Here is a 115343-nt window from a genome sequence, read left to right on the forward strand (position 1 = left end):
TTTGGTACTTGGCCCTATGGAAAACTGGGAATTTTTGTTGCAAAAACAAGGTGACAAGTCCTGGTTACCTCTAGAATCCCCAACTGTTGAAATTCTGGAGGGGCACTATCGCCTTGCCTCTAGAACCAAGCTGGCTAATGTATTAGTTGGGATTCAATTGAGCTATATACCTAGTTCCGATCTGCAGATACCCAGCCGACAAAAATTTTCTAAGCGGATCGACTCAGAAGGCTTGCTGATCGTGATGCCCTACACGCACTTTACGGCTGGTACGTGGCAGATTGAATGTATTAATTTAGAGCAAGAACCGCAAAAGAGCAGCCTTAGATCGGCGATCGTATGCTTTGAGGTACAGCCAATATCGGCAGATCTGGCAAGCGATTGGCAGCTAAACTTCCCCCAAATCGATACCCAAATTGATACCTCCATCGATCTGCGAGAGTCAGGCGCTGGGCTTAGCGATCGGCATAGTATCACGTCCCAAAAAACTAAAGATTTTGAAGAGATCGGCTCAGAGATAAAGCAAATAGAGACTGAGACAGAGTCAGAAGGGTTAGCAGGCGAAGCGGAGCCAGTTGCTAAACAATCTAAAGTTTATAACTCAGAGTCAGATTTAGTCTCAGCTTCGGACAGTATATCTTTAGCGGAGCCAGATCGACTAAACGATCGCTCTGGAGATGCAGGAACAATAGGTCTGGAAACATCAACGCTGCCCCTGAACCTAATTGTGCTCCATCAATCTCAATATCTAGTTTCTGAAACACAATTTCCCATTTTGTCTGGGATATCCTACTTGCCAGGGGAGTTGGAAGTGATTTTGAAAAGCCCTCAAAATCTTGAAATAGTCATGTATTCTAGATTTGCTCTGGAACCTCCTAAAGCCTCAAATGCTCCAATCGAATTTAGTTTTGAACTGCAAATCCCCGCGCACACATCTCAAGTGACGATCGGTGAAGTAAGATTGCACCCTTCTCCCGATCTATCGCTAATAGACGATCGCACGCATATCTACTACCAGGCGATCGCCATTACTTTTCAGTCGCAGAATATTCTGTCCGAGACAGCTCGGGAATTAACCACTGCCGCCCAGCCTCAACCGCTAGAAGCATTGCCCAATGCTGGAGCCGATGCGATCGCTTCCAAATCGACTAACTCAACAGATAGCATCTCCAATGTACCGAGTACTAAATCGCTGCAACTACCTCTTAAAGCAAACTCGGATCGACCTGTAAATAAACATTTGGCAACGAAATTAGACAAATCAACTAAGCTCCCCGAGTTACCTAAAATATCACCATTGCCTAAGATGCACTCGGGAGATGGACAGCGCGATCGCGATCTAGATGATTCTGACATGCGGCGAGAGCAGTTGTCGGAACTCGATCGAGATGAGAATATATTGGAATTGGGACAATATGAACTTGCAGGATCTGCTGAGAAGGTGTCGGCTGAACTGCCTTCAGCGCCAGAGGTCGATCCAAAGTCCAGGGATATTTTGAAATCTCTCCAAACAAATGATAGCTTCTTAGATAAGTTGCGATCGCTTACTAAGGAATCGATCGCTGAGAGCCTGCTCAGTCAGAAAGTTAGCGAACTGATTGAGGCTGAGGTCGGAAAGCTAGAGTCTGAAATAGAACAATCCCTCGATCTTGAAGATCTAGATCTTGAAGATCTGGGGAGCGAGTTCGAGCAAATGCTGCTGAATGATGAGTTATTAGCCGTTCAAGATCTGGATCGAGAACCATCTGGAGATGAACCTGTGTCCGAGCGCGTTACCAGCCCGATCGCAACGGAGACAGAAGCAGCCGTAGATTTAGGCAATGCCCCACCCACGGATTTAAGCAATTGCGCCAGCGATCCAAATGAGCCAGAAGACGAACCGCATTATTCCGAACAGGAGTTGGTGGCGATCGAAGCTTTGCAGGAGGTAGTAGCTGCTTCTGAAGCGATTAACAAATCCGCTGCGAGCGATCGGCAGGTGTTACCAACTTGGCCCGCTAACGAACCAGTACCCGCCCCCATCCTGGAAATACCTGAAAGCGAAGCGATCGCTGGGTTCCCTTTGCCAGTTCTGGTGAAATTACCGATCGTGCAGTCAAAGCTATTTGTGAAACTCTGGGTTAAGGACTGCCAAACTAGAAACATTATTGACGGGCCGCGTTGGTTAGTCGATTTCCAGTGGGGCAGCGACCCCGATTATCTGACCCTGAGCACAACGATTACGCTACCTCTAGATGTGATGGAAGTAATGTTTGAGGCAATTACAATTGAAATGCAAACTCAGAGAGAAAGCCGGAAAACGAGCATTCCTAGATCGGTAACACCACCAAACTTGTCTCTGGATGAGGAACTCGATTTCGATCCGCCCAGCAACTAAAAGTCCAGGTAGTGGTATACAAGTAATGCTTACAGTGGGGTTGTAGGGGCGCAGCCCCTACTTGGGGACTTGCCCCCAACCCCCCAATCGTTAAATTTCATTACTTCTTCAGGACTATCAAAGTCCGACCCTGGGTAGTTGTACTTAATTAGGCTGTAATAAAACTATACAATATCCACCATGTAACGTATACTACGAAAGGTTGTTAAACTACTGACTTACGTTTGTTGTCTGGTTACCAAGGAGTGTGTGCAATGCAGCAGACAGGGAAAGCCCTGACTGTTCCGCTGGATTTAATGGGAGCACCTGGAGCATTTAATCCAACGCTAATCTTGTTTTTTGGCTCTGTTATTTTGGGGATCGCCTCAACCTCAGGCTATTGGGCTTGGAATTGGCCGCATTGGTGCGTATTTATTGCTAACTTTGTAGCAATGTACGTGCTCGGCACAGTTATTCACGACGCATCCCATGGAGTAGCACATCGCAATCGCATCATCAATGCTGCAGTGGGGCATGTATCAGCCGTTTTACAGGGATTTGTCTACCCAGTATTTACCAGAGTACACATGCAGCATCACGCCCACGTGAACGATCCGGAGAACGATCCAGATCACTTTGTCTCTACTGGTGGGCCTCTGTGGTTAATTGCCGTCCGATTTTTTTACCACGAAGTCTTCTTCTTCCAGAGGCGGCTATGGCGTAATTATGAGCTGCTGGAATGGGCGATCAGTCGTTCGATCCTGGTACTTACCCTGATTGCTGGCTATCAGTTTGGCTTTTTGAGTTACATATTAGGCTACTGGTTCGTACCAGCCGGAATTATGGGCTTAGCATTAGGGCTCTTCTTTGACTATTTACCGCACCGCCCTTTCAAGGAAACTAGCCGCTGGAAGAACGCCAGGGTTTACCCTGGTTGGTTCCTGAACGTAATGCTGCTGGGGCAAAACTACCACCTCATTCATCACCTGTGGCCTTCTATTCCCTGGTATAACTACCAACCGGCTTACTATCTGATGAAGCCGCTTTTGGATGAAAAAGGCGCGCACCAAACTTTAGGGTTGTTACAGTTCCCTGATTTCGGCAGTTTTGTCTATGACATATTTTTAGGCATCCGCTTTCATAGTCACACGAAGTCAGATGCTCTGCCAGAAGCTAAATCTAGCAAAAATTAAGCTTCTTCATCCAAGCTTGATGCGCCTGAAAGACTGCGGTCTAGCTGCATGCGAGTTTCCATCTGTTTGAGAAAGTAGCCAGTCATCATCGCTGAACCTAGCAATCCTGCTAGGTTTTCGCGATCTGTTGTAATCTGAACGCTAAAGTTTTGTGGTGGCAACATGCCTACCAGGTTTTGAATATTCTGAGAAATAATCTGCCTTACTTCAGGACTCACCGACTGGGCCACTTTAGCCAAAGTCTCAGGTGACTGCCCTTGCAAATATGCAAGCAGAGTATTGTTGTTGGCATCAATGTCCCCTAAGTCAAACATGCTTGTCACTCCCTAAACGAATATTTTGTGACTTAATTCATTTTTACACTGCCGCAGGCTAATTATCGAAGGGGGGAAACCGAACGGTCGGCTTAGGGTATTTTCTACAATTAGACTCGACTGCGACTAACAGCCTTAAATCGTAACTCTACAATTTAATTTACCCCAAAATCAATCTATGCATACAGATGGCGATCGATGATACTCCCTCGATCGCTAAACTGTAACTTATGTCAAAATAAGATTAATTAAGTATCGTCTATATATTGCAATGCCCACCACCTATTCGATCGCAGTTCCTAAGAAAAAGTTAAAGAATCCGCCCTTAAAGGTGAATAAGCTGGGCGATCGGGTTTTACGTCAACCAGCTAAGAAAATTAGCAAAGTAAATGACGAAATCCGCAGCTTAGCAGTAAAAATGCTGCAAACCATGTATAGCAATGACGGTATTGGCTTAGCGGCACCGCAGGTAGGGGTAAATAAGCAGCTAATCGTGATCGATATCGAACTCAAAGACGAATCCAAGCCACCACTGGTGATGATCAATCCGGAAATTATATCTTTAGGCGGTGCAATTGTTTTAGGCGAGGAGGGATGTCTCAGCGTACCGGAGGTATTTCTTGACGTGCAAAGACCGGATGAGGTGACAGTTACCTACCGCGACGAAGAAGGTAGACCGCAAAAACTATCTACCAACGGTTTGCTAGCTAGAGTAATCCAGCATGAAATGGATCACCTCAACGGGGTCATGTTTGTAGATCGAGCGCAAAATGCGATCGCTTTGAACAAAGAACTAAGCAAACATGGGTTTTCAGCCAAAGACGTACAGTCAATCAAAGATTAACGGCTAGTAATACGGCGATTGCATAGTTCTTCTTCCAATTCAGCGATGCGGTTGTAAGCCATAGTTAGTTGCGCTGTCAGCCTGCGCACTTGCCACTCACTGGATATTTCTTTGTCATCAAAGCGATCGTGCCAGTGGGATTGGCCTCGGTCGAGCAAAATATCCTTATGTTCTAAATTGTCAGAGTCAACGATTTGCCAATAGGGATCTGTAGGCGTAGACAAACCTTTAGTATCTTTTAGTAACTGCTGTGGCAGTCCCTCAACAATTTTGCTCAGATTCTGCACCTGCTGGCTGAGTTCCAAGAGTTGTTTTTGCAGATGTTCCATAGAGATATTATTTCCTAGGTTCTGTATATGTTAATTAAAGAATTCCCAAAGTCGCCAGATTGCGGAATTATTTAACTTTATATGGCGAAAATACCACAAAAATTTTTATTGTCTAGAGCCTGGGAATTTATCTTTGATATAAGCGATCGCGCCCATAGCTTCCAATTGTTCCTGCTTGGCTAGTACTGTCCTAGCAAGCTCTTGACGATATATCTGTATTCGATCTAACAATTCCGGGTGGGATGTTGCCAAAATTTGGATGGCCAGTAGCCCAGCATTTTCCGCATTGCCGATCGCCACGGTCGCGACGGGAATACCCTTTGGCATTTGCACGATCGAATAGAGGGAGTCCACTCCATTAAGTTGTTTGGTCGCAACCGGAACGCCAATGACTGGTAGCGGTGTAAGAGATGCCACCATCCCAGGTAAATGCGCCGCACCGCCCGCACCAGCGATAATCACGCGAATACCTCGGGTGTGGGCATGTTTGGCAAACTCCACCATGCGATCTGGCGTGCGGTGGGCTGAGACGATCGAGACTTCGTGAGGGACGTTAAACTGCTGGCAAATGGCGATCGCTGCCTGCATTGTCGGCAGATCGGAATCGCTGCCCATAATAATGCTGACTAGTGGCGTGTTGCTCATGGATTGCTTTCATCAAAACTTGAGTAACCAAAGATCTCACATTTTGACACACGAAGCAAACTACTCGACCTCAAAATCTCACATTTTTGCACTGTCAGATTCAGGTAAATGTTGTAGCTTTAGATACATAGGTTCAACTGGTTTGGCAAACTGGGGAAAGGGTTTCCATAATGCAATCGTGTTAGTTGAGGTTGTGAGGTGTTACTTCTTGCGTGGTGGAGCCAATCGCCAGATCCAAACCTGACTATCTAGCGAGAGAGATTGTTTATGAAAATTGAAGATAATACTGCTTGCTCGACTAGCGTCGTGCACGAGCTAGATCGGCAACTCATCTTTGAGATGAACAGCATAGAACCAGGCTCCCTGGTTAGCTTTGCCGATTTGAACGTGTCTTTTGACAAAGTGGTTTGGCCTTACCTCCAGTCCTCAGCTAAAATTGCGCTCGGTAAAGCAATTAGCGATCGCGGGATCCAGTTGCAGGTTAATTCAGCCTATCGGACTATCGCCCAGCAACTTATCCTTTTCAATCATTTCAAAAAAGGTCGTTGTGGCATTGTTGCGGCTGCGCCTCCAGGTGGCAGCAATCATCAAAGCGGTTTAGCTCTAGATATAGAAGATGCCGATGGATGGAAGCCTTTTCTGGAAAGATATGGGTGGCAAAAGCTCGGCGATTTCGATCCCATGCATTTCGATTTTGTGGGAGGAGGAACTAAGGATATTAGCTCTATCTCAGTCCTGGCATTTCAAAAACTGTGGAATGAGAATAATCCTCAAAATCGGATTGCCGAAGATGGTCGCTTTGGGCCTGCTACAGATGCATGTCTGGCAGAATCACCGATGGAAGGTTTTGCAAAGGGGGAAAAGACTCCAGATATCCAACCCCCCGAGCCAGTAAGAGTGCTGCAGCTAACCCAACCGCAGATGCAAGGTGATGATGTTCGCGACTTGCAAACAACTTTGAACAAGGCTGGAATTGATACACCGATTAATGGCATCTTTGACTCCGCAACCGAGCAGGCAGTTAAGCAATTCCAGACAGCAAATAGATTGAGTGCTGATGGCAAAGTCGGCCCTGCAACTCGTTCTAAACTGGAACAATTTAAGACAGTCGATTTGCCAGATGGGCAACTCAATCTGCAAGACCTGATCGAGAAAGATCGGGCGATCGATTTAGACGATCTCAAGCGGCAGCCAGGTATGACCAGACAAATTCAGCTACGACTCAATGCTTTAGGTCTATTACGACCGTCGGATGTTGATGGTGAATTTGGCCCGGTTACAGAAGCTGCGATCGCGAGGTTTTCTGACGCACTCTCGCTCAACGTTACCGCTACTCGCAAACTTGGCCCTACATTCGCGAAAAAGTTAATCGAAGCGCGTGGATTACCTACGGAAATTACTAATCCGATTGATGTTACGGATGGGGTCAGCACCACAACTGCATTCTCGAAAGCACTTGAGTTCACTCTACCTGCTGAAGGGGGTTTTGTAGATAATCCTTTAGATCCAGGAGGGAGGACTAACAAGGGAATTATTCAGTCGGTTTACGACTCCTATAGAAGGCGTAAGGGATTGCCTTTAAATGACGTGCTAAATATTTCAGATGCTGAGGTCAGCGAAATTTACGCCAACATGTATTGGAAACCAGCTCAGTGCGACTTGATGGTTTTACCTTTAGCAGTAGTACATTTTGATACGGCGGTAAACTTTGGCGTAGCGGGTGCAGTTATGTTTTTGCAGGAAGCTTTAGGTGTAGCCGCCGATGGTATTTTCGGCCCCAGAACTATGGCGCTTTTTCAAGCGAATAACAATGTGGCGACGGCCAACAAGATTATTACTGGCAGAATTGCCTATCGCCATCAAAGAGTAGTTGACGCTCCCAGTCAAGGCATATTTCTGAATGGATGGCTAAATCGCGACAATAGTTTGCGAGAATTTATCCAAAGTCTTTAACTTCTGCTTTGCTCCAGGCTATAGGTTAGTTTTGCCGCGATCGCTTCTACCCAATTCTCGTCCTGTTTGGTGTAGCTGCGCGGTGCGTTTGCGCCTAATACGATTACGCCGCGATCGCCGAGGGGCTGCACGATTAAACCCTGTGTATTTTCGGGCAGGTAGTCAAACTCAATTTTGCCAGGATAGAGAGACAGTTTGACCAGATAGGTAGGTTTTTGAGTTTTTAGCACCCGTTGGACGATTTGACCGGGATTAAATTGCTTGACCGGACTTAAAATGCCGCGTCTTAATAATATTTTTTGCTCGTACCAAACTACCAAAGTCTTTGTGGCTGTATTAGTGAGCAGTATGTGGGATGCCCAGGCTAATTCCGCTTTTACAGACTCAGATAACGATTCGTCCAACTCAAAGCCTTCTTCCCCAAGTAAAGTGACGGATTCCGGTGCTTTCGGCTGAATCTGCTGCCAGAGTAACCCGACCAGAATGAGCAAAGCACTTAAAATTATACCGAGAGCATCGGAACGGGATTGATTAGCAGTCAGTAGTGGGGTAGTGAGGCGATTGAGCAGGAGAGCCAGGCCACCGATGATGCCAACAATTAAAGGTAAGTAACGCATTTGATAGCTAAACTAGCTAAATCGCAGCGGTGCATTCAATTTCCACCCGCGCATCCAATGGCAGACGCGCTACCTGTACAGTAGAGCGAGCAGGTGCGGGATCTTGAAAATACTGACCGTATACGCCATTCATTTCCGCAAAATCGGCCATATCGGCTAAAAACACTGTAGTCTTTACCACATTACTAAAGTCAGCGCCAGCAGCACCCAAAACAGCTTGAATATTTTGCAATACTCGCTCGGTTTGCTGTGCAACTGTGCCTTCAATTAGTTTGCCTGTCGCAGGATCTAGGGGAACTTGTCCCGCTAAGAACAGCAGTCTAGAGCCAGTGGGGGTGGCGATCGCCTGATTGTATGGGCCGACGGGTGCAGGGGCGGCATCGGTGCGGATGACTTGTTTTTCGATCTTATTGCTCATTAATCTTTGCGTTAATCTTCTGGCTTGGTATCCATTTCCTTTAGCATCTTGGCATATTCCTGTTCCACTAGATCGCTCTCTGTAGAATAAGCCAGGTCGTCAGCGCTAATTACATTTTGGGCAGTGGCGAACTGGCGGGCAAATTCTAGCTTTTGCTCGATTTCAGCAGTAGGCTTGCGTAAGTCATTGGCTCTTTTTATGCGTTCCTGATTATTGGCAGCAATCTTGGCATTCAAGCCTTGCAAGACAAAATAGCGCACTACGGGCACGGCTAAGAATAAAATCGCATAGCCGAGCAGGAACCAGTATGCACCTGAAACAAAACCCAGGAAACCCGTTAGTTTTCCAGCTAAAGCTGGCGATCGCAGCAGGCTACCCAAAAACAGAGATGCCACCAGATAAAATATGCCCAAACCGGCTGACAGCGTCACCTTACCCGCACCTGCCTGGCTAAATTGCCAGAGTTTCTCTTCTAAATATGTAGGAACCTTTTTTTGCTTGCGATCGGCTCCCACAGTCTGTAATTCCGGAAAACGATAGACTATGCTACCGAGATCGCTGACTTCAGGTTGGCCGTTAAACTTCACTAAAACAGGCAGCACGTAGTCCTCATAACCTTCAGAGGTATTACCCAGATCGTCTAAATATGGAGCGATCTGCTCCGCTGCCACCACACCGCCATTAGCGCGAATTACTTTCGCGATCGCCTTCCAGCGGCGTTCTTCTAGATCGGCGTTGGGGTTGCCATCTCCAAACAGGAATGAGAAGACGCTTTCCAGAAAACCCATCTGCTTAGCGTCAGGCTCCTGACTTTTTTGAAGTTGTTTCTTGTCCTCGTAATAGTTGGGCGTAAATACTGCAAAAGGATCGCCCCACCAAATAAAGGGATTGCCCCACCCAGTATTCGATACGAATACGCCGCCGCCACGACTGTCGTAGGAGCGATCGCTACTGCTGCTACTGCTACTGCTGCTATCGCTGTTGTTGCTGTTTTGCAAAGCTATCAAGGCGATAATAATGGCAATAACGACAATAGCGATCGAAATTATCAAGACAATACCGAAAGAGATACGGATCAGGAAAAATGCCCATTTCCATGCTGACTGGAGCCATGCTTGCATCCGCAGTTTAAACGAGCGATTCAGTAAAATATTGCGGAAATTACGCGAAAACACGTAGGCAAGATCGCCCGACTGGGACACCTGAAGGTGCCCGCCGCTGTCAGTTGCTAAGCTCATTAGTTGGATTGAGGCTGTAGCTAAACTCAACCCTGAGTGTGCTGCCACATCGCCAACAGTGACGCGATAGTTCAGCTTTTCTACTGCTTTCATCACAGCTTCACGGGTCATCGTTTTTCTACCTTCATTAAATGAGTCTGAAATCAAGTGCAGATTTACTGACTGCTGTGTGACTTGTGTCACTTCTTCTGCTAGTAGGTGCGCCTAAAATCCATTTTGACACTCCCCGCTCTAAAGAGGTGGGGATTCTTAAGAACCTTGACCTTAGTAGATCTTGATTCGTAACGGCTGAGCCAAACAGCCTCTAGACAGTCCGGTAAAACCATTCTGCTTACTTTTACGCCCAATATTTGCAGCCCCATTACAATCAGCGTTAATCAAATGTCCATCCTTACTTCGATACAAACCTCGTTTAACCCGCGAACCCGCAAACTGGTAAGCGGCAGGTTTGTCGGCGTTGTAGGTGGGCAAATCATCTCCATCCAAAGCACTTGCCTTGCTGGTATACGATTCCTCTTGTTCCTGATAGATCAATCCGTAGCGTTCACACAATGCTTTCAGCTTGGCTCTCAAAGAGTAAAAGGGAATCTGGACAAAGTTCTGATTGTTTCGGCTACCGATATTGATTTCTTGCTTCATCCCCAGATTAAAACCAACAATCACCTTGCTGATTTTGTTGGCGATGCAGTGGTCGATAATCAACCTTGCGGTTTTGTTGAGGTAGTCTCTGACCTTAGCGTTTCGGTTGACAAACAGCCTTGCTTGACGCTCTGTGAGCCGTTCAATCTTTTGTTTATCTTTAATAGACTGCAACCGAGCATTTTCCTTGTTAAACCATTGGTTAATAGATTTAAGTTTGCGACCATCCATGATAAAGGATGCCCCATTGGTATCAACACAAGTTGCCAGGTTGTCCAAGCCAAAATCAATCGAAATAGCACTATCTTCAACAGTCTCTACAGGTTCAGCTTCAACCTTAGAGACAAACTCAATTTCAAAGAATCGAGCGTCGTATTTCGGGTGAATCCTCACCTCTTTAATCGTCTCTGGGTCGAGTCTGTCTGGGAAAGGCAAGGATACCAAGCCAAATTGCTGCTTAAAAGCAAAGGACATCGGCACATTAAACCGTCCATCTTTGACTTTAATTCGAGGGATTATCAAGACAAAATAGCCATCTTTGGGCAAGTAGTGAGGCAGGCTTATCTTTGGCTGATAGCTACCCGCTTTTACTGCACTAATCAAGCCGTAGAAGCTGTGAAACGTTCTGTCTATCACCTTCAAAGTTTGTTGAGCGATGTCTGTATTCAACAGACGGTAATTCTCGTTTTCTTTGCACAGATGGTAAGCAGATTCGTAACGCAAGTGTTTGTGTTCCTGAAAGTAGTATTGCCGCACAGCGTACAACCCTACGTTGTAGAGGTTTTTGCTGAGACGACACAATTCTCGCAGAGCCAAAAACTCAGACTTATTTAGATTGCGAATTTGGTTCTTTTGAGTTAGGTACATCATACAACTTTCGCTACATATCCTATTATACGGCGAAAGCTAGGGGGGATACAAGAAAGTCGTAGGCGATTAAAACCGCTCGTGTCGTCGTTCTTCCCAGGGCTAAAGCCACTGGGTTTCCCAACTTCCCGCATTCTTCTGATGAAACATTCGACATTTGGCCGATCGCTATTACTCGCTATGAGGGTAAGTTCTTTCTATCGATAGAGGCACCCACAGCGAAGTAAAAAATTTGTTAAGCTTTCCTCAGGCTTGTTAAGAACTAAATTTGAGTGTGGCAACCTTAGGATAGACCAACCGTCGATTATTGAGTCCGATATCGAGTCCGAAAACCACTCTAAAGTAGACGTAACTGATAATGCAGACACAAGCAAGATCGCAAAACAACTCAGTTGTCATGGTTCCAGACCTGAACCAATCTAGCCCCGAACCGCTCTGTGAGGGTATGGATTTGATGTTGGATGAATCTCTATTGGGTATAGAGAACGCAATCGACGAAAACATTATTTTAGATGGTGCTGAAAATAGCGCTACTGACTCTAAAGCCTCTGCTCCTGCCAAGTTTAGCAATCACTTTGTCGGCTACATGGACATGTATGCTGACGCTGCTAAGGCGATCGCCTACCTCGACGCTCATCAGGGTTGGTTTTGCCGTTGCGCCCATCCCCTCAAGGTCAAAGCAATTAGCAGCAATGCTTACGCCCTGGGAATCGGTCATGTAGGTGCGTTGGGCTATAAAGTCGATCCCCGCATTGGCTTGGATCTACTACCCCAAAAAGAGGGGGTTTACCGCATTCGCAGCATTCCTTTACCCGATCAGGAACCGCAGGTATATGACGTAGACTTTCAAGCTGTAATGATCCTCAAGGAGCAACCAGCCGATGAAAACGGTACGGTCATGACTAGCGTGGAATGGCAATTAGATCTAACGGTATCTATTCAACTACCGCGTTTCGTGCAGGTGTTTTCTCAGCACGTACTTCAAAAAACTGGCGATACCGTCCTCGCCCATGTGGTGAAGAGCATCTCCCAAACTTTGACTGCAAAAGTCCAGGCTGACTTCCACAAGACAATTGGCGCGATCGTGCCCAAAAAACGCAGAAAGTCGTAAGTAAAGCGATCGGCAATTAGCTGTTAGCTAGCTGCAAAGTTGTAGGTCAGGTTTCTCGATTTTTACAGCTCGATCTTAAAGAGCCAAAGGAATTACCCAAGGGGCGGGGGCTTACTTCAGGGGGAATGTAAGCGGGGCAAATCAAATATCGCGATCGGAACTTCAGTGGTTGGCAACTCTTCCACTGGAAGTCCTTTTTGCTTTGCTACGATCGCTAACTTACCAAGTCGTGTGCCATGATTGTGTTGTTAGGGTATTAAAGCAGTTCTATGACGACTGCCACCACTAAAACTAGGGTTACTTTTGCAGATTACCTGACTTACTTTGATGAAATCGTAATGCCCCTTTACACTTTTGCCTTTTTTACCGAGCCAGTGCCGCCAGTCAATCCACCAGGAATTAATGGCAACGTTAGATATCTGCATGTGGATAATCTAGTCGCCGCGATCGAGCCTGACCTGGACGTTCAAGGCTTGAAGGAAGTGGCTGAAGAGGTGTTGCTCAAGGCCGTTCTGAGCCACGATCGCGTCATTTGCGAACTATTTCAGGATAGAACTCTACTACCACTGCGCTTCGGGACGGCTTTCGTCTCTGAGGTGGCATTAAGGGATTATTTGCACTCCCACAATCGGGAATTAAGCGATCGCCTGCAAAAGCTACAAAACTACGCTGAATATCCCATCAAAGCCAAGTTCTTATCACGATCGTCGCAGCAAGATTCTGAACAGACAGATACGAAGCCTGAATTGAAGGGCAAGGAATATTTGCTTGCGAAACGGGATTTCTATATCCAACAACAGGAAACGCGATCGCTACAACAACAGGAATATACTGACTTAGTCAATCTTCTTAACTCTATCTCATTAGAAATGAAACATCCTGCTGCGCCGCGCATTAGCGAACAACAGAATCGCGATGAGTTGCGAGCTTTTATGCTGCTCAAATCAGATCAAGTAGATTTGCTACAAACAGCTATTAATGAATGGCTGAGAGATCGCGTATCCTGGCAGGTTGCGATCGCCGCTCCACTGCCACCCTATCACTTCGCCGATTTGTGATTGCTAGGGCAGGCCAGGAGGCGCTGCCCCTACGAGAAATTGTCTTAATTCCGCGATCGAGTCAGTTTATAGTAGCTAAACGTGCCACGCATCCCTTCAAAATAAAAGTATCCGAATACTAGTGCCAGGATCAATGCTGCGATCGGCAGTTGATTTGTAAAGAGTTGCAATAGCTTGCCAAAGACAAAATAAGCGAATAGGGCAACGGCACAAATTCTATTCTTTTGATAAACTCCAAACGCTAGACCAAAAATCAGGAGAATATCAATTAAATTGCCAGCCAGATTATTTGCCGACCGTGCTGAAATGCTGCTGCCAAGTGAAGCTAGAGTGATTACAACCAATAAGGCTCCTTGGACTGCTCCTGCGATCGCACCATTCCTAATCGCCGTTTGGGCTTTGTCTAGAGTTAGAGAACTAAGCAGAGCGATCGTGCCCGGTACAATACCCTCACTCCAGGCACTCTTTAATGCTGTTTTTGCCTTCTCAAAATCATCGTTAGAGCTGTAACTGACTGGTGGCGAAACTCGATCTTGGGCTTGATATGTCTGAGCCGCAGGATTGACCGCAGCAGGATTAACCAGTGTTTCGGGAATGGGATTGCCACTAGGTGAAGGTGGAGCAGCCGGATTGACGACCGTTTCTGGCAACGGCTGGCCAGTCGGTAAAGGTGTGGTAGCCGGATTTACTAGTGTGGGATTGGATTGGGACGCAGGTGTTGGGGCATGGGGAGAGTTTCCCGATACTACGGGTTCTGTTTGATATGGCATCGGCACGGTTGGCGGCGGTGTTGCCCTTGAACGTTGTAAGGTCCGATCGATTTCTGCCAATTCCTGTAAAACTGCTTGCGTATTTTGCGATCGCTGGCTGGGTAGACGTGCCATTAAGCGATCGATCAGATCGGCGATCGCCGGCGACAGATTAACAGAATGTTCGCGCCAATGACACTGGTCTGTATAGGGATCGTACATATCATTCGGCGGTCTGCCCGTCAGCAAAAAGGCAAACGTCCGTCCCAGAGCAAAGAAATCAGACTGCGGTACTGCCTGTCCGTTCATTTGCTCTGGTGGCGTATAGCCCAAGGAGTGAATACCCGTAACCTGCCCCCCTTCCTGTTTAGCCATATAAGTGCCTGTCATTTCCCGCGCCGCCCCAAAGTCGATGAGTACCAGTTGCCCATCGGCCCTGAGCATAATATTAGCGGGCTTGATATCGCGATGAAAGAACTGTTGCTGATGTACTTCATGCAAAATCGTGAATGTTTGATTCAGCCATTCCAGTGCCAGTTGCTGGCTGATGGGGCGATAGTTGCGCTGCGCCATATATTGTTGCAAATCTAGCCCTTCAACCTTCTCCATCACCATGCAGTGTAATGGTTCTTTACTGTTTGCCGGGTAAAAAGCAAAGTAGCCATCCGCCTCAATCCTGGGTATGCCGGGGTGATGGAGCCTGCTTAAAACGTCCTTTTCTCGTAGAAATAGTTCCACCGCTTTCGGCTGATTGTTAATCAAAACCTTCAGCACCTGGGGCAAGCCGCTAGTCACACCGCCCGTAGTTCGCAATGCTTGCCTAATCTCGTAGGTTTTACCAAACCCACCGCCGCCGAGCAGTTTAACAACACGATAGCGCCCTTCTAGAAGTAACTCCGAGCCGCAAGCTTGACAAAATACTAGCTCGTCGGGATTTTCGGGCGCTTGACAGTTAGGGTTAATACAGAGACTCATAACATCGTATTGATGGCTTTACCGATCGGGTTTATACCAGTATCGCCTGCTAAGAGGCAACTTGACATCGATCGCAATCGATCGCATGTTATTAGGGCAGATAATAATAAGGCAATTCCCACTAGAAAATACACCCAATATATTGTAGGGGCAGAGACTTCTGCCCTAAGCCTCAGGGTAACTGGGAATTCCCCTTACAGGTATTTTATTTGCTAGAAATTGCCTACCTAGAGAGTAATTCTCAGTCATGCCTGAAGAAAATTTACCAATTCATCAAGTTAAGGCAAACAAATCAGGGCTAGCTCCTTTAGTCCTGACTTTGGTGGAATTATTACGCCAGTTAATGGAAGCGCAGGTAATTCGTCGCATGGAATCCGGTGCATTGGCGGAAACAGAAATAGAGCGGGCGGCTGATAGCTTGCAAGCCCTGGAAAAGCAAATTTTGACCCTATGTGATGTTCTGGAAATCGATCCCGAAGATCTGAACTTAGATTTGGGGGATGCGGGTAAGCTATTGCCGCGTCGGGGGCACTATTATCCCGATCTCCCTTCCAACGAAGCATCGATCTTGGAATTGCTAGATCGCTTGATTAACACTGGCATTGTCTTAGAGGGAGACGTGCAGATTGGTCTGGCGCAGCTAAATTTAATTCACCTCAAACTGCGCCTGATTTTATCGGCGGAAGATCTTCTTTGATGGCGTTTAGGGCTTGGCATTAGGCAATTGCCCAGACAACCAAGCCTGCCAGAGTAATTACGATCGCAATCCACAGAAAACGATTCTGTTCCTGTTGCGATGTCTGTGTATCTAGGCTCGATCCTGTCGGCAACTGGTTTTCGGGTTTTGCTTGAGGGAGTTTAGAACCGGACACCCCTAGCGGTCGGGATGAAATTTGGTCGTCCAACCCTTTTAAGCTGGGAATCTTAGAAGTTGCATCCTTGAGATTACTTAGTTTGGGTGCGGATAGGATCCCCAGGACATAATTGGCAGATTTACGCACATCGCGATCGCTATGGGTTTTCAGACTGCGACAGAGGGCAATTGCTTCCGTTGAATTGCCAGCGGCATCGTAGGCATTGGCTAGCCAAACCTGAATCTCGCCCCCAATTTTTGTCTTAGCATTTACACCATCTAGAGCTTGTTGGAATTGCGCGATCGCCTGCTGATAGTTCCCGCGTTCAAAGCTTCGCACGCCTGCCTGATATAACTCCTGATATAACTCCCGATCTGGTTTTTCGGTTGAACCTGGATTATCTGTCATGATTCATTTTGCGCAATGCTTGGACGATCTCGTAATTAGCGGGCGGCAACTGAAAGCGATCTAACTCCTCCAAAGTTACCCACCGCACCTCAGCACATTCTAGCGGCTGTGGTTCCCCACTGATGTGCAGGCAGTTATGCACGATCAGGGCAACAGAGAGATCCTCATCATAATCGTGGTTAATGGCGATCAGGTAGTCCTCTACAAAGATCTCAATACCCAGTTCTTCCCTGATTTCGCGGCGAATGCAAGCAGCAATATCTTCCCCTGCCTCCACCTTACCACCAGGAAATTCCCAGTAACTGGCAAATCTGCCTTTGGGCAAGCGGCGATCGATGAGGATGCGATCGCGCTCTTGATTCCACACAATTGCTACACCAATCTGCCTATACTTTCTTGTCACCTATTTTTGCTACCAGTTACTGTGATTTGCAATATTTTCTCCCGTGTTTATTTGCGAAAAACAGCAGTAATTATCGTTGTAATTGTGGCAGTCGCCAGCAAGCCAAAAGCGAGGTTGACTACCCATTGTGACGCTTGTTGGTAGGCACTAAAGCGAATGTTTAACTCCTTAAGTTCCTCTCGAAATTCCTTAGACTCCTCTCGCAATTCCTTGACTGACTCTGCCAGTTTGTCCACCATTTCATCTGTCCAGTGTTCGACTGCCATTACAATAACCTCACGTAACTATATTAATTATGCACAAGCTTGCGATCCCGCCTTACCTCGTTCCCGGCCAAAAAGTGCGCGTAGTCGCCACCAGCGGCGCAGTGCGGGAATGGGAGCGCCTGGAAAAGGGCGTGCAAATCTGGCGCGATCGCGGCTATGAAGTTTATCTTCCTGAAGATCTGGGCGTATCCTGGGGCTACCTGGCTGGTAGCGATCGCCATCGCCGCCAACAATTAATAGAGGCATGGAACGATCCGGACTGCGCGGCAATTCTCTGCGCGCGGGGGGGCTATGGTTCCGCACGCCTGTTAGAAGGATTGGACTGGCAAACTCTGGACTCCCACCCTAAATGGCCGATCGGATTTTCCGATATCACGGCTTTGTTATGGGGAATTGCCGCTCATAAAAAAATTGCCGGACTCCACGGCCCCGTGCTGACTACCCTAGCTACCGAACCCGATTGGTCTATCCAGCAGTTATTTAGCGTGTTAGAAGGGAAATTAACTAAGGTGACGTTGAGCGGTCGTGGATTAGGCGGATGCAAAAACACAGCCGAAGGTATATTACTACCCGGAAATTTAAATGTGGCAACTCATCTGATCGGTACGCCTTTATGTCCCGATCTCGACGGTGTCATTCTGGCATTTGAGGATGTGGCGGAGCCTCCCTACAAAGTAGACCGCATGCTCACCCACTGGCGGTGGTCGGGAAATTTACATAAGGTAAAAGGCATTGCCCTAGGGCGCTTTAGTCAGGCAGAACCGCCCAAAGACCGCCCCAGCTTTTCTATGGCTGAGGTATGGAGCGATCGCCTTGCCGATTTAGGAATTGCGATCGTGGCAGAGCTGCCATTTGGCCATGACGGTGCTAATGCCCCACTGATCGCAGGTGCGATCGCTCAACTAGATCCTGAGTCGGGAACATTAACCTACGACTTAAGTCAATGACACCCTGGGTGCTCTATTCGAGATGAAGCAAATACAAAAAGGTTTGAGTTAAACAAGCTAAAGTTTTTCTTCTTGAAAAGAGCGCAAGAACAGTACTCAGAAACTGTAGCTGCTAGATACCACAATTCCCCTCACTGTCTCACTAACTTGGGCTTTTGATAGTAGGTACCCCCAAGCACCTACCAAAAATAAATGCCCCCGCATTTATCTCAAAATCCCTCATTTTCTCCATTTAGCCTGTTAAATCAAACCTGCGACATTTCAATTTACAGCTAAAAAGTAAAGAACTCGGGATCTTCGCATTCCCCTATTAGTTTCATAATGTTTTCTAAAGAATTTTGGCTCAATTAATCCTTAAATTTGGGATGCGATCGGTACAAGTACTAAGAAGAAAAAGGATTCCGACCACTCAACTATCGCTCCATACGTATCTCCTGTTTGACCTCCCAGTTTATAGTTCAACCACGCTCCCGTCCCCCAGGCACATATTGTGCCAGCTAAAGAGATCGCCACTGATAAGTTAATCCGTTGACTTGCAACACCAGTTACCCCACTAACGATCGCGATCGCGCCAAATACCAGCCAAACTTGCCAAGATCGCACGTAATCGCGGTGAAATTTACCTTTGCCAGCGGACTTGAGGTAAGGATAGGCGGCGATCGCCCGCAGTTGTCCCCAGCGACTCCAGGTACAGGCGGCAATTAAAATCCAGAGGCGGTGACGGTCGATTGCAGCTAGCGATGCTGTTTTGAGAAATAGGATCGCGATCGCCGCCATTACGCCGTAAGCCCCAGTAGTACTATCCGCCATGACTTCTAGACGACGCTCTGGATCGGTCACCGCCAGCCCATCAGCCGTATCCATGGCTCCATCCAGGTGCAACCCACCTGTAAGCCATACCCCTAACAGTACGATCAGCCCTGCTACAAGCAGGGGTGCTCGATCGTGCAACAGCAGTGCCAAACCCAGATCGCACCCTCCTAAAATCGCACCGATCGCCGCTCCTACCAAAGGAGCATAGACGGCAATACCGCGAAAATCTAAAGCTGCACTATTGCCACCCTTGCTGAGAGGCAAACAAGTATAGAAAACAAACGCAGCACGTATAGTCTGAAAGAACATTAGTGATTTCATGATGTTGTCTCAACTACGCGCCTACGATTTCTGTTGCTCGATCCTTTGTCGAATAGTTTCCTCCTGTTACTGCCATTCTTCCGGTGTTTGAGGAATACCGTAGATCTTTGCATTTGGAGAACGTCTGCTAAATAAAATACGGATAGCCTTCATATGGAAGAGTTGGATCCGTCCATGAAGTGTATGCTCCAACTGCGACCCACAGCTACTTCGAAACAAACTCAACCGTATTGAAGTCGATTTGAATCCTGATCTGATTGTTGACCTGTTCCAACACGTCGCTGAGCCTGCTCTTGAGTTGACCTCCTTGCCTGGCATGAACGACAAACTTGTCGTTATCGTCTGGGGAGTCCACGAGAAAGTCATCCACGTCGCGACCAGGCTCGAATTCGCCACCAGCCCAACGCAGTGCGTCAACGCATCGACGGAAGATCTTTGGATAGATGAGACTTCCCCGCTCCGGTCCGATGTCATCGAGTGTGTTCACCGTGAACCGTCTAGTTCTGTCGAGTTTCCAGATACCCAGATTGGCAGCTTTGGCCTGCTTGTAGGCAGCGATGAGACTTGATTGAATCTCGAAGGAGAGTCCGCCCGAGTAGAGACCCAAGTAGGCTAACCCGGTGTCGGCTGCGTGGTAGTTGTAGGTCTTAGCTAGCAAAGACTTGGTTAGCTTGACATCTGAACCGTCTTTGTCATCGAGGTCACGGAGAACGAACGCAATCGGTCGCCCATGGCCCTCAAACCCGTCACAGAGAATCACCGCCTCCTTCTCCCACTCGAATCCGCTTGGCGCGACTGCCCAGTCCCAATCGGATGGATCCACTCCGAGCCATTGAAGGAGGCCATTTCGGCTGTCAATACCATGTGGCTGTGCAGCCCCGCCGTAGTGAAGTTCAGGTGTATCGATGGCTTGGAATCGTAGCTGGTAGCTCTCCACGCCACCAGCCTCACTTGGAGGCGAAAATCGAGGAAGCGCTTCAAACAAAGACATGTCGTTCGCCACGAACCGCATACTGTCGCCGTCTGGTGACTGCCGCTGACGAACAGTGAGGTGACCTTTGATCAGGCGATAAAAACCTAGAGACATGTGAACCTCCTAGTGTTGATGGTGAATGGGACTCAGAGGATCTAACGGCTAAATTGAGTGGTAAGCGATCGCCCCCAACTCAACACCGCAATGTCTCAATATTATCCTCTCCTAATGATGCGTTATACACCAATCGCTTAACAATTATTTGTCTGCGGATGCACTCAGACAACCTTAACGGACTCAATCAGCGATATCGTTACGTATAACATGGTATGCAGCTTATGAACTACCCCACCGCATAGGCGGATGGGGTTTCACCCGACCCACCTACTTGCTGAGATTTCTGACGCTTCTTCACCCCAAGTTGCCGCATACTTCCGCATGAGGTAGAGCTTGGCGGCTCTGCGTCTAAGAGGACAGTTCCTGCCCCCTTTGCCCAAATCAAGTTGACTTGGGCAGCATTTACGTCTCGATCTTCGGTATGACCACACTGAGGATTGGAGCAGACATGCACCCTGTCTTTGAGTGTTTTAGGTGTCAATTCCCAACACTTGGCGCAACGCTGAGAAGGTTTGAGCTTTTGGGTGGGGGATTCAAGATAGAACCCACCAGCTTCCGCTAATTTGTACTCAAACATCTTGCCAATCATCCCAAAGCCAACGTCAAGAATAGAGCGATTTAGCCCAGACTTCTGAGCCGATCGCTTGTCACCCTTTTTAACTTTGCGAGTCATTCCTTTGACGTTTAGTTCTTCTCCAGCAACTAGGCTATTACCGCTGACTATGCTGCTGGTTGTTTTGTGTAGCCAATCCTCACGCTGACGTTTGACCTTGCGTTGCAGTTTGGACACTACTTTGCGCTGTTTCTTCCATCTGCGTGAAGCTTTGATTTTCTTGTTTCGGTTGGGTGCGCGTTTGCGTCGCAGATTTTTAGATGCTGCTTTGACTTTAAGTTGTCCTGCTTTGATGAAGTCAGGTTTGGAAGCCTGCTCTGCCGTAGATAACGTGATTGCTTCCTTGCAACCCAAATCAATCCCTACCGCACCATCACCCGTGGTTCTTACTGGCTCACAATTGATCGTAATAGAGGCATACCATTTCTCGTTTCTAAAAACGATGGTGCAAGTGGTGGGCGTACCCCAAGTTCTTGCCTGTCCTCTCATTTGAATCCTTCCTAGATTAGAAAGGTCAAGATGACCGTTTTCCCCATCCGTATCAGCATTCCAGCCAGATTTAGCGGGATAAGTCCACCCTGAATAGTGGCGAATTGATTTGAATTTGGGATACCCGCCCAAGCCTTTGAAGAACCGTTGAAACGCTAAATCTACACGCTTCAAAGTTGCTTGCAAGGCTTGTGAACCTAGTTTTTTATACTCTGTCCAGACTTCTTTGAAATCTGGCAAGCTATTCTGTTGCTCGAAGTAATCAACCGAGTGCCCAAACTTTTGATATTGGATTTTACGGTTGGCTAAAGCCGCGTTATACAAATCCTTGTGCATCCGTCGCCACTCACGAAGCTTGCGCTCCTGAGCGTCACTTGGATACAGTCGAAATGTAATACGTCTCACAGCCACCTTACAGTTACCTCTATTGATTGCTTGACTCGATATTTAGAACTACAATCAGTATAACCTAAATTGCGGAATTGACTAGATATCCTTATGTCTCAACTTAGAAGGGGTTCTCATGTTATTTTTAGGATTCACCTGCATATCGTCTTCGTGACCAAGTATCGGCGTAAAGTGCTGACTCAACCTATGTTTGACACAATGAAACCCGTATTTGAACGAGTGCTAGAAGCAAATCAATGCATCTTGACTGACTTCAACGGTGAAGCTGACCACGTTCATTTCTTAGTTGACCTACACCCAAACAACAATATCTCTGACTTAGTAGCGTCTCTCAAATCAGCTTCTAGTCGGGTATTGCGCCAAGAATTCAAAGAAGAAATAGACAAGGTTTATTGGGGAAAAGCAAAGCTTTGGCATGACTCGAAATGCATTGTTTCGTGTGGTGGCGCTCCCTTGGAAATCGTCAAACAATACATTCAGGAGCAGTCCGGTGGGAGGTTGGCTAATTCGGGGGCATCGAACCCCGCTCATTAGCTGCGCTATCCATCCCCACCGTGTAGACGGATGGGGAATTCCGCTTAATTGTTAATCGCTTCTTAGGGCTGCAATCGGATCGAGTTTAGCGGCATTGCGGGCTGGAATTACGCCAGCCACCAGTCCCACGATCGCCGATAAACCAAACCCCGCAATAACAGATAACGCGGAGATAATAAAGGGAAACTTGAAGGCATTGGCAGCACCAAAGGCGATCGCTATACCAAGCGCAATGCCGATGCCTCCTCCCACAATTGACACAATAATTGCTTCCGTGAGAAATTGACTGAGAATTGCACTTTTAGTCGCGCCTACGGCTTTACGAATGCCAATCTCGCGAGTGCGCTCCACAACCGATACCAGCATGATATTGGCAATGCCGATGCCTCCGACTACAAGAGAGATCGCCGCGATCGCGCCGACCATGAGCGTCATCAGTCCCACTACGTTGCCAAACGTGCTGATGATATCCGCTTGATTGGTGATGCGAAAATCGTCTAATTGGGGTGGATAGATGTTGTGACGCAGGCGCAGCAGATTAGTCACCTGAAACTGGGCGGCCTCCATCTCATCTTCGCTGGCGACCTTAACCCAAAAACCGCTGATTGAGATACCCTGGAGTGCGTTGGTGCCGACAATGCGCGATGACATATTTAGCAAGGGAATATATACCTGATCGTCTTGATCGAAACCTCCCGTAGTGCCCTTGGACTCCATCACGCCAATTACTTGATAAAGATTACCCTGCAAGCGAACGCCCTGCCCAATAGGATTAGCACTGCAATTGGGATCGGCAGACTTAGGGCTTTCAAACAAATCCTTGCATACCTTAGAACCCAACACTACAACCGACTTGGCCGTATCCACTTCCTCTTGAGTGAAATATCTTCCCTGTTGTGGCGTGAGATTTCTCACAACCGGAAAATTCAAATCCACGCCATTTAATAAAGTTAATGTATTCGTATTGCCGTATGCAGCTTGCCGCTGTCGAGTCAGATAAGGTGCAACCTGCTGTACGGCAGGGGCTTGGGTCGCGATCGCCTTGGCATCATCCAGGGTAAGTGTAGAAGCCGATCCTCCACCTAGACTAATCCCTCCCGTGCGGGATGCACCGGACTGGATATTAAGCAAGTTCGTGCCGAGAGATTGGATCTGCTGTTCGGTGGCTTTCTGCACGCCCTGCCCCACCGAAGTAATGGCAATGACAGAGGCAATGCCGATAATCACACCCAGCATGGTCAGGCTGGTGCGCAAGCGATTGCTCCATAGAGATTCCAAAGCCATCGAAATTACTTCGGAGATTGGGATGACAGTAGCGCGCGATCGCCGTCTCCGGGAAGGTGTAATTGGTTTCGGCTTGGCGATCTTGTCAGGTTTAGTGACTTGGGTAGACATAGGAAAGTCTCTCGAAAATAAAATGCCTTTGGAGGTCTCCCCCCTCATAATCTCAATCGGTTGAGGGCAGGCACCGAGGTGCTGTCCCTACAATTGAAACACTATCTAACGCGCGGTTGCAGGCCAGGGATGCCGCCAGGGATGGTGCTTTGCGGTCGGGTTCCTTCAGGGAAGGAAATAAAGATTTTTTCATCGCCATTTAAGCCCGACTTAACCTCAGTTTTATCATTTACGGTCACGCCAGTTGTAATTGTTGTGAATACGGGCGGTTCTCCTTCTTTGCGTACAAATACGCCCGTACCGCCTGCTTGCCGCGCGATCGCCACCGTAGGTACTACCAGTGCATTTTCCAGTCTACCTACCTTAAAGTCTACATTGACATTCATCCCGGCGCGCAACTGCTGCTTGGAGTCCGAGAGAATTGCTACTTTCACTTCAAAGCTAGTTACGTTCTGCTGCACGGTAGACTGGGGCGAGATTTCGATGACTTTGCCTTTAAAGCTCTCTCCTGGATAGGCATCAGCTTGAATCTTCACTTCCTGTCCTAGTTTTACGAGTGCAATATTTACTTCCGCCACATTAGCGATGACGCGATTTGTACTGGCAAGTGAAAGGATAGATGACGCTGTGGCCGACGAGACAGTGCTGCCGGAAGTAGTTGGTGTAACGAAGGCACCTGGATCGGCGTACTTGCGGGTCACAATGCCGCTAAAGGGAGCGCGGATAACCGTATCTTCGATTTGCGCCTGGATTACTTGCATAGAGCCTTGAGCTGAGATTACCTGCGCTCTGGCCTGGGCAATATCCTCTGGGCGCGAGCCAGCCTGTTGCAGGGATAGGGCTTGTTCTGTTTGCGCTACCTTGGCTTTAGCTGCATTATAGGCAGAACGAGAGTTTGCCAGTTCCCTTTCGGAAATTGCGCCGTCGTTAAAGAGCTTCTGGTTCTGGTTGAACGTAAATTCTTCCTTCTGCAAATTGGCGCGATCGCTATTCAGATTCGCCTGAGCCTGGGCAATTTCTTGCTGGCGATTGCCCGCCAGTAGTTTTTGCAGGTTTGCCTCCGCCGATGCTACTTGTCCTTGCGCCTGGATCAGTTGGCCCCTGAAGTTGGAGTCGTCCATGTAAGCCAGGACCTGACCTGCTTCGACGCGATCGCCTTGTTTGACCAGCAGTTGTTTGAGCCGACCTGCGGTTTTAGGGCTGACATTAATCAGCATTTCCGGCTGTATGGTGCCGTTAGCGGATACAGTAATCGGCAACGATACCCTTTCGACTTTGACAGTGCGTGCCCTGCGCCTACTTTCGCGATTTTGACTGGCAGTATAGTTTTGGTAAATTAAATAGCCACCAGCCGCGATCGCCCCCAACACCACCAACACAATCAGCCATCGGATTGGTTTAAATCGGCGGCGCTTAGGTCGATCTAGTTCCCATTCCGGTTCGGGGAGTTGAGTAGTACTTTGGCTGAAATTACGATCTTGCCATTTATCGGGACGATCGCCGTTAGCCTCAGCGCGATCGCCTAGTGTCAGTGAATCCGACTCGACTTCTCGATCTTGTGGCGAGTTTACTTCTTTCATGATCGCGACTCTAGTTTGCCTTGTGCTTCAGTCAGTTTAGAACTCTGTCACCCTGAGGTAAGTAATTGGCATCACCAGCCTATTGTGAAAGGCTCCTTTCCTCAAGCTTAAATTTAAGCCTTAACTAGCAACGATTTTAGACTAGCTTAAGTTTGGTTTGGTTCAAGCAATTGCCCGATTCCTTAGCTATAGTAGTTTTAAAGAATTTCTGACAAATTAAGGTATCTAGTAAAAAGATAGAGATTAATCTATTTCCATAAGCAGGTTCCATAAATCAAATGTAATGCGTCAAACTACAAACTCTATAAAGAAATCCTCTCAGTTTTATTGCCTGGCCCTGTCAGCCGCGATCTCCACTGCTGCAATTTTGGTCTATTCTGGTGGCTTCGTTCAAGCAAAGATGAGCCAGGATAGACAACTAGAGCGATCGCAGCCAATTCTATTAGCTCAAACCCAATCCCAAGCTCTAACTATACAAGGGGCGCTATTATTCGAGCGCAATCGCTTTCAAGAAGCGCTAGCGGCTTTTAAACAGGCAACCCAACTCGATCCCGAATTGGCAGAAGCCTGGTACGGCCAGGGGCGAGCGCTGGCTCGTCTCAAACGCCCCCAGGAGGCTCTGGTCGCCTATGCGAAGTCGATTCAGCTGAAGCCGGAATTTGTGGATTCTTGGGATGGGCTGATCGGCACGTTGTACTCTCTTAAGCACTATCAAGAACTGCTGGCATTTAGCGATGAAGTGTTGAAATTAAAATCTGACTTTCCCTATGCTTGGATTGGTAGAGGTACGGCACTGTATGGCTTGCAGCGCTATCAAGAGGCATTAGTCGCAGCGAATAAAGCCATCCAACTGCAACCCGATTTAGCTCCGGCCTGGAGCGGTCGCGGCAACATACACTTGCGATTAAAGCGCCCGCAGGAGGCACTAGCTGACTTTGATAAATCTATTCAATTAAATCCCGAAAGCTTCGATGGTTGGTACTATCGCGGTTATGTCTTAGACGAACTCAAGCGCTATGAAGAAGCTCTGCAAGCCTACGATCGCGCGCTCAGGATCGCTACTGCCAACATTGTTTCTATGCCTTGGCACAATAAAGGGATTACGCTCAATAATCTAAAGCGCTACCAGGAGGCGATCTCTGCCTTCGATAAAGCCATCCAATTGAATGACTACTTCTCAGAATTTGTCAATCTCACCATAGCTGACTCCTGGTATGGGCGCGGTGTTGCCCTGTTTGCGCTTAAACGCTATCAAGAGGCAGTAGCTTCATTCGATCGAGCGATCGCCGAGCGATCGGATTTTGCCGACGCGATTAAAGCTCGCAGTGTTGCCCAAAGGTGGTTGAGATAACTAGCTGACTAATAGCTGCTTGTCATCTTGTTTGGAGCTAGAACCGTTCTCTCCGATGTTCTCCTGTATCTGGATGGGCGAAGGAACATCTTGCTTGCTAAATTTGAGCGCTGCTTGAATCAGCCCTTGAAACAGAGGATGGGGATGGCTGGGACGAGATTGGAACTCGGGGTGAAATTGGGTAGCGATGAAATAGGGATGGCTGGGCAACTCGATCATCTCCACTAATCTACCATCAGGAGAAGTGCCGCCGATCGCATAACCGGAATCTAGGAATTGATTGCGATAGGCATTGTTGAACTCATAGCGGTGGCGATGGCGTTCGTAAATTACCGAATCGCCGTATAGCCGACTAGCTAGCGTGTCAGGCATAACCCTACAGGCGTAAAGTCCCAAACGCATGGTACCGCCCAGATTCACAACATCGTGTTGTTCTGGTAACAAGTTAATTACGGGATTGGGAGTTTCGGGATCGAACTCAGCACTGTTGGCAGCTTCAAGGTGAGCTATGTTACGCCCCCACTCGATCACAGCGCACTGCATCCCCAAACACAAACCCAAAAAAGGAATCTGATGTTCGCGGGCGTACTTCACTGCTGCCACTTTGCCATCCACACCCCGAATGCCAAAGCCGCCAGGAACCACGATCGCGCTGGCATCTTTTAAAAATCGCTCCGCGCCAAATGTCTCGATATCTTCCGAATTAATCCAGCGCACGTTGATGGCACTGTTGAGGGCAGCCGCACCGTGACGTAATGCCTCGATTACTGAGAGATAAGCATCAGTGAGGCGGACGTACTTACCAACGATCGCCACTTCAACGGAATGTTCGGCACGATACAGGCGCTCTACTAAGGTTTGCCAACTGCGCAGATCCGGCTGTCGCTGTTCGAGATGTAAAAGTTTGAGGGCTTGCTCTGCTAAGCCTTCGCGCTCCAAAGTCAAGGGCACTTCGTAAATTGTCTTGACATCCTGACCTGTGATGACGCATTCCGGCGAGACGTTACAGAATTCTGCGATCTTTTCCTTAATGCCTTGTGGTAGGGGGCGATCGCTGCGACACACCAGCATATCCGGCTGAATCCCCACTGCTTGCAACTCCTTGACCGAGTGTTGGGTGGGCTTGGTTTTCATTTCTCCTGCTGAGGGAATCCAGGGTACGAGCGTGACGTGCAGGTACATGACGTTGTCGCGCCCCGCATCTTTGCGAAACTGGCGAATTGCTTCAATAAACGGCAACGACTCAATATCCCCAACCGTGCCGCCGATTTCCGTAATCACGATATCGGGGCTAGTGTTGCTGGCAACTCGGCGAATTCGTTCTTTAATCTCGTTGGTAATGTGAGGAATCACCTGGACGGTACCGCCCTCGTAATCTCCGCGTCGTTCTTTATTAATTACAGCTTGATAAATAGCCCCAGTCGTGACATTGCTGAGTTTGGAGGTAGAGGTGTCGGTAAACCGTTCGTAATGACCTAGATCTAAGTCTGTTTCGGCACCATCCTCAGTTACAAATACCTCACCGTGCTGAAATGGGCTCATTGTGCCCGGATCGACGTTGATATAAGGATCGAGCTTTAAAATCGCCACCGAATAATTGCGCGATTTGAGCAGCCTGCCCAAGCTAGCAGCGACAATGCCTTTCCCAATGCTAGAAACGACTCCGCCAGTCACAAATATAAACTTAGTCATAGCTCTGAGCATCCACAACCACTAGCAACAAGTAGTGATTATAGTCTGTATTACTACTCAGCCATCAAGTGTATCAGCAAGCTAAAGCTAAAGCCTTTGGCATCTGCTTGGCACTAGGTAATGTTTGCAGGTATGAGGCAAAAACTGGATTGAAGAGAGCGCCTTGCCGCTTTTGGCGTAACAAGGTAACTGCCTCTGCTCCGGTCATGCCTAAATACGTGAGAATAACACCAGCTAGTAGCGCCGAGCGATTGTATCCCATCGCGCAATGCGAGAGAACCTTATAGCCGTTTTCAATCAGATTAGCGCCGAATTTTGCGGTTTGATGCAATTTTTGTAAGTCTGGCAATTCTTGCCTGTCATCAAACTGGAAATAAATATAAAGCATTTGATTCGGTACAGTAGGGATACCAAGATCGATACCTCCATCCAGGTCGAAAATAGCTGTGATGTTGCGTTCAAATATTGGCATCCAATCATCAATGTCAGGTGAGATAAATAGCTTGCCATCTCGATCGATTTGAAAAATCTCCATAGTCACTCTCCGCTAGGTATAGATATCATCATGGGCGACATCTATCTAACTAGCTGCGATCGCGATCGCAGGAGAGTGACGATCTTCGTCTCAGGTCGCAGTCAAGCCTCTAGCTGTTTTGGATGCGATTAGACATACGAACCACGTTCCAAGTCCTCCAATACCGATGGCAATTGGGGATTCCATCCCAATAGCTCCTTTGCCCTGGCTCCTGAAATCTGCTGATCGAGCACCAAAGCATCTGCAAGCGGCCCCATGACCTGGCGTGCTGCTTCTAACGGCCACGATTGCGGTTCGCCCGCCACGCCCGCACCGCGCATAGCAGCGGCAGCAGCATCGCGTACCTTTACGGCTTCACCGCTAGCGGCGTTTAACACCGTTCCGGCAGGGGCTTTCTCCAGTGCCAGTACGTACAGATCGGCCAGATCGTTGACGTTGACCATTTGCCAGCGATTTTCTCCCGTGCCAATAAATTGCACCCCGCCTTTCTCTTTGGCTGATTTGACAAAGCTCGAAACCACGCCGCCACCACGACCATAAACGAGCGCATTGCGCAATATAATCGTCCGTATCCCCTGTTGCGCTGCTGCCAGGATGTGCTGCTCGATCGCGGGACGAAATGCCACTATGGGTGTCGGAGCGAGGGGGCTTGCTTCCGTCGCGATCGCATCGCCCGTATTGCCATAGATCCAGGTGCCGCTGGTGTAGATAAAAGTCTTATTGGTACCGGCAAAGGCAGCTAGAACGGCCTCAACGGTCATGCGATCGCTTTGCGGTGTATCGGGGCCGTTAGTTGAAGCCGTGTGAATTATGGCATCTGCCTCGCTGGCAACTTGCATAAAACTATTGGGATCGGTAATGCTACCGCGATGGGCGCGCATGCCCTTTGCCTCTAGTTTTGCTTGAGATTCATCGGAACGGGCTAAGCCAATTACCTGATGTCCTGCTGCTTGCAGCGCCTCTGCCACTGCACCACCAATATAACCTGTCGCACTTGTTAAAAAAACATTCATTATTATCTACTCCTATCAAATCTATAAATTCTTGTTTAACATCTATTTCGCTGCGCGCATGGAATTTACAAAGCGCTGGAATAGATAATCAGCATCGTGCGGGCCAGGGCTGGCTTCGGGATGGTATTGGACTGAGAAAATCGGTAAGGATTTATGTTCTAGACCAGCTACGGTGCGATCGTTGAGATTGAGGTGCGTCACCTGAGCGGAGGAATTGTCTAGAGATGTACCATCGATCGCGAACCCATGATTTTGACTGGTGATTTCCACTTGCCGATCGGAAGTAGGGAGCTGATTTTTGGCGGGTTGATTGAGACCGCGATGTCCGAACTTGAGCTTAAACGTATCCCCACCCATAGATAGCCCCAGAATCTGATGGCCTAAACAAATGCCAAATAAGGGTTTATCAGCATTTAGTAAGGCTTTTGCGGTTTCAATTCCTTCCGTTACCGCAGCAGGATCGCCAGGGCCATTAGAGAGGAATATGCCATCGGGGTTGTATGACAGGATTTTCTCAATGGTTGTATCGGCCGGTACAACTATGACGCGACAACCATAGCTAACCAAGCGGCGCAAAATATTGCGTTTAATCCCAAAGTCGATCGCTACCACAGTCAGAGGTTTGCTAGTTTCAGGGGGAGCTTCTATAAACTCCCATGCTGGTGGCGTTGGTTCCTGCCACTCATAAATTGTCGATGTCGTCACTTCCTTAGCCAGATTTAACCCCTGCATTGAAGGAGCAGCTAAAACCCGATCTAATAATTCCTGGGGGTCGAGTATTTCTGTGGAAATGCCGCCATTCATCGCACCCTGAGAGCGGATCTTGCGCGTTAGCGCCCGCGTATCAACCCCCGCAATACTGACAATATTATGTGCTTTTAAATAGTCGGGTAAGGATTGCCGCGATCGCCAGTTGCTAGGGGTAAAGGTAACGTTGCGCGCGATCGCCCCTTTGACCTGTGGATGGTCAGATTCCTCATCTTCAGGGGTAACGCCCGTATTGCCCAATTCCGGACAAGTAAATGTAACGATTTGCTGACAATAGCTCGGATCGGTCAACACTTCCTGATAGCCTGTCATGCCGGTATTAAACACAACTTCACCGATCGCCGTTCCAGACGCGCCAAAGCCATAACCTTTGTATGTAGTACCATCAGCCAATACAAGAATTGCCGGTTGCTTCGCCATAATGTTTTGTGTCCCTTCTGAGCAATCTCGAACATTATACGGGTTGTTGGGGTTGGGTGATGGGCGATGGGTGATGGATGTTGGGGGTTGGGGACTCGGGGGCGGAACGCAGGGGTTTAGCATTTGTGGCGAATGCTTGCGTTTGATGCGCAGACTATCGAACAAATGCTAAACCCTTACCGGGGATTGGGATCTGTTGTGACGAATGCTTGCGTTTGATGCGCAGACTATCGAACAAATGCTAAACCCTTACTAACGATGTGGCTTATTCCAGATCGGAAAGAGCCGCGCCAAAGTTGATGTGAAAAGGCTGGTTATCCAGTACCAGTGCTGGTACGGATTGAACCCCTCGTGCTTTTGCTTCTGCAATTTTGTCCTTGCGATCGCCCAGGTGGACGATCTCTAGTTCGTAGCGACCGGGATCGAGGGCACGAGCCACATTCTGCTCGGCGCTGAGGCAAACTGGACAGCCAGCATGGTAGAAGGTTGCTTTTGATTTCATTGATTCGTTCTCCTGCACTTGGATGGCAACATCACCCTATCAAAGTCACTAAAGCTGCGAAAGGAGTTACGATTTGGTAAGGTAGGTACTTTTCAGTACGGATTAAGCAGATGGTCGAGCCAGAAAATTTGAGTACTTTTGTTAAGCATTCATCTGCGATCGAAATGGCTGAGGATATCTTTGGCTGTAAATGGTCGCTGACAATTCTGCAACTGGTAAGGCAAGGAATCTGTCGACCTGGTGTCATGGAACGTAGTGTGGAAGGATTAACGACCAAGGTTCTAAACGAGCGCTTGCGCAAACTAACGCGCTACAAGATTCTCCAACGCCATGCCTATCCGGAGATCCCACCTCGGGTTGAATATTACTTAACCCCCATTGGTGAAAAGTTTGTTGCTATTGTAGACAAACTTTCTGAACTTAATGAAGAACTCAAAGATGAAGTGAGTGGCGATGATATAACTCTACGGGATCTGGTTTGATATGGTGGCCTGGTGTCTGCGTTCCAGCACTCTGCCCTAAGACGAATTGGGAACATTTATGGAGCAAAAACACTTGTCGTCATATCAGCCATCTCATGGTGGGAACGTAGAATGGGCAGCCGCGATCGCGGGATGCATGCCCTCGGAGATTCTAGATTTTTCGGCTAGTATCAATCCCCTCGGCATGCCCGCTAGCGTGAGGCAGGTGCTGCAATCTCCCCATATACTCGCACAAATCCATCACTACCCCGATCCAAATTACACCCGCCTTCGCCAGGCGATCGCTAATTATCACCAGATTTCACCCGATTGGATTATGCCAGGTAATGGGGCAGCAGAACTTCTCACCTGGGCATGTCGAGATCTCGCGGTACTGGATCTGGTGAGGCTTCCCGTCCCCGCCTTTGCCGACTATCTTAGAGCTTTGAGGGCAGCGAGTGCTAACTTTGAGAAGATCCCCTTAGAAATAGGAAATGAGATGGAAGATCGGGGAGGTTCCAATCGCCAATCCAATCGCCAATCCATTGGCATTCTTCTGAATAATCCCCATAATCCCACAGGTAGGCTGTATCAACGACATCAGTTTATTCCCCTGTTGGAGCACTATGACCTCGTAGTCATAGACGAGGCATTTATGGACTTTCTGCCACCATCGGAGTCACAGAGCGCGATCGATTTAGTCGAACAACACCCCAATCTCGTCATTTTGCGATCGCTCACCAAATTTTATGCTTTGCCCGGCTTGCGTATTGGTTATGCGCTCGCCCATCCAGATCGCCTGCGCGCTTGGCAAACCTGGCGCGACCCCTGGAGCGTAAATTGTTTGGCAATGGAAGCGGCGATCGCTGCTCTTGCGGATCGGGAATTTCAAAGCAAAACATGGCAGTGGCTGCCAACTGCCAGAACGTATCTTTACAAACAGCTCGAACGCATTCCTAGTATAAGCCCCATGACGGGAGCGGCAAATTTTTTACTAGTACGCTCGGAGCGCCCCGTGTTGCCGTTGCGCGATCGTTTACTGTCCGAACATCGCATCCTCATTCGCGACTGTCAGAGCTTTCCGGAACTGGGCGATCGCTATTTTCGTCTCAGCATCAGAACCATAGAAGAGCAAGAAAAGTTACTGCAAGGCATCACCCTGAATGCGACTTAATTGCTGGTCTCCAATCCTGAGGAGATAGACTCGCAAATTTGGCTTTCACTCTTTAGATATAGCGCCAGAATGACCACAATCGGGGCTGGTAAGTTAATATTATTTAATAATTTGCAAAACATCTAAAATTTAGATATAGCAGTCAATGTCCAGACACATCTTGAAATATAGAGGTTTTAAGATGCCGATCGCTGACTGCTACTAAGCTAATAGCTATATATCCCGATGGAGCGTTAAGCAGTGAAGAATAAGAATTGGAGAACTTTTGGGCTATATGCACTGCTCGGAATCGTGGCGATTACGTTAGGTGCCACCTTAATCGACAGTGGCCAAAATAAAGCCCTGGAAGAATGGCGCTACAGCCGATTGCTAGAGGCAGTGAAGAGCAAACCTCCCACCGTATCTAGAGTAATTGTTGGTTCGGATCGCACTACAGCCGAAGCGATAATTGCTGGGGGTACAACTGGCAGCAAAAAGGTACGAGTTTATCTACCTAACGATCCAGAGTTTGTGAATATACTTCGAGAAAACAAAGTCGAGTTTGACGTTGTAAACAGGCGCAACGACACGGCTGTGTGGCAAACTCTCAGCAACTTCATATTCCCGATTTTGATCCTGGTTGGTTTATTTTTCCTACTCCGCCGCGCCCAGGTCGGGCCTGGCAGTCAGGCTATGAACTTTGGTAAGTCCAAAGCCAGAGTACAAATGGAGCCGCAAACCCAAGTCACATTTGGCGATGTGGCAGGGATCGAGCAAGCCAAATTAGAACTGACTGAAGTGGTAGACTTCCTCAAAAATTCAGATCGCTTCACAGCCGTAGGAGCCAAGATCCCTAAGGGCGTACTTTTGGTAGGTCCTCCTGGTACGGGTAAAACTCTCTTGGCCCGTGCAGTAGCTGGGGAAGCAGGCGTACCTTTCTTTAGCATCTCTGGCTCTGAGTTTGTGGAAATGTTCGTGGGTGTTGGTGCGTCTAGGGTGCGCGACTTATTCGAGCAGGCAAAATCTAACGCTCCTTGCATAGTCTTTATCGATGAAATTGATGCTGTAGGTCGTCAGCGCGGCGCTGGTCTGGGCGGCGGCAACGACGAGCGCGAGCAAACCCTCAACCAGTTACTGACTGAAATGGATGGCTTCGAGGGCAACACTGGTATCATCATCATCGCGGCAACTAACCGTCCCGACGTACTGGATGCCGCACTCTTGCGCCCAGGTCGCTTTGATCGCCAGGTGGTAGTAGATCGTCCTGACTTTGCTGGCCGTCTAGAAATTCTGGGCGTGCACGCTCGTGGCAAGACGCTCGGTCAGGATGTCGATCTCGAGAAAATAGCCCGTCGTACGCCAGGATTTACAGGTGCGGATCTCTCCAATTTGCTGAATGAAGCCGCAATCCTGGCGGCTCGCCGCAATCTCACCGAAATATCAATGGATGAGATTAACGATGCTGTGGATCGCGTTTTGGCAGGCCCAGAGAAGAAGGATCGCGTCATGAGCGACAACCGCAAGAAATTGGTCGCTTATCATGAAGCCGGACATGCTCTGGTAGGGGCGCTGTTACCCGACTACGATGCCGTCCAGAAAGTGACAATTATTCCACGCGGTCGCGCTGGCGGCTTGACCTGGTTTCTGCCTACCGAGGATCGGATGCAAAGTCGCGCTTACCTGCAAAATCAAATGGCAGTAGCGCTGGGTGGCCGTTTGGCTGAAGAAATCGTATTTGGTGAGGAGGAAGTCACCACAGGTGCGTCCAGCGATTTACAGCAAGTGGCAGCGATCGCGCGTCAAATGATCATGCGCTTTGGCATGAGCGATAAGCTCGGCCCCATTGCCCTCGGTCGTTCTAGCGGTAACATGTTCCTCGGTCGCGATATTATGTCCGAGCGCGATTTCTCCGAAGAAACCGCCGCTGTCATCGATGCTGAAGTGAGCGATCTAGTATCATCTGCCTATAATTGCGCTAAGCTGATTTTGACGCAGAACCGTCACATCCTGGACACAATTGCCCAATTGCTGATCGAGCGCGAAACCGTCGATGCCGAAGAGCTACAGGAAATTATCAACACCAGCGATGTTAGAATGGCAGGCATTCTCTAATCTTTGCAGCAGTACCTAAGTACTTAGGTAGCTAGCTCCATCATTTAAGGATAGGACTTACGCATTTAGCGTAAGTCCTATTTCATACGTAGTCCGATTGCACTAGCGCTACAATGACATCAAACTTTTGTTCAGGAGGCAAGTTTTCTGACAGATCGTCTGGACGATCCCGCTATTATAGAGCTTTACGAAGAAATCGGTAACCTTGCCATCCGATTTCCACTGCTTCATTGTGAAGAATGTGCTAACGCGCTTAAACAGCGGCTAAAACAACGTGCAATCCCTGGCAAACTTTGGCGACTTTCGACTCAGTATGATACGGAAGACTTTATCCTCAGTAAGCGCCTTGAGCAACAAGGCTGCTTGGAGACCATTACTGAAAATGGCGTTCACTATGGTGTGGAAGTCTTTGGGAAAATCTTTGATAATCTTTCTAAGCAAGGACTTTCACCAGAAGATTGGGGTAGTGATTTCATTTCTCTATCTAATGAGTTTGAAGTTGTAGTAATTGAAGAGTTTTAAAAAGTCAACTTGGTGGAGCTAATTCACAATGAATGCATTATTCGATCTGCTTGAAAAAATTAAAAACAAACCCGCCCTGTATATTGGCAATCCCTCCATTACTAACCTAAGAATGTTCGTCCTTGGCTATCGTTTTGCGAGATCGGAGTTGAATATTGTCAATACTGAAGCAGAAACTGACTTCCATAAAAACTTTCAACCATGGTTACAAAAACGCCTGTCAATCCGTACTGTTAATGCTTGGGACAAACTCATTTTACTAACCTGTATTAACGAACAAGCCGCATTTGAATACTTCTTTCAATTACTAGATGAGTTTCTCCAGCGAGATAAATGTCACGACATCGACCCAATGCTGGTCGAATCATCCGCAAAAGATAGCAAAAAAGTTGCATAAGGACTAAGAGTCTATGCTGATGCATATTACTACTCCCCATGTGTCAGGCAGTACATCCATAGTCGTATCATCAGGAAAGGTTAAACATTTTGTCTAACTACCGTATCCATGTAACTAACAAACTTCTTAAAGCAGACTTTCAGCCAGAAAGTGTAGCGATCGGGGTGCGCTTGAATATCGTCTCTCAGGTCATTAATCTCGATCCAGCACCAGTCTTCCGCTTCTTCTGGATTTAAAATCGGTTTGCCATTGAATTCTCCCACAAATACGCGATCGAACTCGTGTTCGATCAATCCGTTGTCCAGGTTTGCCTGGTAGGTAAAATTGAAGATTTCGTGGAGGTCGCAGCTAAATCCCATTTCCTCCTGAAGTCTGCGCCGGGCTGCCGCCTCAGTAGATTCCCCCGGTCTGGGATGGCTGCAACAGGTATTCGTCCAGAGTCCGCCGGAATGATACTTAGAGCGCGATCGCTTTTGCAGGAGAAGTTCGCCCTTAGTATTAGTGACAAAAATCGAGAAGGCGCGGTGCAATAAACCATCCCGATGCGCCTGCATCTTCTCTGCTATGCCAATGGGGCGATCGCGTTCGTCCACCAAAATTACTTGTTCTTCCATCACAAACATTAACTCTGCTACTTTAAAGAAATTACCTCAAGCTGACCGTCGATTTCAGTCAAAATCTGATGCGGCTTTTGGCTAGGCAACAATACAATCCAGCGCCGACGGGCATTAGCAGCAATATCGCTAAAAATTAATCCTCCCTTACTATCAAACGCAATTACCATCGGATAGTGGCGATCTCCAACATCAATCTGTTGTCGCGATAGTTCCAGGAGCAAATCGTTTTGACCGTCGCCGGTAATATCAACTGATTGAAAAGACCAACTTCTAAGTTGTTGTTTGAATTCTTCTTGTTCCAGAGAAACACTACCTAGCCCCTGTAACTCCCCGTAGATTACCCTGACAATTCTATCTTCGATCTCCTCATCTACAGTACTCAGGGAAGTTTCTACGCCATTTGCTCCGACAAACGCGTTATTCCCACCTGCGACTACTGCTGTCAGGGGCGAGCTATTCAACAAACCTGTTAGTTCCTCTGGCCCGCTGGCTAGCAATCTTAATTCACCACTGCCAGTGACTGAAAGCGAGTGGGCTGTGAGATAGTTCAGATCGTTCTGCCCGCTTGTGTTAGGAAGGGATACAGATAAGCTGGGGTTGCGCTCCATACCCAAGGCTTCCCATAGAAAGAGAGGCGATCGCCCTGCCAAACTGGGAAATGGACTGTTGCGCCATGTGTCGGCATCTTGAATGACGGTAACATTAACTGCGTACCAGGCTTGCCCAGCAGGTAATGGTGGTGGCGGAATCAGCCAGCCATTGCCAGGAGTTTTGCCCAGCGAGGTAATCGTGCCCAGCATCCGATCTGGCTGAATGCCCAGGGGAGAAACATCAAACTTTTGCAGGAGGGCGATCGCATTTTTTACATCTCCTGTTTGAGCTTGCAACCAGTTCTGGGCAGCGGCAAGCCCATCGCGTTCCAGCACTATTAATGCACCCCAAGTAAAAACCTCTGACTGTGGTGCTAGCTTGAGCGCTACATTGACTCGATGCCAAATGTGAACGCCATAGAGTTTGAGCATCTCACCCGTGCTTTTTGCGGTAATTTCCGAACTGGATGCAGCATCTAGAGCCGCTTTCCAACGCCCATCTAATGCTAGAACTAGTGCCTGTTCGCCAGGATCGGCAATAGTTTTATCTGCCTGCTCCTTAAGGGCTTTGGCGTGCCAAGCGATCAGTTGATATTGCTCCTGTACAAACGGAGACCATGCGGTACCCTTAGACTGAAGTTCCGATTTCCAGGCTTCTAACTTTTGCAGTGCCGATGACCACAGCCCGCCACTGGCGAATAATAGAGCATCGCTATAGGGTTTGGGCATTTTTAAACCTTCGTTGAGATTTATTTCTCTCAACTGCAGGGGATTGATAGGATTGCGAGATGCCTCCACGCTATACACCGCAAGACTGGGTTCAAAAGCCTGCGATCGCTCTACAACTAACTCTGGCTCATTGGGCACCAGTGCAGGCAGGTCTTGCTGCGGAGCATTTTCGGAATTGGAGTCAGGACTATTGCGAGTAAAACTAACATCGGTAAAATCTTGCCACTGCGGCGATTTAGAGGCTGGACTAGTCCAGTCGATCGCCCAATTCAAGCTGGGTTGAGGTTGGGCGATATAGTAAAACACCTGCCCGTAAGTAATGTTATCCGCCTTGCCAGTTGCCATAAACCAGATACCGCGACTGGGTGAAGTCCCCTCAATCGGCTCTAATTTTGTCAGGGGCATCTGGTTATTCGCTTTACCTGGTTTGAGCTGCTCCGTTTTGTACTTAAACACGGGCGCTCTGACAAAGTACTCGTCTGGGGGAGTGATATCTATTTTTCTAACTAGCTGAAATTTTTCCTCTCCATTCGTACTCGTTAAAGGCTGATAAACCCGAATTTCCTGAATCTCGTTGCTCCTGGTCAGTAAAACTGGGTAAATACTATCGTTGATGTTAATTGGCAGCTTTTCCCCTAGACGCAGATCGGATCTGGCCAGTTCGACATTGATTTCAGCGATCGTTTTGGGTGGGTTTACACTGGCAAGTGGTAGCGATCGCCCATCACGCGGATAAAACCAGGGCATGGCAGCGGGATTAGTGACGAGCTGAATGCCCAAATAGGTTAACCCGCCTAGCACGAGCATAGATAAGGGTAGGATTAATTTACTCATGTCGATCGCCGCCCCAAGATCCTCTTGAACGTCAGGGTGGGAATCGTTATAGTCGTTATTATTGCGATCGTCTTTTAGCTGTATTTCCATGCGTTAAGATCGAAGCATTAATTAAAGCAAAAGCACCAAGCCGAAACAGTTCAAAAACTGCGGTCGGCCTCAAGCTAAATTGAATCCTGCCGGAATCTTGACATTGTAAGCCACAATGTTAAGTCGTAGTTGCAGGTCGGTTGTTGCTAACAGGTCTTAAACTGTAGTTATTAGTACCTTAAATTGCAAAAAGTCTCATTACGAATTGTTAACTATATCGATCGCAAATGATTTGTGAAAAAGGGGGTGTGGGGCGCAGCCCCACGCAGGGTGTAGAACCCCTGCACCCCGTTCGCAAACGAATTGGCGTAGCTATAATTACTTAATGTCTGGTCGAATGTTCGCTTGTAAACTCTAGTAAACCTCAATCGTAAACTAACTGAGCCAACAGATTATGTCTACATCACCATCACAATCGCATGTCAGCTCCGATCGCGTGATTATTTTTGATACCACCCTGCGCGATGGCGAACAGTCGCCCGGCGCTACCCTGAACGTGGATCAGAAACTAACCATCGCGCATCAACTGGCACGACTGGGTGTTGACGTAATTGAAGCGGGGTTTCCCTTCGCTAGCCCTGGCGACTTTACTGCCGTTCAACAAATTGCCAAAGCGGTTGGCACGGAAACCGGCCCCATTATTTGCGGTTTAGCCCGCGCTACAGCCAAGGATATCGACGCGGCAGCCGAAGCGCTCAAGCCCGCTGCTAAAGCTCGCATCCACACTTTCTTGGCGACCTCCGACATTCATTTAGAGTACAAGCTCAAGAAAACCCGCGCTGAGGTATTGCAAATTGTGCCGGAGATGGTCGCTCATGCCAAATCTAAGGTGGCGGATGTGGAGTTTTCACCCGAAGATGCCGGACGCAGCGATCCGGATTTCTTGTATCAGGTACTCGAAGCCGCGATCGCGGCGGGAGCCACTACGGTAAATATTCCCGATACGGTGGGCTACACTACGCCAGCGGAATTTGGAGCTTTGATCAAGGGCATTAAGGACAACGTGCGGAATATCGATCGGGCGATTATTTCCGTTCACGGACACAACGATCTGGGTCTAGCGGTGGCTAATTTCCTAGAAGCTGTGAAAAATGGGGCGCGCCAGTTGGAATGCACGATCAATGGCATTGGCGAACGGGCGGGTAATGCTGCGCTTGAAGAGTTGGTGATGGCAATGCACGTCCGCCGCCAGTACTTCAACCCATTCTTGGGTAGACCGACGGACTCCACTGCCCCACTTTGCAATATCGACACGAAGCAGATTTACAAAACCTCGCGCATGGTGTCTAGCCTTACGGGTATGCTCGTACAGCCGAATAAAGCGATCGTGGGTGCGAATGCCTTTGCCCACGAATCGGGGATTCACCAGGATGGGGTCTTGAAGAACAAGCTTACCTACGAGATTATGGATGCCCAGTCGATTGGCTTAACCGACAACCAGATTGTTCTGGGCAAGCTTTCCGGTCGCAATGCCTTTGGCACCCGCCTGCGCGAGCTGGGCTTCGATTTGAGCGAGCAGGAATTAAATAAGGCGTTTGTGCGGTTTAAGGATCTAGCCGACAAAAAGAAAGACATTAGCGATTGGGATCTAGAAGCGATCGTCAGCGATGAAATCCGTCAGGTGCCCGATGCCTTCAAGTTGGAGCACGTGCAGGTAAGCTGCGGCGATCGCGCTACTCCCACTGCTACGGTTACCATCCTCACGCCCAATGGAGAGGAACTGACAGATGCGGCAGTGGGCACTGGCCCCGTGGATGCGGTTTACAAAGCCATTAACCGCCTCGTGAACGTGCCCAATCAACTGATTGAGTTTTCGGTGCAGTCAGTGACGGCGGGGATCGATGCTTTGGGCGAAGTGACGATTCGGCTCAAGCACGATATGGGTATTTTCTCCGGTCATGCGGCAAATACCGATATCATCGTGGCTTCGGCACGGGCTTATATCAACGCGCTGAATAAGCTGTACTATGCGCTCGCTACCACTACTACCAAGGCAAAATAAGGCGGTTGTTTTTAAGGGACTGGCAGGAAAATAAGATATCCGCGATGTACTACGGCTAGCACCTAACACAGCCTGCGATTGGGATATTATTTAACCCCAAGTCCCTAAAAAGTATCCATGTGGAAATCACCTATGACAACCGAATCACCAAATCTTGAGGCAGCATTTCAACGATTAACCAATCAAATTTCCGATCTAGCAGTCCATGTAGTCGAGTCTGCCCACAATCACGACGCAGCATTAGCTAAAATCAATAAAACCCTCGATCGCGTTGCAGAGAGCCAGGCTCGGCATGAGCAGGTTCTCGATCGCATCATTAGACCTCTTGCAAATTAGCCAACTGAGGAGCCTTGAGAGCGTTCAAAATTGTAGAGACCAGCAATTAGATTGCAACGCAAACCAAAGCGGTGACGACGATTGCGATAGCGTCCAGATAAGATGCGGAAGATCTTCAAGCGGCGATTAACATGCTCAATGCCAACCCGTTGGCGCGCAAGTTGGCGGTTGAACGCTTTCTGCTCGGGCGTAAGCTGACCACCTTTCGGTTTCTTGTGGGGTAAGCGGCAGTAGAGATGCAGTTTCTGGATGCCTTGATAACCCTTGTCCTGCAAACTCTCGGTTTGAGGATGGAAATGGATGCCAGAAGCTTTGAACAGCTTGAAATCATGCCGTCGCCCCTTGCCGAAAAACGTACAGATAATCTGCCCAGTAAGAGCGTCAATTATGAGTTGACATTTGAGCGTGTGCCCTTTCTGTTTGCCGCTATAAAAGGCACGTTGGTGCCGCTTAGGACGCTCAATGCGAGTTTCAGTCACATCAACGATCGCGACTGTAGGTATCCCAAAGCCCCGCACCAACTGGCGCTTCCCAGGTAGTCGAAAGCGACGTGAGCGGATTAAAGTCTCCTCTACCCAATGCACTATTCGACAAACTGTAGACTCGCTGATGCCCCAACTAGTGGCGATGTGAAAGTAGGTGCGATATTCCCGCCAATACTCGAAGGCAACCAATATGCGGTCTTCTAGTCCGAGTTTAGGCTTGGCTCCAGGTGTTGGCGTTGCTCGCCACTCTGGTTTAAGCACTTTCACAATTGCTTTGAACGTATTAGTCTCGATACCAAATCGACGCTTAAAGTGTGCAGCAGGTAGGGTTTGCGCTATTATATAGTTCATCATCAGGACGCTTTTTCGTTATTGCTATGTCCTGATATTTTCCTATCTTGGGGTTCTTTGGCAACTCAACCTCAACCTAATCTGCAAGAGGTCTATTGAAAGCCAAATTCGGCAAGAGCAGGCTCTGGATCGCATCATTGAAAGCCAGATTCGGCAAGAGCAGACTCTGGACAAAGTTAACCAGACTCTCGATCGCGTTGTGGAAAGTCAAGCAAAAGATCGGCAACTCATAGAGCAGTTAGCAGAAATAGCCGCTAAACAGGCGAAAACTGTTGACAAATTGATCGATCGGCATAGCTGAAGGGATAGGGATAGCCCCAGCTATCCTTACTCGTACCAGATTTGCTCGATCCGATCGGCGATCGCCTCTGCCTCTGCATAGTCGTCGGCTAAAACTGTGGCGTGACCGAGCTTGCGTCCTGGCTTGGAGTTGAGTTTGCCGTACCAGTGTAGGAATGTGTTGGGTATTTGGGCAATTTGTTGCCGTTTGCTGTTATAGGTACTATTGCTAATTTCATAGCCCAGTAAATTCACCATAATTGCGACTGGGCTGGTCATGTGCGTGTCGCCCAGGGGCATACCGCTGACAACTCGTAACAACTGCGCAAATTGAGATGTGGGGCAAGCTTCGATGGTGTAATGTCCGGAATTATGGGTGCGCGGCGCAATTTCATTGACGCTGACCTCGTCATCGCCAGACAGGAATAGCTCGATTCCAAATATACCAACCAGATTCAAGCTAGAGACGATATTTTTAGCGATCGCCTCTGCCCTAATTGTTACTTCTGGGGCCACTCGGGCGGGGGCGATCGTGCGACGACAGACCTGGTCTACTTGCTGCGTTTCCACAACCGGATAGATGGCACGCGCTCCTGACTCAGACCGTGCCACCATCACGGCCAACTCTGCTTTGAAATTCACGTATGCCTCTAGCAAGGCGGGGGCTTTCCCCATAGCCTCCCATGCTATTAGTAATTCGCTCTCAGATTTCACAATGCTGGTGCCCTTGCCGTCATAGCCATGTCGCCGTGCCTTCAGGACGGATGGGTAACCCAGGATCTGGGCTGCTTCTAGCAGATCTGACTCGTCGGAGATCGATAGGAAATTAGGAGTGGGAATATGATTTTTTTTGAGATGCTGCCGCTGGGTATATTTATCTACCAACATGCCCAGCATCTCTAGTGTTGGCAAAAACTTAACCCCTACGCGCTCTAGCTCTGCCAGTTGTTTCAGATTGACAAATTCATTTTCAAACGTGATCGCATCGCTCATTTGAGCGATCGCCCTGGTGGCAGCAAAGTCATCAATTTCACCAATTACCATGCGATCCGACGCTGCTGCCGCCGGTTCATCTTTATTCGCTGCCTGAACGACTAAAGCTAAGCCTAGTTGTTTGGCAGCGATCGCCATCATCCACGCAAGCTGACCGCCGCCAATTACACCTATTCTTTTTAGCAATCTGCGATCGCCCATAATTTCCAAAACTTGACCCAAGCTTGCCTTACTGCCAACAGTCATTATATAGCCATGGACAGATCTGTTAGGACAGGGGGCGTGGGGGCGCAGCCCCCACGCAGGGGTTTCACCCCTCCCTACACCCCGTCCTAAGCCTGTTGGCTATAGCTATATTGGTGTATGAACTGCAAGGAAACCTGATTTTTTAAACTAGAGGGTGCCATGAGCAAGAACTTAGAGTCAACCAGTAAGTTTTTAAGCCTGGTTCTCCGACATCGACCTGAGACAATCGGGCTTGCCTTAGACGAGGCAGGTTGGGCCAATGTTGAGAGCCTGATCGAGCTAGCAACAAAGCATAAACACCCACTATCCCGCGAACTAATAGAAGAAATTGTCGCTAAAAATGATAAAAAGCGATTTTCTCTTAGTGCGGATAGCTCGTCTATTCGTGCCAATCAGGGACATTCGGTTAAGGTTAATTTGGGTTTAGCTATTGCTGTACCTCCCGAGCTTCTGTACCACGGCACAGCAACCCGTTTTATCGAGTCAATTAAGTTACATGGTTTGATCCCTGGCTCCAGACAGCACGTTCATCTTTCATTTGACATTGAAACGGCTGCTAAAGTGGGACAACGACATGGCAAACCGATAGTTTTAATTGTAAAGGCATTGCAAATGTATGAATCTGGGCGATCGTTCTATCTGTCAGATAATGGCGTTTGGTTAACTGAGTCAGTTCCAACGACTTTCATACAATTTCCTTAATCGTTCCTTTGCTATATTAGTTGCGGGTATTTTTTTCTTGAGAGAGTTTTTCTATAGAAATAGGGGTTGATGCTCCTATTTCTAGTTTCTGCTGCTCTTTAAAGTTAGCGATCGCTCGCTCGAATGCTTGGTCGGGATCGACTTTAACTGTTTGTCGATCTGTTGTCGTGCCACCTGAGAGCCAGTCGATTGCAGATTTAACGCTTTCTACTGGAGTAACTGTAACCTCTTTGCCAAACCGCAAAAATTCCATGCTGCTACCGCTCAGAGGAGCGCTAGTTGGGCGCATTTCCTGTAATGTTTGGTGCGATAATGGCACGCTATTGCTACTGGAGCCGTTTGACCCGATTGCTATTTGCGCATCCAAGCTCGATGGCACAAATACAGTAAAAACCGCCATCATACTGCCACAAATGGCAGCGTATAGAATTTTAGGTTGCATCTCTAGTTTTACTCCACGTAACGAACACCTTGCTGACAGTACTTGACGTTTATTTTGCTTGGGAAAGTGCCAAGTTTAATGCGAATCTTAATTAATCTTTAGATTTTGGAAGTATAAACTTTGTAGCGTGGGATACTATTAAATATTTCGTAACTATTACTTATCTATTATTTATTCAATCCAAGGGAGATTAGGAGGGTAGGAGATATGACCGAGTTTTCTGATTTTTTGAGACATCGATTTGCCTACGTCGCAGTCGGAGAATTTAAGCCCGGTAAATTTGCTGAAGCCAAACAGCTTTTTGAACAGGCGATCGCCACTTACTCACAAGGATTCAAAGGAGCTTATTTACTCCAAGAACCAGGGACTGATAAGGGAGTTGCGATTATCTTTTGGGAAAACATGGAAGACATCGAGGCAAACCAAACTGACGTTTACAAAGAAATTCTCAACAAGATGTCCCACCTTTTTGCCAAAGCCCCAAAGACAGCTTTCCACGAAGTCTGTAGCCTTATCCACCCATCTGTCGCATCAAGCGCCCTAAATTAGATGGGAGTTAGGATGGAACTCATACGGACATAACCAGGACTTCATCACCCGCTGGCACGTAGGTTTGATTGACTCGCAATACCGCTAGTCCGTTTGTACCGGCCAAACTGACTGGGTTCCCAGAGCTATAGTTGCTAGCAGGTGTAAATTGCCAATATCCATCTGACAAGCTAAGATTGCCCCATAGATAGGTTTCTCGTCTACCCTGTGCATGTAGATCGCCTAGCGCGATCGCTTTGATAAATTTGGGATGCCAGTGTGATTTCTCCGCTCCACCGAGCTTTGCGATCGCCCCTCGCACAAACCGCCAAAAGCAAACCATTGCCGAGGCAGGATTGCCCGGTACGCCGAAGTATAGTTTCGATCTTTGCGATTTTCTATCTGGTGCCTCAGCTTGAGACCGAGCGGGGATCGTAGCAACAGTAAGTGGTTTGCCAGGTTTAATCGCACAAGCGCGGATACAAATATCTGCCCCAATCCGATCTAGCAAGCGATCGACATAGTCATAATCACCTACAGAAACGCCACCCGAGGAGATAACTACATCGGCAACGGCGATCGCCCGTGTTATAGCCGCCAATAATTCTTCCTGACGATCTGGTACTATGCCGATTGGGTAAGCGATCGCACCTGCTTGTTTAACTAAGGCAGTGAGAGCGTATTGATTGGAATCAATAATTTGACCTGGGGTCAAGGAACGATCTGCGTAAAGATCGACAAGCTCGCTACCTGTAGATAAAATTGCCACAACGGGCTGGCGGTAGACATCCACTATCTTACATTGCGCCGCTGCCAGCACGCCTAGCTCTGAAGCAGAGATTCTCGCGCCGGACGGTATGAGAGTAGAACCAGCACGGTAAAATTCGCCCCTACGCCTTACGTAGTCGCCTTGTTGCGGTTCGATCTTGAGATTAAGCGAATTCCCATCTCTTTCAGCGTCCTCCTGCATCACAACCGTATCCGCTCCCTCCGGCAGCATCCCACCCGTAAAAATCCGAGCGCACTGACCGCGTTCTAAGGGCTTAGGAACACCAGTTCCAGCCGGAATATCTGCATCAACAATACTCAGTTTTGTTGTCTGCGCTAAATCCTCATAGCGCAGGGCATAGCCATCCATTGCCGAATTGTCAAAGTGAGGGAAATCCATTGCGCTCGCCACATCGCGGGCAAGTACTCTACCTAAAGCATCGGTAAGTGCGATGCGATCGCGATCGCGATCTGGCTCAAAAGGTTGAACCAGGTTGAGAATGCATGTCTCTGCTTCTGTGACAGTAATCATATAGCGGTTTTCAGATAAAAACGAGAAGGGGTTTGGGGGTTTTGCCCCCAAGTAAGGGGTGGAACCCCCTTCACACTGTCAATAAAACCTGTTCTCAGTTGAAAACCGCTGTAAATAGTAAAGATCGTGTTATATTCCTAGCTTGATGAGAAAAGTTGCATTGACATAATTATAGAATATAGAGATTGTAAAATGTTTTACGGCGTTCCCGATAGCAGAATAGAAGAATTTAAACAAGCCCTTGGGAATATAAAAGATATTTTTGGGCAAATGTTTGCATCGGATATGTTAATTGCACTGCACAGAAATCTTACCTTTTGGACAGAGCCCGGATTTGAAAATAGCTTTCTCTCAACTGCGCGAGACAATCAAGAAAAGAGCCTGGCCTGGAGGCTCCATACGCTGACTTGGGCTGCCAGCCATGCTTTGCACGTTGAAGGAGACTTTGTAGAATGCGGCGTATTCCAAGGGTTTTCATCTGCAGTAATCTGTAAATATTTGAACTTTGCCACCATACCCAAACAATTTTATTTATACGATACCTTTTCCGGGCTGGCGGAGGAGACCTCCACTGAAAAAGAAAGAGAAAGTCGAAACCTTTACTATAAAAGTTTTGATAGCGATCTTCTCTTCCAGCAAGTTCAAAGTACTTTCTCAGCCTATCCAAATGTTAAAGTTATTAGAGGGATAGTGCCTCACTCTTTTGAAAAGGCAGTACCGGAGAAAATTGCTTATCTGCATATCGACATGAACTCGACTAAGGCTGAGATTCTGGCATTAGAAGCGTTATTCGACAAAATTTCACCAGGTGGAATGCTGATCTTAGATGACTTTGGTTGGCTAGCACATCAGGATCAAGCCTTAGCAGAAATAAAATTTATGAACGATCGCGGTTACAAAATTCTCGAACTGCCTACAGGGCAGGGATTAGTGCTTAAACGCTAAGTGTTGTCAGGACGAGTGGATCGCAACTACATCTCTGCTAATAGATTGGCTATGCGTGGATACTTAGAGGTAAGTCCAAAGCTTTCGGGATTGACCACATCATAGGTAAAGTGACGCTGTTTAATGCAAAACATATCCCAGGCCGCAACCTTGATGTTGAATACTTTAAGCAGGATATTAACTAAGCCTGGCGTGAGATCGATTTGCCAGCCAACTTTCTTGTTCAGGTAGTCGCAGGCTTCGCGCACCGCCTGGTTGACCGTGAGGCGCGGCGCGCCCAACACCAGCCGAGCGGGAAGGCGATCGCACAGCAAAGGCTGCTCGGTGGTCAGGAGATAAGTTATCACCTGAGCAATATCCGCCCCATGTACGAAGTGGAAGCTACCATCAGCCTTGAGGCATTTAATCAAGTTAATATAACCAGCGACCTGCTTTAGACCTGACGATAGGTGCGAATAGGGTTTAGTTTTGCCATCGCCGCCAAAGACTAGAGTTGGAAATACGGTAATCAGGCGATCGCTAATCGGAGATTTCTCTAGCTTTTGCAGGCAGGCATGTTTGGAGCGAATATAGTCCGTACCAATGGTTTCTGCCTCTTTCAGGATTTGATTGCGATCGTCGAGAATGCTAGCAGTGGAAAAGTAGATCGCCCGCTCGCACACCTGCGGGTCGAGAGATTCAAATAACTCAACGGTTCTATAGACATTAGTTTCAAACACTTCTACAGTGCCGCCCCAGGCGGCGGCGGCACTGATGGCATAATTCATGGTTGGCAGCAATTCCTTAAAATAAGCCATATCCTGCATCCCCCCCTCAATTACCGTAACGCCGGGGCGAGTTTGGGTATCGACCTTAAGCTTTTGACGATTCCGCAGGAGTAAAAACAGCTCGTAGTCAGTATTGTGCAGCAAAGATTCAACTATGTAATGCCCTACACAGCCACTAGCACCAGTGATAAAAACTCGTTTAGCCATTTGTTACATTTGCGGATTTGATGTTGCTTGTATATTTTGCCCCAACCTCATGTTTTTTAGTTAACAAAATATTTAGAATTGTGCTAAAAGCCTTTATCTGAGGTCATCTCAAGTTTTGCCATTATGACTCTACCTCCGGCATCTCCCCAGGGTAGGGGTGAGGATGGGTGAAATTATGAGGCGCAACCTTGAGATACTCGGCTTTACTTCAGCGTCAATTCTTTAATTTGAGGATCGTTGCAGAGTTGCTTGGCATCTTCCAATATGCGATCGCTCCAGAATTTTTCTTGTTTGAGATATTGCAAACTGGAGTAAAGTTTATCTAATTGGATTGCCTTTGCGACTAGCTGTAAGCTCTCACTGCGATCGCCTCCATCGATACCATGAGCGTACAAAGATACTGCTAGAGCTATATATGCTTCAGGTTCCTTGGCATTGAGGGAAATTGCCTTACGCCAGTCATGATTAGCAGCTTTCACATCTCCAGCCTCGTAGTAAAAGAAACCTCGATTTATATAACGGTGAAGGGGTTCCACCCCTTCTTGGGGGCAACGCCCCCAAACCCCCTTCTCGTTTTCATCTGAAAACCGCTATATCCAATAGGAGGAATTATTTGGTGCTTCATGCCTGCGGGATTTTTTTGCCATTTTCAAAAAGCTCTCTCAGCGCGATGCGTTCGAGATTGTCGATTGGACTCTGACATACCAGTAATCCTGCTTACTTTGGCATAAAATTCTAGTAGCGATACCAACTGGCAAAAACATGCGATCGCCATAAAGCCTGAATCCTGTATTGTAGTTCACAGACAAGGTTGTAAACTGACAACTAAAAGCTAACCAACTAAAAATAACTGAAGTCTATGGAATGGTACACCGCTGACGTGCAAAACCTGGCAATTATCGATCGCGAGGTTGGAGAGCATACCCTTTCTCCCGCCGAATATGAAATTGCCCGTCAGGTCATCTGTGCCACTGCCGATTTTGACTTTATTAATCTGATTCAGTTTTCCCCCAAAGCCCTCAAAGCAGGAGCAGCAGCTTTAGCAGCACGGACAACCATAGTGGTTGACGTGCCGACCGTGCAAGCTGCGATCGCCACTAAGGTACAGACCACATTTGCCAATCCTATCTACTGCGCCACCGAGGCTATTACTCGTCCTAAAAAAAATATATCTCAAGCAACGTGGGGCATCGAAACGCTAGCCCAGCGATATCCAGAAGCTATTTTTACAATCGGAGAGGCGCAATCGGCGCTTAATTCCCTGATTCATCTGGTCGAAATTGGAGAACTTAAACCAGCACTGGTAATTGCCGCATCGCCCAAATTTACCGACATCGATCTGACCAGGACTAAGTTGCAAAACTCTACTATCCCGCATATTTTTATTAACGGTCGTAAGGGCAATGCCGTTGTTGCGGCTGCGATCTTAAAAGCCCTCATTGATATTTCCTGGCAAGCCTACAACGACCAGGGCGAATAGGCTCGGTGCTTAAGGCAGGCACAGGTGCGGGCACGGCGCAGGTACGAAGCACAGGGCAGAAGGCACTGCCCCTACGCCCGCAGGATTATAGGTACATCTTGGCGTGGGAATTACCCGAACACAATGAATATTCTGAACCAACTGATCGTTATTGCTTTTCTCATCGGAATCAATGCCTTTTTTGCAGCGGCGGAGATCGCGCTTGTTTCCGTGAGCGACGTGCGGATCAAAACCTTAGCGGATCGCGGCAATAAGCAGGCCAAGCGGGTACTACAGGTAACTGAGGACAGTACCAAGTTCCTGGCTACAATTCAAGTAGGTTTGACCCTGGCGAGCTTTTTTACCTCCGCCACAGCAGCATCGGAACTATCAGAACCATTGGAGTTAGCGATCGCTCCGGTGTTGGGTAAGTCAGCTAAACCTATGGCCTTTATCGGGATTACGATCGCGATCGCCACGATCAGTCTGATTTTGGGGGAGCTAGTCCCCAAGAAATTAGCCCTGCGCCATGCCGAAGCAATTTCCCTGTTCGCGATTTCGCCCATTCACTGGCTGGGCAAAATTGCAGCGCCATTCGTCAAATTCCTGAGCGTAACTACTAACTTTATTCTGTTCCTCACGGGCAATCCCGCCAGCGAAGACGATCCTGCCATCAATGTCGAAGAAATTAAAGCAATGGTCGATGCCGCACGTATAGGTGGCACTGTAGGCGAGCAAGAACGGCGCATTATTTATGGAGCCGTCGAACTAAGCCACATCACAACCAGGGCGATTATGGTACCGCGCGTGCAAATTCAATATATCAAAGCCAGTACCACCCTGGAGGAAGCATATAAAATTGCTGCGGACAACGCCCATACACGCCTACCAGTATGCAATGAGGATCTCGATAACATTATCGGCATCCTGCATGTCAAAGACCTGATCCGCCCCGTGTCAGAACTCATAGGCAGTCAACCCGCGATCGCAGAGCTAATTCGCCCCGTGCGCTACGTCTCAGAAAACTATCCCGCCACGGCACTGCTGCGGGAAATGCAAAAAAATCGGCTGCACATCGCGATCGTCCAGGATGAATTTGGCGGCACGGCGGGTCTGGTTACAATCGAGGACGTACTGGAGGAAATTGTCGGTGAAATTCGAGATGAGTACGATGCCGAAGAGGAAAAAGAGTTCCGACGCATTAGCGATCGCGAAGGTATATTTAAAATCCGCGCCAGCATTGCCACCGTAAACAACGAGTTAAACGCCCAGCTTCCCCGCGACGAAGCCGCTACCCTGGCTGGGTTATTTCTAGAAGAGTTGCAACGTTCGCCCATTGCAGGAGATCGCTTGGAAATCGATCGGGCAGAATTGGTGGTTCTAGAAGACGGGCAGCGCGTGCGCGTCGCCATCACCCCCCAAAGAGCGCAACCGGGAGCAGAAACCATATAATATAGCCATAGACAGATCTGTTAGGGCAGGGGGTGTGGGGGCTGCGCCCCCACGCAGGGGTGGAACCCCTGCACCCCGTCCTAAGCCTGTTGGCTATAGCTATATATAGCAATCCGCAATGATGATTTGTGTAAGTTAGCGATCGGCATTATTGGTAATCGTGCCTATGACTGGGCAAGAGCTGCGCCAAATTATCCAGGCTAAGTGGGGTTACTCCTACGACGTGCAACTGCGTCGAGTTGAAGGTCGGATCGTGGCACAAATTATGTGGCGATATCAGGAACAATTATCTTTCCCACTCAGCGAAGCCGACTATCTTCAGCATCTCGAACACGTAGCGGCATACTTGAATGACTGGGGAGTGGTCGGTCAAGTACGCGATTTTATTCAAAACACCAAAGCGCGTCCGCGTTTGGGCAAAGTAGTGTCTATTCCGCTACAGTTGGGAGGGCGATCGCTAGAATGGCTGGTAGATTAAACTCGGAAAGCGCTAGCCAAAAGGATATGTATGTATTATGGTACCTATGTCAAGATTGCGTTTGTCCGTTTAATGCAGGAGCGTTGCGAGCAGGTTTGTAGGGCATAAAGATTATGAGTCAAGCGGGAAATCAGTGGGAGCGACAATTTGTTAGCCTCGGAAAAATCTCGCAGCTTCTGCGCGAAGAAGATAACGTCGATAACCTGGTGAAGGCTACGCTCGATCACCTGCGCGATACGTTTGACTATAAGCTGCTCTGGATCGGTCTTTACGATCGCGAGCACAATCGTCTGATTGGCAAAGGTGGCACGACACCGTCTGGCGAAATCAAATTTTTAAAAGAAAAAATCCCACTCAACCCCGGCGATCTGCTCGACCAGGTAATCCTGCATCGCAAACCCATACCCATTACCGATCTCCGTCAAGAAAAACGCAGTAATGAATGGCAAAAGGTAGCGCAAAAATACGATATTCAGGGTTCCCTGCTATTCCCGATCTATCACAAACAGACTTCATACGGCGTTGCTATCCTCGGATCGCATCAGTGGAATATCTCTCCGCGCCCTGAGGAAAAAGCTTATCTAGCTCTGTTACTGGGCAGTTTGGGTGCGGCGTTAAATCGGCTTGAGACTCAAAAGCATCAACAAAATGTCAAGTTCCCCCACGAGCCACTTTTAGTGCTTTTAGATCGGCTGCGTTCCATGTCCACCCTGGCGGAACGCTTAGAAGAAATCGTCAAGCAAACCCATAACTTTGTCATGCCAATGCGCACCAGTATCTACTGGTTCGAGCGCGAGCATCGTTACTTCTGGCGGCGTACTGTCAACCGCCAAAAAGGCGTGCCGGCTGGGCGAACTGACGACACTGCCGGTATTACAGTGCAAAATGCACCGACTTTTTATCAAGCGCTTTCTAAGGATCAGCTTATATCGGTAGTGGATGCCAAGGCGATCGTCCAGGGCAACGTTACCAATCGCTTAATGGAGCAGTTTGGAGCCGCTTCGCTAGTTGCCGCTCCCATTATTTTTCAATCAGAACTTATGGGGTTTCTCTCGGTTGAAGGGAATCAGCCCCGCCTATGGACTGAAGAGGAGCGCAATTTTGTTAGGGGTGCGGCGCAATTAGTGGCGCTGACAGCACCTTTAGAGGCAATGGAAGATACGGCGCAGCGTATCGCCGCCGATCAATTGCTGATGGCGGGCATCGCTAAAGCTATCTATTCCGATACTGACTGGCAAACATCTTTACAAATGGCTGCCGAACAGCTTTGCCATCGGCTTGGTGTCGAAAGATTTTGGATCGCCCGCTATAACAACGATACTGAAGATTTCGACGTTTACTATCAATATCATCCGGTCAATCGCCGTCCTATTCCTGGTTGTATAGGGCAACTCTCAGATGTGGACTGGCAAATGGTTGAACATGCTTCTCAAACCGTAACGGTGGAAAATGTGGAGAGCGATCTGAAATTTTTGTCGTGGCGGCCTCTGTTAATGGATATGGAGGTGCGATCGCTAATGCTTAGCAGTACTGCCATTGGCAAACCATTGGAAAGTATTCTGGCGATCGCCCACGAATCGCCCCGTACCTGGTCGCGTCCCGAACGCGAGATGCTACAAGCGGTAGCTCAGCAGGTGGGATTGATCGTGCATCAAGGCGAACTGCAAAGACAAGCGGACGAACGCAATAAATTGCAGCAAGCGGTTCAGGCTGGCCTGGTTAAGTTGCAGCAGGCTGAAACATTAGAGAATTTGCATTCCTTAGCGGCACAGATGATGGTGCAGGTGATGGGGGCACCGCTAGCAGTGCTGGTTACCTGGCTGCCAGGTCAATCGGGCGGGCAAATTGCCGCTAGCTCTAGCAATCATGAAGATTTCCGCATCACTTCTCAGAACGAGACTGTGGTAATTGCAGACGACGCTTTAGTGCAATGGTGCCTGCAAGACAGCGATGTTCTCTCTGTCAGCGTACACGATCTCATGGAACCTACGCTGCAATGGCTAAACGCGCCTGGGATCGGTCAGATTCTGGCGATCGCCCTGAATACTACACCGGATGAATATCCCACTGGGATGTTATTAGTTGCAGATAAGCAGGATCGCCGTTGGTTCGATCGGCATTTGCAGGCTTTCAGGATGCTGACAAGCCAACTGGCGTGGATGCGCCGTCATCTAATTGCGATCGAGAGCCTCCAGCAACATCGTCAGGCGCTAATGCATTTAAATTGGTACAAACAGCGCCGTATTGAAGATATTTATCGTTCTGTGAGTACTGGAGTGCAGCGCTTAATCGAAATTGAATCGCAGGGCGCGGATAAAGGGCTTGGAAGCATGCGGCTGCAAAGCTTGCTGAAGCAGGTGCAATCATCTTTATCGCCACTACCCCAAATGATTGAGGACGATCGGTGGCAACTGTCTGCAAATCAGGAATCCGCTGCTCTAGCAGGATTGTTGAAGCGATCGCTAGAACGAGTGGATGCCTTAGTAAAACAGCGCCAAATTTGGACGCAGGTTCACAATCAAACTAATGTGACGATCGGCGGGGATATTGGCAAAATCGAGATGGTTCTGTACGAGCTACTGTTATTTGCCTGCGAACGCTCCGAACAGGGCGGCAGGGTCGATCTCTGGTGTCGCCAAATTGACGATCGCCTGATCGAACTCTCAATTACAGACTATGGCGATGTTGATGAAGACTTACTCGCGGCATTGCAAGAAGGTAGAGTTAGCGATTTACTGGCACCTTCGATCTTAGATGAACCACCAGGGTTGCATTTGGTTATTTGCCAGAATTTAATGCTAGAGTCAGGTGGCGAGCTATCGCTATTTAGATTGGAAGACGATCGCACGCTCAGTCGGCTGATTCTACCCATTGTTTAGATAGAATTTAGATAGAATTGGGTGACCTCTCCCTCAATCCTTCTCCTCGAAGAAGATGGAAGTTAGGAGGGAGAGGTGAATTGCACCCATCTTACTTAATTAACGGTAGTATTTATGATGGTACTTGGGATAGTAGTACCAACGATAGACGACCTTATGGTAGTGTGGTTTATAGACTACATAATACTTCTTATAGCTGTGGTATGAGGGATTAGCTTCTGCTGGTTTAGCGGGCATCAATCCAATGACAGCGGCGGCTATTACCATAGCAACGTATGAGAGCTTTTTCATGACTGGATTCCTTGAGTTTAGTCTCGATATAGTGTGTGAGGGAGCTAAGTTTTGTTGGCCTAAATTCAGGAAGCTTTCCTGGTAGTCATTTAGGTTTCTTTCTTTCCCATGAGACTAATGTAAGGGTTATGATTAGTTCCGCCTGCGATCGCTGTAACGAGCGATCTGAGATCTTCGTCACAGTCAGGTTGCGATCGCTGTCACGCTCTAACCTCTAAATTGGATGAATTGAGATTATCAGTTGAACTTGAGCGAAGGCGGCAAGTGCAACAGCCTGCGCCAGTTGGCATCGTATTTTGCTTGCTGCCAGTTGCGGGCAGATTTAATTTGATTGACTGTGAGATTGAGCGCGTTATTTAAATCTGCCCCAAATAAATCTGCATCTCGCAGATCGGCATTCTGCAAATCCGCTACCCTGAGATCGCTACCAAACAAGCTGGCGTTTCTGAGGTTGGCATCCCGTAAATTGGCGCTAAAGAGAATGGCATCAGTAAAATTGGCGCTACCTAGATCGGCTCCATAGAAATTAGTTCTAATTAAACTTGCCTTGCGCAGATTGGAGGCCACTAACTTAGATCGACTTAAGTTCGATTCTGAAAGATTAACTTGATACAAATTGGTGCCGCTCAGATCGATGCCGCTTAAATCCCGAACGGCAAAGTTTCTCTGCCCTGACCTGTATATTTCCAAGAGCCTATGACGCAGCAACTTAGCTCGATCCAAACCACCCAGCACAGGTGCATCCAGTGGTGGCAGAGCCTGTCCGCCAAGCACAGCATCATATTCGTGCGGTCGATCGGAGCTATGCATGGCGATCGCAAGTTATTGGTTAAACCAGTATTTAAATCTAGCTTGCCATGTTTTTTGTTGGTTAGGTGAATTATCTTGAGTCTGGCTCTGCTGGCGTTGCGTAGTATTCTGCAAATTAGCTCCCTCTAGATTGGCTCCTTCAAGCTCGGTGCCTGCCAAATTAGCACCGTCCAGATTGGCGATATTGAGATTAGCGTTGCGCAAATTGGCGTTAGATAGATCGGCACGCCAGAGTCGAGCGCCTTTGAGGTTAGCACCACTGAGATTAGCACCGCTGAGGTTAGCACCTTGCAATTCCGTACGTCCTAAATTTGCACCTTTGAGATCGGCATCTTGAAAATCGGCACGATATAAATTTGCACCTTTGAGATCGGCTTGGCTGAGGCTTGCACCCGATAGTTTGGCAAACGGCAAGCTGGCTCCTCTGAGATCGGCACCGCTCAGATCGGTTTCTGCTTTGAGGTACTGGTTGGCTATTTGCCATACTAATTGCCATTTGGGATCGAATTGAGTGCTTTCGCTGATTTGTACGCCCTTTAGATCCACTCCCACCAGGTTAGTACCAGTCAAGTTAGCACCGCTAAAGTTGACCCCATTGCCATCAGCAATTATTCTCAAGTCCGTATTACTAATACTAGACTCCACCAAATTTCCCATATTGGTGGCATACCACCCGTTTAGTAAACCATCCCAGTCCCATGTTGCGGCGTGGCAGAGGTTGGCATCGCTCAGGTTGGCATTACTGAAGTTAGCCTTGGCAAGCGTACAGTTGCTCAGATTAGCATCGCTCAGGTTGGTATCGCTGAGATCCGCTCCCATTAAGTTCGCTTCACTGAGATTGGCTCGACTGAGGTTGGAATAATTCAAATGAGCAGAAGATAGATTAGCCCCGCTGAGATTTGCTGCCTTGAGATTGGTGCTGATGATATCGGCATTTATATAGGCGCAGCTAAAGTCAATATCAATGAGTTTGGCATGATAGATAGTGCCGCTCAGGTGCGCGCCAGTAAAGTCCCGCTCGCCTGCTTCATACCACTCAAGTAATTCGTCAGCGCTCAACTTGTAGCGATCTGGCTTTTGCTTGGTTGATAACAATTTATAGGCAGCCCGCTTAATTTTGAATGACTCGTGCTCTAGCGCCTGCGTCAAGAGTTCTCTACCTTTGTCTGCATAATTAAGGGCATCTGTTAATGCTGCAATTTTGTCCTCGTCGCGATCGCTGGCAAAGCGGGCTTTTATACTGGCAAAATTACCTGAGGCCGCTTCGGCAGGCTGATGCCTACCCGGTTTCTTTAGCCCAGGATTGCGTTCGTGCGCTTGATTGGGAGTCATGGATCGTTATACTTAAAGATCGCTCAAAGAAGATCGCTCAAAGATTGATTGCACCTAGAGGCTGCAATTCTAGGCTTAGCATACCCTAATTATTCTGAGGAATCGACCCTTCGATTTGGTTTTATAGCCATAGACAATCTGTTAGGACAGGGGCTGTGGGGCACGGCCCCCACGCAGGGGTGGAACCCCCTGCAAACTATCCTAAGACTGTTGGCTTGCTATAACTGTGGTGCAATTCTGGGAAGTCGGTCGTGTTAGCATGGCTTAGCAAGATTTTGATGCAACCCAGCATCGTTTTAGGAGATAGTTGACGTGGCAGACTTATCATTTGTGGCTAAGGCAGATCCATTAGTAGCAGAGGCGATCGGGAAGGAAATAGGCAGACAACGCCATAATATTGAACTAATTGCGAGCGAGAATTTTACTTCTCTGGCCGTGATGGCGGCGCAGGGGTCGGTGCTGACAAATAAATATGCTGAAGGTTTGCCCGGCAAGCGCTATTACGGAGGCTGCGAGTTTATCGATGAAATTGAAACGATCGCGATCGATCGCGCTAAGCAACTATTTGGCGCGGCTCATGCCAACGTGCAACCACATTCGGGGGCGCAGGCTAACTTTGCCGTGTTTTTATCGTTACTAGAACCTGGCGATACGATTATGGGGATGGACCTATCCCACGGCGGCCACCTCACCCACGGTTCTCCCGTAAACGTTTCTGGCAAATGGTTCAAAGTCGTGCATTATGGCGTAAACGCAGAAACGGAGCAGCTAGATTACGATATGGTGCGCGATCTGGCGCTGCAACATCAACCCAAGTTATTAATTTGCGGTTATTCTGCCTACCCGCGCGTAATTCAGTTCGACAAGTTTAGGGCGATCGCCGACGAGATCGGTGCTTACCTCCTTGCCGATGTGGCACATATTGCGGGGCTGGTGGTAACGGGACATCATCCCAATCCCATTCCCCACTGCGATGTAGTTACGACGACTACGCATAAGACTCTGCGCGGCCCGCGTGGTGGTTTGATCCTCACCCGCGATCCAGAGTTGGGCAAGAAGTTAGATAAGGCCGTGTTCCCCGGTTCTCAAGGTGGGCCGCTAGAGCACGTCATTGCTGGCAAGGCTGTCGCCTTTGGCGAGGCTCTCAAACCCGAATTTAAAACCTATTCGGCACAGGTCATTGCTAACGCCCAAGCCATGGCCGCACAGCTACAGCAACGCGGCTTTAAATTAGTCTCTGGAGGCACCGATAACCATCTCATGCTGGTCGATCTGCGCAGTATCGGTATGACGGGCAAGCAAGCCGATCGGCTAGTAGATGAAGTCCATATCACAGCTAATAAAAATACTGTTCCCTTCGATCCCGAGTCGCCATTTGTGACTAGCGGTCTGCGGTTGGGTTCCCCTGCCATGACTACGCGGGGCTTGGGGACAGCCGAATTTCAGGAAATCGCCAATATCATTGCCGATCGCCTGCTCAACCCTGAAGATGAAACGATCGCCGCTAGCTGCCGTCAAAGAGTTGCGAATCTGTGCGATCGCTTTCCTTTATATGCAGAGTTAAACACAGCAGAACTGCTAAAAGTACCGAGCCTTGTCTAGCTAATAGCTGTTGCTAATAGCTAACAGCTATTAGCAACAGCTAGAAAGGAATCGCAGTAGCGTATCCTCAAAACCATTGGCAAAATACCAAACTTTGATATGCTTGCGATCGGCAAGCTATAGATAGTGCGAGTCCATGCTGCATCAACACGCTATTCCGTATTTGTTTGCTTTTATAGCCTCCGCATTGGTTGTGTGGTGTAGTACTCCCATCATCCGTAAAATCGGCTTAAAAGCTGGCTTAACTGACAAGCCCAACGCTCGCAAGATGCATACGGTTCCCGTGGTGCGGCTTGGGGGCGTATCGATTTTTTTAGGTACTCTTTCCGCCCTGTTATTAGTATGGTGGATTGGCTGGTTTGAGGTTTTGCCACCATTTAAAGAATATGAAGTCTGGGGGGTCACGATTGGTGGGGCAGCATTCTTTCTGCTCGGGTTGTTGGACGATCTTTACGATCTGCCAGCTCTGGGCAGGTTGATCGCGCAACTGGCGATCGCAGCTGCCGCCTGGCGAGTTGGCGTGCGCATCGATTTCATCTCCATCCCATTTGTTGGCATCATCAAATTTGGCGTATTCAGCTTGCCAATTACCGTCACCTGGCTGGCAGGGATGGCAAATGCGGTGAACTGGATTGATGGCTTAGATGGCTTGGCATCTGGGGTTTCGGCCATTGCTGCTGCCGTAATTTTGATTACGAGCCTATTTATGAAACAGCCCGCTGCGGCTCTGATCGCTGCTGCCTTAGCGGGGGGATGTCTCGCTTTTTTGCGTTACAACTTCAAGCCGTCCAGCCCAGCCGATATTTTTATGGGAGATGGTGGAGCCTATTATTTGGGCTTCACGCTGGCAGGAGTAAGTGTAATCGGCTTAGCCAAAAGCGTCACAACCGTAGCAGTGGTACTTCCCTACATCATTCTGGCAGTCCCCATTCTGGATGCTTCAGCGGTAATCTTGCAACGTTTGCGCAAAGGGCAGTCGCCTATGGTAGCTGGCAAACATCACCTCCACCACCGCTTAGTCAATGCTGGGATCTCTAAACGGCGTACCGTTCTGTTTATCTATTCCCTCACGTTGTGGGTAGGCAGCCTTGCCCTGGCGTTTGTTGGCATACCAGCCGGAGGCACCTATGCTTCTGTCAGTACGGTGTTGATGGTTTATGCCTGTTGGCAGGTGTGGCTGCGCATCCGCCAGCAACAAAAGCAAAAGCGAACTAAGCAGAAAGCGATCGCCGATACTAACTACATCTCTAGTAATGGTTCTAACTCCGACGATCGCAATCCCAGCCGTGATCCTGGCTGCGATCGCGATCGTAGGGAACCTCCTGAAACAGCAAGGCAGCGCCACGAAAAACATTAATGTTGCAGTATTTCCCCACAATTACCATTCCTACTTGGGTCACACTATCCCGCCTGGCGGCGGTACCGATTATTCTGGTGGCTTTGAGTTGGGACGATCGCGTCAATCGTGCGATCGCGCTCAGTGCCTTCCTGGTGGCAGCACTGACGGACTGGCTGGATGGATATTTAGCAAGGCGCTTGCAACAGGTTAGCGATCTGGGCAAGTTCCTCGATCCCTTAGTGGATAAGCTGTTAATTCTGGCACCGATGTTGATGTTAGTAGAAATGGGGCAGATTCCCGCCTGGGGTGTATTTTTGATTGTGGCAAGGGAGATTGTCATTACTGGCTGGCGCGGTGCTCCCAGTATTAGTTCCGTCGAATCTGGCCATTCTAGTGCGGACAGATCGGAACGATCGCCAATTGTAGGCGCAAACTTGTGGGGAAAAGCTAAAACCGTAGTGCAGATTGTGGCAGTAGCGGCTTTGATTGTGCAATTGCCCGGAGCATTACTGCTATTCTGGTTGGCACTGGCACTTACCCTGATTTCGGGAATTATCTATGTCTGGCCTGTTCGTCACGTTTGAAGGTGGGGAGGGTGGTGGTAAGACCACTCAACTTAAGCTGACCGAGGCATGGTTGCGATCGCTTGACTATCCAGTCACAACCACCCGCGAACCCGGTGGCACGGAACTCGGTCAGAAGATTCGTGCATTATTACTACAGGGTGGGGAAGTTTCAAATCGCGCTGAGTTATTGCTGTTGATGGCGGATCGGGCGCATCACGTAGAAACCTGCATTCAACCACATCTAGATCGGGGTTTTATCGTTCTCTGCGATCGCTACTATGATTCCACAATCGCCTACCAGGGTTACGGCAGAGGCATGGACTTAGATGCGATCGCTCGGATTAATGGCATTGCGACCAACGGACTGCAACCGGACGTTACTCTCTGGCTGGATTTAGAAGTTTCGGTGGGATTAGCCAGAGCCAAACAGGTCTCCGGTAATCCCGATCGCATGGAACGTTTGGATCTAGAATTTCATCAACGGGTTGTGCGGGGATTTAGGGAATTGGCGATGAGAGAAGGAGATCGCATAGTGCGCGTTGATGGCAGCCAAAGTAGCGAGGCAGTACAGGCTGAAATCCAAACCATCTTGAAGCCATATCTGAAGTGATGAGTTGGAGCAGGCGATCGCTCAAGGTATGCAAGTCGTGCGGATTTGGCATTGTAGCTTATTGTGCAACATATTTACGGCTAGCCTAGTCTTGGAAAGTAATACCAATTTGAACAGTAAACACGACAGATCGAGCGGGGTGAAGGGGTGGAACCCCTTCGTGGGGGCAACGCCCCCACCCCCCATCTGTAACCACAACAATTTAAATTGGTATAAGCATAAAATGAGTCAAGGTTGTTTGAGGTAACTGCGGTGATACAGGACACACAATGGCACAAATCCTTATTTCAGATCGCATGGAGGAATCTAAAACGCTATCAAAGATTCCTACTGGCAAGTGTTTTAACCACAGTATTGGCAATTAATTTCAACCCCGCGATCGCCGAGGCACTGGACTGGACAGATCTGTTTAGGGCCGTGCCATCCGTGATTCAGGTGATGCAGCTCTCAAACGTTTCCGACCAGGATGAAGTGCAATTGGGCAGACAATTGGATCGCCAGCTTGCTTCGGAGGTGAGAATTAGTCGAGATCCTGCCGCCAACGCTCTAGTTAGAGCCATTGGCGAAGGACTGGTGCGCAATAGCGATCGCCCCAACCTTCCCTATACGTTTCAGGTGGTTGAGGATAAAAATATCAATGCTTTTGCCACAATGGGTGGATTCGTTTACGTCAATACTGGTACGATCGCCGCAGCCGATAATCGCGCCCAGTTAGCAGCAGTAATCGCTCACGAAATGGGACATATTTCTGGCCGCCACGCCCTCGAACAAATCAAGCAAATGGCACTGGCACAGGGAGTCGCTTCTGTCGCAGGGTTGGATCGCGATCAGTTTGTTCAGATTGGCGTTCAACTAGCTTTGCGCTTGCCAAATAGCCGCGAAGCAGAATTTGATGCCGATCGCCGTGGGTTGGAGACGATCGCCCGATCTGGCTACGCACCGCAAGCCCTGCCTGCCTTTTTGCAAAAACTAGCTAGCAAATCGGGTAATGGCGTACCTGGATTTCTCAGTACCCACCCAGGTGCGAATGAGAGAATTGCAGCTTTAAACGAGCGAATTGAACGCGAGAATCTCTACGGACAAGGCGGTCTCAACGATACCAAATATCAGCGGAATTGGCGCAATCGATTTCGCTAATTATCAGTCCAATGCCTGTAGGGGCAGTACCCCCGTGCCTGCCCCATGCTACTAGTTGGGATAACTACGGGTGGACTGTCCCAATTACAACAATTTGCGTACCCATTGCCGAAATGCTTTCAGGGTTTGACTGCGTCCTTCAGTTTGACTGCGTTCTAGAAATTGAGCGACACCGTCCACGATCGCGAAGTTGGGAAAGTTAGGACTGAAATTAGCATCCTGATACTGCCCATTTTGTAGCAAGCTAATTCGCAGTTGTCCGTCCTCAAGCCGCCATAGTTCGGGAACTCCCAATGCTTGATAAGCATCCAGCCCAGTTTTAGAAGTAACGTCTACCTCAATTGCCAGATCGGGAGGGGGATCTACAGTTAAATCTAGTCGGTCTTTGCCAATCATTTGGGCAGCATTTTTAATGTAAAAGCAGTCATCTGGCTCAATTCCTTTCGCCATGTCCCGACGCTTGAAGGTACTGGAACCAAAACACTCATTATCAATGTCAAGTTCCTCCAGCAGGATTTTAACCATATCCCCAATCAAGACTTTAGCTTTTTCATGTTTCGGTAAAGGCATCCGAATTTCTAACACTCCATCACTATAGGCAATTCTACAAGCGCGTTTGTCCCCTAGCTCGTCGAGAATGGCTTCAAATTCTTGCCAGTTAACCTCTTGAAGCTGGATTCTTTGACCTGGATGCACCACCAATTGCCGAAGCTGAAGCGTGACCATGATGATTCTCTGGTAAGGGACTAATCTAGTATAAAGCAGCCAGCCCTATACCTGGATAAGATCGATTTGGGTTTCCAAACTTTCACGTAAGGAGATAAACTAACTGCATGTTACACGCGATCGCATCTCCGCACTACTGGTTAACAAATTGCCATATCCCAACGTGTTTGCTCGACCGAGAATTTAACGTAAATGCTAGTTGGGAAGGCATTGCCGCCTTCGATCTAGAAATTCTAGATGGCAAGATTCATACGGTGATTCCCACTAACTCAGCTCATCGCACATCATCTCATATAGAACAAATAGATCTAAGGCAAGGCATGGTTTTACCTTGCTTTATTGATATGCATACCCATCTCGATAAGGGACATATTTGGAATCGCACTCCCAATCTCGATGGGACTTTTGTCAATGCTTTGCAGGTGGTGGAGGTCGATCGCGATCGCTACTGGAATTCTGAGGATCTATATCGACGCATGGAATTCGGGCTGAAGTGCAGTTATGCCCACGGGACAAAAGCCATTCGCACTCATTTAGACTGTCCGTTCCCACAAGCAGACATCAGTTTGGATGTGTTTAAGGCATTACACCAAACCTGGGCAGATCGACTGACCCTGCAAGCTGTTTCCCTCGTCACGCTCGATCGGTTTATGGGAACTGAGGGGAAAGCTCTAGCCGATCGCATTGCCGATCTAGGTGCAGTTCTGGGTGGCGTTGCTTTTTTGAATCCCGATATAGATATCCAACTAGATCGAGTATTTAGCCTGGCGAAAGAACGTCAGCTTGACTTGGACTTCCACACCGATGAGAACGATAATCCGCAATCCGATACCCTGTTAAGAGTGGCGCGAGCGGCGTTGCGACATGAATTTACAGGCAGGATTACCTGCGGACACTGTTGCAGCCTCACCGTCCAAGATGCGATCGCCGTTCAGGAGACAATTGCGCTTGTAAAGGAAGCGGGGATTGGCATTGTCAGTCTGCCCACATGCAATTTATACTTGCAAGATCGCAAGGCGGGTATTACACCAAGATGGCGCGGTGTCACCTTAATGCAAGAGTTAAAAGCGATGGGAGTAGAAGTAGCGATCGCTCAGGATAACTGTCGAGATCCCTTCTATAGTTTTGGCGATGGCGATTTGTTGCAGGTATTTGCGATGTCAGTTCAAATCGCTCATCTCGATAGTCCCTACGGCAATTGGTTGCAAACCATTACATCTACGCCAGCACGATTGATGGGATTAGAAAATACAGGCAAGATTGGCGTTGGGCAACCCGCCGATCTAGTCATATGCAAAGCAAGAAATTTTAGCGAACTTTTGTCTCGTCCCCAGAGCGATCGCAGGATTATCCGTTCCGGGCAATTAGTCGATTCTACTTTGCCAGATTACAGCGAACTAGACGATCTAATCTTTAGAGAGGGAGTTTAGCTACAAATGCTTCTAGTTATGGCGGATTTTGTGGGTTACCTCGATCTGACCCCTCCCCGCAACAGAGAAGGGTTTCCGAACTCCCCTTTCCCTCATAAGGAAGATCTGGAGAGTTAGGTTATACCAATTCTAAAAATTACGGCTATATAGCCATAGACAGATCTGTTAGGACAGGGGGGGTGTGGGCACAGCCCCCACGCAGGGGTTCTACCCCTGCACCCCGTCCTAAGCCTAGTGGCTACAGCTATACTAGCTGCGCTGTTGCCGATAAAAATCAAATCGTTGCTGAAGTTCTTCTGGTTTTCGAGCTTGAGTCAAGTACTCCACTAATGCTTGTCCCAACGCCCAGGCATCGTCTTGAGGAGAAGTCGAGTATTTCATCAGGAGAGGAGATAGCGAACTCCAGTCGATGTCTTGAAAGAAATTGAGATTTGGTTTGAAGAGTTTGTACAAGTCGCACACCATCAATACCTTCCCAACAATTGCGGGAACTTGTTCCACGGGGATATTCCCAAGCAACACTGAGAGCGCTGCCATCCCTCGCAATTGGAACAGCAGCCCAGCGCCCGCACTTTTAAGCATAGATGCGACATCTTGCCCCACGGACAGATTCATAGCACGGCGATCGATGAGTTTAGCTGCTGCCGTGGCTTGAACGTTTGCGCTGTTCGTCCAGCGCGCTACGCGGGCTTGTCTTGCCGGATCTAGATTTTCGATGAGTAGATTTGATAGTGCTTCGACGTTCCATTCCGCCCTACCCAGTGTCGGATCGGTGGTAACGACTGGAATCACCCGATCGCACAGGTCGCGTAACACTTCAGCCCGATAAAGGACGGCATCGCGGATAGCTATCTCTTTGGGGCGAGTGCCAAATTGCCAATCGTAGGGGGTCTGCCACTCTCGCACCGGACGCAAGCGATCGACCTGTGTAACCGCAACCATCGTGGGAAGATTCTCAACTCTAGTCTGCACGGCCTTGAGAAAATCCGCATCCATTTGGAGGGCTGGCTCTAAAGCAGGGGTAGCCAGAATCAATGCATCAACGCTGGCGGCGAGATGCAACACCTGTTCGCGCAGATCGGGGCGATCGACCTGCTCGTAACCGGGGGCATCCCACAGTACGATATCGTCTTGCCAGGTAAATTTTTGGCATTCGGTGGTGTTGGGTAATAGATCGACTGCTGCCAGTTGCTCCTGAAACAAGCTATTAATCAAACTACTTTTGCCAGCCCCAGTGCGCCCGACCAGCAGTATTTCTACGGGCTTTTGCTGAATCTCATCGATGGGTTGAGCCTGTTCTAGAATCTCTCGTAGAGTCTGGGTTTGCTGGCTGGAAGGAGAGAATCGATCTGTCAATGGCAGATCGGCGTTGCCATACAGGGCAACCGATCGCTGGGCGAGATGCTGGAACGCATATTCTCGCGCTACTTGGCCTAAATTTGCTAGTAACTGCTGTTTGGCGCGATCGCTGGTACTCTGGCTGGCCTGTTTGGCTAATGCTGCGGCGGGATTTCTTATCCATAACGACCAATCCCAGACCTGGAGAGCTTTTTGCAACCAGGGAGAGAATCGTCCGTATTTTTCGTAAGCTTCATAGGCTTGACCTACAGATATCTTGTTCAGTAGCGGTGAAAGACCGTGCATCCAACGATCTAGATCGTCAACGGTGCCTCGAATCAGGCCATAGGCTTGGGGAATATAAATATTGAGCAATGGATATTTGATGTCGGGGTAATAAACCTGGGCGATCGCGCTAACCAAGCCATGACAGCGCTGCCAAAAGGTTTGCATGTCTTCCCATACGGGCTTATCAGCACGCGACACTTGTACGACATTTTTTAAGATGACTTCCACTTGCCGGACTTTATCGGCACCATCACCGGACTGAACGGGTAATTTATCCGCAAATTCTTGCCAGTCAACGGAAAATTCTTCCCGTTGCGCGATCGCGGTGCCCGTCCATTTTGTCAACAACCAGAGCCATCCTACGAATAGAACGATCGCCAATCCCCAAATCCAGGAAATTCCCCAAGCCTGAATTTGAACCCCAGCCGCAAACAGCAAAAACAACGCGATCGCGGCAAGCGGTAAAATCAGTAGCGCAATTTGCCAGGGCTTTAATACAATCATGCCTTCTCAACCTGCGCGATCGATGGGGATAGGTTAGATTTCTTATACTGCTCCTGTTTTGTGCGGAAAGCCTCCTTCATGACATCATTTACCCTTTCCAGGTTAGGTTTCTTGCCCTGCATTAACTCTCCAAAGTAAAAACAGGCGGCCTCTCCCAACGCCCAGGTATATGCCGCTGCCCAGGATGCTGCCACAACGCTGCCAAACCCCGGCACGAATTTGATTAGCTCTCGACCCAAGGTTTGCGCGACAAAGCCGCCACCGATGGAGGCGATCAGTCCGCCCGCTTGCGATGGACTGAGGGTTTGACCGTATAAATTGCCTAACAGCACCACCATTGAGACTTGCGTGGCGGTGAGAACTGGCATGGTAGCAAACGGTAAGGGTACAGCAGCAATGGTTGCTGCTAGCACGGCATAGGTTGATAAGTAGCGCAGTGCCACGCCTTTGTAGAGATGACCCAACTGTTTTTGCAGATTTTGCTCGCGGTCAACCAGTTCCCGAAGCATTTTGGCTTCTGCTTCAGGTAGCAGATCGGCGATCGCATCTCGTAATGCATCTAAACCATAAAAGACAGGATCGAACCCATCCTCCTCCAGCGTGAAGTCAATTAAAACCGCGCGATCGTACAGAACGCGCTCCTTTTTTGTCGAGCCAAAGTCTTTCTTGAGAGCTGCAAATGCTCTAGCGATCGGTTCCGAGGCAGGTGGATATTCTGCACGATCTGCGTTTGGAGGATACAACAGATGCAAACAGGTGACGGCTAAAATACAGGGAATTGCAGGGAACCGTTGCCGCAGTCCTTTAATGACCTGTAGCAGGGCATCGTTAGCAAAATCCGTAATTTTGACGGTTAAGATTAGAACTCTGGCTCTGGGGCTTTGCTCTAGATCGGTACAGAGTTCCTCGATTATTTTTTGCGTATTTCGATCCGCATCGCCCAATCCGACTGTATCGATAAACGTCAGAATAGGGAGATCGCTAGAAGGGTAATCGTAGCGCTGGGTGTGTTGGGTGTGGGGTCGAAAACCCTGCCCTACTATGTCGGCGGAGACCCCAGTTAGACCGCGAATAATCGAGCTTTTCCCAGATTGCGTTTTGCCAACTAATACCACTTCTATAGTCGATAGGCTGTCTCTGACGCTGGCTAAGATCTCGGCAAGTTTCTCATCGCTGACCCAGAACCGATCTTTAAAAAATTGCGAGACTTGCTCAAAGGGATTAAAGCCCATAACTTTGAAAAATTGCGACAAGTATTTTTGCTATCACTTCAACTCAAGATTTGGGCCAGATCGAGGACAAATCCAGGCAATACATCCTCGCCCGATAAGCTGGTAGGAGCAAATAAAACTTCCACATCTTTCCCAGGACGATAGATTTCTGCGCGCTGATTTTTAGGATCGAGCAACCAGCCCAAGCGCACGCCATTCTTGATATATTCCTGCATTTTTCGCTGCAATTTCTCCAGATTATCCGTCTCAGAGCGCAATTCCGCCACAAAGTCGGGAGCCATAGGGAGAAACTTGGCCGGATCGCATTGCAGTGCTAGCAATCGCTCTCGTCTCACCCAAGATGCATCAGGCGAACGATCTGCGCCATTAGGCAAGGTAAACCCTGTTGAAGAATCAAAAACCAGTCCCGTACCGTCGGCATCCGCCCAATTACCCAAACGCTGGTTCAGTTTGCTATTGCGATTTCCGGTTCCCCATCCAGTTGGCGGCATGACAATTAATTCCTCTTGGGCAGTACGTTCGAGACGGAGGTCGGGATTGCTCTGACAAAGCTGCAAGAACTGCTCGTCTGTTAATTTGATACTAGGGCTGAGGTTAATAGTAATAGCAGTCATATGCAGTATCTTTTATTGGCTATGCCTAGATAATATGGTAACACCCTGCTTGAGATTGACTGAATTGTGGATACTCAACTACAGCAACTCCTGACTGCGATATTGCAGTTTTTTACAGCGCCGCTGTTTCATATTGGCGATACGGCGGTATCGCTGAGCCTGACTTTAGGTGTTTTAATCGCGCTGTTTGTAATTGTTTTCTTAGTCAGTATTTTCAAGAATTTTTTGCGATCGCAGCTCTTAGTCAAGTTAGGCATGGATGAGGGCAACCGCGCCGCGATCGCCACGATTGTCAGTTATAGTGCTGGCACGGTGGGATTTATTATCGTCTTGCAAAGTATTGGCTTAAATTTAGCTTCTTTGGCATTGGTGGCAGGTGGTTTGGGGGTTGGGATTGGCTTTGGTTTGCAGGATCTAACTAAGAATTTTGTCAGCGGCCTGACATTATTGCTCGAGAGAAAGATCAAAGTTGGCGATTTCGTGGAATTTGAAGGACTATCCGGGCATGTAAAAGAGATATCGATCCGTTCCACGTTAGTGCGCACTCTCGATGGTAGCGATGTAATCGTTCCCAATAGCTTTCTGGTGGAAAATCGACTGGTGAATTGGAGCTACGATAACTATGCGGGACGAATTAGAATACCTGTGAGAGTCGAGTTCGACACAGATCCGCTACTCGTGACGGAAATACTGGCAAGGGTTGCCCATAGCGAACCCGATGTCGTTCATGCCTATCCACCGGAAGTTCTGTTTAGGGGTTTTGGTGATAGTTCGTTGCAGTTTGAACTGTGGGTGTGGATTAAACGCATCGATCTCGAAGCGCAGATTAAAAGCTCGTTATATTTTCGGATCAATCGCGAGTTGTGTCTCAATCGCATTAAGGTTCCATTTGTACAGACAGAAATGTGGTTAAAAAATCCTGAAGAACTCATGGCCTATGGGAGTAAGGTTGAAGATGTGCTGAAAATGCGGGGCTTGGAAGCTCAAAGCCTGGAGACCCACAATCTGGAGGCTCAGGGATTCGAGAGTCAACCTGGATCGCCACTCTATTTAAGGGATATGCTGCGTCAGATTGCCTACTTCCAGAACTTTAGCGATCTGGAACTACGGCAACTAATAGAAGTTGGCTATCGCAGAAGTATTAAAGCCGGAGAGATTCTGTTTCGAGAAGACGAGCCAGGGGATGACTTTTATATTATCCTCTCCGGCAGTTTAGATGTAAAGTTACTAAAGCTAGATAAGCAGCTTGCTACGCTCAAGAAGGGAGATTTTGTGGGGGAGTTGGCACTCATGCTAGATATCCCCCGCACCGCCACTGTAGAAGCGCTAGAGGACACTACCCTATTCGCGGTTAACCGCAATGGGCTGACCAGGTTGCTGCAAAGCTATCCCAATCTAGCGGAGTCGATCGCGCGGGAAATATGCAAGCGACAGGAGGAATTGGCTTTGACTCAAAAGCAACTCAGAAAACTCGGTTTGGCAGACGCGCCAGAAGATGGTAAGAATCTACTCCTGTGGGTGCGCCAGCGTTTGATCGGTTTATTTGGTTTGTAGTTTAATCGTGAGGGGCAGAAAAATGAGCGAGACCAAAAATTTGGGAACTGAGGACGTGCAGAAAAATGGGGAACGGATATCGATTCAGCAACTGATACAGGAGGGTATCCAATTAAGTCAAGATCGTCAATTAGAAGCAGCGATCGCTAAGTTCGATGTTGCTCTCGACATGGACTCGTATCTGTACGAGGTATGGAACGAACGCGGTGTTGTCCTGGAGTTGTCAGGTCGTTACGATGACGCGATCGCCAGCTATGACAAAGCCTTAGCGGCTAACTCCGAATACGCCCAGGCATGGTACAACCGAGGTAATGCGCTGAGTTATCTCGATCGCCATGAGGAGGCGATCGCCAGCTATGACAAAGCTTTAGCCTCCAGACCGGGGTTTTATGAAGCGTGGTACAACCGCGCCCTGGGATTAGAAAAGTTAGGACAATACGAACAAGCGATCGGCAGTTACCGCAAAGTGATTGGCCTTAATCCAGATTTCTACGACGCTTGGAATAATTTAGGGATTAACTTGGAAAGGCTAAATCGCCACCAGGAAGCGATCGCGTTTTACGATCGCTCTATCGCTATTTACCCGGACTTTTATATTGCCTGGTACAACCTGGGCAATACATTGCGGATTTTGGAACGCCACGACGATGCGATTAATTGCTACGAACATGCGATCGCCATCGAGCCGAATTATCCTGAAGCTTACTGCAACCTGGGACTTACCCTCGAACAAGTGCATAAATTGGAACCCGCGATCGCTTCTTATCAGCAAGCGCTGGCGCTCCGACCGGACTACCCGGAAGTGCGAAAAAATCTTAGCCTGTTGCACCTGAAACTAGTACCGCGCTGGCACTTTGCCATGCTCAACGATCGGCAGCGCAGCGATCGCTACGATCGCTCAATTGCGAAGCTGGTAGAACCCAACTCTGTCGTACTCGATATTGGTTCTGGATCGGGGTTGCTTGCCATGATGGCAGCAAGAGCAGGGGCACAGCAAGTAATTAGTTGCGAAGTCGTCCTGCCGATTGCGGATATCGCTAGAGAAATCGTGCGCGTTAATGGACTGAGCGATCGCATTGCGATTGTAAATAAGAAATCTACCAATATGGTTGTAGGTATTCATATGCCGACCAAAGCCGATCTCCTGGTTTGTGAAATCTTTGATGTGGGCTTGCTAGGCGAAGACGCGATCGCTACGATTAAACACGCGCGATCGCATCTATTAAAACCCGATGCTAAAATTCTGCCTCAACGCGCTAGGGTCTATGGCGTTCTGGTCGAAAGTCCACAATTGCTTGATGAAGACCGCGTTCAGACCGTCACTGGCTTTGATGTCAGTCTCTTCAATACATTCTCATCAACACCAGCCTATCTGCAAAGACAACTCCACCACTACCCCCACAAAGTATTATCGGAGGTGTTTGCAGTATTCGATTTTGACTTTGCGGGCGAGGATATCCAATCGGAAGAACGGACGATAGATGTAAGAGCGATCGCGGATGGCGAAGCTCAGGCGGTTGTATTCTGGTTCCGCTTGTACTTGGATGATGAGATTTTTATAGATACCGCTCCCGAAGCAGACAGCCATTGGATGCAGGCGGTGCAGCTACTGGAGACTCGGCTGCAAGTTTCTCAAGGCGAAGCCTACACTCTACTCGCTAGCCACGACTGTAGAAATATCTGGTTTGGGAATCTCCGATAGTAAGGGTTTAGCATTTGTCCGACAGTCTACGCATCAAACGCGAGCATTACTGACAAATCTCAATGCGATCGCTCCTGATGCGATCGCTCGTCTGTCCATCACCTGCTTCGCCCTATTCCTCTCGTGGAACCGATAGTAAGGGTTTAGCATTTGTCCGACAGTCTACGCATCAAGCACAAACATTGTTGACAAATGCTAAACCCCTGCGTCCCCTGCGTCCCCTGCGTCCCCTGCGTCCACCGTCCACCGTCCGCCGTCCACCATCCATCATCCGCTATCCGTCATCCGCCATCTCCGATAAATCCATATGCTCGTAGATCTCAAATGGTTGATGGATCCAGGGCGAGTCGGGTAGGTAATCTACATAAAAATCTGGAGCAATTGCAGAACAGGCTTTGTACCAAATTACGGCTGTCTCGATCGCTTCAATTTCATATACGTCATGCTGTTTTAACCATTGCAATGTTTGTGCTAGAGTCGTACCCGAGTCCACCAGATCGTCAACTAAAAGCACCCTACTGCCCAATTTTTGGGTGGTCATGGAGATGGTTGGAGAGAATGTAATTGCGCCTCTAGTGCGATCGCCCGTACCGCCATAGGATGACACGGACAAAATTGCTAAGGGGAGTTTGTACAGGCGAGAGAGCGTATCGCCAACACGCAGACCGCCTCGTGCTAAGCAAAGTATTTGATTAAATTCCCACCCAGATTGATAGATCTTGTAGGCAAGAGTTTCGATTTTCTGATGATATTCCTGCCAGGTAACGCTAATTTCTGACGTAGGCTCTGATACGGGTAATTTAGATTCAAGCATTTGTAAAGTTTACAAGTGAATTGACCAGATTTTTATTAATTGTGCGATGTTGTTATCCGTAGGGGTAGTGCCTTGTTCCTACCCTTAGGGTTCAGGGCAATTTCCTATGACAATTCTTATTTATTTCAGTGCATTCTATTAAGAAATAACCAAAGATAGATGACAGAATATATCTCAAGTAGTATTGAATAACGCAATTGCCAAAGCTAATACAAACCATTGCAATTGTTGATTAGACGAAGTTTATTACAAGTACTAAACTAAAAGAAAGAAAACTTAATAAACAGTTAATTTATTCGCGATCGCCGGAGGACAAAATCATGGCAGCTCTCACAGCCCCTACTAAAACGAGCAGGTTGACGATGCAAACGGTTGAAATTGCCTCTGATACTACTGCTTTGCGATCGCTGGACTGGGATCGCGATCGCTTCGACATTGAGTTTGGCTTGCAGAACGGCACTACATATAACTCTTACATTATTAAGGGCGAGCAAACTGCACTAATCGATACCTCCCATGCCAAATTTCGCCAGCTTTACATGGATACGCTCGCCGGGCAAATCGATCCCGCCCAAATCGACTATCTGGTTATCAGTCACACGGAACCCGACCATAGTGGCTTAGTTAAAGACGTGCTGGCACTCGCACCGCAAGCAACGGTGGTTGGTACCAAAGTCGCCATGCAATTTTTAGAAAATCTAATACACGAGCCTTTCACGCAAAAAATCGTCAAAAATGGCGACCAGATCGATCTCGGTAACGGTCATATCCTCCAGTTTGTGATGGCTCCCAATCTCCATTGGCCGGACACAATGTTGACCTTCGACTTCAAAACTTCCATCCTCTATACCTGCGACGTATTCGGGATGCATTACTGCGACGAGCATACCTACGACGAAGATTTAAACAAGATCGCGCCGGACTACCGCTTTTATTACGATTGCTTGATGGGGCCGAATGCCAGATCGGTACTGGCAGCCATGAAGCGCATGGACGAGCTACCACCATTAGATACGGTGGCAACTGGGCACGGGCCTCTGCTGCGCTATAACCTCAAGGAAATGACCGAAAACTATCGCACCTGGAGCCAAGCTCAGACCAAGGGTGAAACGATGGTAGCGGTATTTTATGTCTCCGATTACGGCTATAGCGATCGCCTGTCGCAAGTCCTAGCCAGGGGTATTGCCAAAACTGGGGTTGGGGTCGAGATGATCGACCTCAAGGCAACGGACATGCAGGAATTGCGCGAACTGGTAGAAAAATCGGCAGCCCTGGTAATTGGCGTGCCGCCCGCATCGCTGGCTTCCGCCCAGACCGCCCTCGGCGCAATTTTTGCTGCTGCCCATGAAAAGCAATACATCGGTTTATTCGAGTCATTTGGCGGTGAAGACCAGTCAATCGACCTGCTTAATAACAGATTTAAGGATTTGGGCCTAATTCCCGCTTTCCCCATGATTCGCGTCCGCGAGGCTCCGAGCGAATCGACCTATCAACTCTGCGATGAAGCCGGTACGGACTTGGGGCAAATCCTCACCCGCAAACAAACGATCCAGCACATGAAGTCGCTAGACGTGGACATGGATAAGGCACTCGGGCGCATAGCAGGTGGGTTGTATATCATTACGGCTAAGAAAGGCGATATTAGCAGCGCCATGCTGGCCTCATGGGTGTCGCAGGTGAGCTTCAAGCCTTTAGGCATATCGATCGCCGTAGCTAAAGATAGAGCGATCGAATCTTTTATGCATGTGGGAGATACCTTTGTCCTGAATGTATTGGAAGAAGGCAATTACTCCAAAATCATGCAGCATTTCTTGAAGCGGTTTGCACCCGGTGCCGATCGCTTTGAGGGCATCAAAAATTACCCAGCCCAAAATGGTTCCCCCATTCTGGCTGATGCCCTGGCATTCATTGAATGCGAAGTAGTTAGCCGCATGGAATGCAGCGATCACTGGATCGTCTACGCCACCGCCGAAGCCGGACGCGTATCGGATCCAGATGCCTTGCCCGCTGCCCACCGCCGTAAGGTAGGCAATCACTATTAAAGCTATTAGCTATTAGCTATTAGCCTTTTAGATTCGTAGGGTGGGCAATGCCCACCTTACTTCTCTCCCTCCTCTCCAAGAAGAGGGGAGCCAAACCCCGATCGCGCACGACCCTGGCTTATGACGCTCTGAAATAGCTAAAATGACGGGTATGTTTCTTGACAGACGAAGTTTTTTGCGATCTGTTAAAAACAAATATACGGAATTGAGATGAAGGAGCACGATCTATGTCTGTCAATCAACAAGAAGTTCTATCATGCTTTAAGGTACTGGTGTACATGGCGAAGGCGGACGGTCAGGTTTTGGATGAAGAGTCTAGCAGTCTGGCTCAGGCTTTCGGGGAGATCGAATTACCCGAGGGAGTCACGATCGAAAGCCTGTTGAGCGAAGAAATGAATGTAGATGAGTTGCTCGCACAAATTGGCAGTACGGCGGCGCAGGAACTGGTTTACCAGTCTGCCTATACCATGGCTAACATTGATGGGAACTGTAGCGTTGAAGAGCAAGCGCTTTTAAACAAAATCGCTAACACTTTCACAAAATTCGATCTGTGGCAGAAAGAGGAAAGAATTCACGATTTGCAATGCAGGGCTGAAAGATCCTCTTTCTCCAAGCAGGTTAAACAGATTGCCGATGCCAAGAAACGAGAGATTGAAGTCGATAACGAAATTAGAGACTATTGCTTCCTCAACGCCGTACTAGGTGCTTTCCCATTCCCAGGGATCGCGATCGCCGTCGATCTATACATCTACTGGAGCCAGTTGGATATGGTACAGGATATTGGCGAGCGCTGGGGCTACGATCGCACGCAAGCCGACCTCAAAAAAGCCTTCTTTGGCAGTATTGGTTGGACGGGTGCCCGCATTGCGGTGAGCAACCTGGCGAAACTCGTACCCGTATTTGGCAGTGCTGTCGGTGCAGCTACGGCTTTTACCACTACCTGGGCAATTGGCAAGGTTGCTAACCAATACTTTGCCAGCGGTTGCCAAATGGATGCCATGAGCCTCAAGCAAGCCTTTAAGGCAGCGAAGAAAGAAGGAGAAACAGTATATAAGGAGAACGAAGAGGCGATCGCCGCGAAGCAAAAAGAACTGGAGCCACAGATGCAGGCTCTCAGCGCCGATCTCGAAGCGGGTCGGATTACCCAGGAAGAGTATCAAGTAAAGTTGAGAGAATTAGTTTAAGGAGATTTCCAAAGGTCTAACTCTCATACGCTCAAGGGGCGCAGGGGCGCAGCCCCGGTTTTGGTTCTATTCTCCTCTCCCTTAGGGAGAGAGGTCAGGAGAGAGAGCTTCCAAGCCTAATCTAACCATTCAATTCAATCTAAGGATACACAGCAGATGACATCGACTAAACCTCGTGATGTTCAGGTATTACCAATCGGAGCGGATACGCTTGCCATCCGATCGCGGAGTTGGAATCGCCTGCGATTTGAAATTGAGTATGCCCTTGAAAAAGGGACGACCGCTAATTCGTTCCTGATCCAGTCCGAACAAACTGCTCTGATCGATCCTCCTGGCGGTACGTTCACTGAGATTTTTTTAGAGGAACTACAGAAGCGCTGTCCCATCGATCGGATCGACTATGTAATTTTAGGGCATGTCAACCCGAACCGGATCGATACGATTAAAGCTCTACTGGTCTTGAAAAACCATATCACGATTATTTGCACCAATCCTGGTGCGATCGCCCTGCGCAACGCCATTCCCGATGGAGAACTGAATATCAAAGTAGTGCGCGGTGAGGAATTATTAGAGCTAGGCAAGGAACACGTCCTGCAATTTATCTCTACTTCCACGCCGCGCTGGCCGGATGCTCTCTGTACCTACGACAGCAAAACTAAAATCCTCTATACCGATAAACTTTTCGGCGCGCATGTCTGTGGCGATCAGCTATTTGATGAGGGCTGGCAGCACTATTTGCCAGATCGCCGCTACTATTTCGATTGCTTAATGGCAAACCAAACGAAGCAGGTCGAAGTTGCGCTCGACAAGATCGCGGATCTACCCGCTAGCTTCTACGCGCCCGGACACGGCCCCATGCTCCGCTACGGACTTCATGAGTTGGTCAATCTTTACCGCAAGTGGAGTGAAGTTCAAAAGCAACAAAATATTTCCGTAGCATTGCTCTATGCCTCTGCCTACGGCAATACCACTACCCTTGCCGACGCGATCGCGCGGGGCATTACCAAAGCTGGTGTCACGGTGGAAGCAATCAATTGCGAAGCGGCGGCACCAGATGAAATCAAGGCAGCGGTGGAAAAGGCATCCGGCTTTGCGATCGGCTCGCCCACCCTGGCCGGGCACCTCCCTACTCAAGTGCAAACTGCCCTGGGGATTGTAATTTCCACGGCACCTAAAGGCTCGCCCGCTGGAGTGTTTGGCTCCTTTGGTTGGAGTGGCGAAGGCATTGACATCATTACCGACAAACTCAAAGATGCAGGCTTTACGATCGCGTTCGAGCCAATTCGCGCTAAATTCAAACCCACCGATGCCATGCTCCAGTTCTGCGAGGAAACAGGCACGGATTTCGCCCAGAGCCTGAAGGTTGCCAAAAAAGTGAGGAATACGCTCAATCCTGGCAGTACGGTCGAGCAGGCAGTGGGACGGGTGATTGGCTCTCTCTGCGTCGTGACGACCAAAAAAGGCGATGTCACAAATGCCATGCTGGCCTCGTGGGTGTCTCAGGCTACTTTTAACCCACCAGGGCTAACCGTCGCCGTGGCAAAGGAACGGGCGATAGAGTCGCACATGCATGAGGGCGATCGCTTTATTTTGAATATTTTGGATCAGGGCAAACAGGTACGCAAAAGCTTCATGAAAAAGTTTGCACCGGGAGAAGATCGCTTCGCTGGACTTAATACCCAAGAGGCGCAAAACGGAGCGCCAATTTTAACCGATGCCCTCGCCTATTTGGAGTGTCAGGCTACACAGAGGATGGAATGCGGCGATCACTGGTTGGTGTACGCGGTAGTCGAAGGTGGCAAAGTACTACAGGATAACGGTTTGACCGCAGTCCACTATCGCAAATCGGGAGGATATTATTAGGAGCTAGCCGCTTTGTGGCAGCGAATAGGCAAAATGGCTGAGGGCTAAGTTTAACAATCTGGGTAATTTCTATAGTAAGTCTCGGATAATTCCTCATAGCGTGGCAAAGGTATGAAGTTGCCGCGCTATTTTTTTGCCTAATTCGCTGGGTGGAGAAACTCCCCTATGGCAATTTGTTAGAATGCCAACATACTACCGAGCATATTATTAGGTATTGACGACTTATGCAAGACCAGTTGCAAACGGCGATCGCTCCCTACTGTAAGTCAGTTGACTATTTAGAAGTGCGGCTAGAACAGAGCGAGTCCACCAGTATTTCGTTTCAAGGACCGCAGCTTCATGCCGTAGATCGCAGTTTTGGTCTGGCTGGCGGTATTCGTGCTTGTCACAATGGTGGCTGGAGTTTTGTCACGTTTAACGATCTGTCCGAGTTACAGGATCGCGTCGAGCAGGCTATTTCTCAAGCCAAGTTAATCGGGAAAGAAACTACGCAATTAGCTTTTGTAGAGCCTGCGATCGCCGATGTCAAAGTAGAGCTAGGTAACGATCCGCGCAGCATCTCGCTAGATCGCAAGCGTGAAATCGTGGAGGCCTATAACCAGATGCTTCTAGAGTTCGATCCGAGAATTCAAACCACAATACAAAGGTTTTCCATCTTTCACTCAGGTAGTTCGACCTGTTTGCTGTTTGCTGTTTGGTATATAGCTGAGCCTATAGCCACAAAGCCTCGGCTAACAGGCGGTACTCAGATGGTTCGTTATAAACCTGGGCGGATATTCTGACCCACACACGATTGGCAAAGTCAATCACCGGGACTTCAATGCGGTGCTTTTCCCATAGATAGTCATGTAGGGCTTTAGCGCCTGATTGAGCTTTCTTTGTCGGTACCTGTACTGCTGTCATTGCACCGATCGCACTTGCAGTTATAGGGGTATGTCCGCCCCAGGCGTGGTTGAGTACCTGACCAGCCCAAACTGCCAAGCTGTGATTGTGTTCGTAGATCCTCGTCACGCCAAGGTTGCGGGCAAAGGCGATCGCCTCCGTGATGGCTAACCAGGCGCTAAAGTCCCGCGTGCCCGTCCAATCAAACTCTGCAAGATAACCTTCGCCGAAGCCGTGGGAAATTACGGTGGGGTGCATTTCTGCTTGCCATGCGGGACTCGTCCACAAAAAGCCGCAACCTTTGGGTGCAAATAGCCACTTGTGGCAGTTGCCAACATACCAATCGGCACCTAACGCTTCGATATTCAGGGGCATCATGCCTGGCATGTGCGCTCCATCGACCAGAACGGGAACTCCATGCTGCTTGGCCAGGCGAATTATTGCTGCCACGGGGAATATCAAGGCAGTGGGAGAGGTGACGTGATCGATCGCGAGCAACTTAACTTGAGGACTGAGGGCGGCTGCGATCGCATTAGTTATCTCTAACTCGCTGCTAATCGGGAAAGGCACCCCTACCTCGATTAATTTCGCCCCTGTACGTTGGCAGATAAACTGCAAGGTTTTACGCACCGCACCGTAAACGTGGTTAGTAATAACAATTTCATCGCCCGTCTGAAATGACAGCGATCGCACCACTGCATTAATCCCAGCCGTAGCGTTTTCGACGAAGACGATATCTTCGCCTTTAGCGCCAACAAAAGTAGCTAACTCGGCGGCAGCATGTCTGAGCGCCTCGGGTAGCTCTTGCGTCATAAAGCGCACTGGTTGTTTTTCTAGCCGTTGCTGCCACTGTGTCTGTGCCTCAAGGACGACTTTAGGCGTGGCTCCAAACGAACCATGATTGAGAAATACGCAATTATCTTCTAACAGCCATTGCGATCGAATCGACTTACCAAACTGCATAACTGCTAAGTTATTTAAAACTGCGTACGATCCCCAGTTTAAAGGAAATTATATATAGTCGATTGTATTCTATAGCTCTTACGCGATCTGACTTTGATATAGGGGACTGGGAACCCCCTAGAGCCACTGCCGCGTTCCACCCCTGCACCCCGCCCTAACATGACTTTGTAGTGCTATGACTGTACGATCGCTTGAAGAAGCAGAACGACAGACTCCCATTCCAGGTAGTACTATGTACGTCCGCGTTTCCTGTCAAAAGACTCAACTTTCTTCTGGAACTGTAGTGCGGATATCTAGAGCCTGGGAGGACTACTGTGCCCTGCGCGACAGCCGAGGCGATGGCTCCATTCCTCGCATTAAGTATAGCGGTTTTCAGATCGGAAGGAGTAGGGGGGTTGGGGGCGTTGCCCCCAAGAAGGGGAGGCAGGGCGGTCTTGGGGGTTCCCCGCTAGAGCCACTGCCGTGTTCCACCCCTTCACCCCAAAAATAAAACCCGTTCTCAATTGAAAAACGCTATATCAAAATGGTGAAATTATCCGATGAGTCCGCTTCCAATATTGTGAAGGCTTGACTAGATAGCAAAACCCTTAAACAAGAGGCTTTTACGCCAATTACAATGGACATTTCCATCGAAAGAGGTATCGAGCCGGATTACTGCTTCTACATTGATAACTGGCAATATAGAACACAAGTCCCATTAAAGTGTTCTTTGTATTCCCAAACACTTCTCTTTGTTTAAGTTACGGTTAACGGAATCTTAAAATTTGCATTAAAAGAAGTTTTGGGTATAAAGTGAAACCTATGGAAAATTCAGGTCAGTGCTTAACCCCATTTCAGCGCAAGCTGCTGCTGAAGACTCTACCAACAGAACTGCGACCGGAATACCGCCGTCGCATAGAAATCATGCTGCTTGCAGATATAGGACAATCTCAAACACAAATCTGTGGAAAATTGGGTTGCGCGCACGAGACGGCACGATATTGGATGGCTATGGCACAAACGGGGCAAGCTCACCAATGGAAAAATCGCCAAATTGGCCGCCCTAAGACAGTTAACGAGCAATATTGCGATCGCTTGAAAGAACTCGTAAGCCATAGTCCTCGTGAATATGGCTATTCATTCCAACGCTGGACAGCTCAATGGTTAGGGAAGCACCTGGAAAAAGAACTGGATATTAAAGTTAGTAATTGTCATATCAATCGGTTACTAAAACAAATGGGTCTTTCGACACGAGCAAAACCTCGCACAAATGAGGAATTAGACCAAAGTGCAGCAACTGATAGTTCCAATCTTGAGATTCGCGATCTAACATCTGCCAGTGTGCCAGAGCCAGGAGAACTATGGCTATTTAATTCAATTCATTAAGATTTTCTAACTATGGCGCAAGAATTACCTTCTCTATTTTTCGAATATCTAACAAATGCTCTAGGACAAGTACTTTCAGAACAAGTGTTCGATCGATATATTGCCCAAATTACTGTTCTGAAACCCTCAGCAGGTAAACTTTTCTGGCAGACAGACAAATCCGAACCAGGAATACATATAGTCATAGAGGGAAAGGTAAGACTTCTACATCACACCGATAACTTAATTGCAACAATAGAAGCAGGTGGGTGCTTTGGTGAAAATACTCTGTTCCCGAGTAGCTCCTTTCAGCCTTACTCCGCCAGAGCTTCTGTCAACGTCAAACTTCTTTTTCTTCCCGCTCCATTGTTAAAGGATCTGATCGGCAAATATCCCACCATTAAGGAACACATTAAGCATCAGGCAATACTGCGCGATTGGTTGCTACTATGTCCCGAAATTGCTGCGATGCAAAAACTACCAGGTTTAATGAAAGCGCTATCACTCCTGGAGAAACACGAGCTGCCGAATGGGCAATTACCAGATGCACTGCAAAATCAAAAACTATGGTTTATGCGACGCGGTCAACTCCTCAATACTTCAGGGCAAGAGTTGCATATTGGATGTATTTATGCACCCTCTCAACAGAAGGCAATTTCATGGCAAGTAGTTCAAGCTTCGGAACTTTATATTCTCTCAAGCGATAGATGGGATGAAGCACTAAATTATTGTCCCCAGTTCGATCGTCTAGTTTCATCGAGGAACTTATCAAAAGGATTAAAGGAAAATTTTCACTTAGAAGAGATAGAGCCGCAGTTCACAACCACACCAGAACCCGAGATTCAACCAAAGAGTCAAAAAAAGCTTGGTAAAGCCTACTTCCCTAATCCCACATTGCAAGTTGGCCATTTGTGGCAACGGGTAATTCGACGCTATCCTTTCTTTCAGCAACAGAGTGCCTCTGACTGCGGTGCGGCCTGCCTCGTGATGGTTAGCAGGTACTGGGGTAAGCATTTTAGCGTCAATCGATTGAGAGAAATTGCCAATGTTGACCGTAATGGAGCATCATTGCGAGGACTAGCAGCAGCAGCAGAAAGCGTCGGTTTCACAACACGGCCAGTAAAAGCCAGTCTTAATAAACTGGCAGAACAGAATCTTCCCGCCATTGTGCATTGGGAGGGAAGGCACTATATCGTGGTCTACAGGGTGACACGCGATCGCGCAATTGTTTGCGATCCTGCAATTGGTCAACGGGTTCTAACACATACAGAATTTCTCTCTGGTTGGACTGGTTATACATTGTTACTTCAGCCCACAGCTCTATTGAGAAATACTGAGGAAACCAAACAGTCTTTCTGGCAATTCTTTGAGTTGATAAAACCCCACCGACTCATACTGTTAGAGGTATTTATTGCTTCAATTCTCATCCAAATCTTTGGACTAGTCACACCGTTATTTACACAATTACTACTAGATCGCGTTCTAGTGCAACGGAGCGATTTAACTCTAACGGCTGTAGGAATAGGATTACTTATTTTTAGCTTATTTAGAGTTGCTATGACTGGTTTGAGACAATATTTTCTAGATCAGACGGCAAATCGAGTGGATTTAGCCCTAATTGTCGGTTTTATTAGTCATACCTTTAGATTGCCCTTAAAATATTTCGAGTCTCGCTATGTGGGAGATATCATTTCCCGCGTCCAAGAAAATCGTAAAATTCAGCGATTTTTAACGGGTGAAGCACTCTCAATTATTCTCGACCTGTTGACAGTATTTATCTACGTAGGATTGATGTTTTGGTACAGTTGGAAAATGGGACTGCTTGTGCTAGTAATTATCCCTCCATTTGTATTGCTTGCCCTATTTGCTACCCCTTTTTTGCAACGCATTTCGCGAGAAATATTTTCTGCCTACAACGAAGAAACTGGATATCTAATTCAAGCCTTAACTGGTATTCGTACAGTTAAGGCTCTTGCAGTAGAGCAGACAGTAAGATGGCGATGGGAAGAGTTTTTTGGGAAATCTATACTGAAAAACTTCTCTGGTCAGTCGATCGGTAACACATTGCAAATCTTTAGCTCTACAATTGAAGCAGTAATGACAACGATATTACTGTGGTTTGGTGCTTGGCAAGTAATTCAGAACGAACTAACAATTGGGCAATTAATTGCTTTCAATATGCTACTCGGGAATGTAATTAATCCCTTCAAGCGATTGATTGTGCTATGGAACGAACTACAGGAAGTGATTATAGCTGTTGAACGTATAAATGATGTGATTGATGCTGACCCAGAAGAAGACTTGCATCACCAGGCTCGGCAATTCCTCCCTCCAATTAAGGGATTTATTCGTTTTCTCTCAGTTACTTTCCGATACCATCCAGAAAGTGATGTTAATACGCTGGAAAATCTTAGCTTTGATATTCAACCAGGACAAATGGTGGCACTAGTGGGACGCAGTGGTTCTGGAAAGACGACGATTTCCAAGTTGCTTTTGGGTCTATATCCACCTACTAGTGGCAAGATTTTGATTGATGGCTACGATGTTTCTACTCTTTCGTTGCGATCGCTCCGTCAGCAGATTGGTGTAGTAGACCAGGATACCTTTTTGTTTGGTAGTACTATTCGTGAAAATATAAGCTTAGGCCATCCCCAAGCAACTCTGGAAGAAGTTATTGAAGCTGCAGAACAGGCTGGAGCGCATCAGTTTATTAAGGAACTACCAATGGGTTATGAAACCCAAATTGGGGAGGGAGGGGGGATGCTTTCTGGTGGACAGCGACAGCGTCTTGCGATCGCCCGTGCGCTTCTCGGAAATCCGAGATTGCTAATTTTAGACGAAGCAACCAGCAACCTGGATGCTGAATCTGAACGCATTATTCAAACTAATTTGAACAAAATCCTTAAGGATAGAACGACGTTGGTAATTGCCCATCGTCTTTCAACAGTAAGGAATGCTGATTTAATCCTGGTATTAGACAGAGGCATATTAATCGAAAGCGGTAACCACAATGAGCTAATGGCTAAATGCGGCCACTACTTCTACCTTAACCAGCAACAACTTGCTGTAACAGTTTGAACAAAATCAGTTGGCTTGATTTTTCCAATTGCGATGCGATCGTTGATATTAATTTGCTTACTAACTATGCCAAACCCATTGAACTCACCAAATCAGAGCGATCGAAACGGAAGTTACCAGAAAAATCCGGATCTTCCTGATGAAATATTGGACTCAGCAAGTCATAATCAAATAACGCTTTTAACTGAAGTAACATCATCTAAAACTTCTGATAACGATTGGTCGAGCTTAACTCAAGAGCTAATCGATACTCTTCCGAGGGTGTGGACAAGGGGACTACTTTATTTTCTAGTTGCAATTGTTGGGATTGTTCTACCCTGGGCCATGCTATCTAAAGTTGATGAAACTGGTAGCGCTAGAGGACGACTGGAACCAAAAGGTGCTACCCAAAGACTCGATGCCTCGGCATCTGGAACAGTTGCCCAGGTGCGAGTAACTGAAGGGCAAATAGTTAAGGCTGGTCAGGTAATGATTGAATTGGAATCCAATGTTCTTCGCACCGATATCGAACGGGCAAAGATGAAGTTAGAGGGGCAACTAAATCGGCTGTCGCAGTTAGAGGTGATAAAAAATCAATTGGCGATCGCTATTAGTGCCCAAGAACTCCAAAACCAAGCACAAGAATTAGAAAAGCAGGCTCAGATAAATCAAGCCAAGCAAAACCTCAGTGCTAACAAAACTGCATATACTTTAGCCGAAAATCGTTTTACCAAAGATACAATAGAGGTTGAACGCTATCGCAAACTATGGAAACAGAACGTAACGCCAGAAGTTAAAGTAGTTGAGATGGAACGCGCAGCAGAGGAAAGTCGAAGGTTGCTCTCAGCAGCTTTAGCTGAGATTCAACAAGCTGATTCTCGCTTAACGGAGCAGCATAGTAGCTATCAAAGTCTGATCCAGGCTGGTAAATTAGCAGTACTGAAAAGCGAGCAACAACTTAAAGATTTGCAAACGCAGATCGCATCCCTTCAAGCCGAAATTTCTCAATCCAAAAGCGAGATTAAATCCCTGGAATTTCAGTTGGCTCAGCGAACATTCCGCGCACCAACTGAAGGAACAATTTTTCAGCTTCCCATCCAACGTGCTGGCACCGTAGTTCAACCAGGCCAGATGGTCGCTCAGATCGCCCCAAAAGGATCGATTTTAATATTTAAAGCCCAAATGCCAATCCCTGAGAGTGGTTTTCTACGTCCGGGAATGCCTGTTAAGCTTAAGTTTGATGCTTATCCATTCCAGGACTATGGAGTAGTACAAGCAAAATTACTAAAGATATCCCCAGATTCTAAACCCATACAAACACCGCAAGGTCAAGTAGAAATGTTCGAGCTAGAAATTGCCCTCGATAAGGCATATATCCAAAACCGAGATAAGCCTATAGCCTTGGTGCCAGGTCAAACGGCAACAGCAGAAGTAATCGTCCGGCAACGCCGTTTGATTGATTTTGTTCTAGATCCCTTCAAGAAGCTCCAAGAAGGTGGCCTAAAACTTTAGCTCCAATCAACGCGATCGCCGCATTTTTATCTATATGTGATTTAAAAAACATGAATATTTATTTTCAACCATAGAGAATAAAAATGAAATATAGCCATAGCCAGATCTGTTAGGACAGGGGGGTGTGGGGGCTGCGCCCCCACGCAGGGGTGGAACCCCTGCACCCCGTCCTAAGCCTGTTGGCTATAGCTATATATGGAAATTTTTGGAACTCGCACAAATTCTAATTTAACTTTTTACTACAACTCGTTATATCGAAAATACTAGTATGTCAAAACCTCTTAGCATTTCCAGTCTTGATATTCTCAATCAAGTCAAATTATCTTGCCAAATCCCAATAATTGTTGAAGGTATCGTTGGCCGCAAGATTCTGCGATATACTGCGGCGGAAGCAGGTATTACTGTTGAACCAGAAGAACTTCAGCAAGCTGCTGATAGCATCAGATTAGTCAACAATCTGCGACGTACTGAAGATACCTGGCAGTGGTTGCAGAAATATGGTTTAACTCTTGATGAGTTTGAAGAAATAGTTTATGGAAACGTGATTTCATCGAAACTAGCACAGCATCTCTTTGAGAAAAAAATTGAGCAATTTTTCATTGAGCACCAGCTTGATTATGCTCAGGTTGTGATGTATGAAATAGTCCTTGATGATGAAGACCTTGCGATCGAACTCTTTTATGCACTCAAAGAAGATGAAATTAGTTTCCATGCTGCTGCACATCAATACATTCAAGATAAGGAATTGCGGCGCTCTTGTGGGTATCGAGGAATCCTAAATCGCAAAGATTTAAAACCTGAGATTTCTGCGGCGGTCTTTGCTGCAAACCCTCCTCAAATCCTTAAGCCGATTTTAACTTCGCTAGGGACACACTTAATTTTAGTTGAGGAAATTATTCAGCCACAATTAGATCCTCCACTTCGCCTCAAAATTCTCTCTGACATGTTTACGGAGTGGCTAAAATATGAAATCAGTCAATTTGATATTGAAATCGATTTTGAAACAAAGCATTGATACACCAGTCAACCTTCTAATTTAGGATAAATGCTTTTTCCACGCGCTCCAATGCCTGCTTGGCCTGAAAGACTAATAGCAAGTATTGCAATTGGTTAGGCCAAGGGTCACGGGGAAGTAAGGTGAGATCTGATGTCGATCGCTCGGCGGGTTCCAGTGGTATAAAGGAAGCCATAGTTTTATGCCTATGTATGATTTAACATAATTGGAATAGGATGTCAGGAATTAGTCATTACTTCTTCTTGATGCCAATTTGTTGGCCACTGAATGCGATCGCTACTAAAAGCAAGCGGATCGTCCGAATTGAGTTCTGTTGATGTTGGTTCTGCAACCATCTCAAACATACCGTTATCAAAGGGCAATCCAGGAGCCTTAGTTTTCAAAACAACTCTTTCGCGAATTCCCCGACTGGCTTGGGTTAGTGCCCGGTGATGACAGTAGGGATTATTGCCCCGGCGATCGAAGAAAACATGGGAAGTCCAGGTGCATCCACCACGGCAAAGCTTTGCAAATTCACAGGTTTCACAAAACCCCCAAAGACGATCTGTATCTGCACCAATATTAAACCTGAGTTCGGCGGAATTCTCTACAATTTCGCGTAGCGTGCGATCGCGCACGTTACCACCTGTGTAAGCATTTGTAGGCAGCGACGGACATCCCTTAATTGCACCATCCGCTTCGATCCCTAAAGTTGAAAGACCTGCAGCGCATCCTTGCCAAAATCCCCAGGCATCACCGCGACCGCGCAACAACCTCTCATAGGGGCCGTAGTAGCCAATGTTATTTCCAGGCTGAAGTGAAAGGCCATCATTTTTAGCTTTTTTAGCTATTTCGGCCAGCATGGGATAGAGATCTAAAAGTTCATAGGGTTGAAGCAACATCGCAGAATTATCCACGGCATTTCCCATCGGAACAGTGAGTTGAATTTGCCACGCCTTTGCACCCGCCTCAAGAATTTTCTCATAAACGAGTGGTAATTCTGGCGCAGAATAGCGATTGATTTGAGTATTACAGCCAAAGAATAGCCCTACTTCGCGAAAATGTCCCATTGTGCGAAAGCAGGATGCCCAAGAACCTACTCGACCTCGCAGGCGATCGTGAGTACCTTCTAGCCCATCTACTGAGATGGAAACTGCGGAAATTCCTGCATCTTTCATGCGTCGAGCCATGTCTAGGGAAATCCCAAATCCTCCGGTAGTCATACTACAAACCATTCCGGCTTGCGAAATAACCTGAGCAATCTCCAACCAGTCAGGACGCATAAAGGCTTCACCACCAATAATCGTCACCTCTGTAATGCCAATATCAGACATTTGTCGGACAAGATCTAGGGCTTCGGATGTAGTCAACTCTGCATTGCGTGCATGTCCAGCCCTTGAGCCACAATGCTGGCAAGCCAGATTGCAATTTAAAGTAATTTCCCAGACCGCATAGCTTTTTCTACTATAAGACATTTAAATCGTCCCACTTTACTTCTGAATAGAAATAACCATGATGAGAAAAGCCTATGCTGAATACAACAAAATAAGAAATTTGAGGTGTCCAGCATGGGCGATCGCTAACCCTATTTATCAAGCATGTCGTCAATAACGACACCGTAAAGGGGCTGAGGATCGATCGGACGAATTGGTCTAATTGGCCAGGGCCACCAGATTACTCCATACATTGGTTGAATAATTGGAGCCTTTCCGATATAACCACCAAAAACACCCGCAAGTTCTTCTTCGCTAACATCTGTAAACTCACCTTTTTGTCGAGCGCTCATCAATTCGATCGCACCAGTTTCAAAGGATTCAGTAGTAAATGCGTAACCTCGATCGGCCAAAAATCCAGTTCGTTTAGATCTTTCTGTCCGCTCAAGAGCAGAGCGAAATTCTCGATCTTTAATCAATCGCACGATAAATTCTTTGAGCTTGTTGAACGTATTTTCTGACATAAATTCCTCGCAATTATAGATTTTAGAGGGTTAATAGATATTGTCATCGATCGCTTGGGAAACATTTACACAGAGAGCATCTCATGCGAAATGTCCTCTCGAATGTGGCATCCAAGCATTTGTGCTAATAACTGGAAATTCAAATTCAATCGCAATCTCTTTCATAATGTATCTTTTGAATTAATGAACTGTCAAGGCAGACTATAGCGTTTTTCAATTGAGAACGGGTTTTATTGACGGGGTGAAGGGGTGGAACACGGCAGTGGCTCTAGCGGGGAACCCCCAAGACCGCCCTGCCTCGCCTTCTTGGGGGCAACACCCCCAAACCCCCTTCTCGTTTTCATCTGAAACCCGCTATACGCAATAGGGCTTAAGGATTTACTTGAGGATTAGGACCGCTAATATTCTTCAGCCAAGTCATAAAAAGAGAATCTAAAACTTCATCTCTGATTGAGTCGCTAAGTTCAGCAGGATACCACTTCTCAATCCTCAAAATGTGATAACCTAGTTTGGTTTGGATGGGGCCAGCAATCTCCCCTTCTTTTAACTCGGCAATGGCCTGCTTAATTTCCGGCATTATCTCAGCCATGAAGTTAATTCCTGCAAATCCGCCGTTTTGCTTGGAATGTTTTCCCCTTGAATGCTCAATTGCCATAGCACAGAAGGAGGCATTTTCGTTTTGTATTGCCTGAACGATTTGCAAAGCATTTGTGAGATCGACTACCAAAATCTGAGATAGGGCAACTCTTTTATAGTCATTGCGGTTGTTTAGATAATGAGAGTCAACGCTATCGCCGAATAGATGCTCTTTTAGTTTCTTTGTTAGGAGAGTTATTCTGATGCCTTGAGTCCAATCTTCTACTGTAATTCGTTGTTGTTGAAGCCAACTCAAAGTTTCAGCAGTACTGAACAGTTTGTGCTCTTGGCGAAATGCATCTCCAGCCTGTTGTAATTCTTCATCAGAAGCTGTGATGCTTAGCTGGTTGCAGATATTTGAAATTAAAATATCTCGCTCGGCTAGAGCGGAAAATTCTGCTATTTTATGAGAATAGTTTAGATAAGCAATGACTTCTGCATGTGAGGCTGGAGCAATTTCCAATAACGTTGGTTTTTGTGCAAAATCCAGATTGTTTCTTTCTAAAGTTTCTGTCATGTCTGCGATTTCCTTGAAAATTTAATCAATTTGTTGACACAATTGCTTAGCAGCGATGAAGCAATTTTTCAGGTGGAATCTCCGAAATAGCTAATTTTTTGCGATGTAAATCGCCATATATATTGAGGTATTCTATTTCCTCTTTAGTGAGCTTACCTTGTCTAACTCCTGCGATCGCGGCATCAACTTCCTCGTGTGTCCTCAAGCCAGTCAAGCAAACATCTACGCAGTTTTGAGCGAGCGAGTAGCGATATAAATCGGGTACTGTTGGTTGCCAGCAACTTTTTGGCAACTCAGGGGGGGCATCCCAGAGAGGCCCTGAGTGCGATCCGGTAGACTTAAAAGTTACAATTCCTGGCCGGCTCGGATCGTGCGGGTTCATCCGATTGAATACCTGACTCTGGACAGTGCGATGCGCGGCATTATGTCTAACCATTACTACATCTAGTAGGTCGCTCTGAGACCACTGTTGAGCCAGATCGACATCGTGGAAAGATGCTCCTATATGGCGAACAGCACCCATTTTCTTCAGGCGTTCGGAGGTGCCAAACACTTTTTCAATCGCGCGTTGATATACTGAATTAGCGCCTTTCACATCTGGCACAATCTGCAAACAATCCTGTAAAAGCGAGCCATCATTGGAACCAATCCAACCCCAAAATAATACGTCTATATAATCAATCCCTAATTCGGAAAATTGATCGAATAAAGCTGTGAGAGCCATTTCTGGACTCTTAATATAGGTCACAGTTGCTAAAACTACTTGCTCGCGCACAGATGAACCACGACCACATAATTGGCGCAGTGCCTCAGTCATTGAACTATAAATGTGGTGGTGCAAATCGCTGGAGTAAAAAAAGTAATTAATTCCCAGATCGAATGCATATAGGGTATCCTCACTAGAAATCCCGCCGCCACCACCTAAACCAAGACAGCTAGCTGTTAAATCAGTTCGTCCTAGCTTGCGATAGAAAGGTAAATCTGTCTCAGTCGATTGCGTAACTTTACTATCAACCTCGCTTTTTGAGGTCTCTGATGTTGAGGTCTTCGATAGAGGAGCAAGGTCAACTAATTTCATAATTCTAACAATTCTCTAACGGCTCATAAATATCTTCAGAGTTAGCATTGAGATATGCCCGTTCCCAGTCAATTCCCAACAAGGAAAAGTGACGTTGAATATATTCCATACGGCTATTCGCCGATTCATCACCTCTTTGCCGAGCTTCTAGCAAACCATTGACAATTATTTGACAGCGATTTATGCCAAAACTTTCTACAGCGGAAAACTTGCTGTCAGGTTCTTCGGCCAATGCCAGCCCAGGTGCAATGGTTTTGGTAAACATGGGTACTTCTAAGCCAAAGTGCGATCGCTGCTCTGCATAAACTTTATGAAGCACTTGCCGAACTTCTTCATATTTGCTCCGTTCAAAGTAAAAAACGCCTGAGTCATAGCGAGTGTAGTCAGAAGGGTTGTAAAGCACTTTAAACGTGAAGGGAATCCTGGTTTCATTCATCTGCTGTGTCAGGCTCCCCATCACGGCGATCGCCCCGTCGGGACTGAGATTAAAGTAAACTCTTACTATATTAGTTTGAGGAGATAAACCTGAATTACCGACCGCCACGTAAAACCCATTTTGCACTAGATTTCGGGGCATCCTGATTGCCACAAACTCCCCTACTAAAGGAGACTGTTCTGGATCTTTTAGATGGCGATCGCGATCGATATGTAAAGTTAAACCACCCTTTGTGACAACAAGACAATCCTTACTTTCTTGGCGCACTACTGACCAATCTGGGTCGAAATAACCTTCTCCACTGTTACTTTTGTGCAGGCGCTCGTAAAAATCTAGATCGACACCTAGGAATAAATTATTTTCGAGATTTTGGTGAAGTAAACGGTCAGTTACATCTATATCCAATGCAAGAGAAGCCTTCATGGAACCGTTGTAATAGATGCCATATAGAAAACTTTGCAGTTGCAAACTCATATACTTGTTTTGTAGATCCAAAGGTAGTTGCTGAAACCGTGCGATCGCCTCAGTTGGAAGTTCTAGGGGTTTATAGTTTGGATGACAAATACAGAAGTTCGACTGAATTTGGACGTTATCGGCAATATCTTGAAGAGAAGTCAACACTCGATCTGAGTCTGAAGCCGAAGCTGAAGTTGACCGTTGACCTTGAAGGAAATCTAGTACTTGCATTATAGATTTGGGTACGACTAAATTTATTAAATTAGTGACTTAAACCAGTGACTTAAACCAGGTAATAGTCGATCTGCGTGAGTTCAGATTCTGTTACTCCAAAAACAGTTTCAATAGATTGTTGGGGGCGACTTAACAAACTTTTGGCAACTTGAAGCATACAAATACCCGTATTTCCAAAGGATTTTTGATACTGGAGCATTGCCTGGATTTGCTGAATTAAGCCAAACCCGGCAAACTGAATAACTCGAATCAAAAAGTCAGGGCGCTGCTCTGAAATTTCTGGAAAGCTATTCAAATAGCCTCTTGCTAAAGCTGCAATAGAAGGTTGAAGTAAATCGAGCGGGATCATTGCTAGGCGCAAAGATTCGTCGATACTGATGGATTTACTAATCACCAAACTACCTATCCAGATTTGCAAGTAGCTAGCAATGAGAGTGCCTAAATCAAATGCGGGGTCGCCCCAGTTACTGCGTTCCCAGTCAATTAGTCGAATGCAACTGTGATTTGATTGCTCTGGTTCTGCTTTGTTTAGAATACCTTCCCAATTGTTATGCAACAGGATGTTATTCAGCTTGAGGTCATTATGAGTTAGACAGCAGGGATGGCAATTAGCGGCCAGATCGGATAGTGCTTGCCCAAGGCTATCGTAGCGCTGATATAGTGTAATGAACTTAATCCCATCTGAGGGAATTAAACCAAAGATTTCAGGCTCAATCCGTTCTAGACCAAGATTAAGTATAGGATTAAGAGCTGTTTTACGATCTTCAGATTCTTTGCAAAAGAATTCCTGGTATTCCTGACAGTCTAAGGTAGTGCGATGAATTTTAGCAAGGCTAGCGCCGATCTCAGTGGCGATCGCAGTTGGGAAGAAATTTTCCTTTGTATAGAAATCTGCTAAATCTAGGTATTCACTAAGGTAATTGAAAACAATAATTGAAGCATTAGCATCGAAATGTAATACTTCTGACAGCAGTGGGTGGAGATGGCTGACTTCAGAAAATTGATTTACAAAATCATGAACTCGCCATTCATTAGAAAATTCACCAGCAGTTTTCCCTTCTTGGTTATGACGCTCTTGTTTAATGAGAATTTTACGTCCATCTGACCAACTCAGTAGCAAATTGAAGTTCTTAGCAGCTTTTAGCTCAACCTGACTCCGATCTTCTGTCTCTTGACTACAGAGACCCTGTTCGAGCAAGTAATTGAACGCATTTTGAGAGCTTAACATAAAAGTCATGGCTAGTTAAGTTTATGAATATTTTTCGCTGCTAAAACCTTGAAGTTGTGAATCTTTAAGTTCTGACGAAATCCTTAACTACTTGATAAATAGACAAGCTAATGAATGCTAGAAAAAACATCCAAGTGAAAATTACTTCGGGTTGTAGGAGGCGAGTCATACTATCTATACCCACCTTCTCAATCAGAAGAATAGTTATACCAAAACATACCCAAACTCCAGCTACCACATAATTTGTAGCAATTGCGAACGAAACCCCAAGTGCTATAGCTGCGATCGCAATTGGACGCAGAGAATTAATTTCGATCATTTTATATACCTTAGTAACTATTTTCTACTGACGAAAACTTCGGGAAATAGTTCGCTTTGCTGTTCTAAAGCGCTCTGGCAAGCAGAAGTGATAAAAATTATTTACCACTTCCACTATACCAAAGTTAAACCCTTGCAAGAGATGTTTTAAAATCGCTTAAGCTTTGTAATTGGTTGCGAGCATTGAGATGCTTACCAGAACTTGTTGTAGATTTCAGCGCTGATTTTGCCGATGTTATAGCTGAGGACAAAAGCGCTGCCAACAGCCAGGGTATAAACCACAGGACTAAATCTACCTGTGGTAATGTCGAGTTCTTCTGAGGTGAGTTCGTTTAAAAAACTTTCTTCATCAGAAAAAAGATTCGAACCTGTTACCTTGAGATCTTGGATATTAATAGTTGCCATGATTTACCTTTGAGTTAGTAATGATTGTTGCGAGCGTATTGACGTAACTGCTTGGTGACATTGAAGGTCTATTTCACGTTTGTCCAAAATCCGATTGAGAGACCAGCAGCACTGGCTCCAACGAACCACCAAGAGTTAATTGCGACAGTGTATACTACAATAGGTGAAAGTCCACCATTTACTCCGCCAAGTTCACTTTCCGTTAGGACATCCATGAAGCTTTCTGAATCAGAGAAGAGAGCAGAACCAACTGGACGCAATTCAGTAATTGCAATAGTAGCCATTTTTCGATTTCTCCAAAAGAGTTTGACAGGAATGGACAAACTATCGTTCGCACCACTCCCCTTTCATATTTGTTTATTTAACTGAATAACTCAAGTGGATGAGTATTTTTTTTTATTCATAACTACAGTAGTTATGTTTTTGGAGAGTATTTGAGTTTTTTGCAAACATCCACAATAGTAGGTAGCTAAGTAAAAGGTTTATGGAAAAGCTAGTTTTTTTGAAGAGTGCTTGTCAAATCGAGCTTTATAGATGGTGAAAATTTATACTTTATTGCACAAGCTTTTTAACATAACTGCAGTTGTTATGTTTTTTCGTAATTACTCAAGACATTTTTTTTCGATTTATGGCGGTTTTCAGATCGGAAAGAGCAGGGTGTTTGGCGGCATTGCCCCCAAGAAGGTGAGGCAGGGCGGTCTTGGAGATTCCCCGCTAGAGCCACTGCCGTGTGAAACGCCTTCACCCCGTCAATAAAACCCATTCTCAATTGAAAAACGCTATGGCTCCGCTACAAAAATCGCAACCAACGCGAGCGAGATAGTAAGACATAACAGCCTTTATCCTTTGTGATTAATTGGCATGTTAAGTGCGATCGCGATCGCATGTACTACAAATAACTATCGACTATCTTAGAGCTAAGTCGCAGTCAGACATATTATTTTATGTAGCGATCCTATTTGGATTGTGAAGCAAATTCCCTACGGGAATTTGCTTCACAAAGCCCCAAAAGTCACAAGTGATTTAGGATTGCTATAGCAGTTTCCGTTTCGGAACAAATAGGGAAGATGGGGGTGATGACTCCAAGAGGAGGTTCTATTACTTCACTCATGTTACGTAGAATCTGAACTACCCCTCATCCCCCAACCCCTTCTCCCACATGGGGAGAAGGGGAGTAAGTCAAGTTTTTCCTTGTCCCCTCTCCCGTTCTGGGAGAGGGCTAGGGTGAGGGCTTCAAGCTTATCCACGTAACATGAGTTACTTCAGCTATAGCAAATCCTTACGGAATTTGGAGAAACCGAATATGGTCAGAATCATTGCCTTTATTTATGGTGTAGTTGCATACTCAATCTTCTTAGTAACTTTTGTGTACGCGATCGGCTTTGTTGGTAACTTAGGAGTTCCCAAGAGCATGGATTCAGGTGCTGAAGGATCGATTGTCCAGGCTTTACTTATCAACGCCATCCTGCTTGGAATTTTTGCGATCCAACATAGCCTGATGGCGCGACCAGCATTCAAAAAGGTGTGGACGCAAGTTGTGCCAGAGCCGACCGAACGCAGTACTTATGTATTGGCTTCGAGTTTAGCGCTGTTTTTGGTCTTCTGGCAATGGCAACCGATGGGTGGCATCATCTGGGAAGTAGATAATCCATGGGGTCGTCTATTTCTGGAAGCCATATGTGGGATGGGATGGCTGATTGTGTTAGGCAGCACATTTCTCATCAACCACTTCGACTTATTTGGCTTGAGGCAGGTCTACCGTTATTTACGGGGCAGAGCCTACACTCCTATCCAGTTCAATACGCCTGGGCTTTATCAATATGTGCGTCACCCACTCTATCTGGGCTGGCTGTTGGCCTTCTGGGCAACACCGAAGATGACGGTAGCTCATCTAGTCTTTGCCGTGCTGACGACAGCCTACATCCTTATAGCTATTCGATTTGAGGAGAGGGATCTAATCGATGTCCACGGAGAAGCCTATGAGAACTATCGGATGTGCGTACCTGCGATCGTACCACTGCTAAAAAAGAAGGTTCCGTTGCCAAAAGAATGATGGCGATATTTTACAACTGTGGATATTTGCTCTCAACCTATCGATCTATCTGAATTCTAAAAAGTTCACCGCCTTGATAGTCATCGTACCGTCATATAGCGGTTTTCACTTGAGAACAGGTTTTATTTTTGGGGTGAAGGGGTTCCACCCCTTCTTGGGGGCAACGCCCCAAACCCCCTTCTCGTTTTCATCTGAAAACCGCTATAGCTTAAGGATCGCAAGGGTTAAGATCCGATCATTTCCGATCTTTATTCCAGAACTTTCCAGAACTTTTCTGACGGACAGCGACCATAAAATTTCCTATGCTTTGACTATTAGGACTTACGCAGCCAAATCTACAAAAAACAATAGAGGGGAGTTTGAGGGCTTCGCCCTCAATTGGGGCGTTGCCCCAAACCCCTTAAAATCTGGGTTTTATTTTCACGATGCGTAAGTCCTGACTATATGAGGAAATTGAGGAGATTTTCGAGAACCAATATAAAGCTTTGGTAGGAGTAGGTTTTACCAAGTGTGATATTTCAAAAGGAATATAAAATGAGTAATAAATCAGGGACATCCGGTCAAATCATCTCAACTCCCCAAGGTGGTGGTGCTTTACAGGGGATCGGTGAGAAGTTCTCTCCAGATCTACACACGGGCACCGGGAACTTCACGGTTCCGATCGCTCTGCCACCAGGCCGAAATGGCTTTCAACCCCAGTTAAGCCTTGGCTATAGTACTGGCAATGGTAATGGTGCGTTTGGACTTGGTTGGGGCTTGAGCATACCAGGGGTCAGTCGTCAGACTTCCAAGGGCATTCCTCGCTACGATGACTTGCAAGATATCTTTATCCTTTCGGGCGCAGAAGATCTTGTCCCGATCGCTCGCACTTCAGATGGCATTACCCGCTATCGACCCAGAACGGAAGGATTGTTTGCGCGCATTGAGCACCATCACGATGCCAATAATAACTTTTGGCAAGTCTCAAGCAAGGATGGTCTGCTTAGTTTTTATGGTACGCCACGTCCTATTGATGCTAATTCCGATTGGCGAGATCCTGCTGTTATAGCCGATCCGAGCAAACGCGAGAAGATCTTTGCTTGGAAGCTCAGTCAAACTATCGATCCCTTTGGCAATCGCATTGAGTATGAGTACGAACGCGATGCGGCTGTAGAGGAGGCACATCACTGGGATCAAATTTATCTGAAGCGAATTCGCTACGCTGACTATAGCGATCGCGGTACAACAAAGTTTCTGATATCCGTTACGTTTGAATATGAAGACCGACTGGATGCATTTTCGGAATATCGGGCTGGGTTTGAGATCCGCACCCGTAGACGTTGTCAGCAGATAGTTGTGCGTACCCATACAGAGGTCGAACAGCTAGTGCGCACCTATCAACTAATTTATCTAGATCGCCGCAGCGATCTAGGGAATTTGGGGCAATTACTGCCATTGAATGGAGTCTCTCTACTCAGTCAGGTGAGGGTTTCAGGTCATAATGGCGAGGCACAGGAATCTCTGCCACCTCTAGAATTTAATTACACACGGTTTGAGCCGGAAGAACGTAAATTCTCTCCAGTATTAGGAAAGGATTTACCCACTCGTTCCCTTGCCAATCCAGAACTAGAACTGGCCGATCTGTTTGGTAATGGGCTGCCGGACATTCTGGAGATGAACGGCACCGTGCGTTATTGGCGCAATCTCGGCAATGGTAAATTCGATCGCCCTCGCGAGATGCGAGACGCTCCAGCGGGTTTGCAATTAGCAGATCCGGGCGTGCAGACGATCGATGCCGATGGCGATGGGCGCATTGACCTGCTCGTAACTACAGATACCACCGCTGGCTACTTCCCATTACGGTTTGGTGGACTATGGGATCGCAAGTCCTTTCAGCGTTATGAATTCGCCCCTAGTTTCAATCTCGAAGATCCAGAGGTGAGATTAGTAGACATGAATGGTGATGGCGTGACAGATGCGATTCGTTCGGGCAGTCGGATGGAATGCTTCTTCAACCATCCTCAACGGGGCTGGCATGAGACTCGATTTGTCGATCGTCAAGCGTTAGAAGTATTCCCCAACGTTAACTTTTCCGATCCGCGCGTCAAACTGGGGGATATGACTGGTGATGGATTGCAGAACATTGTGTTAATCCATGATGGCAAAATCGAGTACTGGCCGAATCTCGGCTATGGCAACTGGGGCAAGCAAATTGTGATGACAAATAGTCCGCGCTTCCCCTATGGCTACGATCCCAAGCGCATCCTGGTTGGAGATATCGATGGCGATGGTCTGGACGATATTGTTTACGTTGATAACAGAAAGTTAACGCTTTGGATTAACCAATGCGGTAATGGCTGGAGCAACCCGATTGAGATTAAGGGTACGCCTTCTGTATCCGATATCGATGCCGTGCGTCTAGTCGATCTGTTCGGGGTGGGGATTAGAGGCATCCTGTGGAGTGCCGATGCTAGTGGAGTTTCGCGTTCTAATCTATTCTTTTTAGATTTCACGGGAGGAGTTAAGCCCTATTTATTAAGCGAGATGGACAACCACATGGGTTCTCTGACTCGCGTGGCTTATATCGCTTCCACGCAGTTTTATCTAGCGGACGAGGAGCGGCCTCAGACGCGCTGGAAAACCCCGCTTCCTTTCCCGGCACAGGTGGTGGCTAGGGTAGAGGCACTCGATCGGATTTCCCAAGGGAAACTCACGACGGAATATCACTATCATCATGGCTATTGGGATGGGGCAGAGCGGGAATTTCGCGGCTTTGGACGAGTCGAGCAAAGGGATACAGAAGTCTTTGCAGATTTTCATGCCGTTGGATTGCATGGAGATCGCCCCTTTGAAATCGTTCAAGCCAAACAGTTTTCTCCACCCCTAGAAACCCGTACCTGGTTTCATCAAGGCCCAGTAGGAGATGAGTTTGGTGAGTGGGAAGAATTAGATTTCAGCAATGAGTATTGGTCGGGCGACCCGCAGGCGCTGTTTCGTCCCCAAACAACGATCGATTTTCTCAAAGGATTACCTCGAGGCAAACAGCGGGATGCCATCAGAGCATTGCGGGGGAGCATCTTACGCACAGAACTCTATGCCCTGGATGGTTCGGAACTTCAGGATCGCCCCTATACAGTGACTGAATCGCTCCAAGGAGTCAGAGAAGAATCTCCTCTCACCAGTGACGAGGGAAATCGCCAATCGATCTTCTTTCCCTTTGGGTTGGCGCAACGCACTACCCAGTGGGAACGGGGGAACGACCCCATGGCGCAACTGAGCTTCATGGAAGATTACGATCGCTACGGTCAATTGCGATCGCAACTGAGCGTTGCCGTTCCCAGGGGTCGGGATTATCGAGGCACGAGTGTGCCAACATCACCTTACCTGGCGACCTACGCGGAAACAACCTATGCCCAACGGGATGACGATCGGCACTATATGGTCGATCGCGTCGCCAGGACAACCACCTACGAAATTCTCAATGATGGCAATCCCTCCGTGTTTGAGTTCTGGGATGCCGTCAAGCGAGGTGCGCTGGCGCGCAATATCATCGGTCAAACCCTGAACTTTTACGATGGTGCGGCGTTTCAAGGGTTGCCTTTTGGTCAGCTTGGCGATTACGGGGCGCTGGTGCGATCGGACAGTCTGGTGATGACCAACGAAATCTTGCGAGATCTCTATCGCAGTGGCGAGGTAGTTCTGAATCCTCCCGAACAGCCGCTTTATCTCAAGCCGGGCGCACCTGCCTGGACGGATGAGTATCCAGCGGAGTTTCGCAAGCTAGCGACCCAAGCGGGTTATGTCTTTCGTCAGGGTGGTGCCAATGTCATCTCGACTACGGGTTATTTTGCGATGGTGAAATCATGTTTGTACGACTTTCAACCAACTAGTGCTAATGGCAAGGGGCGAGGGCTAGTCTTGCAGCAACACGATCCGCTCGGACTCAGAACCATAATTGCCTACGATCGCTTTGAGTTGCTACCGGAGCGCGTCATCGATCCGCTGGGGCTTGTGACCCAGGCTATATACAACTACAGGGTGCTGCAACCGGAAACAGTGGTCGGTCCGAACTTCAACGCCACCAAGTTCCAGTTCACGCCGTTGGGGTTGGTGAGTGCCACGTTTGTCGAGGGTAAGTCCAACGTTCTGGAAGGCGATCGCCAGCGTCCTAGCGTGCGAATGGAATATGATTTCCTCGCTTTCGTAGAACGCAAGCAACCGATTTCAGTACGGACGATCCGGCAAATTCACCACGACACCGAAACCGACATCCCATTACCACAAAGGGATGAAACTATCGAAACGGTCGAGTATTCTGATGGATTTGGAAGGCTATTACAAACGCGCGCGCAATCGGAAGAAATCCGTTTCGGCAATGCCGTGTTTGGTGGTGGAATTTTACCAGCGAACCAAGGGGATGAAGCGTCTACCCGTCAGGCATTTGTGGGACAGCGTAATGGAGATCGCCTCCAGCCTAATGTCGCGGTCAGCGGTTGGCAAATTTACGATAACAAAGGGCGGGTGATTGAGAAATTTGAACCCTTCTACTCAGTGGGATGGAACTATATGGCTCCCACTGAATCGCAAATGGGACAAAAAACGGAGATGGACTACGATCCTCGCGGACAGGTAATTCGCACGCTGAATCCTGATGGCTCGGAGCAACGGGTGATTTATGGTATCCCTACGGATTTAACCCAGCCGGAACAGTTTACGCCGACTCCCTGGGAAGCCTACACCTACGATGCCAATGATAATGCGGGGCGCACCCATGCTGCACAAGCAACGAGCTATCAGCCGCACTGGAATACGCCTGCCAGCATTGCGATCGATGCCCTCGGGCGCACAATTCAGGCGACGGCTCGCAATGGTAGCAATCCCGCAACGGATTGGTATCTGACGCGATCGACCTATGACATTCGCGGCAATCTGTTGGCAGTAACGGATGCGCTGGGGCGAGTGGCGTTTCGCTATGCTTACGATCTGGCAAATCGCCCCTGGCGCACGGACAGTATTGATGCCGGAGTGCGGCGCACGGTGTTGGATGCGATCGGCAATGCGATCGAACAACGGGATAGTAAAGGGGCATTGGTGCTGCATACCTATGATGAAGGGCATCGCCCGACTCGTCTTTATGCCAGGGATGGGCTGAATCAACCTTTGACGCTAAGGGAGTATTCGATCTATGGCGATCGCCCTGAGTCTGGGTTAACAACTCAGGTAGCGCGGCAGAATAATCTGCTGGGTAAGTTATATCGGCATTACGATGAGGCGGGATTAGTAACGGTTCCTACCTGTGATTTTAAGGGCAATCCACTGAGTCAGACGCGGCAGGTAATTAGTGATACCTCTCTCCTATCTGTATTTAACAATGCAGAGCAACGGAACTGGGAAATCTCGGCATTTCGGGTGGATTGGCAACCGCCTACGGGAACGACATTGGATATCTACGTTCAGACGCTGTTGGATGCCACATCCTATGTGACATCGATGACCTACGACGCGCTGAACCGCTTTAAGACGATGCGCTATCCCCAGGATGTAACGGGGCAGCGGCAGGAACTGGTGCCGGTCTATAACCGGGCAGGAGGGCTGGCTCAGGTGAAGCTGAACGGTCAGATCTATGTGGAGCAGATTGCCTATAGTGCCAAGGGGCAACGGGTACTGGTGACCTATGGGAATGGCGTGATGACGCGCTATGCCTATGACGATCGCACCTTCCGGTTATTGCGGCTGCGATCGGAGAGCTACACTCAGCCAGGATCTGACAGCTATCAGCCTGTGGGAGCGCCATTACAGGATTTCGCTTACCAGTACGATTTGGTCGGCAATATTCTCAATATCCAGGATCGCACTCCTGCCAGTGGGATTCTCAACAATCCCGATGCGGCGCAGACGAGCGATTCGCAACTAGCGCAATTGCTGGCATCTGGGAATGCCTTAATCCGGCGATTTGATTACGACCCAATTTATCGGCTGTTGGCGGCAACGGGAAGGGAGTGCGATCGCCCACCCGAAGAAGCACCACCCTGGGCAGACGAACCGCGTTGTGTGGATTTGACGCGCACCCGCGCCTATACGGAGCGATATCAATACGACCCGATGGGAAATATGTTGCAGTTGCAGCATCAGATGAATGGATCGAATCGCAATCGCAATTTTGCCATGGTAGCTGGCAATAATCGCTTGGATACGGTGACGATCGGGCAAACGGTTTATCGCTATGTTTACGACACCAATGGCAATCTGATTCAGGAAAATCTCTCGCGTCAGTTTGAGTGGGATTATGGCGATCGCCTCAAGGCGTTTCGCACCCAAACGCCGGGAGCAGAACCCTCGGTTCACGCGCAGTATCTCTACGATGCCAGTGGAATGCGGGTGAAGAAATTGGTGCGGAAGCAGGGCGGACAGGTGACGGTGACGGTTTATGTGGGTGGCATGTTTGAGTATCACCGATTAGTGCAGGGGAGTACGACGCATGAGAACAATACGTTGCACGTTATGGACGACAAGTCTCGCATTGCCTTAGTGAGGATTGGCAATCCTTTCCCTGACGATACGACTCCTGCAGTGAAGTACCATTTGGGCGACCATTTGGGGAGTAGCAATGTGGTGGTTGGAAGTGATGGGGAGTGGGTTAACCGGGAGGAGTATATACCCTACGGAGAGACGAGTTTTGGCAGCTTTGGGAGAAAGCGATATCGATATACAGGGAAGGAACGAGATGAGGAGAGTGGGCTGAATTATCATGCAGCAAGATATTACGCACCGTGGTTGGTGAGGTGGGTGAGTTGCGATCCTTCAGGGATGGCGGATGGGCTGAATATATATAGCTATGTGTCCAACAATCCCAGACGACAAGTCTCGCATTGCCTTAGTGAGGATTGGCAATCCTTTCCCTGACGATACGACTCCTGCAGTGAAGTACCATTTGGGCGACCATTTGGGGAGTAGCAATGTGGTGGTTGGAAGTGATGGGGAGTGGGTTAACCGTGAGGAGTATATACCCTACGGAGAGACGAGTTTTGGCAGCTTTGGGAGAAAGCGATATCGATATACAGGGAAGGAACGAGATGAGGAGAGTGGGCTGAATTATCATGCAGCAAGATATTACGCACCGTGGTTGGTGAGGTGGGTGAGTTGCGATCCTTCAGGGATGGCGGATGGGCTGAATATATATAGCTATGTGTCCAACAATCCCATTGGTTTAAACGATCCATCTGGCACGGAAGGTGATGTACCGCAACTCACTACTTACTTTAGATACAAATTTACAGGGAAGGAATCTCAAGATCAGGTCAAATATATTGCAGCACAGAAAGGATGGTTTATTGAAGGATCTGTTGAATGGACTGGCCAGTCATGGTTTGTACATGGCACTGTAAGCCGTCTTCCGCCTGGGAAAGAAGGAGAAAGAGAAATAGCAAAGTTAGGAGCTCGTGCAATTATATCAGAGGCTTTCAAAGACAACGACTTATCTGGCATCACTGGTAGTCCAAAGCAAAAATCTGGATCGGAGCTGGACGTTGTTACTAGTGTAGCTTCTTTGATTCTCGATCCAGAAAGTCTGGCAAAAAAGAGTCCCAGTAAAGATTCAGATACTTCCGGCTCTCCTATTGGAAGTAAGAGTGGCTTCATTACTGGTACAGCGGCAAAGTTATTAACTATAGCACTAGCAGCCTTCACTGTGGCTGGAGGAGCCATCAAAAAGGCATTTCAGAAAATAGGAGGATGGTTTAAGAAGGGTTTTGGCAAGTTCATTAAAATGCTGCCTTTTAAGAAGCCGCCTCTGCAACTGCCGCCGGGAGCAAATAGGCTGTCAAAAGAGTCGGAAGCGTTACTGTCAATCTGGGGGCAAGGTGAGGAAGGCGCACAAGCGACTTTAAATCGTCTTAGGGGCGGCGAAAAAATCACACTGCCAAAAGGGATCACGAAGGAAACACTGAAAGAATATGAAGCCAAGCTTATAACAACGAGGCTAACTGCCGAGAAGCTCAGACAATCACTGGAAGTGTACGACAGAAGACTAGAGATAATCGATCGTCTTCTGAGACAGTAACAGTAGAGTAAGAGTAGGGTGGGCAATGCCCACCCTACTTGAGAGGGTAAAGCGATCGCTCTACTCAATACTCAAACAATGCTCGAAGTGATTTATGCAAAAAATGTGAGGAGCGATCGCCCTTCCCTGAAACGGCATAAACATCAACGAGACATTCAATCACATAAGAGGAAAATCATGGATAACACTATTAACATTGCACCAATTGCTCGAATCGGAATCATCAGATCCCTAATTCCGTCAATTAACATTACATCACCCGCCAGTAATGCAGTTATTGACTCAAGTTTTACAGTTAGCGGAAATGCGAGTTGCATTTATTTAGAGAAGAATACTGGGTCTGATGAAGAAGTAGAATTTCCTGCGGACGGCGATATTACTAATGTTGCAGTTCGTGTAGGGGACAGTGGCACGTTTCAACAAGCCACACCCACCGGCCCCGGTGGCAGTTGGACCAGTTGGGATTTTACCACCGGCACGACGTTGGGGGGGACGCAGATAATCACAGCACAGGTAACTGCAGCCCGTGGCACGCTGATCGGTACAGCCACAGATACCCAAACTGTAACGATCGATCGCACCCCACCCACCCTAACCGTGCAATCATCCACCATCACGACATCTACGAATACGGCAATCATCCAAGGAACGGCTAACGATCCAGCATCAGGGGTAGACTTCGTTGAGTGGCAACTTGGCAATAGCGCGTTTGTTCGGGCTAGCGGAACAACTACATGGGCATCAACCGTAACCGTGCCAGGACTGGGTTCCTATACCGTATCGGTACGGGCACGGGATAGAGCTGGAAATCTCAGCGCTACCCAAACCATCACGATCGTCGCGGTTGACTCAACTCCGCCGGTGCTAGAAATCGTTAGTCCGTTGGAGGGTGCGGAGTTCACGTTGGTAAATGGCACCGTAACCGTTGAGTTCCAAGGCACAGCAATAGATACCCAAACTGGCGTATCGATTGTGGAATGGGATGTGGATGGTCTGAACCAGTATAAACCAGCTATTCCCAAGGCGGCGAATGATTGGTCTACCTGGCGCGTGTCAATTCCCATGACAACGGCGGGCAATCGCACCGTCAGCTTTCGGGCAAAGGACAAAACCACACAAACTGGGAATCCGACTGTCAAAACCCGCTCCGTTAATATTCTTCTACCCTTTATCCCCAAAGATCCTCTGGCAATCTTTAGTCAAGCAACGTATTTGGATGAACTGCTGCTATTCGCAACCCGTCGGATCAAAACTGCTGCTGCTGCCGCTAGCCCCCTAATTACCGTGCCACAGTTGGCTCAAACCTTCCTCCAACCGCTTGACGTACTGGCCACCCCCAACGCTCGTTTAGTCGCAAATCAGTCTGTGCATCAGGTGCGGATTTGCCTTGAGGTTCTGCGTCGCTACTTTGCTCGGAATAATCGTAGCACACCCGCTAATGCAGAAACTAACTACCGTCAATCTGCCTACAAAATTCTCTTAAGGAATCTGGGTACATCTTATGAAGAACTGCGGTTAACACGGATAGGTGATGAGAAAACTCGTAAAGCGCTGGCTAGCCGCATGGGAATTGAACTGACCCCAGTCCGCCCAGACCGTTTAGATCGGCTGCTGCTGCAACCCAATCAAATTACAGAAGCAGTTCTAGAGCGTCTCTTTGGTTTAGTGGATACAACTCGCGACCCTTTAACAACTGGTGTGCTGCCAGTGCCAGAGCTGCTTGTTTGGCAGAAAGAACATCTCCGCGCTCAGTGGCAACAGCAAGATAATACTGCTCAGTCTGACGTGGGAACTCCCCTTCCCATCATTGATCCAGATGTCATTGGTGAGAGCGATCTCAAAGATCCGGTTCCCGGTAATCCGGCCTACGATCTGTGGAAAGCAAGACAGCAGCAGTTAGCCAACCAACTTGCAGCGATCGAAGCCACCCGTGAGGCACAAGCAACTCCTCTGGCTGGATTCGATCGCATTGTCTCCGATCTATTAGGCCCCATTGCTGCCTTAGTCGCTTTAGCCGAGGAGCAAAAGCGGGGCAATAACATCGATGCTCAACTCAAGGCAAAACAAATCGCACTCCAACCCTTCCGCCATCTCATGTACGTTCGGAATCTGGCTGTTGCTGGCACGATTTTGGATGAAGAATGGGCAGATGTGTATGCCATTCTGGTGCAGGTTCAGAAACTGCGCCAGTCTGCTACCTGGCGGCAACAGGAAGGAACTCTTACTCTGGGGCCGGATTACTTCCAGCTACCCGATGCCACACCTCCTACAGCATTGCCGCAATGGAGAGCCACCCAGCAAGCCCGTCTAACCTGGAAAGATGTTCTCACCGCCCGTATGCAGCAAGAGCAGATCGTTGTCGAAGCACTACAAGTGGCTGTTGATGCCACTGAAGCCGCCACATTACCCGTACTGCGGGATGCCCTGGTGAATGATTTGCTAAATGCAAACGATCCAAAGCTAGACTCCTTGGACGAAGTGGCAAATCGATTGTCACAAGAATTAGCGATCGACTGCAAAAGTAGCGGTAACCAGAAGATTACCCGCATTGAGCAGGCGCTTGAGACCGCACAAGCGATTCTCTTTTCCGCACGCATGGGGCAATTTAATACGCCGCCTGTGTTAGGAACCACTAACCCAGCAGCCAGTTGGGTACTCAATCCTGCCAACGGCTATACAGAGTCCAAATTTGATGAGGAGTGGCAATGGATGGGAGCCTATGCCACCTGGCGGGCATCCATGTTTGTCTTTGGCTATCCCGAAAACTACTTGCTGCCTAGTCTGCGTCCTAGTCAAAATCAAAACCCTAATCAAGCTCTCAGCCGCACTCCTGCGTTCAACACCCTGATTACTAATCTGCGGGACAATCTGCGCCTTACGCCTGCCCAGGCACGCACAGAAGCTCAAACCTACTTGGATACCTTACGGGTTCAGCATTCAGACCTGCCAGCCGAGTTGAAAAACACAGCATTCAAAATTACCGATCAGCTATCAGAAACAGAGCTTATACAGCGCCAAACATTGATTCAAGGTCTTTTTGGCATGGTTACCAATCCCTACCAAGCTTCGAAATATCTGTGGGAGGTATTCTATTTCGTTCCCATGGCATTAGGGCTACAGTTACAGAAATCCAGTCAGTATCTGGCATCGCTGGACTGGTTACAAACGGTTTATGCCTATAACCTGCCAGTCAACCAGCGCAAAATTTACCGCGGTCTAACCCTAGAAGGAAACTTAACCACCGACTTCAGCCGCGCTGATGACTGGTTAATCCAGGGACTGAATCCCCATGATATTGCTTCCAAACGGGCAAATGTTTATACACGATTCTCGCTGATGTCGTTAATCCGTTGCTTCCTAGACTTCGCTGACTCAGAGTTCACGCGCAGCACGAATGAATCCCTTCCCCGCGCCCGTTCCCTCTATGTGAGTGCCCTGGAGTTGCTGAGCCAGCCAGAAATGCAACCTCCGATCGGCAGCCCCAACACTCCAGCCAACCCATTTCCACCCAATCCAGTCCTGCAGTCGTTGAAACTCCATGCCGAATTGAACCTGTTCAAGCTGCGTAATGGTCGCAACATCGCGGGTCTAGAACGCCAGTCTGGTACTTTGGTGACCCAAGCTGGCACACTTAACGGCTCGCCAGTTCTCACTAGCAACGGTCAACTCAACATTCCCAAACCAACCACCCTGCGGCCAACATCCTATCGTTATGCGGTGTTGATTGAGCGAGCTAAACAACTGGTGACCATTGCCCAGCAAATCGAAGCAGCTTTCCTAGCGGCGCTTGAAAAACTGGATGCTGAGTCGTACAACCTGCTCAAGGCTCGGCATGATATGCAACTGTCACGTGCGGGAGTAAGGCTGCAAGACTTGCGGATTACAGAAGCAGAAGGCGGGGTCACACTCGCCCAACTACAGCAGCAGCGATCGCAAATTCAGACTAACCACTATGATGGCTTAATTGATGAAGGGCTGATAGGTTTAGAACAAACAGCGATCGGTTTCATGGTTGCGGCGGCTGTCTTACATACTTCAGCAGGCATTATTTATGGTGGTGATGCCATTTTGAACGGAGTGAAAGCGGCTTTTACATTCGGTTTATTCGGCGATCCGGGTGCATCATTAGGTGCAATGGCTTCTTCACTAGCACAAGCAGCTTCAACTACTGCTTCCATTCTGGAAACCTATGCCAGCTACGAACGACGCGAACAGGAATGGCGTTTCCAGCGAGATCTGTCTCGGCAGGATGAAATTATTGGCGATCAGCAGATCGAGATCGCTCAGGATCAGGTGCGCGTTGTGCAGCAGGAAAGCTTTATCGCTGGAATGCAAGCGGACTTTGCCGAAGACACGCTGGCATTCCTGGCAAACAAGTTTACCAATGCTGAACTCTATGAGTGGATGAGCGGCATTCTGGAGCGGGTCTACAGCTATTTCTTGCAGCAAGCAACCGCGATGGCACAGCTTGCCGAAAACCAGCTCGCCTTTGAGCGTCAGGAAAATCCACCTGCATTCATCCAGGCTGATTACTGGCAAACTCCTGGTGAGTCAGGGACAGTCTCTGGAACAGAGAATCAACGCGATCGCCGTGGTTTAACTGGTTCCGCTCGTCTCTTGCAGGATATCTTCCAGTTGGATCAGTATGCATTCGAGACCAACAGGCGCAAATTGCAACTCACACAAACCTTCTCCCTAAGTCAATTGGCTCCCATCGAGTTCCAGCGCTTTCGCGAGACGGGTCGGCTTTTGTTTGCCACGCCTATGGAGCTATTCGATCGCGACTTCCCCGGTCATTACCTGCGCCTGATCAAGCGCATACGCATATCGGTGATTGCCCTCACTCCGCCAACTCGGGGAATTCGTGCCACTCTCACCACCTCCGGTCTATCCCGCGTGGTTGTGGGTGGGGATTTGTTCCAGACAATTGTGGTGCGGCGCGATCCGGAACAGATTGCCTTTACCTCCCCCAGCAATGCTACGGGTCTATTTGAACTGGAGCGAGAAACAGAAATGTTGCTACCATTTGAGAGCATGGGTGTAGATACGACCTGGGAGCTGCAAATGCCCAAGGCTGCTAATCCATTCGACTTCAGCACGATTGCAGATGTGCTGGTCACAATTGAGTACACGGCATTGAGTAGTTTAGACTATCGCCAGCAAGTAATCAAGTCTCTGAATCCAGACTTCAGTGCCGATCGCCCCATCAGTCTCCGCAGTCAATTCCCCGACCAGTGGTACGACCTGCATAATCCCAATAAAACTGTCACACCTCTGACGGTCAAATTCAAGACACTGCGTGAAGACTTCCCACCGAATCTCGATGATCTCAGCATCCAACAGGTTGTGATGTATTTTGTGCGATCGCGCGACGCAACCTACCAAACGGTCGAGGTCAGCAGGTTCTCCTTCACTGCAGATGGCAGTACGGATAAAGTGGGCGGAGCGGCGACATCCATTGATGATATCATCAGCACCCGTCGCGGCAATGCCAGTAGCTGGACTGCAACGATCGGTAAATCTCCATTCGGTGAATGGGAGCTCTCTTTCCCAGACAACCCCCAAATGCGGGAGTTGTTTACCAAAGAGCAGTTTGAAGACATCCTGTTGGTGATTACCTATAAAGGGCGATCGCCAGCATGGCCTCAGTAATCGAATTCTAATGTCAAAGAGCGATCGCCTTTCCATAAATCTGCACGGAGATAGGCGATCGCCATCCCATAGATTCAGACATAAACAAGCGATCGACAGAAATTATGGCGAATCGAAATGATATTATTAGGGATGGAGAGAACCGCTTATGTTTCGACGCAGATTTTTACATTTCTTTTTGATATTTGTTCTGGTTCTCACTGCGATCTTGCCTTTAGGGATGGGGCAAGCTCAGGTTGAAACTGAGACTGGGAGCGATCGCATCGAACGCAAAGCCGTTCATACGCAGAAGTATATGGTAGTAGCAGCCAACCCAATCGCTGCATCAGTAGGAAGCGATATTCTTAAACGCGGCGGAAATGCGATTGATGCCGCAATCGCCGTTCAATTAGTCTTGGGCTTGGTGGAGCCAAATGCCTCTGGTATTGGGGGTGGAGGTTTCCTAGTTTATTATGATGCCAAAAGCAAGCAGATTCACACCTTCGATGGTCGAGAAACTGCCCCCGCTACAGCGCAACCCAACCGTTTTCTGCATAAAAATGGCAAGCCATTAGAGTTCTATGACGCGGTTGTGGGAGGCAAATCTGTAGGTGTCCCTGGCATATTACGTATGCTGGAAATGGCACATCAGTCACACGGTAAGTTACCCTGGCGGCAACTGTTTCAACCGGCAATCCAACTCTCCCAAAAGGGCTTTCCCATCTCACTCCGTTTGAACGCTCTACTCAGTGAGGATAAATATCTACGAAAGCAGCAAGCAGCTCGAAACTACTTTTACAAACTGGATGGCACTCCCAAGCCTGTGGGGAAAATTCTGGTCAATCTTCCCTATGCGGAAGTTCTAAGCCAAATTTCCAAATCTGGAGCTGTTGCTTTTTATGAAGGTGAAATTGCGAAAGATATCGTAGCTGCCACCCAAACCGCCACCGTACCTGGCGATTTAACCTTAAGCGATCTAGCAACTTACCAGGCCAAAGAGCGATCGCCCGTATGTGGAGCATACCGAATTTACAAAATCTGTGGGATGGGGCCGCCTAGCTCTGGCGGAATCGCAGTCTTGCAAATGTTAGGAATACTGAATAATTTCCGATTAGATCGGCTCAAACCACAATCGGTAGAAGCCGTGCATTTATTTGCCGAAGCAGGGCGGCTAGTCTATGCGGATCGGGGACTGTATATCGCGGACTCAGATTTTGTCCCCGTGCCAGTCGATGAATTAATTAATCCCACATACCTGAATAACCGTGCCAAATTAATCGATCCAAACCGAGCCATGATGGTAGTACAACCTGGGCAAATTCCTGCAACACCGCTCTCTGTATGGGGATATGGCAATGCTTTAGAGTTCCCTTCCACTAGCCATATGGCAATTATCGATCGCTTTGGTAATGCCATATCCATGACCAGCAGTATTGAAGATAACTTCGGTTCGCGGCTAATGGTGCGAGGTTTCCTACTGAACAATCAACTGACGGATTTCTCTTTTTCTCCCACTACAAATGATGGTAAAGCGATCGCAAATCGTGTAGAACCCCGAAAGCGTCCCAGAAGTTCCATGGCTCCAACCCTGGTGTTCGATCGGCAAGGGAAGTTAGTCTTTGTAGTTGGCTCTGCTGGTGGCTCGCGAATCATCAATTATGTTGCTAAAGCATTAGTGGCAGTTCTGGATTGGAAACTAGACAGCCAGCAAGCAGTTTCGCTGCCCAATTTTGGCAACCGTAACAGTGCCACAGAACTGGAAGAGGGTACGGATTTTACCATGCTGAAACCAGGTTTAGAATCGCTGGGTCATACTATAGACGTAGCCAAGCAAACTAGCGGTTCCCATGCAATTCTTGTGAGCGATCGAGGACTTATTGGCGGAGTCGATCCCCGTCGTGGTGGTGCTGCTAAAGGGAAATAGGTGTAAATATCGCTATCACCTCTCATCGCTTTTGCAATAGGATGGCGGTTTGATAGCCGTACGCTTCTTCATTGACTGACTTCAAAGCGTACAAACGAGAGAGTTTTTGCTTTAAATAATCATTATTGTAGAAAACTTGCAAAATTTGCCCTCCTCTAGGCGAGCTATTAATGTAAAAGACCTCAAAGTTGGTTGAGGTTAATTTGACTTTGGCATCCCATTCCCTGAGAAGCTGAGCAAGTGCACGATCTGGCTGCTCTTGTAAAATCCGAATCGTATTTTGGTCATGTACGGTGATGTAGAGCCTGCCAGATGGTTTGAGAATTCTCTTGAGTTCTAACAGCCAGGCATCTGTGAGTTCGCCAATATGCGTAAATACAGAACCAGCATAGATCAAATCGAAGTAGCAGTCGGAGAAAGGCAGGCTAGGGGCGGCAGTAGTCGTTAGAAAGTTGAAAGGCGGCGATAGGTTTTGCTGACACCAGAGAATATGTTCGGCACTGAGATCGCACCCCCAGAGTTCGGAATGGTTCGATCGATCTACAAGCCACCGCAACATGCGCCCTGCCGCACAGCCAAATTCCATGATGCTTTGACCCTCTGTAAACTCAAATCCATCCTTGGCAAGAATACCGACCATATTATCAATATGCTGCTTACCCCATTCTAAATAAGTTGCATCTGAATTGCCATAGCCTTCCCGTAGGTGCCATGGAGGTATGGGGAGGCCATCGTTTGTCGGACTCGAAGATTGAGGGTTCTCCTGAACGTAGTAATTTAAATCCTTTTGGGCGGAAAAGAATTTGCCAATTAATGACGGTTCGTTTTGCACTAAGGTGGTAAAGTTTTGTGCAAAGATATCCGCTATCTTTTGCTCGATTATGCGATCTATCTTCCCTTCAACTAGTTTATTCAGACGTTCAAGGTTAGCAGGACTAAAGAGTATATTATTTACTGAGGATTTAATCTTCGCCTTCAGGCTATCCAGTCGAGAATTCTTGAATGAAATCATGATTTTCGCTTAGATGAACGCTTCTGGCACTCTATCACAAACCTATAAATCCTTGTCAAGAACCACACATTTAGACTTGCAGGAATGCTATGGAATGGATAGCTCTCCCAGCACTTCCAGGCGGTTGTATTGTCCCAAGACTGTAAAAGATTCAGCAAGGCTTTCGGCGATCGCGGGTGAAATCCAACCCAGTTGCCTGAGTAAATGAATAGCCACGGCATGTTTTGCTCTCTTCGCCCCATCCATCACCTTGATGGTTAATCCCATTCCTTCCCCAATGCGACCGATACACTGCACTCCTTCAGCTCCAGACTTACTGACCAGTTCGCCTTGACTCAAGCGCATCAACTCCGTATCAAATTCTCCATCTCCTGCTACCATCTCAGGATGACGAATCATGGCGCGAGCAATTCGTTCTAAATGTAGTTGGTTATGGGCGGATAACTGGGCGTAGAGATGCGCCATCTGTCCTATTTCCAGCAAATAAGTAGGAACACCACAGTCATCGTGGGCGTGAATAAATTCCGCAGGCGGCATTTGCAATAGCTCGGCGATTTTCTCCAGAATCAATTGCTGAACGGGATGGTGGCGATTCATGTAAGTGGAAATTTCCCAACCCTGCTGCACGCAAACTGCGATCGCACCTGCGTGCTTGCCAGAACAGTTGTATTGCAGCGCGCTCTTGCCATTGGGAGGAATTGGACATTGCAAGGCACTTGGCTCGACATCACAGCGCCAGAGGATATTAAATACCTGCCGTGCATGTTGAATCGTTCCCTGGTGGGAACTGCAAATAATAGCCAAGTCCACATCGGATAAGTTAAATCTTTCCTGGGCACCAGTCACGGAAACGGCGATCGCTTGAAATGGCTTGAGTGCCGATCGCGCAAAAGTAGCTGTTTGCGCATCTCCTGCCACTGACAAAATTCGCCCCTTTGTATCTGCGACCACTGCTTGAGCGCAGTGTACGGACTCAACTATCCCTTCACGCAGTAATTGTACGGTTAAGCTCTGGGTGTTGGGTCTAGTTCTTTTGGTGGGGTTCATATATATCAATTATTTAAGTTATTAGTCTGCGTAAGGATTTCTGTATATGTCACAATCTGAACGCGATCGCAATCCTAATCTAATACCAATTTTAAAGAGTTAAAGTTATACCAAATCTAAAAATTGTGGCTACGGATGGGGGTTAAGGGGGCTGCGCCCCCTTATGGGGGAGGTTGTCCCCCACGCCCCCTTTCGCTAATGTGTAGTTTTAATTGAGAGAATTGGTATTGCAGAACAAATTGGTATAAGCAAGTATTATATATGTAAAGATATGTAACAGGACTAAAAATTAACTTTGTATCATGATTGCTACTGCAACAACCTCTATTCCCGGTCAATACTGGCAATGGCGCGATCGAGATATTTACTACGTCCGTGTCGGCGATAGTCATAAGCATCCGCCCTTGCTCCTGGTGCATGGCTTCGGTGCTTCCACCGATCACTGGCGCAAGAATATTATCGAGTTAAGTCAAAATTTTGACGTGTGGGCGATCGATTTACTGGGGTTTGGTAGATCGGCTAAACCGGACTGGCAATACAGTGGCGATCTATGGCGCGAACAGCTTCACGACTTTATCCAAACCGTAATTAAACGGCCTGCAATTTTAGCTGGCAATTCTCTGGGAGGCTATGCCTGTCTATGCGTGGCGGCTGAATATTCCCAATCGGTTGCAGGTATTATTTTGCTCAATAGTGCGGGCCCCTTCACCAACACCAATCCTCTAGGAGCCAAGCAAGTTAGTCCCGTGCAAAAAGCTATCGGTAAGCTAGCACAGTCAATCCTGAAGCAGTCCTGGGCTAACTTTTTGTTATTTCAATTCGTAAGACAGCGATCGCAAATCCGCAAAACCCTCAGCAAGGTTTATGTCGATCGCACAGCAGTTACGGACCGCCTGGTGGAAGAAATTTATCGCCCTTCCTGCGACCCAGGTGCAGTGAAAGTATTTGCATCCGTGTTTTCAACACCGCAGGGCAAAAAAGTAGATGAGTTATTGCAAGCCATGACCTGTCCGCTTCTGAGCATCTGGGGCGAGGGCGACCCCTGGATGAATGCAAAAGCCAGATCGGCAAAGTTCCGTGAATATTATCCTGCGATCGTGGAGCATTACTTACCTGCCGGACACTGTCCCCATGACGAGTCGCCGGAACAGGTAAATGCCCTCATACGCGATTGGATTAATAATCTTTAGCCACTTAAAAACCGCAAGGGCAAAGCCCTTGCGGTTTTTAAGAAAAGAAATTCATTACTCTTTTGCGCCTTGCAGCTTTAGCAAGAAGTAGCCAAATCCAATACCTACCAAAGTTAAAACCATTGGTAAGATCATCGCGTTCGTCATTTCGCCCATTTTGTTAACTTAAATTATTTCGCTAAATTAATACTCAATTCCTCAGTTTAAGCGATCGCGAGTATTTAAGCCATTATAGATTTGCATCTATGTTAAGTATCGGTAAAATAAACCACAGTCTACAAAATCGAATATACGCGAAGTTACGCCATGACGATATACTAAAGAGTGTTAAGGAATATCAACATTTTTGAGAATTTCTTGACCTTCATATTAAACCTGTATTCCAAACT

At 47.9% G+C, this 115343-nt stretch carries 101 protein-coding genes and 2 pseudogenes; 49 read left to right on the forward strand and 54 right to left on the reverse strand.

The annotated features are described in order from the left end of the window. Positions 1-16 precede the first annotated feature (16 nt). Positions 17-2377 (forward strand): hypothetical protein, encoded by a 2361-nt coding sequence (locus PSE6802_RS0115445; RefSeq protein ID WP_019500951.1) that lies wholly within the window; start codon positions 17-19, stop codon positions 2375-2377. Between the two features lie 254 nt (positions 2378-2631). Continuing rightward, complete coding sequence (gene crtR / locus PSE6802_RS0115450) at positions 2632-3549, forward strand: beta-carotene hydroxylase (RefSeq protein WP_019500952.1); 918 nt, start codon at positions 2632-2634, stop codon at positions 3547-3549. Here crtR and PSE6802_RS0115455 read toward each other — a convergent pair. Further along, positions 3546-3863, reverse strand: a complete 318-nt coding sequence (locus PSE6802_RS0115455) for a DUF760 domain-containing protein (RefSeq protein ID WP_019500953.1) — start codon at positions 3861-3863, stop codon at positions 3546-3548. The genes crtR and PSE6802_RS0115455 overlap by 4 nt on opposite strands. Before the next feature lie 271 nt (positions 3864-4134). Between PSE6802_RS0115455 and def the strand changes: the two genes are divergently transcribed. Next, positions 4135-4707, forward strand: a complete 573-nt coding sequence (gene def / locus PSE6802_RS0115460; RefSeq protein WP_019500954.1) for a peptide deformylase — start codon at positions 4135-4137, stop codon at positions 4705-4707. On the opposite strand, the gene PSE6802_RS0115465 is transcribed toward def, so the two are convergent. Next, positions 4704-5036, reverse strand: coding sequence for a hypothetical protein (locus PSE6802_RS0115465; RefSeq protein ID WP_019500955.1), 333 nt, complete (start codon positions 5034-5036; stop codon positions 4704-4706). The two genes, def and PSE6802_RS0115465, sit on opposite strands and share 4 nt — an antisense overlap. Before the next feature lie 105 nt (positions 5037-5141). Beyond that, positions 5142-5681: a 5-(carboxyamino)imidazole ribonucleotide mutase gene (gene purE, locus PSE6802_RS0115470; protein WP_019500956.1), complete on the reverse strand. Its 540-nt coding sequence runs from the start codon at positions 5679-5681 to the stop codon at positions 5142-5144. A gap of 267 nt (positions 5682-5948) precedes the next feature. Between purE and PSE6802_RS32025 the strand changes: the two genes are divergently transcribed. Beyond that, positions 5949-7634 carry a peptidoglycan-binding protein gene (locus tag PSE6802_RS32025; protein WP_019500957.1) on the forward strand — a complete coding sequence of 562 codons (1686 nt, stop codon included), beginning with the start codon at positions 5949-5951 and terminating at the stop codon, positions 7632-7634. Here the strand turns inward: PSE6802_RS32025 and PSE6802_RS0115485 are convergent. The 5 genes from PSE6802_RS0115485 to PSE6802_RS34105 all read right to left on the reverse strand — a co-directional run bounded on the left by PSE6802_RS0115485 (position 7631) and on the right by PSE6802_RS34105 (position 11812). Further along, positions 7631-8251 carry a cofactor assembly of complex C subunit B gene (locus tag PSE6802_RS0115485; protein ID WP_019500958.1) on the reverse strand — a complete coding sequence of 207 codons (621 nt, stop codon included), beginning with the start codon at positions 8249-8251 and terminating at the stop codon, positions 7631-7633. The genes PSE6802_RS32025 and PSE6802_RS0115485 overlap by 4 nt on opposite strands. 16 nt (positions 8252-8267) lie before the next feature. Continuing rightward, a complete protein-coding gene (locus PSE6802_RS0115490) occupies positions 8268-8669 on the reverse strand; it encodes a RidA family protein (protein WP_019500959.1) in 402 nt (133 codons plus the stop codon). Positions 8670-8680: 11 nt separating this feature from the next. Then, positions 8681-10018 carry a hypothetical protein gene (locus PSE6802_RS0115495; RefSeq protein ID WP_019500960.1) on the reverse strand — a complete coding sequence of 446 codons (1338 nt, stop codon included), beginning with the start codon at positions 10016-10018 and terminating at the stop codon, positions 8681-8683. A gap of 153 nt (positions 10019-10171) precedes the next feature. Further along, a complete protein-coding gene (locus PSE6802_RS0115500; protein ID WP_019500961.1) occupies positions 10172-11413 on the reverse strand; it encodes an RNA-guided endonuclease InsQ/TnpB family protein in 1242 nt (413 codons plus the stop codon). Positions 11414-11668: 255 nt separating this feature from the next. After that, complete coding sequence (locus PSE6802_RS34105) at positions 11669-11812, reverse strand: hypothetical protein (RefSeq protein WP_162139227.1); 144 nt, start codon at positions 11810-11812, stop codon at positions 11669-11671. Here PSE6802_RS34105 and PSE6802_RS0115505 point away from each other — a divergent pair. Together PSE6802_RS0115505 and PSE6802_RS0115510 are read left to right on the forward strand one after the other, a co-directional pair. Then, positions 11811-12524 (forward strand): DUF1997 domain-containing protein, encoded by a 714-nt coding sequence (locus PSE6802_RS0115505; protein ID WP_019500962.1) that lies wholly within the window; start codon positions 11811-11813, stop codon positions 12522-12524. The genes PSE6802_RS34105 and PSE6802_RS0115505 overlap by 2 nt on opposite strands. A gap of 269 nt (positions 12525-12793) precedes the next feature. Beyond that, positions 12794-13582 (forward strand): GvpL/GvpF family gas vesicle protein, encoded by a 789-nt coding sequence (locus PSE6802_RS0115510; protein ID WP_019500963.1) that lies wholly within the window; start codon positions 12794-12796, stop codon positions 13580-13582. 44 nt (positions 13583-13626) lie between these two features. Here PSE6802_RS0115510 and PSE6802_RS0115515 read toward each other — a convergent pair whose 3' ends face one another. Further along, on the reverse strand, positions 13627-15306 hold the full coding sequence (locus PSE6802_RS0115515) for a serine/threonine-protein kinase (protein WP_019500964.1): 1680 nt from the start codon (positions 15304-15306) through the stop codon (positions 13627-13629). A 247-nt stretch (positions 15307-15553) separates the two neighbouring features. Here PSE6802_RS0115515 and PSE6802_RS0115520 point away from each other — a divergent pair, with 247 nt between their 5' ends. Continuing rightward, positions 15554-16003, forward strand: coding sequence for a gas vesicle protein K (locus tag PSE6802_RS0115520; RefSeq protein WP_019500965.1), 450 nt, complete (start codon positions 15554-15556; stop codon positions 16001-16003). Positions 16004-16022: 19 nt separating this feature from the next. On the opposite strand, the gene PSE6802_RS0115525 is transcribed toward PSE6802_RS0115520, so the two are convergent. The 3 genes from PSE6802_RS0115525 to PSE6802_RS0115535 are packed head-to-tail and all read right to left on the reverse strand — an operon-like array spanning position 16023 to position 17237. Then, complete coding sequence (locus PSE6802_RS0115525; protein ID WP_019500966.1) at positions 16023-16568, reverse strand: tetratricopeptide repeat protein; 546 nt, start codon at positions 16566-16568, stop codon at positions 16023-16025. Further along, positions 16558-16971 carry an 8-oxo-dGTP diphosphatase MutT gene (mutT, locus tag PSE6802_RS0115530; RefSeq protein WP_019500967.1) on the reverse strand — a complete coding sequence of 138 codons (414 nt, stop codon included), beginning with the start codon at positions 16969-16971 and terminating at the stop codon, positions 16558-16560. Before mutT ends, PSE6802_RS0115525 begins: the two co-directional genes overlap by 11 nt. Positions 16972-17018: 47 nt before the next feature. After that, positions 17019-17237 carry a ssr2422 family thylakoid membrane protein gene (locus tag PSE6802_RS0115535; RefSeq protein WP_019500968.1) on the reverse strand — a complete coding sequence of 73 codons (219 nt, stop codon included), beginning with the start codon at positions 17235-17237 and terminating at the stop codon, positions 17019-17021. 29 nt (positions 17238-17266) lie between these two features. On the opposite strand from PSE6802_RS0115535, the gene PSE6802_RS0115540 reads away from it, so the two are divergent. Continuing rightward, entirely contained in the window at positions 17267-18184 is a 918-nt protein-coding gene (locus tag PSE6802_RS0115540; RefSeq protein ID WP_019500969.1) for a S66 peptidase family protein, read from the forward strand. Between the two features lie 354 nt (positions 18185-18538). On the opposite strand, the gene cobS is transcribed toward PSE6802_RS0115540, so the two are convergent. The 3 genes from cobS to PSE6802_RS0115555 form a co-directional block, all read right to left on the reverse strand. Further along, positions 18539-19318, reverse strand: coding sequence for an adenosylcobinamide-GDP ribazoletransferase (gene cobS / locus PSE6802_RS0115545; RefSeq protein WP_019500970.1), 780 nt, complete (start codon positions 19316-19318; stop codon positions 18539-18541). Positions 19319-19523: 205 nt separating this feature from the next. Then, entirely contained in the window at positions 19524-20405 is an 882-nt protein-coding gene (locus PSE6802_RS0115550) for a hypothetical protein (RefSeq protein WP_019500971.1), read from the reverse strand. A gap of 229 nt (positions 20406-20634) precedes the next feature. Then, positions 20635-21921 carry an RNA-guided endonuclease InsQ/TnpB family protein gene (locus PSE6802_RS0115555; RefSeq protein WP_193372409.1) on the reverse strand — a complete coding sequence of 429 codons (1287 nt, stop codon included), beginning with the start codon at positions 21919-21921 and terminating at the stop codon, positions 20635-20637. Between the two features lie 87 nt (positions 21922-22008). Between PSE6802_RS0115555 and tnpA the strand changes: the two genes are divergently transcribed. Beyond that, the gene (gene tnpA, locus PSE6802_RS0115560; RefSeq protein WP_019500973.1) at positions 22009-22452 is read left to right on the forward strand and encodes an IS200/IS605 family transposase; all 444 of its coding nucleotides are present in this window, start codon (positions 22009-22011) and stop codon (positions 22450-22452) included. Positions 22453-22503: 51 nt separating this feature from the next. Here tnpA and PSE6802_RS0115565 read toward each other — a convergent pair whose 3' ends face one another. Both PSE6802_RS0115565 and PSE6802_RS0115570 read right to left on the reverse strand, forming a co-directional pair. Next, positions 22504-23736, reverse strand: coding sequence for an ABC transporter permease (locus PSE6802_RS0115565; RefSeq protein WP_225902732.1), 1233 nt, complete (start codon positions 23734-23736; stop codon positions 22504-22506). Positions 23737-23948: 212 nt separating this feature from the next. Then, positions 23949-25427, reverse strand: coding sequence for an HlyD family secretion protein (locus tag PSE6802_RS0115570; protein ID WP_019500976.1), 1479 nt, complete (start codon positions 25425-25427; stop codon positions 23949-23951). Positions 25428-25710: 283 nt separating this feature from the next. Here PSE6802_RS0115570 and PSE6802_RS29195 point away from each other — a divergent pair, with 283 nt between their 5' ends. Further along, positions 25711-26778 (forward strand): tetratricopeptide repeat protein, encoded by a 1068-nt coding sequence (locus PSE6802_RS29195; protein ID WP_019500977.1) that lies wholly within the window; start codon positions 25711-25713, stop codon positions 26776-26778. Here PSE6802_RS29195 and PSE6802_RS0115580 read toward each other — a convergent pair whose 3' ends face one another. The 5 genes from PSE6802_RS0115580 to PSE6802_RS0115605 all read right to left on the reverse strand — a co-directional run bounded on the left by PSE6802_RS0115580 (position 26779) and on the right by PSE6802_RS0115605 (position 31708). Continuing rightward, entirely contained in the window at positions 26779-28470 is a 1692-nt protein-coding gene (locus tag PSE6802_RS0115580; RefSeq protein WP_051050581.1) for a CTP synthase, read from the reverse strand. It lies immediately after the preceding gene. Positions 28471-28543: 73 nt separating this feature from the next. Further along, positions 28544-29005, reverse strand: a complete 462-nt coding sequence (locus PSE6802_RS0115585; RefSeq protein WP_019500979.1) for a protein-tyrosine phosphatase family protein — start codon at positions 29003-29005, stop codon at positions 28544-28546. A 128-nt stretch (positions 29006-29133) separates the two neighbouring features. Further along, positions 29134-30018 (reverse strand): SDR family oxidoreductase, encoded by an 885-nt coding sequence (locus PSE6802_RS0115595; RefSeq protein WP_019500981.1) that lies wholly within the window; start codon positions 30016-30018, stop codon positions 29134-29136. 42 nt (positions 30019-30060) lie between these two features. Then, a complete protein-coding gene (gene carA, locus PSE6802_RS0115600) occupies positions 30061-31206 on the reverse strand; it encodes a glutamine-hydrolyzing carbamoyl-phosphate synthase small subunit (RefSeq protein WP_019500982.1) in 1146 nt (381 codons plus the stop codon). Between the two features lie 265 nt (positions 31207-31471). Then, positions 31472-31708: a thioredoxin family protein gene (locus tag PSE6802_RS0115605; protein ID WP_019500983.1), complete on the reverse strand. Its 237-nt coding sequence runs from the start codon at positions 31706-31708 to the stop codon at positions 31472-31474. 110 nt (positions 31709-31818) lie between these two features. Here PSE6802_RS0115605 and PSE6802_RS0115610 point away from each other — a divergent pair, with 110 nt between their 5' ends. The 5 genes from PSE6802_RS0115610 to PSE6802_RS0115630 all read left to right on the forward strand — a co-directional run bounded on the left by PSE6802_RS0115610 (position 31819) and on the right by PSE6802_RS0115630 (position 36353). Next, a complete protein-coding gene (locus PSE6802_RS0115610; RefSeq protein ID WP_019500984.1) occupies positions 31819-32190 on the forward strand; it encodes a winged helix-turn-helix transcriptional regulator in 372 nt (123 codons plus the stop codon). 58 nt (positions 32191-32248) lie between these two features. Then, the gene (gene cobD, locus PSE6802_RS0115615) at positions 32249-33343 is read left to right on the forward strand and encodes a threonine-phosphate decarboxylase CobD (RefSeq protein WP_019500985.1); all 1095 of its coding nucleotides are present in this window, start codon (positions 32249-32251) and stop codon (positions 33341-33343) included. 240 nt (positions 33344-33583) lie between these two features. Further along, a complete protein-coding gene (ftsH, locus tag PSE6802_RS0115620; RefSeq protein WP_019500986.1) occupies positions 33584-35434 on the forward strand; it encodes an ATP-dependent zinc metalloprotease FtsH in 1851 nt (616 codons plus the stop codon). A 195-nt stretch (positions 35435-35629) separates the two neighbouring features. Beyond that, on the forward strand, positions 35630-35956 hold the full coding sequence (locus tag PSE6802_RS0115625) for a papain fold toxin domain-containing protein (RefSeq protein WP_225902733.1): 327 nt from the start codon (positions 35630-35632) through the stop codon (positions 35954-35956). 28 nt (positions 35957-35984) lie between these two features. Then, the gene (locus tag PSE6802_RS0115630) at positions 35985-36353 is read left to right on the forward strand and encodes a hypothetical protein (protein WP_019500988.1); all 369 of its coding nucleotides are present in this window, start codon (positions 35985-35987) and stop codon (positions 36351-36353) included. Positions 36354-36433: 80 nt separating this feature from the next. Here the strand turns inward: PSE6802_RS0115630 and idi are convergent, their stop codons facing one another. Together idi and PSE6802_RS0115640 are read right to left on the reverse strand one after the other, a co-directional pair. Beyond that, complete coding sequence (gene idi, locus PSE6802_RS0115635) at positions 36434-36967, reverse strand: isopentenyl-diphosphate Delta-isomerase (RefSeq protein WP_036946313.1); 534 nt, start codon at positions 36965-36967, stop codon at positions 36434-36436. A 17-nt stretch (positions 36968-36984) separates the two neighbouring features. Further along, complete coding sequence (locus tag PSE6802_RS0115640) at positions 36985-39213, reverse strand: hypothetical protein (protein ID WP_019500990.1); 2229 nt, start codon at positions 39211-39213, stop codon at positions 36985-36987. A gap of 394 nt (positions 39214-39607) precedes the next feature. Here PSE6802_RS0115640 and PSE6802_RS0115645 point away from each other — a divergent pair, with 394 nt between their 5' ends. Together PSE6802_RS0115645 and PSE6802_RS0115650 are read left to right on the forward strand one after the other, a co-directional pair. After that, a complete protein-coding gene (locus tag PSE6802_RS0115645; protein ID WP_019500991.1) occupies positions 39608-41215 on the forward strand; it encodes a 2-isopropylmalate synthase in 1608 nt (535 codons plus the stop codon). A 132-nt stretch (positions 41216-41347) separates the two neighbouring features. Beyond that, positions 41348-41551 (forward strand): hypothetical protein, encoded by a 204-nt coding sequence (locus tag PSE6802_RS0115650; protein ID WP_019500992.1) that lies wholly within the window; start codon positions 41348-41350, stop codon positions 41549-41551. Here the strand turns inward: PSE6802_RS0115650 and PSE6802_RS0115655 are convergent. After that, a complete protein-coding gene (locus PSE6802_RS0115655; RefSeq protein ID WP_019498088.1) occupies positions 41548-42387 on the reverse strand; it encodes an IS5 family transposase in 840 nt (279 codons plus the stop codon). The two genes, PSE6802_RS0115650 and PSE6802_RS0115655, sit on opposite strands and share 4 nt — an antisense overlap. 327 nt (positions 42388-42714) lie before the next feature. After that, complete coding sequence (locus PSE6802_RS0115660) at positions 42715-43905, reverse strand: 5-(carboxyamino)imidazole ribonucleotide synthase (protein WP_019500994.1); 1191 nt, start codon at positions 43903-43905, stop codon at positions 42715-42717. A 159-nt stretch (positions 43906-44064) separates the two neighbouring features. On the opposite strand from PSE6802_RS0115660, the gene PSE6802_RS0115665 reads away from it, so the two are divergent. Then, entirely contained in the window at positions 44065-44607 is a 543-nt protein-coding gene (locus tag PSE6802_RS0115665) for an RNA 2'-phosphotransferase (protein WP_019500995.1), read from the forward strand. Between the two features lie 16 nt (positions 44608-44623). Here PSE6802_RS0115665 and PSE6802_RS0115670 read toward each other — a convergent pair whose 3' ends face one another. Continuing rightward, a complete protein-coding gene (locus tag PSE6802_RS0115670; RefSeq protein ID WP_019500996.1) occupies positions 44624-45049 on the reverse strand; it encodes a hypothetical protein in 426 nt (141 codons plus the stop codon). A 207-nt stretch (positions 45050-45256) separates the two neighbouring features. Between PSE6802_RS0115670 and PSE6802_RS0115675 the strand changes: the two genes are divergently transcribed. Continuing rightward, positions 45257-45598, forward strand: a complete 342-nt coding sequence (locus PSE6802_RS0115675) for an antibiotic biosynthesis monooxygenase family protein (protein ID WP_019500997.1) — start codon at positions 45257-45259, stop codon at positions 45596-45598. Positions 45599-45617: 19 nt separating this feature from the next. Here the strand turns inward: PSE6802_RS0115675 and PSE6802_RS0115680 are convergent, their stop codons facing one another. After that, positions 45618-46877 (reverse strand): molybdopterin molybdotransferase MoeA, encoded by a 1260-nt coding sequence (locus PSE6802_RS0115680; RefSeq protein WP_019500998.1) that lies wholly within the window; start codon positions 46875-46877, stop codon positions 45618-45620. 192 nt (positions 46878-47069) lie between these two features. Between PSE6802_RS0115680 and PSE6802_RS0115685 the strand changes: the two genes are divergently transcribed. Next, entirely contained in the window at positions 47070-47822 is a 753-nt protein-coding gene (locus tag PSE6802_RS0115685; RefSeq protein WP_019500999.1) for a TylF/MycF/NovP-related O-methyltransferase, read from the forward strand. A gap of 26 nt (positions 47823-47848) precedes the next feature. Here PSE6802_RS0115685 and PSE6802_RS0115690 read toward each other — a convergent pair whose 3' ends face one another. From PSE6802_RS0115690 to PSE6802_RS33520, 3 genes are all read right to left on the reverse strand, one after another. Further along, complete coding sequence (locus PSE6802_RS0115690) at positions 47849-48796, reverse strand: NAD-dependent epimerase/dehydratase family protein (RefSeq protein WP_019501000.1); 948 nt, start codon at positions 48794-48796, stop codon at positions 47849-47851. 203 nt (positions 48797-48999) lie between these two features. Next, positions 49000-49275 (reverse strand): hypothetical protein, encoded by a 276-nt coding sequence (locus PSE6802_RS0115695; protein WP_019501001.1) that lies wholly within the window; start codon positions 49273-49275, stop codon positions 49000-49002. 183 nt (positions 49276-49458) lie between these two features. Beyond that, a complete protein-coding gene (locus tag PSE6802_RS33520; RefSeq protein ID WP_156815549.1) occupies positions 49459-49599 on the reverse strand; it encodes a hypothetical protein in 141 nt (46 codons plus the stop codon). Between the two features lie 56 nt (positions 49600-49655). Between PSE6802_RS33520 and PSE6802_RS0115700 the strand changes: the two genes are divergently transcribed. The 4 genes from PSE6802_RS0115700 (at position 49656) to PSE6802_RS0115715 (ending at position 55064) form a co-directional block, all read left to right on the forward strand. Beyond that, positions 49656-50276, forward strand: a complete 621-nt coding sequence (locus PSE6802_RS0115700; RefSeq protein WP_019501002.1) for a precorrin-8X methylmutase — start codon at positions 49656-49658, stop codon at positions 50274-50276. Between the two features lie 123 nt (positions 50277-50399). After that, on the forward strand, positions 50400-51707 hold the full coding sequence (locus PSE6802_RS0115705) for a hemolysin family protein (RefSeq protein WP_019501003.1): 1308 nt from the start codon (positions 50400-50402) through the stop codon (positions 51705-51707). 166 nt (positions 51708-51873) lie between these two features. After that, on the forward strand, positions 51874-52185 hold the full coding sequence (locus PSE6802_RS0115710; protein WP_019501004.1) for a DUF3067 family protein: 312 nt from the start codon (positions 51874-51876) through the stop codon (positions 52183-52185). A gap of 113 nt (positions 52186-52298) precedes the next feature. After that, positions 52299-55064: a GAF domain-containing protein gene (locus PSE6802_RS0115715; RefSeq protein ID WP_019501005.1), complete on the forward strand. Its 2766-nt coding sequence runs from the start codon at positions 52299-52301 to the stop codon at positions 55062-55064. Between the two features lie 99 nt (positions 55065-55163). Here the strand turns inward: PSE6802_RS0115715 and PSE6802_RS0115720 are convergent, their stop codons facing one another. The 3 genes from PSE6802_RS0115720 to PSE6802_RS29205 form a co-directional block, all read right to left on the reverse strand. Then, complete coding sequence (locus PSE6802_RS0115720) at positions 55164-55355, reverse strand: hypothetical protein (RefSeq protein ID WP_019501006.1); 192 nt, start codon at positions 55353-55355, stop codon at positions 55164-55166. Positions 55356-55592: 237 nt separating this feature from the next. Continuing rightward, positions 55593-56165: a pentapeptide repeat-containing protein gene (locus PSE6802_RS29200; RefSeq protein ID WP_019501007.1), complete on the reverse strand. Its 573-nt coding sequence runs from the start codon at positions 56163-56165 to the stop codon at positions 55593-55595. Between the two features lie 12 nt (positions 56166-56177). Further along, a complete protein-coding gene (locus tag PSE6802_RS29205) occupies positions 56178-57497 on the reverse strand; it encodes a pentapeptide repeat-containing protein (protein WP_019501008.1) in 1320 nt (439 codons plus the stop codon). Between the two features lie 312 nt (positions 57498-57809). On the opposite strand from PSE6802_RS29205, the gene glyA reads away from it, so the two are divergent. The 5 genes from glyA (at position 57810) to PSE6802_RS0115755 (ending at position 62751) form a co-directional block, all read left to right on the forward strand. Further along, on the forward strand, positions 57810-59099 hold the full coding sequence (glyA, locus tag PSE6802_RS0115735) for a serine hydroxymethyltransferase (protein WP_019501009.1): 1290 nt from the start codon (positions 57810-57812) through the stop codon (positions 59097-59099). Between the two features lie 136 nt (positions 59100-59235). Beyond that, complete coding sequence (locus PSE6802_RS0115740; protein WP_019501010.1) at positions 59236-60456, forward strand: glycosyltransferase family 4 protein; 1221 nt, start codon at positions 59236-59238, stop codon at positions 60454-60456. Beyond that, positions 60456-61022 carry a CDP-diacylglycerol--glycerol-3-phosphate 3-phosphatidyltransferase gene (gene pgsA, locus PSE6802_RS0115745; protein ID WP_019501011.1) on the forward strand — a complete coding sequence of 189 codons (567 nt, stop codon included), beginning with the start codon at positions 60456-60458 and terminating at the stop codon, positions 61020-61022. Before PSE6802_RS0115740 ends, pgsA begins: the two co-directional genes overlap by 1 nt. After that, complete coding sequence (tmk, locus tag PSE6802_RS0115750; RefSeq protein ID WP_019501012.1) at positions 60997-61614, forward strand: dTMP kinase; 618 nt, start codon at positions 60997-60999, stop codon at positions 61612-61614. Before pgsA ends, tmk begins: the two co-directional genes overlap by 26 nt. A 252-nt stretch (positions 61615-61866) precedes the next feature. Then, positions 61867-62751, forward strand: a complete 885-nt coding sequence (locus tag PSE6802_RS0115755; RefSeq protein WP_019501013.1) for a M48 family metallopeptidase — start codon at positions 61867-61869, stop codon at positions 62749-62751. An 84-nt stretch (positions 62752-62835) separates the two neighbouring features. Here PSE6802_RS0115755 and PSE6802_RS0115760 read toward each other — a convergent pair whose 3' ends face one another. Then, positions 62836-63477 carry a Uma2 family endonuclease gene (locus PSE6802_RS0115760; RefSeq protein ID WP_019501014.1) on the reverse strand — a complete coding sequence of 214 codons (642 nt, stop codon included), beginning with the start codon at positions 63475-63477 and terminating at the stop codon, positions 62836-62838. 107 nt (positions 63478-63584) lie between these two features. On the opposite strand from PSE6802_RS0115760, the gene PSE6802_RS0115765 reads away from it, so the two are divergent. Continuing rightward, positions 63585-64907 (forward strand): cytosine deaminase, encoded by a 1323-nt coding sequence (locus PSE6802_RS0115765; RefSeq protein WP_019501015.1) that lies wholly within the window; start codon positions 63585-63587, stop codon positions 64905-64907. Positions 64908-65156: 249 nt separating this feature from the next. Here PSE6802_RS0115765 and PSE6802_RS0115770 read toward each other — a convergent pair whose 3' ends face one another. The 3 genes from PSE6802_RS0115770 to PSE6802_RS0115780 are packed head-to-tail and all read right to left on the reverse strand — an operon-like array spanning position 65157 to position 68883. Then, positions 65157-67037: a GTPase family protein gene (locus PSE6802_RS0115770; protein WP_019501016.1), complete on the reverse strand. Its 1881-nt coding sequence runs from the start codon at positions 67035-67037 to the stop codon at positions 65157-65159. After that, the gene (locus tag PSE6802_RS29210; RefSeq protein ID WP_019501017.1) at positions 67034-68269 is read right to left on the reverse strand and encodes a GTPase family protein; all 1236 of its coding nucleotides are present in this window, start codon (positions 68267-68269) and stop codon (positions 67034-67036) included. Before PSE6802_RS29210 ends, PSE6802_RS0115770 begins: the two co-directional genes overlap by 4 nt. Positions 68270-68307: 38 nt before the next feature. Beyond that, the gene (locus PSE6802_RS0115780; RefSeq protein ID WP_019501018.1) at positions 68308-68883 is read right to left on the reverse strand and encodes a Uma2 family endonuclease; all 576 of its coding nucleotides are present in this window, start codon (positions 68881-68883) and stop codon (positions 68308-68310) included. Positions 68884-68949: 66 nt separating this feature from the next. Between PSE6802_RS0115780 and PSE6802_RS0115785 the strand changes: the two genes are divergently transcribed. From PSE6802_RS0115785 to PSE6802_RS33525, 3 genes are read left to right on the forward strand one after another with little or no spacing between them, the layout of a single operon-like run. Continuing rightward, on the forward strand, positions 68950-70437 hold the full coding sequence (locus PSE6802_RS0115785; protein WP_019501019.1) for a mechanosensitive ion channel domain-containing protein: 1488 nt from the start codon (positions 68950-68952) through the stop codon (positions 70435-70437). A 22-nt stretch (positions 70438-70459) separates the two neighbouring features. Then, complete coding sequence (locus tag PSE6802_RS31190) at positions 70460-72139, forward strand: tetratricopeptide repeat protein (protein ID WP_019501020.1); 1680 nt, start codon at positions 70460-70462, stop codon at positions 72137-72139. Next, complete coding sequence (locus PSE6802_RS33525; protein ID WP_156815551.1) at positions 72123-72275, forward strand: hypothetical protein; 153 nt, start codon at positions 72123-72125, stop codon at positions 72273-72275. Before PSE6802_RS31190 ends, PSE6802_RS33525 begins: the two co-directional genes overlap by 17 nt. 138 nt (positions 72276-72413) lie before the next feature. On the opposite strand, the gene PSE6802_RS0115800 is transcribed toward PSE6802_RS33525, so the two are convergent. Beyond that, on the reverse strand, positions 72414-72953 hold the full coding sequence (locus PSE6802_RS0115800; protein ID WP_019501021.1) for a phosphoribosyltransferase: 540 nt from the start codon (positions 72951-72953) through the stop codon (positions 72414-72416). 320 nt (positions 72954-73273) lie between these two features. Between PSE6802_RS0115800 and PSE6802_RS0115805 the strand changes: the two genes are divergently transcribed. The 4 genes and pseudogenes from PSE6802_RS0115805 to PSE6802_RS0115820 form a co-directional block, all read left to right on the forward strand. After that, on the forward strand, positions 73274-74995 hold the full coding sequence (locus PSE6802_RS0115805; protein ID WP_026103332.1) for a diflavin flavoprotein: 1722 nt from the start codon (positions 73274-73276) through the stop codon (positions 74993-74995). 227 nt (positions 74996-75222) lie between these two features. Continuing rightward, positions 75223-76179: a hypothetical protein gene (locus tag PSE6802_RS0115810; protein ID WP_019501023.1), complete on the forward strand. Its 957-nt coding sequence runs from the start codon at positions 75223-75225 to the stop codon at positions 76177-76179. Between the two features lie 156 nt (positions 76180-76335). After that, positions 76336-78042 (forward strand): diflavin flavoprotein, encoded by a 1707-nt coding sequence (locus PSE6802_RS0115815; protein WP_019501024.1) that lies wholly within the window; start codon positions 76336-76338, stop codon positions 78040-78042. A 224-nt stretch (positions 78043-78266) separates the two neighbouring features. Beyond that, positions 78267-78695: pseudogene (locus PSE6802_RS0115820) on the forward strand (PmbA/TldA family metallopeptidase); the annotation flags it as partial. Positions 78696-78753: 58 nt separating this feature from the next. Here PSE6802_RS0115820 and PSE6802_RS0115825 read toward each other — a convergent pair. Then, entirely contained in the window at positions 78754-79887 is a 1134-nt protein-coding gene (locus PSE6802_RS0115825) for an aminotransferase class V-fold PLP-dependent enzyme (protein ID WP_019501026.1), read from the reverse strand. Positions 79888-80062: 175 nt separating this feature from the next. Between PSE6802_RS0115825 and PSE6802_RS34270 the strand changes: the two genes are divergently transcribed. The 4 genes and pseudogenes from PSE6802_RS34270 (at position 80063) to PSE6802_RS0115835 (ending at position 84309) form a co-directional block, all read left to right on the forward strand. Continuing rightward, positions 80063-80377, forward strand: a complete 315-nt coding sequence (locus PSE6802_RS34270; RefSeq protein WP_193372411.1) for a hypothetical protein — start codon at positions 80063-80065, stop codon at positions 80375-80377. Positions 80378-80458: 81 nt separating this feature from the next. After that, positions 80459-80566 (forward strand): annotated as a pseudogene (locus tag PSE6802_RS35855) (Uma2 family endonuclease); the annotation flags it as partial. 122 nt (positions 80567-80688) lie between these two features. Then, on the forward strand, positions 80689-81252 hold the full coding sequence (locus PSE6802_RS0115830; RefSeq protein ID WP_019501027.1) for a helix-turn-helix domain-containing protein: 564 nt from the start codon (positions 80689-80691) through the stop codon (positions 81250-81252). Positions 81253-81264: 12 nt separating this feature from the next. Further along, on the forward strand, positions 81265-84309 hold the full coding sequence (locus PSE6802_RS0115835; RefSeq protein WP_019501028.1) for an ABC transporter transmembrane domain-containing protein: 3045 nt from the start codon (positions 81265-81267) through the stop codon (positions 84307-84309). A 64-nt stretch (positions 84310-84373) separates the two neighbouring features. Here the strand turns inward: PSE6802_RS0115835 and PSE6802_RS35390 are convergent, their stop codons facing one another. Further along, entirely contained in the window at positions 84374-84508 is a 135-nt protein-coding gene (locus PSE6802_RS35390) for a hypothetical protein (RefSeq protein ID WP_263970359.1), read from the reverse strand. Positions 84509-84633: 125 nt separating this feature from the next. Between PSE6802_RS35390 and PSE6802_RS0115845 the strand changes: the two genes are divergently transcribed. Continuing rightward, entirely contained in the window at positions 84634-85800 is a 1167-nt protein-coding gene (locus tag PSE6802_RS0115845; protein WP_019501030.1) for a putative HlyD family type I secretion protein, read from the forward strand. Between the two features lie 268 nt (positions 85801-86068). Beyond that, on the forward strand, positions 86069-86815 hold the full coding sequence (locus tag PSE6802_RS0115850; protein WP_019501031.1) for a peptidylprolyl isomerase: 747 nt from the start codon (positions 86069-86071) through the stop codon (positions 86813-86815). Between the two features lie 16 nt (positions 86816-86831). On the opposite strand, the gene PSE6802_RS34275 is transcribed toward PSE6802_RS0115850, so the two are convergent. The 10 genes from PSE6802_RS34275 to PSE6802_RS29225 form a co-directional block, all read right to left on the reverse strand. Further along, complete coding sequence (locus PSE6802_RS34275) at positions 86832-86990, reverse strand: hypothetical protein (protein WP_019501032.1); 159 nt, start codon at positions 86988-86990, stop codon at positions 86832-86834. Between the two features lie 43 nt (positions 86991-87033). Then, on the reverse strand, positions 87034-88269 hold the full coding sequence (locus PSE6802_RS0115860; protein WP_019501033.1) for a nif11-class peptide radical SAM maturase 3: 1236 nt from the start codon (positions 88267-88269) through the stop codon (positions 87034-87036). 110 nt (positions 88270-88379) lie between these two features. Then, on the reverse strand, positions 88380-88751 hold the full coding sequence (locus tag PSE6802_RS0115865) for a hypothetical protein (RefSeq protein WP_019501034.1): 372 nt from the start codon (positions 88749-88751) through the stop codon (positions 88380-88382). Positions 88752-89121: 370 nt separating this feature from the next. Next, positions 89122-89904 carry a peptidylprolyl isomerase gene (locus PSE6802_RS0115870; RefSeq protein ID WP_019501035.1) on the reverse strand — a complete coding sequence of 261 codons (783 nt, stop codon included), beginning with the start codon at positions 89902-89904 and terminating at the stop codon, positions 89122-89124. A 46-nt stretch (positions 89905-89950) separates the two neighbouring features. After that, the gene (locus PSE6802_RS0115875) at positions 89951-90982 is read right to left on the reverse strand and encodes an aldo/keto reductase (RefSeq protein WP_019501036.1); all 1032 of its coding nucleotides are present in this window, start codon (positions 90980-90982) and stop codon (positions 89951-89953) included. A 4-nt stretch (positions 90983-90986) separates the two neighbouring features. Continuing rightward, positions 90987-92105, reverse strand: coding sequence for a T3SS effector HopA1 family protein (locus PSE6802_RS0115880; protein ID WP_019501037.1), 1119 nt, complete (start codon positions 92103-92105; stop codon positions 90987-90989). A gap of 52 nt (positions 92106-92157) precedes the next feature. Continuing rightward, on the reverse strand, positions 92158-93345 hold the full coding sequence (locus PSE6802_RS0115885; RefSeq protein ID WP_026103333.1) for an aminoglycoside phosphotransferase family protein: 1188 nt from the start codon (positions 93343-93345) through the stop codon (positions 92158-92160). Between the two features lie 55 nt (positions 93346-93400). After that, the gene (locus PSE6802_RS0115890; protein ID WP_019501039.1) at positions 93401-93655 is read right to left on the reverse strand and encodes a hypothetical protein; all 255 of its coding nucleotides are present in this window, start codon (positions 93653-93655) and stop codon (positions 93401-93403) included. 191 nt (positions 93656-93846) lie between these two features. Beyond that, complete coding sequence (locus PSE6802_RS0115895) at positions 93847-94059, reverse strand: hypothetical protein (RefSeq protein WP_019501040.1); 213 nt, start codon at positions 94057-94059, stop codon at positions 93847-93849. Positions 94060-94127: 68 nt separating this feature from the next. Next, positions 94128-94343, reverse strand: a complete 216-nt coding sequence (locus PSE6802_RS29225) for a hypothetical protein (RefSeq protein WP_019501041.1) — start codon at positions 94341-94343, stop codon at positions 94128-94130. A gap of 1019 nt (positions 94344-95362) precedes the next feature. Here PSE6802_RS29225 and mddA point away from each other — a divergent pair. The 5 genes from mddA to ggt all read left to right on the forward strand — a co-directional run bounded on the left by mddA (position 95363) and on the right by ggt (position 111705). Then, positions 95363-96112: a methanethiol S-methyltransferase gene (mddA, locus tag PSE6802_RS0115905; RefSeq protein WP_019501042.1), complete on the forward strand. Its 750-nt coding sequence runs from the start codon at positions 95363-95365 to the stop codon at positions 96110-96112. Between the two features lie 534 nt (positions 96113-96646). Next, positions 96647-102994, forward strand: coding sequence for a SpvB/TcaC N-terminal domain-containing protein (locus PSE6802_RS0115910; protein ID WP_026103334.1), 6348 nt, complete (start codon positions 96647-96649; stop codon positions 102992-102994). After that, positions 102927-104150 (forward strand): RHS repeat domain-containing protein, encoded by a 1224-nt coding sequence (locus PSE6802_RS0115915; protein ID WP_083901712.1) that lies wholly within the window; start codon positions 102927-102929, stop codon positions 104148-104150. Before PSE6802_RS0115910 ends, PSE6802_RS0115915 begins: the two co-directional genes overlap by 68 nt. 177 nt (positions 104151-104327) lie before the next feature. After that, on the forward strand, positions 104328-109802 hold the full coding sequence (locus PSE6802_RS0115920) for a Tc toxin subunit A-related protein (protein WP_019501043.1): 5475 nt from the start codon (positions 104328-104330) through the stop codon (positions 109800-109802). A gap of 148 nt (positions 109803-109950) precedes the next feature. After that, positions 109951-111705: a gamma-glutamyltransferase gene (gene ggt, locus PSE6802_RS0115925; RefSeq protein ID WP_019501044.1), complete on the forward strand. Its 1755-nt coding sequence runs from the start codon at positions 109951-109953 to the stop codon at positions 111703-111705. 22 nt (positions 111706-111727) lie between these two features. On the opposite strand, the gene PSE6802_RS29230 is transcribed toward ggt, so the two are convergent. Both PSE6802_RS29230 and PSE6802_RS0115935 read right to left on the reverse strand, forming a co-directional pair. Then, on the reverse strand, positions 111728-112717 hold the full coding sequence (locus PSE6802_RS29230) for a class I SAM-dependent methyltransferase (RefSeq protein ID WP_019501045.1): 990 nt from the start codon (positions 112715-112717) through the stop codon (positions 111728-111730). A gap of 87 nt (positions 112718-112804) precedes the next feature. Next, positions 112805-113764 (reverse strand): asparaginase, encoded by a 960-nt coding sequence (locus PSE6802_RS0115935; RefSeq protein WP_019501046.1) that lies wholly within the window; start codon positions 113762-113764, stop codon positions 112805-112807. A 302-nt stretch (positions 113765-114066) separates the two neighbouring features. Here PSE6802_RS0115935 and PSE6802_RS0115940 point away from each other — a divergent pair, with 302 nt between their 5' ends. After that, a complete protein-coding gene (locus PSE6802_RS0115940; RefSeq protein ID WP_019501047.1) occupies positions 114067-114954 on the forward strand; it encodes an alpha/beta fold hydrolase in 888 nt (295 codons plus the stop codon). A gap of 54 nt (positions 114955-115008) precedes the next feature. Here the strand turns inward: PSE6802_RS0115940 and petM are convergent, their stop codons facing one another. Further along, positions 115009-115110 (reverse strand): cytochrome b6-f complex subunit PetM, encoded by a 102-nt coding sequence (gene petM / locus PSE6802_RS0115945; RefSeq protein ID WP_019501048.1) that lies wholly within the window; start codon positions 115108-115110, stop codon positions 115009-115011. Positions 115111-115343: the final 233 nt, after the last annotated feature.

Origin of the sequence: Pseudanabaena sp. PCC 6802 (assembly GCF_000332175.1) — a bacterium.
In the GTDB taxonomy this organism is placed as follows: domain Bacteria; phylum Cyanobacteriota; class Cyanobacteriia; order Pseudanabaenales; family Pseudanabaenaceae; genus PCC-6802.

What these genes read in the sequence shown, in the direction of transcription:
- PSE6802_RS0115510 (WP_019500963.1), top strand. Translation starts at nt 12,794, where the DNA reads ATGACGACTGCCACCACTAAAACTAGGGTTACTTTTGCAGATTACCTG.
- PSE6802_RS0115850 (WP_019501031.1), top strand. Translation starts at nt 86,069, where the DNA reads ATGTCAAAACCTCTTAGCATTTCCAGTCTTGATATTCTCAATCAAGTC.
- PSE6802_RS0115675 (WP_019500997.1), top strand. Translation starts at nt 45,257, where the DNA reads ATGACCGAGTTTTCTGATTTTTTGAGACATCGATTTGCCTACGTCGCA.
- PSE6802_RS0115610 (WP_019500984.1), top strand. Translation starts at nt 31,819, where the DNA reads ATGGTCGAGCCAGAAAATTTGAGTACTTTTGTTAAGCATTCATCTGCG.
- PSE6802_RS0115495 (WP_019500960.1), bottom strand. Translation starts at nt 10,018, where the DNA reads ATGACCCGTGAAGCTGTGATGAAAGCAGTAGAAAAGCTGAACTATCGC.
- PSE6802_RS0115535 (WP_019500968.1), bottom strand. Translation starts at nt 17,237, where the DNA reads ATGGCAGTCGAACACTGGACAGATGAAATGGTGGACAAACTGGCAGAG.
- PSE6802_RS0115700 (WP_019501002.1), top strand. Translation starts at nt 49,656, where the DNA reads ATGGAATGGTACACCGCTGACGTGCAAAACCTGGCAATTATCGATCGC.
- PSE6802_RS0115685 (WP_019500999.1), top strand. Translation starts at nt 47,070, where the DNA reads ATGTTTTACGGCGTTCCCGATAGCAGAATAGAAGAATTTAAACAAGCC.
- PSE6802_RS0115800 (WP_019501021.1), bottom strand. Translation starts at nt 72,953, where the DNA reads ATGCTTGAATCTAAATTACCCGTATCAGAGCCTACGTCAGAAATTAGC.
- tmk (WP_019501012.1), top strand. Translation starts at nt 60,997, where the DNA reads ATGTCTGGCCTGTTCGTCACGTTTGAAGGTGGGGAGGGTGGTGGTAAG.
- PSE6802_RS29230 (WP_019501045.1), bottom strand. Translation starts at nt 112,717, where the DNA reads ATGATTTCATTCAAGAATTCTCGACTGGATAGCCTGAAGGCGAAGATT.
- PSE6802_RS0115835 (WP_019501028.1), top strand. Translation starts at nt 81,265, where the DNA reads ATGGCGCAAGAATTACCTTCTCTATTTTTCGAATATCTAACAAATGCT.
- carA (WP_019500982.1), bottom strand. Translation starts at nt 31,206, where the DNA reads ATGGCGAAGCAACCGGCAATTCTTGTATTGGCTGATGGTACTACATAC.
- PSE6802_RS0115580 (WP_051050581.1), bottom strand. Translation starts at nt 28,470, where the DNA reads ATGACTAAGTTTATATTTGTGACTGGCGGAGTCGTTTCTAGCATTGGG.
- crtR (WP_019500952.1), top strand. Translation starts at nt 2,632, where the DNA reads ATGCAGCAGACAGGGAAAGCCCTGACTGTTCCGCTGGATTTAATGGGA.
- PSE6802_RS0115485 (WP_019500958.1), bottom strand. Translation starts at nt 8,251, where the DNA reads ATGCGTTACTTACCTTTAATTGTTGGCATCATCGGTGGCCTGGCTCTC.
- idi (WP_036946313.1), bottom strand. Translation starts at nt 36,967, where the DNA reads ATGGAAGAACAAGTAATTTTGGTGGACGAACGCGATCGCCCCATTGGC.
- PSE6802_RS0115605 (WP_019500983.1), bottom strand. Translation starts at nt 31,708, where the DNA reads ATGAAATCAAAAGCAACCTTCTACCATGCTGGCTGTCCAGTTTGCCTC.
- PSE6802_RS0115935 (WP_019501046.1), bottom strand. Translation starts at nt 113,764, where the DNA reads ATGAACCCCACCAAAAGAACTAGACCCAACACCCAGAGCTTAACCGTA.
- PSE6802_RS0115915 (WP_083901712.1), top strand. Translation starts at nt 102,927, where the DNA reads ATGTGTCCAACAATCCCAGACGACAAGTCTCGCATTGCCTTAGTGAGG.
- pgsA (WP_019501011.1), top strand. Translation starts at nt 60,456, where the DNA reads ATGTTGCAGTATTTCCCCACAATTACCATTCCTACTTGGGTCACACTA.
- PSE6802_RS0115505 (WP_019500962.1), top strand. Translation starts at nt 11,811, where the DNA reads ATGGTTCCAGACCTGAACCAATCTAGCCCCGAACCGCTCTGTGAGGGT.
- PSE6802_RS0115870 (WP_019501035.1), bottom strand. Translation starts at nt 89,904, where the DNA reads ATGACAGAAACTTTAGAAAGAAACAATCTGGATTTTGCACAAAAACCA.
- PSE6802_RS0115670 (WP_019500996.1), bottom strand. Translation starts at nt 45,049, where the DNA reads ATGCAACCTAAAATTCTATACGCTGCCATTTGTGGCAGTATGATGGCG.
- PSE6802_RS0115875 (WP_019501036.1), bottom strand. Translation starts at nt 90,982, where the DNA reads ATGAAATTAGTTGACCTTGCTCCTCTATCGAAGACCTCAACATCAGAG.
- PSE6802_RS0115665 (WP_019500995.1), top strand. Translation starts at nt 44,065, where the DNA reads ATGAGCAAGAACTTAGAGTCAACCAGTAAGTTTTTAAGCCTGGTTCTC.
- PSE6802_RS0115650 (WP_019500992.1), top strand. Translation starts at nt 41,348, where the DNA reads ATGACAACCGAATCACCAAATCTTGAGGCAGCATTTCAACGATTAACC.
- PSE6802_RS0115895 (WP_019501040.1), bottom strand. Translation starts at nt 94,059, where the DNA reads ATGGCAACTATTAATATCCAAGATCTCAAGGTAACAGGTTCGAATCTT.
- PSE6802_RS0115825 (WP_019501026.1), bottom strand. Translation starts at nt 79,887, where the DNA reads ATGCAGTTTGGTAAGTCGATTCGATCGCAATGGCTGTTAGAAGATAAT.
- PSE6802_RS32025 (WP_019500957.1), top strand. Translation starts at nt 5,949, where the DNA reads ATGAAAATTGAAGATAATACTGCTTGCTCGACTAGCGTCGTGCACGAG.
- petM (WP_019501048.1), bottom strand. Translation starts at nt 115,110, where the DNA reads ATGGGCGAAATGACGAACGCGATGATCTTACCAATGGTTTTAACTTTG.
- PSE6802_RS0115805 (WP_026103332.1), top strand. Translation starts at nt 73,274, where the DNA reads ATGGCAGCTCTCACAGCCCCTACTAAAACGAGCAGGTTGACGATGCAA.
- purE (WP_019500956.1), bottom strand. Translation starts at nt 5,681, where the DNA reads ATGAGCAACACGCCACTAGTCAGCATTATTATGGGCAGCGATTCCGAT.
- PSE6802_RS0115660 (WP_019500994.1), bottom strand. Translation starts at nt 43,905, where the DNA reads ATGACTGTTGGCAGTAAGGCAAGCTTGGGTCAAGTTTTGGAAATTATG.
- PSE6802_RS0115705 (WP_019501003.1), top strand. Translation starts at nt 50,400, where the DNA reads ATGAATATTCTGAACCAACTGATCGTTATTGCTTTTCTCATCGGAATC.
- PSE6802_RS0115865 (WP_019501034.1), bottom strand. Translation starts at nt 88,751, where the DNA reads ATGTCAGAAAATACGTTCAACAAGCTCAAAGAATTTATCGTGCGATTG.
- PSE6802_RS0115680 (WP_019500998.1), bottom strand. Translation starts at nt 46,877, where the DNA reads ATGATTACTGTCACAGAAGCAGAGACATGCATTCTCAACCTGGTTCAA.
- PSE6802_RS35390 (WP_263970359.1), bottom strand. Translation starts at nt 84,508, where the DNA reads ATGATGTTACTTCAGTTAAAAGCGTTATTTGATTATGACTTGCTGAGT.
- PSE6802_RS0115570 (WP_019500976.1), bottom strand. Translation starts at nt 25,427, where the DNA reads ATGAAAGAAGTAAACTCGCCACAAGATCGAGAAGTCGAGTCGGATTCA.
- PSE6802_RS0115465 (WP_019500955.1), bottom strand. Translation starts at nt 5,036, where the DNA reads ATGGAACATCTGCAAAAACAACTCTTGGAACTCAGCCAGCAGGTGCAG.
- PSE6802_RS34270 (WP_193372411.1), top strand. Translation starts at nt 80,063, where the DNA reads ATGACTGTACGATCGCTTGAAGAAGCAGAACGACAGACTCCCATTCCA.
- PSE6802_RS0115880 (WP_019501037.1), bottom strand. Translation starts at nt 92,105, where the DNA reads ATGCAAGTACTAGATTTCCTTCAAGGTCAACGGTCAACTTCAGCTTCG.
- PSE6802_RS0115910 (WP_026103334.1), top strand. Translation starts at nt 96,647, where the DNA reads ATGAGTAATAAATCAGGGACATCCGGTCAAATCATCTCAACTCCCCAA.
- PSE6802_RS29210 (WP_019501017.1), bottom strand. Translation starts at nt 68,269, where the DNA reads ATGGGCTTTAATCCCTTTGAGCAAGTCTCGCAATTTTTTAAAGATCGG.
- PSE6802_RS0115640 (WP_019500990.1), bottom strand. Translation starts at nt 39,213, where the DNA reads ATGGAAATACAGCTAAAAGACGATCGCAATAATAACGACTATAACGAT.
- PSE6802_RS0115455 (WP_019500953.1), bottom strand. Translation starts at nt 3,863, where the DNA reads ATGTTTGACTTAGGGGACATTGATGCCAACAACAATACTCTGCTTGCA.
- PSE6802_RS0115490 (WP_019500959.1), bottom strand. Translation starts at nt 8,669, where the DNA reads ATGAGCAATAAGATCGAAAAACAAGTCATCCGCACCGATGCCGCCCCT.
- PSE6802_RS0115655 (WP_019498088.1), bottom strand. Translation starts at nt 42,387, where the DNA reads ATGAACTATATAATAGCGCAAACCCTACCTGCTGCACACTTTAAGCGT.
- PSE6802_RS0115940 (WP_019501047.1), top strand. Translation starts at nt 114,067, where the DNA reads ATGATTGCTACTGCAACAACCTCTATTCCCGGTCAATACTGGCAATGG.
- PSE6802_RS0115760 (WP_019501014.1), bottom strand. Translation starts at nt 63,477, where the DNA reads ATGGTCACGCTTCAGCTTCGGCAATTGGTGGTGCATCCAGGTCAAAGA.
- ggt (WP_019501044.1), top strand. Translation starts at nt 109,951, where the DNA reads ATGTTTCGACGCAGATTTTTACATTTCTTTTTGATATTTGTTCTGGTT.
- PSE6802_RS0115715 (WP_019501005.1), top strand. Translation starts at nt 52,299, where the DNA reads ATGAGTCAAGCGGGAAATCAGTGGGAGCGACAATTTGTTAGCCTCGGA.
- PSE6802_RS0115740 (WP_019501010.1), top strand. Translation starts at nt 59,236, where the DNA reads ATGCTGCATCAACACGCTATTCCGTATTTGTTTGCTTTTATAGCCTCC.
- PSE6802_RS0115780 (WP_019501018.1), bottom strand. Translation starts at nt 68,883, where the DNA reads ATGACTGCTATTACTATTAACCTCAGCCCTAGTATCAAATTAACAGAC.
- PSE6802_RS0115810 (WP_019501023.1), top strand. Translation starts at nt 75,223, where the DNA reads ATGTCTGTCAATCAACAAGAAGTTCTATCATGCTTTAAGGTACTGGTG.
- PSE6802_RS0115920 (WP_019501043.1), top strand. Translation starts at nt 104,328, where the DNA reads ATGGATAACACTATTAACATTGCACCAATTGCTCGAATCGGAATCATC.
- mddA (WP_019501042.1), top strand. Translation starts at nt 95,363, where the DNA reads ATGGTCAGAATCATTGCCTTTATTTATGGTGTAGTTGCATACTCAATC.
- PSE6802_RS0115690 (WP_019501000.1), bottom strand. Translation starts at nt 48,796, where the DNA reads ATGGCTAAACGAGTTTTTATCACTGGTGCTAGTGGCTGTGTAGGGCAT.
- cobS (WP_019500970.1), bottom strand. Translation starts at nt 19,318, where the DNA reads ATGAAATCACTAATGTTCTTTCAGACTATACGTGCTGCGTTTGTTTTC.
- PSE6802_RS31190 (WP_019501020.1), top strand. Translation starts at nt 70,460, where the DNA reads ATGAGCGAGACCAAAAATTTGGGAACTGAGGACGTGCAGAAAAATGGG.
- PSE6802_RS0115845 (WP_019501030.1), top strand. Translation starts at nt 84,634, where the DNA reads ATGCTATCTAAAGTTGATGAAACTGGTAGCGCTAGAGGACGACTGGAA.
- tnpA (WP_019500973.1), top strand. Translation starts at nt 22,009, where the DNA reads ATGTCTCAACTTAGAAGGGGTTCTCATGTTATTTTTAGGATTCACCTG.
- PSE6802_RS0115540 (WP_019500969.1), top strand. Translation starts at nt 17,267, where the DNA reads ATGCACAAGCTTGCGATCCCGCCTTACCTCGTTCCCGGCCAAAAAGTG.
- PSE6802_RS0115630 (WP_019500988.1), top strand. Translation starts at nt 35,985, where the DNA reads ATGAATGCATTATTCGATCTGCTTGAAAAAATTAAAAACAAACCCGCC.
- PSE6802_RS29205 (WP_019501008.1), bottom strand. Translation starts at nt 57,497, where the DNA reads ATGACTCCCAATCAAGCGCACGAACGCAATCCTGGGCTAAAGAAACCG.
- PSE6802_RS0115815 (WP_019501024.1), top strand. Translation starts at nt 76,336, where the DNA reads ATGACATCGACTAAACCTCGTGATGTTCAGGTATTACCAATCGGAGCG.
- PSE6802_RS0115520 (WP_019500965.1), top strand. Translation starts at nt 15,554, where the DNA reads ATGCCTGAAGAAAATTTACCAATTCATCAAGTTAAGGCAAACAAATCA.
- PSE6802_RS0115710 (WP_019501004.1), top strand. Translation starts at nt 51,874, where the DNA reads ATGACTGGGCAAGAGCTGCGCCAAATTATCCAGGCTAAGTGGGGTTAC.
- PSE6802_RS34275 (WP_019501032.1), bottom strand. Translation starts at nt 86,990, where the DNA reads ATGGCTTCCTTTATACCACTGGAACCCGCCGAGCGATCGACATCAGAT.
- cobD (WP_019500985.1), top strand. Translation starts at nt 32,249, where the DNA reads ATGGAGCAAAAACACTTGTCGTCATATCAGCCATCTCATGGTGGGAAC.
- PSE6802_RS0115770 (WP_019501016.1), bottom strand. Translation starts at nt 67,037, where the DNA reads ATGATTGTATTAAAGCCCTGGCAAATTGCGCTACTGATTTTACCGCTT.
- PSE6802_RS0115525 (WP_019500966.1), bottom strand. Translation starts at nt 16,568, where the DNA reads ATGACAGATAATCCAGGTTCAACCGAAAAACCAGATCGGGAGTTATAT.
- def (WP_019500954.1), top strand. Translation starts at nt 4,135, where the DNA reads ATGCCCACCACCTATTCGATCGCAGTTCCTAAGAAAAAGTTAAAGAAT.
- PSE6802_RS0115645 (WP_019500991.1), top strand. Translation starts at nt 39,608, where the DNA reads ATGTCTACATCACCATCACAATCGCATGTCAGCTCCGATCGCGTGATT.
- PSE6802_RS0115890 (WP_019501039.1), bottom strand. Translation starts at nt 93,655, where the DNA reads ATGATCGAAATTAATTCTCTGCGTCCAATTGCGATCGCAGCTATAGCA.
- PSE6802_RS0115585 (WP_019500979.1), bottom strand. Translation starts at nt 29,005, where the DNA reads ATGGAGATTTTTCAAATCGATCGAGATGGCAAGCTATTTATCTCACCT.
- PSE6802_RS0115595 (WP_019500981.1), bottom strand. Translation starts at nt 30,018, where the DNA reads ATGAATGTTTTTTTAACAAGTGCGACAGGTTATATTGGTGGTGCAGTG.
- PSE6802_RS29200 (WP_019501007.1), bottom strand. Translation starts at nt 56,165, where the DNA reads ATGCATAGCTCCGATCGACCGCACGAATATGATGCTGTGCTTGGCGGA.
- PSE6802_RS0115885 (WP_026103333.1), bottom strand. Translation starts at nt 93,345, where the DNA reads ATGACTTTTATGTTAAGCTCTCAAAATGCGTTCAATTACTTGCTCGAA.
- PSE6802_RS0115500 (WP_019500961.1), bottom strand. Translation starts at nt 11,413, where the DNA reads ATGTACCTAACTCAAAAGAACCAAATTCGCAATCTAAATAAGTCTGAG.
- PSE6802_RS0115445 (WP_019500951.1), top strand. Translation starts at nt 17, where the DNA reads ATGGAAAACTGGGAATTTTTGTTGCAAAAACAAGGTGACAAGTCCTGG.
- PSE6802_RS29195 (WP_019500977.1), top strand. Translation starts at nt 25,711, where the DNA reads ATGCGTCAAACTACAAACTCTATAAAGAAATCCTCTCAGTTTTATTGC.
- PSE6802_RS29225 (WP_019501041.1), bottom strand. Translation starts at nt 94,343, where the DNA reads ATGGCTACTATTGCAATTACTGAATTGCGTCCAGTTGGTTCTGCTCTC.
- PSE6802_RS0115515 (WP_019500964.1), bottom strand. Translation starts at nt 15,306, where the DNA reads ATGAGTCTCTGTATTAACCCTAACTGTCAAGCGCCCGAAAATCCCGAC.
- PSE6802_RS0115720 (WP_019501006.1), bottom strand. Translation starts at nt 55,355, where the DNA reads ATGAAAAAGCTCTCATACGTTGCTATGGTAATAGCCGCCGCTGTCATT.
- PSE6802_RS34105 (WP_162139227.1), bottom strand. Translation starts at nt 11,812, where the DNA reads ATGACAACTGAGTTGTTTTGCGATCTTGCTTGTGTCTGCATTATCAGT.
- PSE6802_RS0115830 (WP_019501027.1), top strand. Translation starts at nt 80,689, where the DNA reads ATGGAAAATTCAGGTCAGTGCTTAACCCCATTTCAGCGCAAGCTGCTG.
- PSE6802_RS0115765 (WP_019501015.1), top strand. Translation starts at nt 63,585, where the DNA reads ATGTTACACGCGATCGCATCTCCGCACTACTGGTTAACAAATTGCCAT.
- PSE6802_RS0115860 (WP_019501033.1), bottom strand. Translation starts at nt 88,269, where the DNA reads ATGTCTTATAGTAGAAAAAGCTATGCGGTCTGGGAAATTACTTTAAAT.
- PSE6802_RS0115550 (WP_019500971.1), bottom strand. Translation starts at nt 20,405, where the DNA reads ATGTCTCTAGGTTTTTATCGCCTGATCAAAGGTCACCTCACTGTTCGT.
- PSE6802_RS0115565 (WP_225902732.1), bottom strand. Translation starts at nt 23,736, where the DNA reads ATGGCTTTGGAATCTCTATGGAGCAATCGCTTGCGCACCAGCCTGACC.